Below are 115343 nucleotides of genomic sequence, written 5' to 3' on the forward strand. Positions count from 1 at the left end.
GACTTGATTAAAAAGCACCAGTTGGTGCAAAGCATGAGCCGCAAAGGTAACTGCTGGGACAATGCCTGCGCGGAAAGCTTCTTCCACTCATTGAAAGTTGAAGCAATCCAGGACGAGCCGATAATGGATAGGGAAACAATGCGACAGCACGTTTTTGAATACATTGAGGTTGATTACAACAAGACCAGAAGGCATAGTGCTCTTGGCTATCTCAGCCCAGAGAATTTTGAATTGAAGAACAGTGCTTAGTGAAGTGTCCACTGTTGCTGGTACAGATCAAAGTGCATCTCCAGCATACCTGCAGCCTGGTGAATATGAAGTGCGGCAAAGAACATAAAACTGACACCAAAACTAATCCGGGCCAGCAGGTGATCGCCAAGCATACGATAAAATAACAACGGCAGTATTGCTGTGGGTAAACCTATTAACAACGCCGGTAGCCAGCTGCTATGCCAACCAGCCAGGGCCAGGGCCAAAACAAACAAGGCGAGGTTTATGCCACTCATCAGTTTGAACGCCTGCACACGAAAACGCGGGGTAGTGGTTGACATATAAACTCCTGACAGTAAAAGATTAATTATTAGCCTAGCATCAACTTTAATACAGGACTTGATATGTGTCATTAAAGGTACGGTCAATTAGTGATTTTTTTTATATATCAACCATACTTAATTAACAATGCTAAAGGGAGAGAGCTGATGTGGCAGGCGATTGCAGATAGTATTAATAGTGAACTGGATACCGACTTTAAAATTGCAGATAAAACTCAGCTTACTGGCGGAGATATTAATCTGGCATTTAAAATCAGCGGTGATGGCCGGCAGTTTTTCGTAAAGCTTAATCAGCGTGAGCAGCTGGAGCAATTTGAAACTGAAGCTCTGGGTCTGAGAACGCTGCGCCAGCACCACTGTATCAGGGTCCCCGACGTTATTTGCTGTGGCCAGACCATAGATAAAGCCTTTTTAGTGCTGGAATACCTGCCGCTGGTCAAAGAAAGCCTGAACGGATGGCAGCAACTGGGCCAGCAATTGGCATTGTTACATAAACAGCATGAGCAGGCGATGTTTGGTTTTGATTGGGATAATGCCATTGGCCGCTCTCCGCAGCCGAATAAGTGGCAAAGCAACTGGAGCAGTTTTTTTTCCGAACAACGCCTGGGCTGGCAGCTGCAGTTATTGTTAGAGCAAGGTTTTGGCTTTGGCAATATAGACTATCTGGTCGAGCAGTGCCGGCAGCGCCTGGCACATCATCAGCCGACGCCGAGCCTGCTGCACGGCGATTTATGGCGTGGCAATGTCGGTTTTCTGGCCGGCTCACCCGTGATTTTCGATCCAGCCTGCTATTACGGTGATCAGGAAACTGATGTTGCTTTCAGTAGCTTATTTGGCCGTTTCCCGGATGTTTTTTATCAAAGCTACCAGCAGTTTAATAAACTTCCCGAAGGTTATGAGCAGCGCAAAGATCTGTATAATTTATATCATGTGCTTAACCATGCTTATTTGTTTCGTGGCAGTTTTCTGGTACAAGCTCAGGAAATGATTAAACAGCAATTTTACTAGGACTCCTATATGCAAAGCTTCGACACCCCGGTGGCTCTGGTTACCGGCAGTGCCAAACGCTTAGGCCGGCAAATAATCAGCCAGCTACATCAGGCCGGCTACCGGGTTATTATTCATTATAATCAGTCAGCAACTGATGCCAATAACCTGGCTTCAAGCCTGAACCAACAGCGGCCTGACAGCGCCCTAACCATCCAGGCAAACCTGTTAGATGATCGGGCAGTACAACTCCTGGCCAACAAGGCGCTGGCCTGCTTTAACCGCCTGGATGTACTGATTAACAATGCCTCCAGCTTTTATGCCACGCCGCTGAGCAGTGCCACTTTAACCAACTGGGATGATTTATTTGGCAGTAATGTTAAAGCACCATACTTTCTGTGCAAGGCGCTGGCCCCGGCCCTCGCTGCCAACAAAGGCTGTATTATCAACATGGTGGATATTCATGCGCAGCAGCCGTTACAAGACCACAGTATTTACTGCATGGCTAAAGCGGCATTATTGATGATGACAAAATCGCTGGCACGGGAATTAGCGCCTACAATAAGAGTTAACGGTATAGCCCCGGGCGCCATTTTATGGCCCAGCCAGCAGTTGGCTGAGGCGGACAAAACGGCTATTTTGCAGCAAATACCGCTGCAACGCACCGGTACCCCGGAAGATATCGCCAATACGGTGTTGTTTTTGCTGCAATCACCCTATATCAGTGGCCAGATTATTGCTGTTGATGGTGGTCGCAGTCTGGGAGCAGCGCAAAAAGCCTGAGTGACAGGAGGCAGTATGAGTATGTTAAGTAAAACCATCAGTTGTCCGTTTTGCGGCCATCCGGTGCATATGGATATTGAAGTAACCGATGATGATCAAGATTACATCGAAGATTGCAGCAATTGCTGCAATCCTATTCATTTAAAAGTACATAAAGATATTCAGCACCACAGTGTGCAAATTTTTGTCGACGCTGACGACGAGCAGTACTACTAAGGCGTGATTGATTTTCAGGGCGTACCGGTTTACTGCTCAGTACCAAAGCGCTGGGCCATTACCCGCTCGACCGTTTTTATAATGGTCAGAGTTTGCTGATCAAGCTCGATATTCAGGATATCGCCCTCGCGCTTGTCACCCAGAGTAGTAATGGCCAGAGTTTCCGGAATTAAATACAGGTTAAAGCCGCTATCTGTTACTTCTCCGACTGTCAGGCTACAACCTTCTACCGCAATAAAACCCTTGGCCAGAATGTAAGGTAAAAAGCTTTTATCCAGACTCAGTTGCATGCTGACCTTATGCTGCTCGCGCAGCAGTTTGCTTAAGATAGCAGTAGTTTGAATATGGCCCGACACAATATGACCGCCCAGTTCGCTGCCAAAGGTCAGCGAACGCTCCAGATTAACTTTACTGCCAACATCCAGTTTACCCAGGTTCGTTTTGTCCAGCGTTTCTGCAATTACATCAAAACTTACCCAGCCAGCGGCGCTGTCAAAGGCCGTTACCGTTAAGCACACGCCGTTAATCGCAATGCTGGCGCCACGCTCCAGCGCTTGTAAATTTGCGGGTGGTACGCTTAAGGTCAGGCGGCGCAGCTGCCCTTCGTCGCGAATTTCGCGCACTTGCGCGGTTGTCTGAACTATTCCGGTAAACATAAAACCTCAATTGTGTTAAATTGCGCGCCATTACTGGCCAACCCGAACGATGGCGCATGGTACCCTTTTCCCGCTTTGAAGCCAAAACTCTGTTAAAACTAACCGGCCCCATAATGCTGGCCCAGTTAACCCAGACCATGATGTATTTTGTCGATACTGTGATGGCCGGCCGCTTCAGCGCTACCGATATGGCAGCACTGGCGGTAGCCTCCGGCCTGTGGTTACCCGTGGTACTGACATTGCAGGGCCTGCTATTGGCGCTGACACCCATTATTGCCCAGTACTATGGCAGCAAACAGACCGAACCCGTCAGCCATTTTACCCTGCAAAGCCTGTATCTGGGAATGCTGCTGGCAGGCTTATTATTTATCCTGATGCTGTTTGCCGATATCCCAATCGGCATGTTGAATATGCAGGATGAATTGCGCGATAAAACCCTGCAATATCTTTACTATGTCAGTTGGGGCTTATTTCCGGCCGCCGGCTATATTGTGATCCGCAATTTATTTGAAGGTATTGGTAATACCAAAGCCAGTATGTGGATCAGTTTTGTCGGTATTCTGGTAAATATTCCGGCTAACTATATTTTTATTTACGGCAAACTCGGCATGCCGGCACTGGGCGGTGCTGGCTGTGGTATCGCCACCAGCCTGGTATTTCTGGCCATGTTTGTTGCCATGCTAATCTACGGCTGGTTCAGCCGCACTACAAGGCCCTACCGGCACTGGCCGAAACAGCTTAGCCCTAACTTAAAAGACATTTGGTATGTGGTTTGCCTGGGTACCCCTATCGCTTTTTCTATCTTTTTCGAGGTGACCTTATTTGCCTGTATTCCACTGGCCATAGTGCACCTGGGGCCTATTGTGGTCGCCGGCCATCAGGTAGCCAATAACTACAGCGCGCTGGTGTTTATGCTACCGCTTAGTTTTGGTTTAGCCACCACCATTCGGGTGGGGCATTTGGTTGGCCAGCAAAATAATAAAGAGCTGAAAACCGCTATCAGTACCGCGTTGTGTATGGCGATATTTATGTCGTTTTTTATCGCCTGTTTTACCTTTTTTATGCGTGGTCATGTTGCCTCGTTGTACTCTACCGATCCGGCAGTAATCGCCTTAGCCAGCTCGCTGTTAATTCTGGCGTGTTTTTACCAGCTATCCGACGCCATTCAGGTGGTGTCGGCCTGTGCCCTGCGCGGCATGAAGATCACCAAACCGGTATTTTATATTACCCTGTTTGCCTACTGGCCAATCGGCTTTGGCTTAGGCGCCGTATTAGGCTTAACTGACTGGCTGGTAACACCGATGGGAGCTCATGGTTTCTGGATTGGGATTATTATTGGCCTGAGTACTGCCGCCATTATGCTGGCGTTTATTTTACGCAAACATATTAAGAGAATTGATCATGAAATTCAGCATGCCCGGGCTGATGCTGCTGGTGGGGCTACTTAATCTAAGCGGCTGCAGCAAGCCTGATAGCAAGGCAACCTTAACCGATTATCAGCAGCGCCTGAGCCGGGTTCTGCAGCTGGACAGTGTAAAAGTGCAGATGGAACCGTTACCGGCCTTACCCCGGCCCAGCGAGCTGAGGCAACCACTGCCCGACATCCGGCTGGATTTAGCCGACGCCTGGGCCAGCCGCGAATGTGGCCTGGATCAGTTAATCGGCGAGCGTAACAGTAGCCTTGGCCGGGTGTTTCAACCGAGCATGCAATTAAATTATGAACTGCGCTTACTGGCCCGCTTACAACGTTGCCTGCAGCAAGACATTAGCCCTGAATTACAACCACAAATAACTAACTGGTTAAGTGAAAAGCAGCAAAGCATAACCATAGCGCTGCACAATATGCTATTGGCCGATGATACCCTGCGCCGACAATGGCAAGGCAGTAAGCAGCAATTATTAGCCGATGAAAACAGCGGATTTATAGAAAGCAGTAGTGCCCTGAATGACCTTGCGGGCTTGGCGGAGCAAATCAGCCAGCAACAGTGGCAACGAGCCGCCGCGGTTGATATTGAACAAAGTCTGGCTGCGCTGTATCAGCATGATTTTCCCGGCAAGTTGCAACAAAGTCTGCGCTACAGTGCCGCCTGGTTTAGCCAGGTTAACCCGCAGCTACTGACCATAGTACCGGCAAGCTTGTGCCCAAACGGACGCAGCACTGAACAACTTAAAATACTGACGACGGTATTCAGTAAATTTTTTATCGCTGAGGTGCAGGCGCACCTGGCGCAGCTGCGCCGGTTTTACACTGAAAGCTGGCCGTTAATAGCCGGGCTGTATCGGGACACCGCACTTTTTCCGGCGCTGCAACAACGTTATCAGCAACCGGCTGAGCAACTGCAGCAACAATTAATGCTGCATGTGCAGTGGTGGCAGCAATTAAACAAAGCGTGCCCGGTTGGTCTTACACCTGGCTAGTGCTCTACCTGTCATCTTACTTTTCATATTGCTGATACGGCATACCCTCTGTCCACCACTCTGGCGCCGGAGCACCTTTTAAATAATGGTCAAAAAATTCGCGCATCTTAATGCTGTAATCCAGTTTATTGGCATAACGCTGCAAATGATGCGGCTCGCCTTCATAATGCAGCATCACCACCTCTTTGCCTAAGCGGCGCAGTGCCAGATAGTATTCAATACCTTGCTCCCAAGGCACGGCCCCATCATCATCACCAAACTGGATCAGCATCGGCGTATTAATTTTATCGGCAAAAAACACTGGTGAATTATCGATATAGGGCTGCAAATTTTCATACATCGATTGGCCAATCCGGCTCTGGCCGGTTTCATATTGAAATTGCCGTGCCAGGCCAGTTTGCCAGCGAATACCGCTGTAGGCACTGGTCATATTGGCTACCGGTGCACCCGATACTGCAGCGGCAAACATATCAGTTTCGGTTACCACAAAAGCAGTTTGATAGCCCGACCAGCTATGGCCATGCAAGCCTATGGCTTTCGGATCCGCTACCCCCATATCAATCAGCTTTTGCAAACCAGGTACCAACGATTCAGTAGCACTGGGCCCAGGGGCAGCCGGCCTGAAATGAATATCCGGCAGGAAGACTAAATAGTCCTGGCCCAGGTAATAAGGAAAGTTAGGCCGGTGGTTTACTTTCATCTGGTTGAAGTGATGCAGGCGCTGCGAGAACTTTTCATAGTAATACACCACTACCGGATAGGGCTTGCTGGCGTCGTAACCATCTGGCGTTAACAACACGCCTTGCAACGGCTCACCGGTCGCACCTGTCCATTCAATTAAATGGCTGTCGCCCCAGATAAACTCTTTCTGCTGCGGGTTAAGTTCGGTCAGCTGCTGCCGCTCGCTAAAATCAGCGCTGGCCAGCCACAGATCCGGAAATTGCCGAAAACTTTGCTCAGTAAATAAATAGTGTGGCTGGTCCGGGCTGAATTCGTCCAGCGCTTCCACAAAGTCATAGCGTTTTTCACCCTGCAGCAACACTGTGACATTACTGGTTAAATCGTCGTTTAAATTCAGCCGGGCAAAACCATATTGCTTGTTCGCTTCGTTATACATCCGCAACAGTTGCGGACTAGCCGGGTTTAACGCCAGCGCTTCATCGATTTTTTGTAAGCGATACTGTTCTTGAGCTGAACGGCCGGCGGTCAGTTTTTGCACACTACCAGTAAGGCCCAGGGCCCAGATATCAAACCTGTCATACACCAGCACAGCAGATTCATCAGCCAGCCAGCCTGCCACACCATAACTGGCGGCGGCCATTGGCCGGTCGTTTTGCTCATCGACCCAGGATACCGGCGCATCTGGCGCTAACGGTTGAGTGCTGCCCGATACACTGTCAAACAACTGATACTGATCTTGCTGCAGATAAATGACATAACGGCCACTTGGCGACAAATGGGCCCGCTCATGGCTGCGATTTGCACTAAATACCTGCTGGCGCTGACCTGTGCGCAAGTTAACATGCCAGATATCATGCAAGCGGCCGTTCCAGCTCATTTGCGCTAAATGCGGTTTGCCGCTGCTGATAAGCTGCGCCTCACTGTGTTCAGTCACCAGCAGCTGTTCTTCAACATCATTGCTCAACAGCACCATATCCAGGGTTTCCAGCCAAATTACGGCGGCAGCAGTACGCTTTAATGCCTGCTTATATTCGGCTTTTTGCTGGCTGTTTATCCGCTCATCATTACCGTGCCACACCTGCAGCCGCCGATCAGCCAGTAAGCGCTCAATGCTATAAAGCTCCGCTTCGGTTTGCGGCGGTTCAACTTTAGCTGGCTTGCTGCCCAGATCCGGCCGATGGCCGATAAACAACCGCTTACCATCTTTGCTCCAGCGCGGCGTAGCATGCTCGCTTAGCAGCCAGCCGGGCCGGCTGGTATCCAGCTGCTTAGCTTGTTTATTCTCGAGCGACCATAACCAGAGTTGCTGTGCCGCTTCAGCCTGGTTCGTCTCGGCCAGTGTTGCTTTGGCAGGGCCTGCCATCACCACCAACTGATCGCCATCAGGGTTAAATTGCAGCTGCTGCAGTTTATGTTCCGCATATTCCACTGCGGTATAGCTGGTAGCCGTGGCACTATCCCACACCTGCAGTTGTTGCTGCGCCGGCTTATCGTTGCCCTTGTCATCATCAGCGGTTTGTTGCTGACTGATATAGGCCACTAAACCACTCTTTTCAGCCACGCTAAAATCAGTTACCTCTGCCAGCGTTTGTAAATCGCCGCTGGCTAAATGCAGCGCCTGCAAAAGCTGACTGGTGGCTTTAGCATCACTTTTACGCTCAAGCAATAACGCATACTGGCCATCACCAGTAAACGCAAAGCGATCAATGTTAGCGATAAGCTGGCTAGCGCCCGTTGCGGTATTCACTAATACCGCATTTTGCGGCAGTGCATCGCGCGCTTTTTTATCAGCTGCCTGCTCGCGCGCTAGCAGCGGTGCTTGTTGCCGAAACAGGGCAAAACTGCCATCGACATTCAGCTGGCCCTTATCGCCCCGCTCTACACTAATTTGCTGGCCACTTTGCAAATTAACCACATAGCCGCTGCTGTCGCCAAAATCAGGCTCAGCGGTATAAACCAGCCATAGCTGGTTGTCGCTAAGCTTACGCTGACTAATCTCCCGAAACTTCATAATGTCAGTCAGCTCCAGCGGCCGCAGCCCCTCGGTCGCGACAGTACTGGCAGCAATAGCGGTTGAAGTAACAACAGGCTCAGGTGCAGTGCTCGTTAGCTGGCTGCAACCGACACTGGCTGCGACCAGCAACATAACTGAAGTAAGGCGAAAACGACGGGCAAGCCCGTTGGCGATAGCTGGCATAAATTCCTCGAAAGCCTGTTTATGTTAAGTATTTTTCTGACAGGCAACATATCTTACGGTATGCCAAAGTTAACATATGCCAACCACAATGTGTGCAGCTTAGCGCGTTGCGCCGGTCCGGATACGACCAAAACCGCCGTAATTGCGGTTAATTACCAGCTGACAGGCTAAAATTCAGCCAAACGTAGGCTGAAACACGAAAAACACTTGCCAACCAGCCAGCAGCGCAATAACATAGCCGCCGTTGTCAGCACCAGGCTAACAACACAATGTGTGCGTCCTTAGCTCAGCTGGTTAGAGCACTACCTTGACATGGTAGGGGTCGGTGGTTCGAGTCCACTAGGACGCACCAAAAATTCTAATGAAAACGCCACCTTACGGGTGGCGTTTTTGTTTTATATTATCCTGTTTAACCCCCCACATACCCACAAAGGAGTAACTAAGCCCCCTCTTCATGGCAATAACGAATCGCAGTGTCAGCACGTATCATTAACCTACAACACCGAGCTACCGGCTCTAAGTCTGTACTGGATTTCACAGCACAGAGATGAACGGTATGCCGTGGCAATACTGCCACCGGGTACGGCGGGAAACGGCCATACCTCCCCATTTGGAAAGGTGAATTATGTTAACTGACGCTTATGCGCGCCGTTTTAGCTATTTGCGGCTGTCTGTTACTGAAAGCTGCAATTTTCGCTGCAGCTATTGCCTGCCTGATGGCAATGACTGCGACTCCCGTGCCGGTGAATTAACCCTAAATGAAATAAAACGCCTGGTCACAGCCTTTGCCAGGCTGGGTACCCGCAAAGTACGGATTACCGGTGGCGAGCCTTCTTTACGTAAAGATTTAACCGAAATTATCGCTATCTGCAAAGCGGTACCCGGTATTGAAAAAGTGGCACTGACCACCAACGGCTACCGTTTAAAACGTGATGCGCTGGCCTGGCAGGAAGCAGGTCTGGATGCGGTGAACGTTAGCGTCGATAGCCTGGATGCCGACACCTTTCACCTGGTCACAGGCCAGGACAAATTAGCCGACATCTTAGAGGGCATAGCCCATGCTAAAGCCATTGGCATTAAGCAGGTAAAAATTAATACCGTACTGCTAAAACAGCATAATGCCCTGGCCCTGCCGGATTTTCTTAAGTTTTTGAAACAACAGGATATTGCGCTGCGTTTTATCGAGCTGATGCGTACTGGCGATAATGCTGATTTTTATCAGCGCCAACATTTAAGTGGTGCCAGCATTCAACAACAGCTACTGGATCAGGGCTGGCAGTTGAACGTCAAAGCGAAAACTGACGGTCCGGCTCTGGAATACTCGCATGCCGATTATCAGGGGCGGATTGGTCTGATTATGCCCTACAGCAAAGACTTCTGTGCCGACTGTAACCGGCTTAGGGTTTCAAGCCTGGGTCAGCTGTATTTGTGTCTGTTTACCGACAACTACCAGGAGTTGCGTAGCCTGCTGCAAACAGATAATAGCGCGCCCTTAATGCGTTTTTTGCAACAAGCAGTGCAAGGCAAAGCTTTCAGCCATCAGTTGGCTGAAGATTACAGTGGCAGCACCCGGCATTTAGCCCAGATCGGTGGATAAGAGAGGTGGCTAATATGAGCAGTTGTATGCAATTTAGCGCACTGATTTTAGCCGGAGGCAAATCCAGCCGCATGGGCCAGGATAAAGCGCTGCTAAACCTCAATGGCTTGAATTTACTTGAGCATATGCAGCAATTGGCGCAAGAAAGCGGTGCAGCAGAGGTACTGATTAGTCGTAACCAACCGGGTTTTATTGCCGATCAAACTCAGCAACAGGGGCCCTTAGCCGGTATTTTAGCGGCGCTTGAACACTGCCAAAGTGCACAGCTACTGGTACTGCCAATAGATACGCCATTACTCAGTGTGCTTAGTCTGCAGCGTCTGCTGCAACACGCTACTGCTAACAACAATGCTGATGCTGCGTGCTTTGCCGACAGCCCACTACCCTGCGTGCTAGCGGTGAGCCCGACACTCAGCACCCTAATTAGAGCACAACTGCAAAGCGGCCAGCGCTCGGTAAAAGCACTGCTGGCAAAGCTTAACGCCGTATCCCTGCCAGTTCCGACCACTGAGCTATTAAATACCAATACACCACAAGACTGGCAGCTTTGCCTGAATTTATTTAATAACGGAGTGCATTATGCCGAGGCCTGACTTAAGTCGGTTTTATCCGCTTTCTATAGCAGTACTTACCGTCTCGGACAGTCGAAGCAGTGCTAATGACAGCAGCGGCGACTTGCTCTGTCAGCTGCTGCAAACCGCAGGTCACCAATTAGCAGAGCGGATAGTATTGCCGAACAACAAATATCACGTACGTGCCGTGTTAAGTCAGTGGATCGCAAGCGAGACCATTCAGGTAGTGTTGCTGAATGGTGGCACCGGCTATGCCAGGGGCAACTGTACGGTCGAGGCATTAACACCGCTTATGGATACACAGGTACCGGGCTTTGGCGAGTTATTTCGACAGTTATCGTTTAACGAATTAGGCTCAGCCGCGATGCAATCCGGCGCCCTTGCTGGACTGGCCAATGGCACTTTGCTATTTGCGATGCCTGGCTCTGGCGGCGCTTGCACTGTGGCGATGCAACAGTTGATTTTGCCACAGCTGGATAGCAAAACCGGTCCCTGTAATTTTGTTGCCCATGTGAAAAACAACCCAATCAATAATTGTGGAGCCTGAAATGAGTGAATTCCCACATTTAACGCATCTGGATCAAAGTGGCGCCGCTGCCATGGTCGATGTTAGTAACAAGCTGGACACTAAGCGGCTGGCCCGCGCCGGCGCAGTAGTATTTACCACGCCAGAAGTGATCAGTTTAATTGAGCAGGCCTTACTGAAAAAAGGCGATGTACTGGCCACCGCCCGCATTGCCGGCATTATGGCAGCGAAAAAAACCAGTGAGCTTATTCCGCTGTGCCATCCGCTCATGCTAAGCCAGGTATCAGTCGACTTTCAGCTACTGCCAGCGCAAGCTCAGATAAAAATTGAAAGCTGCTGTGTGCTAAGCGGCCAAACCGGCGTCGAGATGGAAGCATTAACTGCCGCCAGTGTGGCAGCGCTAACCATTTACGATATGTGTAAAGCGGTAGATAAGGCGATGACCATTAGCGAGATCCGGCTGCTGGAAAAAACCGGCGGTAAGTCGGGGCATTATATTTCGGAGGCAATATGATTAAAATTCTGTTTTTTGCAGCGCTGCGTGAACGGTTGGATTGTGAACAATACCTGCTTAGTTGTGAAGGCAACACCTTGGATGTGGCGTCAGTGCTCAGCCAATTGCAAAGCCGCTGCCAAAACTGGCAGCAAGAACTCAGTCACACCGATTTACTATGCGCAGTAAACCAGCAGCTGGTGCCGCTAACCGCCAGCGTGCAGGATGGCGATGAACTGGCGTTTTTCCCCCCGGTAACCGGAGGCTGATATGAGCATATTTGTCGCCGTACAAAGTGATGATTTTTGTCTGGCCAGTGAATACAGTGAGCTACGCCGTAATGCAGCCTGTGGAGCAATTGTCACATTTAGCGGCCTGGTGCGAGAGCTGCATGATACCGTTCTGCATGGCATGACGCTGGAGCACTACCCTGGCATGACCGAACAGGCACTTACTCAAATAGCGACAGATGCGCTTAACCATTGGCAACTGGCTGCTGTACACGTTATTCACCGGGTTGGCAGGCTTAAGCCGAATGAGCAAATTGTGTTTGTCGGCGTTGCCAGTGCTCATCGGCCCGCCGCCTTTGCTGCTTGCGAGTTTATTATGGATTACCTGAAAAACCGCGCGCCGTTCTGGAAAAAAGAACATACCGCAGAGGGTGATTATTGGGTAGAAGCTAAAGCCAGTGATCAACACGCGCTGGCACGCTGGGAGTAACCGATGATCCGCATATTGTTAATGCTTTGCCTGATTAGCATACTTCCAACATATGCTAGCGAAAAGAATGCCAACGAAAAACTCACTATCGCTGCAGCATCAGACCTACGCTATGCATTAGATGAGGTTATTTCTCTGTTCCATCGGCACCAACCGGACACGGATATCAGTGTAGTGTATGGTTCCAGCGGCAAGATCAGCACCCAAATCCGCCATGGTGCACCCTATGATGTATTTTTCTCAGCTGATATTACATTCCCTACACAGCTTTACAACGACGGCTTGACGGCAACAGCGCCACAACCTTATGCGCTGGGGCATCTGGTACTGTGGAGCCCGAAACAGAATATGACAGGCATCGCACTTGGCCAGTTAGCGAATATGAATTTCAACCGCCTCGCCATCGCCCAGCCCGCCCATGCACCTTATGGCCAGCGCGCCAAAGAAGCTTTGCAAGCGGTTGGTGTCTGGTCTGCAGTGGAGGCCAAATTAGTTTATGGCGAGAATATCGCCCAAACCGCGCAAATGGCACAAAGCGGCGGTGCCGATCTCGCCATTATTGCGCTGTCGCTGGCCAAATTTCCTGAATTAGCAAAACACGGTTATCAGCTTATTCCAGCAGAGCTACACCAGCCACTGAGCCAGGCCTATGTCATAACCCGCCACGGTGCTAGTAACCGCAGCGCACAGCAGTTTACTGCCTTTATGACTAACAAAGATGTGCTAGCCATTATGCAAACTTATGGTTTCGAACTTCCTGTTAGTGCACGGCAAGGCGAGCAGGAGTAACACCATGCCTGAGCTTTTCGCCACCCTTAGCCCGCAAGACTGGCAAGCCATCCAGCTCACGTTAAAGCTGTGTTTATATACCACAGTCATTTTATTGCTGCTGGGTACCCCGCTGGCCTGGTGGTTATCGCTTAGCCATAGCAAACTGCGCACCGCTATTCAGGCGATAGTGGCGCTACCGCTGGTGCTGCCACCCACCGTGCTGGGCTTTTATTTATTACTGTTGCTGGGGCCGCATGGCGCTGTCGGCAGTAGCTTAGAGCAACTGGGGTTTACTCACCTGGCGTTTAGTTTTACCGGCATCTTAATTGGCTCGGTGATTTACTCACTGCCCTTTACCGTGCAACCATTGCTGGAAAGCTTTAGGCGCATGGGCCCAAGGCCGCTGGAAGTGGCTGCAACCTTAGGGGCCGGTAAGCTGGATCAGCTGTTTAGCGTAGTGCTGCCGCTGTGTCGCGGTGGCTTTATTGTCGCAGCCACCCTGACCTTTGCCCATACCCTGGGCGAATTTGGGGTGATCTTAATGCTGGGCGGCAGTATCCCCGGCGAAACCCAGGTATTGTCGGTGCTGATCTATGATCATACCGAAGCAATGAATTACGCCCAGGCGCATCAGTTATCGCTGGGGTTATTAATTACCGCCTTTGTGGTGCTGTTTATTGTCTATGGCCTGAACCGGCGCTTTGAGCGCGAGGCGGTACTGTGATGAACAATGTAATGAGTTTATTTCATACTGCCGCACGACAAGGCAAGCACCGGCAGGCTGCCACAGACGAGGCTAACCAAGCTACCCCGGCCACAGCCGGTTTAACCATAGCGTTAAATATTCAGCGCGGCGCTTTTACGCTGCAGCTCAATAACCGCCTGCCACTGCAAGGTATTACTGCGTTATTTGGCCGCTCCGGTTGTGGCAAAACCAGCTTGCTACGCGCTATTGCCGGACTGGATCGCCACCCTGGCGCCACTATCCATTTTGGTAATACGGTCTGGCAGAACAGCGGCTGGCAGCAAGGCAAAACCTTTGTGCCGGTGCATCAGCGCCGCATCGGCATGGTATTTCAGGAAAGCAGCCTGCTGCCGCATTTATCGGTTAAACAAAACCTGTTGTATGGCTTTAACCGGCTGGCAAAACATATTGAAGTACAACTTAGGCCAGAGCAGGTGATCCAGCTACTGGAGCTAGCCCCCTTACTTGAACAAGCCCCCGAACAATTATCTGGCGGCCAGCGCCAGCGGGTCGCGCTTGGCCGGGCCTTACTGAGCCAGCCGCAGCTACTGCTACTGGATGAACCTTTGGCATCCCTGGATCAGCAAAGCCGCGGTGAAATTCTGCCGTTTTTACAGCGTATTGCTAATACAACCGGCATACCCATGCTGCTGGTCAGCCATCAGCTGGATGACGTAGTGAAACTGGCTGACCATCTGGTACTGATGCAACACGGCCGCATCCACAGCCACGGCCCACTACAGCAGCAATTGCTGCAACCCGAGCTGGCGGCCATTGGCGCCATGTCACTATTGCATGCCAAAAGCAGCGGCAGCAAACAGCACCTGCTGCAACTCAGTATCGGCCAGCAGCCATTACAACTGCCCGCGCCACTGCATGCCGCAGCCGACGATCAAAGCCAAGCCCAAACAGCTTATCGTTTACGTATTCAGGCGCGCGATGTGGCCCTTAGCCTAAGTAAACTCAGCGACAGCTCAGTCAGTAATCAGTTACAGGTCAGCATTACTGGCTTTAGCCCGGCACCGCACCCGGCCGAAACCCTGGTACAGCTGAGTCTGGCAGGCCAGCCGCTGCAGGCGCTACTGACAACACAGTCGGTAGCGCGCTTGGGTTTGCAGATTGGTCAGCAGGTTTATGCGCAGATAAAAGCGGTGGCGTTGGATTAACGGCGCAAACTTTACCCCAGAGCAAAGAATCTGTATCTGGGACTCGTTACACTGGATGAAATCAATTTAAGTTTGGAGACCACTATGCCATCACATCAACCAAATCGGGTGTATTTACCAACTAATGCCCATTCAAATCAGTATTTACTGGCTGAGTTTAAACCAGATGAGCAATTTTACCAGGCAGGTAAAAGTGTTGAAAGCTGTTATCAAAAACTGGCTGATACCTTGTATAGCTTAGCTGAACAACATCAATTATTTAATGTGCAAATTATTGCCAATGACAAGCTGCCGGTCGTACGCTATCACAGTGAAGCACATAACCTGGAAACGGAAAAACAAATCAGGATTTTTTATAACCCGGTCTACCATGAAGGTCAAAATCTGTTTTGCACCCCTGAATATCAGGCAAAAAAAATCCGCATTGTTTTTTTAGCCACAGGCAATGAACTGCGAAGTCAGGCTGCGCATTTTCATCAATCTGTTGTCGCGTTGCTCACTCAGTTAAAAAACGAAACAGGGTTAACAACGCCAATTAAAATTCGCGATCACCAGCATTTAAGTTACGACCTGTTTGCTGCAGTTAAAGGCCACAAAGAAAGCTATGGTTATAAATTACGCGGTCTATACCCTCGCTACCTGGCCAGAAATGTAAGCCTGCCAACACAGCACAGTGAAATAACTTACGTGACGCTGACTCTACCCCTTAGCCGCCAGCTTAAAAAACAAACTCAGGTTGAAAGCAGCACAGATCATAGTGCTCTGTACCAAAGGCTGGCTGAGCAGTTTCAGACCGCATGTTCTGGCAAAGGCTTGCAACGTCTAGCCATGGTTGCCAATGGCCGCACACCGCTGGTTCGTAATAGCCAGGTCGACCAGTCAGAACAAAACAGTGAACTGCAAAAAATCAGCTTTGATCCAGACAAATCTGAAGCACAATTTATTCAACACTGGCAAGCGGACAATTTAGTTGAAAGCGCTCACTTTATTTTGGTGGCCAGCAAGCAGGATAATACAGAGATGGGCTATGGCCGCTTTATGAATCATGTTGAGGAAGCGCTGCGCAGCTTCTGTAAACAGTTGCAGCTGGATACAGCCAAACAACAGTTGACGGTGCGTTTTTATCAGCATATTAGCTATTTACAGTAAAACTGTAAATAGTTAAGACTGGTTTGTAGCACTGCAATAGGATTATTGCAGTGCTATACAATCTATCGGGCATACTGCTATACAGGTTGGCTTATCGTAGTAGCCAATACACTCGGTACACAGCTGCGGGTCAACCTGATAATGTTTGACGCCCATGCTGATGGCTTCGTTCGGGCACTCTGGCACACACATATCACAGTTGATGCAGCTGGCTTCAATTACGGCGGGCACGCTTAACCTGCCGCATTAATGGCTAGATCACTGCCTGCTGTTGCCACTGCAGGCAGCTGCTTTAACAGCATGGCAAAGCTAAGATTGTGCTGCGCAGGTAACTTTACCTTAAGCTGATAGCAAGCGCCGGGCGCCAGTACAATGGCGTTATCCTGCTTGTCGCGCAGTGCTTGCAGGGTAAAGCTTTGATTGCCCTCTGGCGTCATCAGCAGCAGGCTATCGCCCACCGCAAACTGGTTTTTTACTTCAACCAGCGCAAAGCCGTCGCTGTCCTGCCCGCCAATAAACTCACCTACCAATAACTGCTCGCCGGCACTGTGGCTGGTATCGTAATTTTGGGTGTCCTGCGGTTTATGCCGCCTTAAAAAACCTTCGGTAAAACCGCGGTTGGCCATGCCATCAAGTTCATGTAATAAAGCAGAATCAAAGGTTTTACCGGCCACCGCATCATCAATAGCCTGCCGGTATACCTGAGCGGTGCGTGCCACATAATAGGGTGATTTAGTACGGCCTTCTATTTTAAGGGAATGCACCCCCATCGAGGTCAGAGCCGGCACATGTTCAATAGCCCGTAAGTCTTTCGAGTTCAGAATATAAGTGCCGTGTAAGTCTTCATCAATAGCCATCAGCTCGCCGGGGCGGCCCTGCTCTTCCAATAGCGCAGGCGTGCTGATCGGTTTAAACTGACCCACTTCATCCTCTGTGGCGGCATGCACCTGATATGGCCAGCGGCAACTGTTGGTGCAAGCGCCCTGATTCGGGTCACGTTTATTAATATAGCCCGATAACAGGCAGCGGCCGGAATACGCCATACACAGAGCCCCATGCACAAATACTTCCAGTTCCATCCCGGGTACCTGGCGGCGAATTTCCGCTATTTCTTCCACTGCCAGCTCGCGCGATAAAATAACCCGCTCTACGCCCTGTGCCTGCCAGAATTTAACAGCCGCCCAGTTTACCGTATTGGCCTGCACTGATAAGTGCAGTGGCTGCTGTGGAAAATGCTGGCGCAGTAAATACACCACGCCGGGGTCGGATACGATCAGCGCATCAGGCTTTAACGCGACTACTGGCGCCATATCGTCAATAAAGCTTTTTAACTTACTGTTATGCGGCGCAATATTTACCACCACATAAAACTTTTTACCCAGCGCATGCGCCTCACTGATGCCGGTGGCAAGCGCAGCTAAATCAAACTCGTTATTACGCACCCGCAGGCTGTAACGGGGTTGACCGGCATACACCGCATCGGCGCCGTAGGCAAAAGCCAGCCGCATCGCTTTCAGACTGCCGGCGGGTGACAGTAGTTCAGGTTTTAACATACGGCCTGCTTATCGTGCTGCAAAATGGCGGCAATTCTAACGCCTGCTTTTTTACCCGCTTTGATCTGCCGCAAAGCAGCCCCCTTTAGCATTGCGTCAGCCCTACCCTGGCTGCCGCTTTAAAACCAGCAGCAAAGTTATTCAACCGCTCGGTGCGGCTACCTTCGGGCAACATCACTTCAATCAGGCTAAAGCGCCTGCTGCTGTTAAGCGCCAAACTAAATGCTTCGCTAAAATCGTCCAGGGTGCTGACCTGCATGCCATTGCCGCCCATGCTGCGCGCCAGCTCAGCATAATGCCAGTTATGCAGATCGGTGCAGTTAAGACCGGGAGCGAAGGCGTCAATCATGTCCCAGCGCTGGTTATTAAATAAAATAATAATAGGGGCAAAGCCATAACGGGCGCAGTGCCCAAGCTCCAGCCCGGTCATTAAAAAGGCACCATCGCCTACCATCACCACTGGCCGCAGGCCGGTAACCGCCTGCACCCCAAAGGCAGCGGGCACCGCATAGCCCATTGAGGCGTAAAAGGCCGGGGCCAGCATTAAACTGGGCGTGGCATGTAACGAGGCAAACAAACAATCACCAATATCAGAAATAAGCGGCACTGTGCATTGCTGTTCAGCCAATAGCCTGTCTAACTGCTGCACCAGGCTGCTGGCACTGAGTTGCGGCTGCTGGCTCTCGTTTACCAAAGCAGGTGCTGGTACCGGTGCTGCTATAGCGCTAAAGGGTGCTAGCGGCTGCTGTAACATAGCGGCTAACAACGGCTTTAATGGCAGCGGATGTTGCTCAAGGCAAAGTACTTTATCAGCAGTAAATAGCCCGGCATGAGCGGCAAAGTTGCTATCGGTTTTAATTACGCCAATTTGCAAAATAAGATCAGCATCTTGCAACAACTGGGTCGGTCGGATATCAGTTTTATCCAGAAAAATACCGCCATATAACGGATGTTGCTGATTAAAACTGGCGCGGCCCATCAGGGTGCTGATAAAAGGAATATTCAGCTGGCTGGCCAACGCTTCCAGTTCGGCAACGGCATCAAAGCGTCGCACATCCACCCCGGCCAGAATAACCGGTCGCTTTGCCAGGGCTAAACGCTCAGCTAATTGCGCCACGGCCAAAGACAGCTGTTCTTGTGGTACGACGGGTGGCTGGTAAGCAGCCGCCAGTCGGGTGTCAAATTGCACCGCATCGCGCGGGATTTCCAGCAGCACAGGCCGGCTTTGCTCTTTCGCCGTTTTCAGCGCCAGCCGGATATCTGCCCCGGCACGCTCAGGGTTATCTAAGCGCAACTGGATGGCGGTAATTTCTTTATAGATATCACGCTGAGAGTCGACCGTTTTTGCCTGATGATGAATTTGCAGGCCACGCTCAATTTCGTTTTGGCTGGGAAAACCGGCAATCACCACTAGCGGCACATGCTCAACATAAGCCTGCGCCACGGCATTTACCGCATTCAGCGCGCCAGCGCCATAGGTCAGAATCACCACGGCCGGTGTATTGCTGATCCGCGCCGCCGCATCGGCGGCAAACACGGCGGACGGTTCATGACTTAAATAGTACAGCGGCAAGTTGCTGCGCTGTTGCAGTTGCTCAAATAACGGCAGCACAAAATCGCCCGGAATGCCAAATAACTGCTTAACTTCAAAAATCTCAAGCTCATGCAATAGCGCATCAACCAATAACATAACCTACTCCAGTTTTGCGTTGTATAGCGCGCAGTGTGGTTATTATCGACGTTGCGGATGTTGATGCAGATCAAGCCAGCGCCAGCTTAGGCCGGCGCAAAGGTGGTAGGTGACGAATTATTGTTCCCTGCAATGTACAGTTTGGCGAAACTCATGTGGGGTGTAACCCACCATCGTTTTAAAAGACCGGGTGAAAGGTCCGACCGAGGCAAAACCGCTTTCCAGGCCAACCACTAGTACCGGCCAATGTCCTTTATCGGGATCTGACAGGAGTGTTTTTGCATGCTCAATGCGTAAAGTATTAATAAACTGATTAAAATTGCTGGCATGGAACTGTGACCTGAGCAATCTGCTTATGCGGTATTCTGGCACCTCCAACAACCTTGCCAGATCGCTTAACCGCAAATTAGCCTGTAAAAACACCTGTTTCTGAAATAGCAGTTGCCGGATCTTGTCACAAAGCTGGCTATCCGCCGGAGTTAAGCCCGTTGCTAAAGAGTCATGCTGCGCAGGCTCAACCTGGATATTTATTACTGCGTCTGCAGTACTTTGTGACTGAACACAAAGGGGCTTATTAAAGCGGCAATAAATTAGCCATTGTGTCACCACTAGTATGGTTAAAGCCGCAACAGCGCTAAGTAAATCATGCTGCAACGCAGCCCCCTCGGCTGGCAGCCATATTTTTGCGATAACACCAAAAATTGCAATAGCGCCACCATAGGTAGCCAGAAACAGCTGCCGATGCCAGCGTTCAGCACCGCAGGCCTGGCTATAACCCCGACAACCTTCCCAGAGCGTTAGCATTAAAATGGCGGAAGACAGCAAGATTAGCAGCTCTTTACAAACAACACGGGCCGAAGCCAGAAGTGTTTGACTTGCCGGCCAGAATTGTTGCAGTAACTGCATGGCCTGCAAGCTTATTATTAATAAGCCAATCGCAGCGGCAACCAGAATATGCCGCAATAAAATAGCCCTGCCTTGCCGGAACAACGCCCGGGCCACCAGCCAATAGCCGTTGCAAGTCATGCAAATGCCCATCGCCAGCAAATACTGGTAAAAACCAAAGCCGTCACCACCAAGGCGTTTAACCGCCATAATAGCCATAGAACCACTAAACGCAGCAAATAACAGATGCACCAGCTGTTTTTGCCGCACAAAGAGTTGGCTGCACACCAACGCAAAACTGACAACCAACAACACTAGATGAATAGTCTGATACACCGTGCATCCCCCACAAGCCTCAACGCTTAATGCTAACAGTTGCTTTAAGTTGGCGTCAAAGTGCAATTATCTTTTTTGCTGATTGCTATGTTACAAAAAGTAACAGCTTTAAAAACCTTATTCAGAACATAAAACCATGCGCCGAATTCCAAATTCAGCGCGATAAGGGGCGTATTGGCTGGCAGGATGCCAGCGTTTCAAAGGAACAAGACGTCAGATCATGTTAAACGAAAATAAAGTGGCTATGCCGATGATATATAGCAACCAGTGCCGGATATATACCCGCAAAATTCAAGGAAACACAATGACCGATATTACAATTGACGCCAACACGCCTGTGCGCCAGAAGCGTAGACCAGACTGGCTTACCCTCTCCGCAAAAACCTGGTTTATCGTCACAGCCATCGGCCAGTGGCTGTTCGTGACTTATATCGCGGGCTATTACGGCCTGCGGTTTGTCGGAGATGGCGTAGGCGGCTTTGCAGGAACCCATCTGGCAAATGGCTTTATCGCAGGAGACAGCATTGGCAATATAGCGCTGGCAATCCATATTCTGGTGGCGGGCCTGATTATTGCCGCTGGCCAAATCCAGCTGGTGCCGGCCATCCGTAATAAGCTACCCCTACTGCACCGTAGCAGCGGCTGGTTCTTTATGATCGCTTCGGTGATTGTCAGCATCGCTGGAGTTTACCTCACCTGGTCACGGGAGCGGGTCATCGGTTCACTGATCCAAGATATTGGCGTCACCGGCAGCGGGGTGCTGGTAATGCTTTTTGTGCCCATCGCCCTTTACTATGCAATCAAACGCAATTTTGCCGCACACCGTCGCTGGGCACTGCGGCTGTTTCTGGTGGTAAGCGCTGTATGGTTTCTGCGATTGATGGTATTTGGCTGGTTTATCGCTACAGGCGGCATCGGCATCGACGGCAAAACCTTCACCGGCCCATTCCTCGAAGTGGTGTCCTTTGCCCAATATTTGCTGCCGTTAGCGGTGCTGGAACTGTATTTCTGGGCCAGCAAGCCTAAAAACAAACGATACCAGAGTGCCGTGGCCAGTCTCATCTTTGTAGTTTGCGCCGCGATGGCTATAGGTGTATTTGCGATCAGCAGTGCTTCATGGATCCCCAAGATCGGCGCATAGCACAACTATTAACTGCGGCGCGGGCATTAAAAGGCACAGCTATGTCTTTTGCAGTTTAAACAAATAACGGAGGTTGTATTGTGCTTACTTACTTGCATATTTTGACAGGCACGGTTGCACTTGTTAGCGGTGCTTTAAGTTTTGCTGTAACGAAAGGCAGCAATTTACATAGAAAATTCGGGCTTACTTTTGTTCTGTCAATGATCGTTATGGCTAGCTCTGGGGCTCTGCTGGCGTTTATCGGCAAAGAAACTCTCAATATGATTGCCGGACTTGTCACATTTTATCTTGTTACTACCGCTTTTTAGCCGTTCATCCGCCAAAAAAACAAGCAAAAATAGTACATTCAGTATTTATGATTTTGGGCTTTGTCATTGGCATTTACGCAATTTATATCGGTTTAAGCTCATTGCACAATGGTAAAGATTCAATCGACGGCAAACCTATTGCAGTAATTATTGTGTTTGGTTCGATATCGCTTTTGGCAGCAATTTCAGATATCCGCCAGATAACAAGAGGAAGACTTAGTCGCAAATCGCAGTTAGTTCGCCACGTTTGGCGGATAGGTTTTACCATGCTTATCGCGACAGTCTCTTTTTTTCTTGGGCAGTCTCAGATTATTCCCGAACCAATCAGAAATGTCATTACACTTGTGGGACCCGTTTTGCTGGTGCTATGTTTTACGACGTATTGGGTTATAAGGGTAAGTATTTGGGGCTTAACAAGGCGGCCATAGCTAGGGCCGACAGTTTACAGGGCGCCCACTTTTATAAACCTTAGGCGCCCTTACGTTCGTGGATTAACGCAATAAATCTGAAAACGGCAGTATGGAGACCCTTTCCCCGGCAGGTAGACTGCCACTTTCACGCTCCAGCACAATATAACAGTTGGCATTGGCGATAGAGCTCAGCATGCCCGAGCTTTGGCTGCCGAGGGTTTTGACATTCAGGCCATCTTCACCCTGCCAGCACCAGCCGCGCTGATAATCTGCCCTACCCGGCTGCTTTTTCAATGGCTCATTGCACACTGCTTGCAGCAAAGCCGGCGTATTGTCGGCTAATTCACCACTGAGTTTACGCAGCACCGGCTGCACTAACTGCTCCAGGGTTACCACGGCCGCTACCGGATTACCTGGCAAGCCAAAGAACCAGCAGTTATTCAGTTTACCAAAGGCGAACGGCTTACCCGGTTTTATTGCCACCTGCCAGAAATTGATTTGGCCAAGCTTATTGAGAATTTTCCGGGTATAATCGGCTTCGCCTACCGACACGCCGGCACTGGTAATAAGCACATCGGCCTGGGTCATCGCCTTGCCAAAAGCTTGCTCTATCGCGGCTAAATCGTCTGGTAGCAAGCCTAAATCTACTACTTCTACGCCAAGGCGCTGCAACATGGCGGCCATTACGAAGCGGTTACTGTCGTAGATATGGCCTGGCACCAACTGCTGCCCCGGTGGCAGTAACTCATCGCCAGTAGAAAATATGGCGACTTTAAGCCGACGCTTAACTTTGATGCTGGCAAAGCCTAATGACGCCAGCAAGCCCAGATCGGCTGGCCGTACTTTGTGCCCGGCAGCAAATACTTGCTGGCCTTCGGCGATATCTTCACCGGCGCGGCGCACATGCTCAGCAACTGAAGGCTGGAACTGACACAATATCGTTTGCTTATGCTCAATTTCTGTAAGCTCAACCTGCTCTTGCATCACCACAGTATCCAGCCCGGATGGCAGCACAGCACCGGTGGTGATACGCACGCAACAGCCTGCAGGCACGCTATCGGTAAAGGCATGGCCAGCCAAAGCGACGCCCACCACCAACAATGGCTGGCCAGGTTTCACCTCAGCCGCGCGCAGCGCATAGCCGTCCATTGCCGCATTGTCATAGCCCGGCACATTAATCGTTGAACAAACCGGCTCAGCCAACACCCGATCTAAAGCCTTGCTTAACGTTACGGCTTCCTGCTGCTGCACTGGCAGCACCTGTGCTAACATTTGCTGGATCGCCTGTTCAGCGCTTAACATTTTTGGCGTTTGGATTTTTTCATGCTGGGGCATTGGCATCAGGCTTTCGCTCCTTGCTGGTTTACCATCCAGACAGCCGCCTCTACCCGCGAGCGCAGGCCAAGCTTTTTCAGCAGATGTTTAACATGCACTTTTACCGTACCATCGGAAATATCCAGCTCACGGGCAATCAATTTATTGCTTAAGCCCTTGGCGATAAAACTGAGAATTTCATGCTCACGGTTGGTCAGGCTATTTAATTCAGCCGACGTTTTTACTGCCGGGCGGCGCAGCGCTGTGGCCAGCACCTGGGTAATGGCTTCACTTAGCACCATTTTGCCGGTGAGCGCCCGCTTAATTTGCTCCAGCAGTATTTCCGGATCGCTGTCTTTTAGCAGGTAACCGTCAGCACCGTTGCTGATGGCATTAACCACATCTTCATCAGCGTCTGATACGGTCAGCATCACAATGCGCGAGCTGACGCCTTCGTCCCGCATCTTTTTTAAGGTGGCAATACCATCCATGCCCTGCATATTTAAATCCAGAATAATTAAATCCGGGTCAAGCTCTACCGCCATTGGAATGGCCTCTGCCCCGCTACTGGCCTCAGCAATCACTTCCAGCTCATCTTCCAGCGCCAGTAACTGCTTTAACCCCTTGCGCAATAACGGGTGATCATCGACCAACATAATGCTGGATTTTTGCTCTGACATGTCGCTCTCCAAGACTTAACAATGTAGCTTTGTGCTATTAGCTTATAACAAGCCAGAGCGAACTTTGATATAAATCAGTAAAATGACAGATCAGCATATTTTCTCCTGCTGCCAGCTGCCGTCTGACAACCACCAAAAGAAAACACTATGTAATTGATAAAATTCAACATTAAAAACTCAGCATTCAACACTTACCACTTTGTAGGTACCTCTAACTAACCCTCTGGCTTTGCTGACTAACTCCGAAGATCCATTGTGACATTGGCTGCAGCGCTGCATAGTTCCCAAAGCTAAATTTGCTGTTCTCAACAGGAGTTAACTATGTCAGATCTGAAACAGTGGCAACCAGAAGATGAACACTTCTGGCAAACAACGGGCAAACGTATTGCCAACCGTAATCTGTGGATCTCTATCCCCAGCTTACTCTGCGGCTTTGCCGTGTGGATGATGTGGAGCATCATCAGCGTGCAAATGCTTAATCTGGGGTTTCCTTACTCGGCATCTGAATTATTTACCCTGGCGGCTATTGCCGGTTTAAGTGGTGCGACGCTGCGTATTCCGGCCAGCTTTTTTGTCCGGCTCTGTGGTGGACGCTATACCATTTTCCTGACCACCAGCTTGCTGATGATCCCTGCGCTCGGCACTGGCCTGGCCTTGCAGGATCAAAACACCCCATTCTGGGTGTTTCAGTTGCTGGCGCTGTTATCCGGTATTGGTGGTGGTAACTTTGCTGCATCTATGTCGAATATCAGTTTCTTTTTCCCGAAAAAACAACAAGGGCTGGCCCTGGGCTTAAATGCCGGACTGGGCAATTTTGGCGTAACCAGCATGCAAATTCTGGTACCGCTATTTATGACCTTTGGCGCCTTTAGCCTGCTAGGTGGCGGTGAGCCGATGGTGTTGCAAAAAGCCAGTGGCACCCTGATTGGCAGCATTGCAGCCGGTAGCGACACCTGGATCCAGAACGCCGGTTTTGTCTGGTTATTATTTCTGGTGCCGCTGGCCTTTGCTATCTGGTTTGGGATGAATAATATTCATACTGAAGAGGTAACGCCAAAACTGCCCAGCGCCGTGGGCTCGTTCTCGATTATTCTGCTAATGTATGCCATTGGCTTTATTACCTCAATAGCCGGTTTGTGGCTAATTTTGCCAGAAGCCGCCAATGGCTCTGGCTTTAGCATTCCCAAAGAGCTGGTGCTGGTAATGATCCTGTTTGCTACTGTTATGGCATTGAAAATTCTGCCTGGGGCGATTCGCACCAGCCTGGATCGTCAATACAAAATATTCAATAACAAGCACACCTGGGTGATGAGCGTGCTGTACATTATGACCTTTGGCTCCTTTATCGGCTTTGCTGCTGCTTTTCCATTATCTATACAAGTTATTTTTGGCTATAGCCACATCATGGTTGATGGCGTTATGACCCACAATACGCCAAATCCAAATGGACCCAGCGCTCTGACTTATGCTTGGTTAGCACCCTTTATTGGGGCGCTAATACGCCCAGCCGGTGGCTGGTTATCTGATAAATGGGGTGGCGCTTTTGTTACACAAATTTGCTCTGTAATTATGGTTGGCTGTGCCTTGGGCGCCGCATACTATATGCACATGGCTTATCAGTCAGCAACGCCAGAGCAATACTTTATGCCATTTTTCCTGATCTTCTTAGGCTTATTTGCTGCCAGTGGTGTCGGTAATGGTTCTACCTTTAAAACCATTGCTGTGGTATTCCCGAAAGAACAAGCAGGGCCGGTACTGGGCTGGACCTCGGCAGTAGCCGCTTACGGTGCCTTCTATATTCCACAGGTATTTGGCGAGCAAATCAAAGCCGCTACCCCGGAATATGCGATGGTTGGGTTTGCGGTGTTTTATGCGTTATGTTTGCTGGTCAACTGGTTCTTTTACTTGCGTAAAAACGGTGAGTTTTATAATCCGTAATTGTCGACAAACCATTAGACGCGTCCGTTTTCATAAAAGCAGGCGCCCGTTTTCATAAAAACAGGCGCCCCTATTTTTTACCATCACGCCGTCTGCTGCTGTACCAGATATTCCGGCGTAAAATTAAAATAGACCCCGGTGCCGCCCTCGGCTCGACGTTTTATCGCTATCTCCCCGCCCAGATGTTTACTACGCTCCTGCATAATGGCCAGGCCGTAGTGGTTTAGTTTTTCCGCTGACTGCGGAATACCCACGCCGTTATCCTCAATGACCAGGGCAATAGACTCGTCTGGCTTTTGCCGCAAACTGATCAGGATCTCGCTACCGGCACTATGATGAACCGCATTCTGGCTGGCCTCACGAATAATTTGCAACAAATGAATTTCTTCATGCGGGGCCAGCGGAATATTGGTCAGCTGATAATCCAGTTTTATCTGCATACCCGATTGAGCGCTCAATTGTTTTACCGACATGTCCAGCGCATTTAGCAAACCACTGCCATCCACTTTAAGCCGAAAGGTAGTGAGTAATTCACGTAACTGGCGGTAGGCCGCATCCAGCCCTTGTTTTAACTCTGTCGATACATCGGCAATAGTCGCTTTATCATCCTTTGCCGTGGCCTTATTTAAGCGAGTTACCTGAATTTTCAGGTAAGAAAGCGCCTGAGCTAATGAATCGTGCAGCTCACGCGCGATAACAGTCCGCTCCTGCATTAGGGCTAACCGTCGTACCTGCTGCTCTTCCGATTTTAAGTTAAGCGCCAGCGCCAGCTGGTCGGCCACCGCCGCCAGTAATTGTTGCTGCCACAGCGCTAAGGTTTGCCCGTCAGCGAGCCGGGCCACCAGCACGCCATATTTTTTACGATCGCGGTGCAACAAATAATTGTAATTACTGCGATCACAACCCTCGGCTGCGGGTTGGCTCAAACAATCACCACAGTTTTGCTGGGCGCAAGGGTCAATGCTGCCATCATCCGGCAATACCTGCATATAGGGTTTATCGCCCTCTTCCGTAAACAGGCATAACTCCAGATTATCGACCTTCACTACGGTTTTCAGCTCTGCGATGATCTTATTAAAGTCGACAAACTCGGGGGCGTGCTCGCTAATGCGCTGGGCGGTATTATATAAAAAGCGTAAGGTGGTATTGGTATGTTGCAGTGCTTCGGTTTGCTCATCGACCCGTTTTTCCAGATTGCCGTACATATAGGAAACCGAATCATTCATCTTATTAAAACTGTGCGCCAGGGTACCGAGCTCATCGTTATTTTCAATGCTTAGCCGGTGGGTAAAATCGCCCATTGCTACCCGCTTGGCGCCCAGCGTCAGCGCCTCCAGTGGCTGTTGCACCATCACCTTTAACCAGTAAATGACAATAGCAGATAACAGCACCGTGGCTAACAAGGCCACCAACTGCAGGGTGCGAAAACTACGCACTTTTTGCTCGGCGTCTTGCTGGATATAAAACACCAGTTGTTCCAGCAAGTTGATTTGTTGCTGCAGCGCCTGCTCGATTTGTGGCGGATTAACAGGCTGTTGTAAAAACGCCGGCTCAATCTCCTGCCAGTGCTGCCGGGCTGTTTCAAACTGCTGCAAAATATGTTCATCATGTAAAAAACGCTGAAATACCGGATGTTGCCAACTGATAGCAAACTTCTGCCGGGCCAGCTGTAATTGCGCCTGGTCTTGCTGTTGGCTTAACCAGGCCATCCGGTAGCTTTGCATCCGTAGCGACCCTGCGATATTCACTGCATGGGCATCGTTACCGGCTTTATCCGACAACCAGTACGACGCCAACATGGTGCCAATGGCCAGGGTAACAATACAAGCCAGGGCAATATTAATCCGGGTAACAATAGAAAACTGTCGCATAACCACTCCGCTTGTTTTACTGCCTAAAGCATACCTGTTAATCCGCTAGCGTGCTGCGCCTATCTGAAAAATAGCAGCACAAATGAGCTACCCCCTTTTCCCCGCCGGGGTAATTGCACCGGCCGCCAACACAGCACAAGAGGTAGCCACTGGCGTATTGTCGGCGATATCAGCGCCACCCACACTACCACCTTGTGGGTATTTTCGTTTTTTATCAGCTATTTAACGCACTGGCTGCCTTGATCCAAATCAAGCATTATTCCTGTTGTTGTTTCTATAGTGTGCATACCAGAAAAGCAAAATGTCTGTTCATGCAGGACAAGACCAGGAGTAAACCATGAGTCATCTACTCGACAAACTGCGGTTTTTTAAAACCCGCAAAGAACCCTTCGCCGACGGCCACGGGGTTACCACCAACGAAGACAGAAGCTGGGAGCAAGGCTACCGCCAGCGCTGGCAGCACGACAAAATTGTCCGTTCTACCCATGGTGTAAACTGTACCGGTTCATGTAGCTGGAAAATTTATGTGAAAGACGGCCTGGTCACCTGGGAAACCCAGCAAACCGATTATCCGCGCACCCGGCCAGATTTACCGAACCACGAACCACGCGGCTGCCCGCGCGGCGCCAGCTACTCCTGGTATATCTACAGCGCCAACCGCTTAAAATACCCCAAGGTACGCCAGCAATTAATGAAACTGTGGCGCGAAGCAAAAGCGGTACATAAAGACCCGGTAAAAGCCTGGGAATCGATTGTTAAAGATCCGGTAAAAGCGAAAAGTTATAAAGAACGTCGCGGATTGGGCGGTTTTATCCGCGCCGACTGGGATGAAGTGAACGAACTGATTGCCGCATCTAATGTGTACACCACTAAAACCTATGGCCCGGACCGGGTCACCGGCTTCTCACCCATACCAGCGATGTCGATGGTGTCTTACGCCGCTGGTGCGCGTTACTTATCGTTAATTGGCGGTAACTGTTTAAGCTTTTACGACTGGTACTGCGATTTGCCACCGGCTTCACCGCAGATATGGGGCGAGCAAACCGACGTGCCGGAATCAGCCGACTGGTATAACTCAAATTACATTATTGTTTGGGGCTCTAACGTGCCACAAACCCGCACGCCGGATGCGCACTTTTTAACTGAAGTTCGCTATAAAGGCACTAAAACCTGCGTAATTACCTCAGATTATTCCGAAGCGTCCAAGTTTGGTGACACCTGGCTGGCACCGCGCCAGGGTACTGATGCGGCACTGGCGATGGCCTTTGGCCATGTTATTTTGCAGGAGTTTTACGTTAATAACCCAAGCGCCTACTTTACTGACTATGTAAAACGCACCACCGACATGCCGATGTTGGTGATGCTGGAGCAAGGTGACAAGCATCTGACGCAAGGCCGTTTTTTACGTGCAGCCGATTTAGTCAATAACCTGGGTGAAGACAACAACCCGGACTGGAAAACCATTGCTCTTAATAGCGATGGCCGCTTAACCAGCCCGAACGGTGCCATTGGTTATCGCTGGGGTCAGGCCGGCAAATGGAACCTGGAGCAAAAAGATAAAGATGGCGAACTGGATTTACAGCTATCGCTAAAAGATAACCGTGATGAGCTGGTCGATGTAGCATTTCCGTATTTCGGTGGCGCGCCGCACGAGTACCAATACTTCCAGCACACCGCGCATGCTGATGTGCAAATTCGCAAAATCCCCGCCAAGCGGGTTGAGCTGGCCGATGGCAGCACTGCATTGGTCGCGACGGTATTCGATTTAATGCTGGCGCAATACGGCGTCGATAACGGCGTAGGCGATGACAGTCGTGCTAAGTCTTACACCGACAATATTCCCTACACGCCAGGCTGGCAAGAAGCTATTACCGGCGTAAAACCTGATGATGTGATTCGGGTTGCTACCGAATTTGCCCGCAATGCCGATAAAACACGTGGTCGTTCGATGGTCATCGTCGGTGCAGCTTTGAACCATTGGTACCACATGGACATGAACTACCGTGGCCTGATCAACATGCTAATGATGTGCGGCTGTGTTGGCCAAAGTGGCGGTGGCTGGGCGCACTATGTCGGCCAGGAAAAACTGCGGCCACAAACCGGCTGGACACCACTGGCATTCGCCCTGGACTGGCAACGGCCACCACGTCATATGAACGGCACCTCGTTCTTTTATAACCATTCCAGCCAATGGCGTTATGAAAAGCTCGACATGACCGAGGTAATATCACCGCTGGCCAATAAAGAAAAATGGAGCGGCAGCATTATCGACTTTAACGCCCGCGCCGAGCGAATGGGTTGGTTACCATCAGCACCGCAACTTGGGGTTAACCCATTGGGGCTAGCCGCAGAAGCTAAGAGCGCCGGCGTTGAGCTAAAAGACTATGTGCTTGAGCAGTTAAAAAGCCGCAAGATTAAATTTGCCTGTGAGCAACCGGAAAGCCCGCAAAACTTCCCACGCAATATGTTTATCTGGCGCTCTAACTTACTTGGTTCCAGCGGCAAAGGCCATGAGTATATGCTACGCCACTTACTGGGCACCAAACACGGTTTGCTGGGTAAAGATCTAGGCGAGTTTGGTGGCAAAAAGCCACAGGATATTGAATGGACTGACGATGGAGCTGAGGGCAAAGTTGATCTTTGGGTTACCTTAGACTTCCGCATGTCTACCACCTGTTTGTATTCAGATATCGTGTTACCTACCGCTACCTGGTATGAAAAAGACGACATGAATACCTCGGATATGCATCCGTTTATTCACCCGTTAACCGCTGCTATTGACCCGGTATGGGAAGCGCGTAGCGACTGGGAAATCTTTAAAGGTATTGCCAAGGCGTTCTCTAAAGCCGCGGTTGGCCACTTAGGCGTAGAAACGGATGTGGTTACCACACCAATGCACCACGATACCCCAGCCGAACTGGCGCAGCCTTATGGCGTAAAAGCCTGGTGGAAAGGTGAATGTGAGGCGATTCCCGGCATGACTATGCCGCATATTAATATTGTTGAGCGTGATTACCCTAATACCTATGCCCGCTTTACCTCTATCGGCCCCTTGCTTGAAAAAATTGGCAATGGCGGTAAAGGCATCGGTTGGGATACCAAAGATGAAGTGGGTTTCCTGAAAAAACTGAACCGCGTGCACACCGAGGAAGGCATTAACAAAGGCATGGCGAAGATTGACAGCGCCATCGACGCCTGCGAGATGATTTTATCGTTGGCACCGGAAACCAATGGCCAGGTTGCCGTTAAAGCCTGGGAAGCCTTGGGTAAAATTACCGGCCGCGACCACACCCATTTAGCGCTGCCCAAAGCCGACGAGAAAATTCGTTTTAACGATATCGTCGCCCAGCCGCGGAAGATTATCTCCTCGCCTACCTGGTCTGGCCTGGAAGATGAGCATGTGTCGTACAACGCTGGCTATACCAACGTGCACGAGCTGATCCCATGGCGCACCATTACCGGCCGCCAGCAGTTTTATCAGGATCACGAGTGGATGCGCGATTTTGGCGAGCAGCTGTGCAGCTATAAGCCGCCGATTAACTTAAAAACCGTGCAACCGGTGCTGAACAAAAAGCCAAACGGCAATAAAGAGATCGTGCTGAACTGGATCACACCACACCAGAAATGGGGTATTCACAGCACTTACTCCGACAATTTGTTAATGCTAACGCTGTCGCGTGGCGGCCCTATTGTCTGGCTCAGTGAAATAGACGCCGCCGCCGCTGGCATTGAAGATAATGACTGGATTGACATCTTCAACGTTAACGGCGCCATCGCCGCCCGCGCTGTGGTATCGCAACGGGTACCCGAGGGTATGAGCATGATGTACCACGCTCAGGAGCGGATTGTAAACGTGCCTGGCAGCGAATTAACCGGTACCAGGGGGGGTATTCATAACTCGGTTACCCGGGCAGTAATGAAGCCAACCCATATGATCGGTGGCTATGCCCAGCAGGCCTATGGCTTTAACTACTACGGCACCGTTGGCTGTAACCGGGACGAGTTTGTCATCATCCGTAAGATGGGCAAAGTCGACTGGTTAGACACTAAATAAGGTTGGAGTGAGCAATATGAAAGTTAGAGCCCAAATCGGCATGGTGCTGAATTTAGACAAGTGCATAGGTTGCCACACTTGCTCCATCACCTGCAAAAACGTCTGGACCTCGCGTGAAGGGGTCGAGTACGCCTGGTTTAACAACGTTGAAACCAAGCCTGGCATTGGTTTTCCAAAAGAATGGGAAAACCAGCAGAAATGGAACGGCGGCTGGGTGCGCAATAAAAGCGGCAAGCTGGAATTAAAAATCGGCGGTAAGCGCCGTATTCTGGCGAATATTTTCGCCAACCCGGACTTACCGGAAATTGACGATTACTACGAGCCGTTCGATTTTGACTACCAGCATTTACACACCGTTGGTGATACCAAGCACCAGCCGGTAGCACGGCCACGCTCGCTGATCAGTGGCCAACGGATGGAAAAAATTGAATGGGGGCCGAACTGGGAAGAAATTCTCGGCACCGAGTTTGCCAAAAGGAAAAAAGATCAGAACTTCAATGACGTGGTGCAAAAGGACATTTACGGTCAGTTTGAAAAGACCTTTATGATGTACCTGCCGCGTTTGTGCGAGCACTGCCTGAACCCGGCTTGTGTTGCAGCCTGTCCTTCCGGCGCCATTTATAAGCGCGAGGAAGACGGCATAGTGCTGATTGATCAGGACAAATGCCGCGGCTGGCGGATGTGTGTCTCGGCCTGCCCCTACAAAAAAATCTATTACAACTGGAAAACCGGTAAATCCGAAAAATGTACTTTCTGCTTCCCGCGGATTGAAGCCGGCCAGCCAACGGTATGCTCGGAAACCTGTGTTGGCCGAATCCGCTATTTAGGTGTGTTGTTGTATGACGCCGACAAAATTGAAGCGGCAGCCAATACCCCGAACGAGAAAGACTTGTACCAGGCACAATTAGATATCTTTCTGGATCCAAACGATCCGGCAGTTATTGCCGCGGCTAAAGCAGAAGGCGTTGCTGACAACTGGATTAAAGCTGCCCAGCGATCGCCGGTATATATGATGGCGATGGAATGGAAGGTAGCACTGCCACTCCACCCTGAGTACCGCACGCTGCCGATGGTGTGGTATGTGCCACCACTGTCACCCATTCAAAGCGCAGTACAGGCTGGCCATGTAGGTATGAATGGTGAAATTCCGGATCTGAAATCGCTGCGTATTCCGCTGCGTTACCTGGCCAATATGCTGACCGCTGGTGATGAAGCACCGGTAGTGCGTGCGCTGGAACGGATGATAGCGATGCGCGCCTTTAAACGCTCGCAGCAGGTAGATAGTGTGGAAGATGCCGAAGTACTGCAGCAGGTGGGCTTAACCCCGGTGCAAGTTGAAGAAATGTACCGCTATATGGCGCTGGCCAACTATGAAGACAGGTTTGTCATTCCTACCAGCCACCGCGCCTATGCCGAAAATGCCTATGACCTGAAATCCAGTTGTGGTTTTAGTTTCGGCAATGGCTGTGGCGATGGCAATAACGGCGTAAACCTGTTTGGCACTAAAGCCAAAGGTGTGCGTCAGGTTATCCCAGTAGAGCTTAAGGATTAAACGCAATGACCTCACAACATATGCCAATACTACAATTGTTGTCGCTGCTGCTGGATTACCCAAAGCAGCCATTAGTCGATGCTAAAGCCGAATTGCTGGCGATAGTGGCAGACGCCACTATTACGCCGGCACTACAGCAAGGCTTAAGTACTTTTATCGAGACCCGCACCGGCGGCGAGCTGATGGACTGGCAGTCTGAATACGACAGCCTGTTTGAACGCGGCCGCTCGTTATCCTTGCTGATTTTTGAGCATATCCACGGCGAGTCGCGCGATCGCGGCCAGGCGATGGTGAACCTGCTGGCACAATACCGCGAGGCAGGGCTGGATATCGGCGTCAAAGAGCTGCCGGATTACCTGCCGCTGTATCTGGAGTTTTTATCGACTCAGGGTGAACAAAACGCCCAAATCGGTCTGGAAGAAATTGCGCCAGTATTAGCCGTGCTGCTGTGTCGCCTGGAGCAGCGCAAGTCTGACTATGCCAGCATTTTTTCTACCCTGGTGGCGCTATCTGCAGCTGAGGTGGATCTGGATGATATTAAAGCGCAAATTGCCAGTGAAAAGCGCGACGATACGCCGAAGGAGCTGGATAAGGTATGGGAAGAGGAAATGGTCAGCTTTATGGGCAACGACCAGACCGACTCAGCCTGTGGTAGCGGAAATAAACCTACTGCCGGGCAAAGACGTGATCAGTTTATTCCACTAAGCACTGATTTACTCGGAAATGGGTTACCAGCAACTGATCCGCTGAGCGCGGCACTTTACAAAGAGGCCGCTGCAAAGCGCGCTTAAAGGAGCATGATTATGGCACACTTAAATCTGTTTGCCTTTGGCATTTATCCCTACATAGCCATCGCCATTATGGTGCTTGGCAGTTGGATCCGTTATGACAGAGAGCAATACACCTGGAAAACCAGCTCCAGCCAGATCCTGGAAAGCAAGCAGCTGCGTAAAGGCAGTATCGCCTTTCATATCGGCATATTGGGCATTTTCTTAGGCCATTTTGCTGGTTTGTTGATGCCGAAAGAGCTGTGGTATCTGATTGGTATCACAACTGAAATGAAGCAAATGATCGCTATCGTTGCCGGTGGCATCTTTGGCTTGATTTGCTTCTACGGCCTGACGATCCTGATCAAACGTCGCTTGTTTAATCCGCGCATCCGCGCCACCAGCAACCCTATGGATATCGCTATTTTGTTTTTATTGTACGCCCAGTTGATTCTGGGGCTGTTGTCAATTTTTGTGTCTATGGGCCATTTAGACGGCGCCGAGATGCTAAAACTGATGGCCTGGGCCCAGAACACCGTTACCTTTAACAGCGTGGCCGCAGCAGAAGCGATCAGCGATGTGCACTGGATTTTCAAAGCCCATGTGTTTTTAGGTATGACGTTGTTTGTGGTGTTCCCGTTCAGCCGCTTAGTGCACATACTTAGTGTGCCGGTGCAGTATGTGCGCCGCCAGCACCAGATAGTACGCCAGCGTTTTGTGCGGTAAAGGATACGAATAGCGATTTGGTTTCGGGCCCTGACGGTTGCAACACTCGCTGTGCTCGCCACAGCAACTCGCTGCGCTCAGACACTCTGTGGCTGCGCTATCGAGGTTCCAACCTGGGCCTGGCAAGATCGGATGACCAGCCAGGCAGCGAGCCGATATTGCTAAGCAAAGCGTCTCCGGCATGGATGCCGGAGAGGAGCCTCCAGGGACGGATTTACGGCGTCTTTGCGTGCAATACCGGCTTAAAGCAGCCTGGCGGGACGTTACTCAGAACAGAGGTTTAATATGATACAAGTAAACAATGCCAGTATCAGCGAAGCGGCCGTTATGGCTGAAATGCAATACCACCCGGCAGCCGACAAACGGGCCGCCATGCTAAAAGCTGCCGAATCGCTGATTATCGGCGAGCTGCTGCGCCAGCGCGCCAAAGCGCTGGGTCTTAGTGTAAAAAGCGAGCTAAATAGCGCCAGCGATGATGATTTTCTCGATGCTCTGATCAACCGCGAACTGCCGATCCCAACCGCATCAGCAGAAGAATGCCTGCAATATTACAAGCTAAACCCGCAACGCTTTGCCAGCTCTCCCTTGCTGGAAGTCAGCCATATTCTGCTGGCGGCAGCACCAGAGGATGACAAAGCACGGGTAGAAGCCAAAATATTAGCAGAGCAATTAATTTTAAAGCTGCAACAAGGTGACAGTCTGGCTGAGCTGGCCAAGCATTATTCGGCCTGCCCATCAAAAGAAACCGGCGGCAGTTTAGGCCAGATCAGCCGTGGCCAGACAGTACCTGAGTTTGAGCGGCAAATATTCAGCGCCGAACCGGGCTTAATGCCGCAAGGTATCGAAAGCCGCTACGGTTTTCATATTGTGTTTATCGCCCGCAAAGTACCCGGCAAGCTGTTGCCGTTTAGCGCCGTACAGCAAAAAATAGCCGAATACCTGAATGAAAAAGTAAGGCGCAAAGCGGTGGCGCAGTATATTCATACCCTGATTGTAAAGGCAGAAATCGACGGCTACGATTTTAAACTGTCGGGCTCGCCGCTAATGCAATAACTGTTTGTTGGGGCGCCCGTACTTTCATGGTAGGGCGCCCTACCCTCAAGTAGGTAACCCATTAAACTTATTACAAAAAAGTCAGGTTTAGGCTAAGATCTCCGCATCATTTGTTCTGTCAGGAACCTCACTATGAAAACCTCCGCTGTTACTTTACCCCTTGCTATTTCTGCTGCGCTTGCCACTTTAGCGCTACCGGCATATAGCCAAAGCAATGACTTATCTGAACAACTGCAACAAGCGCTGAAACAAAGCACAGTCTCTGCGCATTTTCGCTACCGCTTAGAATATGTCGAGCAGGACAACGTATTAGATGACGCCGTTGCCTCTTCCCTACGTAGCCGCTTAACAGTCAATACCGGCAAAGTTTCCGGCTTTAGTGCTTTATTGCAGCTGGATAACGTCAGTTTGCTGGGTAACGATAATTACAACAGCACGGTAAATGGCAAAACAGCCTATAGCGTGGTGGCCGATCCGAAGGGCACCGATATTAATCAGGCACTGCTGCGCTATCAAAACAACAACGGCACAACGCTTAGCGCAGGTCGCCAGTTGGTAAATCAGCTAAATCAACGTTTTCTGGGAGGAGTGGGTTGGCGCCAGAATGAGCAAACTCTGGATGGCTATCGGATCCAACAACAGATTGGTAAAAATGTCAGTGCCGAGCTTGGCCATTATTACAACGTTAACCGGATTTTTGGCCCTAAAGGTGCTGCGGCTGATCAGAACGGCAGCTTTAATACTGCCCTGCTGCAATGGCAATTAAGCCCGGCGCATCAGCTGGCCGCTTTTGGTTACGATTTTGACTTTGCTAACTGGGCCGCTCGTAGCAGCCGTACCATTGGCGTAGATTATCAGGGCAAGTTAACAACCGGACCGAAATTAAGCTGGCACTTAGCGCTGGCAAAACAAGACGATGCCCATAATGCGCCGCTGAGTTTTAGCCACCATTACCACCGGCTAAGCTTAAGCTGGGCGCTGGACGGTATCACCCTGCAGGCAGGGCAAGAACGCTTAGCCGGCAATGGCCAAAGCGCCTTTCAAACCCCGCTGGCAACCCTGCATGCCTTTTCCGGCTTTGCCGATATGTTTTTAAATACCCCTAATAGTGGCTTGCGTGATCACTGGCTGCAAGCCAGCGGTAAATTTAATAATGTTGCGCTTGCCCTGGCCTATCACCGCTTTGATAGCGATGTTGGTAGCAGCAGATATGGCGATGAATGGAATGCCAGTGCCAGTTATGCGGTTAATAAGAAATTATCGGGCTTGATAAAAGTGGCTTATTACAATGCCGATACTTTGGCCGTTGATACCAGCAAAGTCTGGTTAATGCTTAGCTACCAACTGTAACAGCCACGCTTCCCAGCTCCACCAACCAACCCGGCTCTGCCACAGAAAAGCGTTGGTTCCTCTGCCGCCCTTCCACCTTGGAATGGGCGGTTTTTTTATGCCCGCCCGTCTATTTCACAGCTTATTCGCGGCAATACTCCCAATGGGGTAACAAAACCAATAATTCTGCGCCCTGGCGCGATGCTGCCTGCGGCAGCATTATTAAAACTTGATCTGGATCAAGTTTTAAACCGCAGCGAAGACTAAGCTAAAACACAACATATAGTGCGAAATACAAATAGCAACACTACATAAAGGGTTTTATGCTGAAGTTCACCGATGAGCAAATTGTCTTTCAGGAAGTACCGGGTGAAGTGTCATTGGCTTTTACCATTGCCGGCTGCCCACTCGGTTGTAAAGGCTGCCACAGCAGCTACAGCTGGCGCCCTGATATCGGCTGCCTGTTAACGTCCGAATACTTTAGCCACCGCCTGCAAAGCTATCAGGGCTTAATTAGCTGTGTGCTGTTCTTAGGCGGCGAATGGCAGGGGCAACATTTACTGGCCTTGTTAACTCTGGCACGCAGTGCTGGCTTAAATACCTGCCTTTACACCGGGCTGGATGATGTCGCCCCTTCGCTTAAGCAACAGCTAACCTACCTGAAAACCGGCCGCTGGCAGGCAGAGCGCGGCGGCCTGAACAGCCCGCACACAAACCAGATTTTTACCGATTTACGTACAGGCCAATGCCTGAACCATTTATTTATTAAACAATAACCTGCTGAGGGATATGCTATGCAAGCGCTAAACTTTACCCAACTCCAACAAAAATTAAGCTTTATCGATGATTACCTGCATGCCAACAATGCCGCTGATGGCTCTAAACTGGATGCCAATGCCAACGTCACCCAGAAAAATATTGCGACGCTGGAAGCAGAACTGATGAAAGATCAGTTTATCCAGGTTAACCGGGCACTGATCAGCAATAAAATCAGTGAATTGTTTGGTGCTGAACTGGCGGCGGAATACTTGCGTCAAATAATCGACCACGAAATATACGTGCATGATGAAACCAGCTTAAAACCCTATTGCGTATCGGTAACCATGTATCCGTTTTTACGGGATGGTTTAACCAAACTGGGTGGCGAATCGCAGGCGCCGAAACATCTGGAATCATTCTGCGGCTGTTTCGTTAACTTTGTCTTTGCCGTATCCAGCCAGTTTGCCGGTGCGGTGGCAACGGTAGAGTTTTTAACCTACTTTGATTACTTTGCCCGCAAAGACTACGGCGACAATTACTTGCAAACCCACCCTAAGCAAATTGCCAATCATCTGCAGCATGTGGTGTATGCACTAAACCAGCCAGCGGCCGCGCGTGGCTATCAAAGTGTGTTCTGGAATATCTCAATTTATGATCAGCACTACTTCGACAGTATGTTTGGCAACTTTGTCTTTCCGGATTTTGTTAAGCCAACGTGGAAATCAGTATCAGCTTTGCAGCAATACTTTTTAAAGTGGTTTAATAAAGAAAGAGAAAAAACGGTACTGACTTTTCCGGTAGTGACCGTTGCCATGCTAACCGATAATGGCCAGTGCAAAGACAAAGCCTTTGCCAATGACATTGCCCGGGAAATGGCCGCAGGCAACGCTTTCTTTATTTATCAGTCGGAAAACGCTGACTCCCTGGCCAGCTGCTGCCGGTTACGCAGCGAAATCAGCGACAACACCTTCTCCTACTCTTTGGGCGCCGGCGGCGTGGCCACCGGCTCTATTAATGTTATTACCGTTAATATGAACCGCTTGGTACAGGATGGCCGCGATTTAGCCACTGAGATCAGTAAAATTCACAAGTATCAGGTAGCCTACCGCCAGTTGATGGAGCAATACAAAGATGCCGGCCTGCTAACAGTCTATGACGCTGGCTTTATAAGCCTGGATAAGCAGTTTTTAACCATTGGCATTAATGGCATGGTTGAAGCGGCAGAATCACAAGGGCTGGTAGCCGGCAATAACCCTGCCTACATCAATTTTGTTCAGCAGCAGTTAAAAGTCATCTTTGATGCCAACAAAGCTGCTAAAGCCGAGTATGGATATATGTTTAATACCGAGTTTGTGCCGGCAGAAAACCTGGGCGTTAAGAATGCTAAATGGGACCGGGAAGATGGCTATCTGGTGCCGCGCGATTGCTATAACTCGTATTTTTATGTGGTAGAAGATGAGCAGAGTAATACCCTGGATAAATTCCAGCTGCACGGCCGTGAGTTACTCGATTATCTGGATGGTGGCTCGGCCCTGCATTTAAACCTGGACGAAAAGCTCGACCAAACCGGCTACCTGCAACTATTAAATATCGCCGCCCATACCGGCTGCAATTATTTTTGCGTTAACGTTAAAATTACCATCTGCAACCAGTGCGAAGCCATCGACAAGCGCACCCTTTGCGCCTGCGCCAGCTGTGGCAGTAAAGATATTGACTACGGCACCCGGGTTATCGGTTACTTAAAGCGAATATCGGCTTTTAGCAGTGGCCGCCGGCAAGAGCACAGCCTGCGGTATTATCAGCGGGAGCAAACTGGCAACAGAGCACAGCGTAGCGCTTAAAACGGATTAGATCTGGAGCGCAAAAAACCGGGGCACAATAATGTGCCTCTACCAACCTGCCGCAATCAAGCAAACTGAGCGGTTATCAGCGACCTGGGCCAGGCCAGCGTAATTGTGTATGTAGTACTCTGAGTATGCGCACATCGGCTGAGCTGGTATCGTAAACCAACACATAATGTTGATGTACGACCCATTCACGGGTAGCGGCCACGCGGCCTGGACGACCAAGGGCACGATGAGCCAGCAAATGCTCAGCTTGCTCAGTAAATAATTCGTCCAGCGCTAATGCCGCCAGCGGATTATCGGCTTCAATATAGTCGTAAATTGTTTCGCGATCGGCTATTGCCTCATTGGTCCAATACAGCGGCATTATTTGCCCGCATTAATACGGCTGCGCGTTGCTGAGCGCCGCGCTGCAAAGCGGCCTTCTACTTCAGTGGCCGGCATCAGCTCTCCGGCATTAGCCGCAGCAATACCTGCCTGAACTTGCAGACGAAACCATGAGTCATACTCAGCCGCTTGCTGCTGGCTTAAAACATAGTCGCGCATAAACTCGCGTAGCAGCTGAGCGCCAGAGCGATCATGGCCTTTAGCGACCTGAGCAAACTGTTGTTTTAGTGCTTCATCAACCCGAAATGTAAATGTCGTTTCACTCATTAATCACCCAAAATGTGTTACAAAGCACCTAAAATGTAGCACGAAAGTCAGTTTAAACAAACAACAACGGTTTAAACCGCGCCAGGTAAAAAATTCCGCCAAGCTGAGCCAGGGCCAACACCGCACATATTGTGCGGGTTGGCACGGCCAGGCTTTGCTTTAAAGCGCCAATGCCAAAGCCGATATAAGCCAGCAGCAATAAAATTTTAAAACCCAGCCACTGGTGTGTAAAAGGCTGCCAGGGGCCGATGGCCAGCAGGGTAAGTGCCAGCGTCAGTAACAAGGTGTCGTTAATATGTGGCAGATACCGCAGCGGGCTTTGGCGCCAGTCAGGTTTAGCGGCCATATCCAGCAGCAACCTGCCGCTAAATAAGGCTGCACTTAAGTAAGCAGACAGCATATGTAAGTGTTTTAGCGGTAAATAGTATTCCATTTGTAGGGCCTTAAAACTGCGTATCAGCACTGCGTTTAGGCGCTACCTTAAAACAAGCAGACTATTATGCCTATATCGCTAAAGTGGTAGAAAGCACCATACCAGCCAGGCTTCCGGGTTATTTTCACCCAATGTGTTAATTCCACCTATTGCTGCCCAGGTTAAAACTACCCTGCGGCCTATCTACAAATGCATAAATCCCATAAAAACAATAACTTAATATCTAGCTTAATTCTTGTAATGGCAACACAGTCGGATGACACTCCGCCGATAAAAAAACAGGAGTAAAGTATGAGATTTGGGCGCAATAATAATGTTTTAAGGGTGCTATTTTGACGCTGAGGTATATTGAACACCCTCAATAAACCACTATCTCACAACCACCTGAACAACTAAAGTTAGTGGACAATAGGTACAAATAATTCATCCTTAAAAAATACCGGATATTGCTGCAATGCTTGTAACACTTCAATAGCACCCTGTCGCTGAACCTTAAGCTCAGGGTCTTTCATCTTTGATGAAGCATTAATCAGCCGGGCCAGAATGAGATGAAACTGAGCATCCGCTTCCGGTGCTAACGCGCAGTTCTTAATAATGAAATTAACCTGCTGCTCAACCACCCCAGCGAAGTGCAAATATTCCTCTGCTGCCAGCTTATTATTGTGGATACTGTCCAGCTGTACTGGCAGATGAGTGCGTAACACTAACATCGCATCTCGCAGAGGTTGATCTGTCGGCCATTTTTTACCGTCGTTCAACTGCAGTTCGGCTATATGGCCATGATGCTGATGTGAAGCATCCCCAGCTAATAGCAACGGAGCTGTGGTTAAAGTAGTTAATGTAAATGCCAGCGTTATAAATACTTGCATGGTTACCCCACGTTAGACCGTTTAAATATTACCTGCACTATCTGCTAATAGCGACAAAGCGCTAAGCATTCTTGTTGTGTCATTGGTGGTAATCGTTACGCTTCCGTATTTTCTTTCTTTTTATATAAAAAGTTTTTTAAATCTGCTCAAATAGCTCACAAAACTTAAAATATACTGACTAAGTATATACCCCTCTTGGAGTATGTTGTATCTCTTGAAGATAAGTGTCTTAAAATATTCCTTTTGATACTGTTGTTGAACATCATTCATGTTTGGTACTTCCAATGCGATGTCCTTCTACAACACAAAGAAATGTTTCTGTTAGTGAAAATGCAAATATTCTCTCAACTACTGATTTAAAAGGCCGCATAACGTCTGTTAATCAAGATTTTATCGCCATCAGTGGTTATACCGAAAAAGAGCTTATTAATCACGGCCATAATATTCTCAGACACCCGGATATGCCTGCAGCTGCGTTCAAACATATGTGGCAGACCATTCAAAATGGTCAGTCTTGGCGTGGCATTGTTAAAAATCGCTGTAAAAATGGGGACCATTATTGGGTAGATGCGTATGTTTCACCTATTTACAAAGACGGTAAAATTGTCGAATTTCAATCTGTCAGACGTAAAGCAGACGCAAATTGCATAGCACGGGCAGAAAAACTCTATAAACGTATCAATGATAAGCAAAACATCCAAATAAATAGCTTTAATCCAACACTACTCGCACTTGTTGCTATGGCTCCGGTGCTGCTAAGCGTGATTATTTTGTCTATGTTTGGCGCACTGAGCAGTACAAACGCAATACTACTAGCGCTGTCAATCATACCCACAGCGTTACTCGCACAGAAATTACTCGCAATGAACACATGCCAAACAACATCCGCTAAAACCGAAGTTGTTAGCCAAGCCTTACAATACATTTATACGGGTAGCCGGATGCCGGTTGCAAAAATTGACCACCTGATTCAGGGCAAACAAAGTGACACCGCAGCGCTGGCAGGCAGAATGCAACATGTTTCTGAGCAGTTGAAGAGCAGCAGCGAATCGATAAATGACAATATGACACAGCTTAACCAAAATATTGCCCGCCAATTTGCCGAGACTGAATCTCTGGCAACAGCAATGCATCAGATGGTGACCAGTATTCAGGATGTAGCGAGCAACGCCAGAGATAATGCCGCTAATGGTGAGCAGCTGCAGGTAACTATTAAACACTGCAATACGCATTCTGTGACCACTACAGCGCAGTTAAATAAACTAGACAAAACCTTGCAGCAAGCAGCGTTGGAATTTACCAAGTTAAACCAAAACAGCCAACAAATTCGCAGTGTTCTGGACGTTATTACCGCCCTGGCTGACCAAACCAATTTACTGGCCTTAAATGCAGCTATCGAAGCAGCACGCGCCGGAGAAGCAGGCCGAGGTTTTGCTGTGGTTGCCGACGAAGTAAGGCAACTGGCGAACCGCACACAACGCTCAGTCAGTGAGATAGCCCAAATAAGCAAACTTATTGACGGTAATACGCAGCAGAGCAGCATGGTGCTTAAACAAGGGGCGGTTCAGACAGCTGATTGTGTATCGGCAATTGCCGAGCTTAATCGCTTAATCGATATTTTAAGTAACAGCACGTTAGATACTCTTGGTGCCAATGAACAAATTGCTGCCGCCGTTACACAACAAGGGGCTGTGGCAGAGAGCATTAACCAGAGTGTTTATATTATTCGGGATTTAGCAGAAGATACGCGACAGCAAAGCCAGAGCAGCCAGCAGCTTGCCAACAATTTGCGCTCACTTGGTGAAAAATTCAATTTACTCAGCCGCTTTTTCTGGCAAAAGACCCTACAAAAATCGCATAGCAATAACGAAATACCAGCACTACACTCTGCTTTAAGTGATGAGAAAAAGCAGACTTTTATATGAAGTTAACCGGCTGGCTTTTGCTGCTGCAACGATACAGAATATCTTTTAGCCACTGGTTGTGGCTGGGTGCAGTAATATGGGCACTACTTCTATTCTTGATTAACTGGTTATTTCACGTTTACCCAGCATTTAGTGCTGCAGATAAATTCTATGTTATTACCGCTGCTATCTTAGTGATGTTGTTATATCAGCTGGCAACGGTGCGTTATTTTAATAACGTGCTACTGCGACTTCGACACTTTCTTTCTTCAACCCTTACCAATAAAGCAGAATATGACAGCACCAGCTTAATTGAGCGTGGCGAAGTGGGCGCTTTGTTTAATGAGGTTTCCCGCACGGCGCAAACGTTACAACGCCATTTCGATAATGCCAATAACATAGCGCAGCAACAGCAACTGCTAAGTGAAGCTGTGAAACAAAGCAGCAATTCAGTTGTAATTACCGATCTTCAAGCCAATATTCTGTTTGTTAACCAAGCTTTTTGTAACATTAGCGGCTACAGTGCTGATGAAGTAATAGGCAAAACACCTAAACTACTGCAATCGGGCTTAACATCGGCAAAAACCTATGTAGACATTCGCAAAGCACTTGATCAAGGCCACAGCTGGTGTGGTGAGTTAATCAACAAATGCAAAAACGGCGACCTTATTAGTGAGAAAATCAGCATAGTGCCAATAAAAAATGCCAGTGGCGAAGTTTGGCGTTTAATGGCCGTCAAGGAGAACGTAACTGCATTAAAACAGGCTGAGCAACATATCCAGCAACTGGCTTTTTCAGATAACGTAACTAAGCTTGCTAATCGTCACAGTTTGCTGTTGCAGTTTCAAAAATGGCAGCTTCGCGAATTTGCTTTATTAATGATTAACATTAATGACTTTAAGCAAATAAATAGCCAATACGGTCTAATTGCCGGTGACAAGTTACTGGCAAATTTTGCTTATAAGTTGCTAGAACTTCTACCAAAAAGCAGTTTTGTAGCAAGGTTAAATAGTGACGAGTTTATCGCTATGTTACCTGATACAAACATTCATTGTTTAACACAGCTGATTCAAAAAAAATTGCAACAACTAAATGGCGCAATAAATACCGGCTTATTTAACACGGTTATTAGATGCCGATTTGCTGCTTGTTTCTACCCCGTTCATGGTTCAAACATGTCAGACTTATTAAGCAATGCTGATATGGCCATGCGAAATGTTAAACACCATAAAGAAGATTTTTGTATATTTCAGCCGGTAATGAAACTGGAACATGAGAAACAACTAAAACAGCTAACTATTTTGCGCCAGGAGCTGCTGCAGCCGGTTCATCTAAAAATTGTTGTACAACCTCAGTTTGACATGAGCACTCACGACTGTATTGGTGCAGAGGTGTTATTAAGATTACCGCATCCCGACTCGCCAAACGTAAATATTTATAGTTACATTTTACTGGCTGAACGTTATGGCTTAGCAAAGCAGCTTGACCAATGGGTTATAAAACAAAGTTTAATGTTGTTACAAACATTACAACAGCATCGTTATGCTGGCAAATTGTCGGTAAACATTTCAGCCGCAAGCTTTCAGGATCCCTATTTCGTTGATTCAATTAAAGCACAACTGGCAAATCACCCACTCACTGAATTAAACGTAACGTTGGAAATAACGGAAACAGCATTAATCTCACAGCCTCATGTCGCTATACAAAACGCAGAAAAATTACAACAATTAGGCATTTGTTTGGCAATAGATGATTTTGGCACTGGTCATTCTTCACTAGCTTATCTTCAGCAATTTAGTGTGTGCTTGCTTAAAATTGACAAAAGTTTTATCGATAACGTAACAACTAATGCAAAAGACAGAGCCATTGTAGAAACGACACTTGCGCTGGCAAAAGGACTTGGCTTAAAGACAGTTGCAGAAGGTATTGAAAACCAACAGCAGTGCAAGCTGCTTCAACAACTGGGCTGCGATTCTGCTCAAGGCTTTTTCTTCAGTAAACCCATTAGCATTGAGCAGTTTACCGAAATGGCAACCGATGGTCGTTCTGCGCAGGGCAATCACAGAAATAGCACTACATTTTAACAAAGCCAAGTCAACAAGACTGATTAAAGGTTAGAAGCCCCCTCGAATACTCACTCTGTGTAATAGTTCAATACTAAGGTAATTGGTACCATAGGTTTATTAGCAGCAACACAATGTCAGTATTATGTCGATTAAACCAGATCTGACGACCGCCATGCAGCAATTATTAGTTGAGGTTAAAGCCACCCTACCCTTATATGAGCCTGCAACCTTTGTTTGTGGCATTACTAACACTGACTGCCAGGGTTGTCCGAAAAAACTGCTGGAGATGGTGGACGCCGAAGTGTCTTTCTGGGAGCACGCCATAAAAAATGGCCGCACGCCCAAGTTTGATGAACTAAGACGTTTTGGCAAATTATGCCTAAGTGTTAAACGTAGCCTTATCCGCAATAAAATTCTGCCAGCAGACAAGGCATATTTACCTAGCTAACCCTATAACGTTTCGCGGCTTAAAGCGCCTGCACCGAAAAAACTGAAAAAACCGTCCAACAGAACGCGCTGTCGACACTTACCCTAACCATAAAGCTTGAATTTACGTTAAAGTAAAACGCCCTACCATTTGTTGTAATTGCTCGGCCAGGCGCGCCAACTCACGGCTGGTGCTGGCGGTTTGCTCGGCGCCGGCACTGGTTTGTACTGCTACATCACTAATATTAAGAATTTTTTGGTTTATCTCATCAGCTACCGCAGCTTGCTGCTCGGCCGCTGAGGCGATCTGCGTATTTTTATCATTAATGCCATTAATTCCTTGTAGCACCTGCGCCAGAATATCACCGGTTTCAGCTACTTTATCGCGGCCTTCCTGCGCCTGGCTTAAACTTACCCGCATCGCATCAGTGGCCTGAGTTGCGCCTTGCTGCAGGCCTTCTATCATGCGCTGAATGTCGGTTGTTGACTGCGCCGTTCGCTGCGCCAGCGTGCGCACCTCGTCGGCCACTACGGCAAAACCGCGGCCCTGCTCGCCGGCCCGGGCCGCTTCTATCGCCGCATTTAACGCCAGCAAATTCGTTTGCTCGGCAATGCCGCGAATCACATCCAGTACCGAGGTGATGGCATCACTGTCCTGTTTTACCTGGTCAATCACTGTGGCGGTGTTGTCAACCTGACCAGATAAACGCTGAATAAGCGCTATGGTTTGTTCTAACCGGTGCTGCCCCTGAGCAGCACCGGCCTGCACGGTTTCCGATAGCTCTGCCGCCTCTGCCGTGCTGGCGGCAACATCGCGCACGGTTGCACTCATTTCATGCATCGCAGTGGCCACCATTTCGGTGTCTTGCTGTTGCTGCTGTACGCCTTTACTGGTTTGCAGCGTTACTGCCGAAGATTGCTCGGCAGCGGCAGCGACCTGCGCAGTAGCGCCGCCAATTTCATGAATAACCTGCTGCAGCTCTTGCGCCATGCTGTTGGTACTGTCGGCTATGCGGCCAAACTCGTCTTTACTTTTATAGTGGCTACGCACGGTAAGGTCGCGCTTTGCCAGTGCGGTAATGGTGCTTTCAATACTGCGTACTGCAGCTGAAATACTGCGCATGGTGATACCTGCGACAACCGCCAGCACAGCACTTATCAACACAATAGCCGCCGCTAACACCCCTAATTGGCGCACAGACCGCTGCTGCAGTTGCTCAGCAGAGTCGGCAATACCGGCTTTAAGTGCGGTTTCAAATTCTGTCATTTGCGCCAGACGGCTAGTAGCCAGGTCAAACCACTGGCCATCATCTACGTTAAGCGGCTCCCCCAGTGCGTTGTTAAACGGCAGTTGCTGCAGGCGGGCCACTTCAGCAAAGCTGTTATGCTGGCTAAGGGTACGCCAAGCGCTTTGCTGCTGTGGGCTGACCATACGTAAAAAGTTTTCGGCAAAGGCGTTATAAGCACCTAAATTATTGCTAAAGCGGGCCAGTAATTCACTATTAAAACTGCCACGGCTAAATACCAAGCCTAAAATAGCGCGCTCGCGCCCGGCGCGCTCTTTCATTTCTATAAACTGGTTGAGTATCGCCAGTTGCCGCGCCATATCCCGATGCGTCAATGCCGCTTCCAACTTATGGTTTTGCGCAATCATGGCAGTAATGAGTGCAGTATAACGCTCAGCCGATGCAGCATTGTTAATGCTTTGCTGGTCAACTTGCCGGCGCAACGCATTAAGCTCGCCAAGCTGTTGTTGCAGCGCGCTAAGCTCTGGCAATTGCAAAGCTAAAAACGCCTGTAAGCGCTGATCACTATGCTGGCGCAGTTGCGCCATGCGCTGGGCAAAGCGATTACCATTGCTGGCCAGATAAACACCACTGGCACCGCGCTCAGCTTGTAGGGTTGCCACTAACGCATTGGTTGTGGCTGACACCTCAATAGCCTGGCTAACATGCTCAGCTACTCTTACTTGCTGCCAGCTGTCGTTAAAACGGCCCAGCACCAGCCATAGCGCGGCCAGTGCGGGCAGCAACAGTAATAACATCAGTTTACGACTAATCGACAAGTTGCTGATAAAATATGTCATAAAACGGCCCCGGGGTGAGAATTACCACTATTTTAGGTAAAATCCACCCAACTACTAAGCAGGCAAAGGTGACTACCTCTTCAGGGTTAGCCCCTACCCCACCAGAGCCGGTATTTTCACCACACAGGCTTTGTTACACTGGCGAAAACTGTTAGCAGGCGTGAATCATGAATATAGAATCTTACTCTGACTTAATAAAAGCGGCGGCCATGCAGGACGAGCCGCAGCGTTTGCTGTTTGTGTTTGCCAAAGCCGAGTTACCCAATGGCTTTACCGACACCCAAAAAAGTAACTTTGAACAAGGTCAGGGCGGCGCCTTAGCACCGGTGCTATGTGTCGATAAACTGCCGGATGAAGTCACCGAATTTAGTACTCTGGTAGCAGAGTCAGCCATAACCGGAGTAGACTGGGATATCGCCTTTGTCTCAGCCATTGGCGGGCGCGGCGGTTTTGCCCCTAATAACGATGAAGCAGCGCAGCCACTGAAAATGATGACCGAAAAAATTCAGGGTGGCATGATTGCCGATTTTCTGACTTTCAATAAAGCCGGTGAACTGGTGGCGTTGTATTGATATTGTAGGGAATATGTAGCCCACCACGACGGACAGTATTTGCGCCCGAATTAAAAACGTTGGTGGCAGAGCGTAATAATAGACAGGCCGCAAGAAAGAACAGAGGCAAGAACGAACAGGGCGCAAACTTGCGCCCCTACTGCGTTAAACCACCTTTGAGTACCGCTGCTGGCCCTGGGTTAAATACGCATCAAAACAAGCACAGATACTGCGCACCCACAGCCGACCACCCTCAGCCACTTTAATCCGCCCGTCATACACTTCTACCAGGCCGTCTTCCATAAACGGCTGTAAGCGCGCTAGCGCCTCGGCGAAGTACTGCCAGAAACTGTTAAGCTGCCATTGCTGGCAAAACGCCTCTATATCCAATTCAAAATGGCAGATTAACTGGCTGATCAGCGCTGCGCGGATTTTATCATCGGCGCTTAAACTGAAACCGCGCTCGGTTGGCAGTTGGCCATTATTGATAGCCGCATAATAAGCGGGCAGCTCTTTGCTGTTTTGCCACAGCACACCACTTACCTGGCTGATACTGGATACGCCAAGGCCAATAAGCGCATCCTGGCCGGCGGTGGTATAGCCTTGAAAATTACGCTGCAATTTACCCGCTTGCTGCGCTTTGGCTAAGGCATCGTCTGGCCTGGCAAAGTGGTCCATACCAATAAACTGATAGCCTGCTGCGACAAAACGCTCAATCGCCAGCTGCATTAGCTCCAGCTTTAATGGCGCATCCGGCAGGCTGCTGTTGGCAATTTTACGCTGTGCGGCAAAACGCTCTGGGATATGGGCATAGCTGAATAGTGAAATACGGTCAGGGTTCAGCCGGATAATTTCATCAACCGTTTCACTAAAGCTGGCCGGTTGTTGAAATGGCAGGCCGTAAATTAAATCCAGATTAATCGAGCTGAAACCGAGCTCGCGGCTAAGCTGCACCTGGTGGCGGATTAAATCAGTATCCTGCAGCCGGTTAATCGCAATTTGTACTTTTTCATCTAAATCCTGCCCCCCGAAACTCACCCGGTTAAAACCCAGAGTACGCAAATGGCGTAATTTATCATCACTGCAGCTGCGTGGGTCTATTTCAATACTGATTTCAGCATCGCTATTAATAGCAAAGTTGTCATGCAGCAAAGCCATCAAGCGCCTTAGCTGAACTTCAGTTAAAAAGGTGGGGGTACCGCCGCCTAAATGCAGCTGATTAATCTGTTTGTTTTGTAACAAGGGGGCATACAGCGCCACTTCCTGCGCCAGGGCATCCAGGTAGGTATCGGCTTTATGCTGATGGCGGGTGATCACTTTATTGCAGCCGCAGTAATAACAAAGCTTGTGGCAAAACGGGATATGCAAATACAGGCTAAGATCGCTTGGGCTTTGCTTAATCGCAGCCTGAATTTGCGCCGGATCAAAGTTACTACTAAGTGCCAGCGCCGTCGGATAAGAGGTGTAACGCGGGCCGTTAATATTGTACTTGCTGATTAACTTAGGGTCCCATTTTATGCTTTGCATTGTTGCCTCTGATATTGCTCTGCTATGACAGCCCGCTTACTGGTGGCCAGTATAAAAGCAATTGAAAAATCTAAGCTTGATCTATCGCAGGCTTAGCAGGTTTTAGCACGGATTGCTGTTGCGCTAACCAGTGCAGTAAGCCGGGCACCAGTGGAGGTAAACGCTCTGGCCCTATGCTGTCGAGCAGGTTTTTGCAGTACAAACCCAGCTCGGTATCGCCTAACATCTGTAATCTACGGCGAAAAAACAGCGTATCCGGATCAGTGGTATTGCTGATCATGGCAATAAAGTCAGCCAGTTCTGCTTTTAACAGCAGGTCTTGTTGAGCGGGCATTAGCTGTACCTGCAGCTTATTGCCATCAAGGCTAATACCAAACTCCAGGCCAATATCAGCAACGCTAATCACCACCGTCTTATGCTGCATAAAATGTAGTTCGCCGGCGCTTAGCTCAGGCTGGAAAAACCGGTTTAATGCCAACTGTAACATGCTGCTTTGTAGCACTTTGGGCGCACAGCGGGTAGCAGCGCGCAGCATTGGGGGTAGTGTCGCTACCAACTTAGAGTTAACTCTTTTAATATCAAACATATGTAAGCAATCCATTCAAATCGGGCTCTATAATAACACCACAATACCGCGGTGCCGGCTATTCCCTGTCGGAGGTAGCTGGCGCTGTTAAAGTTAATAAAGAGGCTAGAAATGGAGCTGCTCTGCCCGGCTGGCAGTATGCCGGCGTTAAAGGCGGCCATCGAACATGGCGCCGATGCCGTGTATATCGGCTTAAAAGATGACACCAACGCCCGTCATTTTGCCGGGCTGAATTTTGACGAAGCCAGGCTAAAAGAAGCGGCCCGCTTTGTCCATCAGCATGGTAAAAAATTACATGTAGCAATAAATACCTTTGCCCACCCGGATAATTACCAGCGCTGGCAACAAGCGGTAGATATTGCCGCCAATGCCGGGGCCGATGTACTGATCCTGGCCGATATTGCCGTGCTGGCCTATGCCGCCGAGCGCTATCCTAAGCTGGAGCGGCATCTGTCGGTGCAAGCCTCGGCCACCAATGCCGCGGCCATTAATTTCTACCGCCAGTTTGGCATTAGCAGGGTGGTGTTACCAAGGGTGTTGTCGATGCAGCAGGTGCGGGCGTTGGCTAAAAGCTGTGAAATTGATCTGGAAGTATTCGCCTTTGGCAGCCTGTGCATTATGGCCGAAGGCCGCTGTTATTTAAGCTCGTACATGACTGGCCAGTCACCCAACACCGCAGGCGCCTGCTCACCGGCGGCGTTTGTAGAATGGCAAGACAACAACGGCACCCTGGAGTCGCGCTTAAACGGTATTTTAATTGACCGCTTTGCCCCTAATGAAACCGCTGGCTACCCCACCCTGTGCAAAGGCCGCTTTAATGTCGGCAACGATACTTACCATGCGCTGGAAGAGCCGACCAGCCTGAACACTCTGGATTTACTGCCACAATTGTATGCCGAGGGCATTAAGTCACTTAAAATTGAAGGTCGCCAGCGCAGCCCGGCTTATGTGGCGCAAATAACCAAAGTCTGGCGCGCTGCCATTGATGCCGTAATGAGCGCCCCAGATGATTTTAAGGTGCAACCACAGTGGCAACAGGTGCTCGCCGGCTTGTCTGAAGGCAGTCAGACCACCCTGGGTGCCTATCATCGAAAGTGGAAATAATGTCATGCAATTCTCATTAGGCCCGGTACAGTATTTCTGGCCCAAAGCACAAATGCTGCAGTTTTATCGTGAGGTCGCTGATAGCGATTTTGATATTGTTTACTTAGGCGAAACCGTCTGCAGCAAACGGCGTGAGCTAAAATATGAAGATTACCTGGCGTTAGCACTAATGCTGCGCGAAGCCGGAAAACAAGTGTGTTTATCTTCGATGACCTTATATGAAGCACCGGGGGAGCTGCGCGAACTGCGCAAATACGTCGATAACGTCGAGTTTTTAGTAGAAGCCAATGACGTTGGCGCTATCAGCATGCTGCAGCAACAAGGCTTGCCCTTTGTCGCCGGCGCGGCAATTAACTGTTATAACCAGCATACATTACGCCGGCTGATTGGTATGGGGCTGACTCGTTGGGTATTGCCGGTGGAGCTTTCCGGCCAGTGGTTAAGCGATGTGCTGGCCCAAGGCGTTATCGCCGACGTCCGCGATTGTTTTACTACCGAAGTATTCAGCTTCGGTCACCTGCCACTGGCCTGGAGTGGTCGCTGCTTTACCGCACGCTCAGAGAATCGCAGCAAAGATCAATGTGAGCTGTGTTGTATTAACTACCCGCAAGGGCGCGAAGTCAGCAGTCAGGATGGCACCCAGGTATTTGTGCTAAACGGTATTCAGACCCAGTCAGGCTATCGCTATAACCTGGTAAACCAGCTAAACACTATGCACAACACCGTGGATATAGTACGGTTAAGCCCACAGCTAACCGGCACCTTTGACTGGCTGGCCAAATTTAAAGCTAACCTTGATGGCAGCGCGCCGCAACAACTCAGCGCCAGCGACAGTAATGGCTACTGGCTAAACCTGGCCGGGATGGCAACCGGGTAAAAATTCATTTATAACCCAACGGTTGCTACACACCTTGTGCTCGCCGCAGCAACTCGCCGCCATCCGTGGCGGCTCAGACACTCTGCGGCTGTGCGCAACGTGGTAGCAACCTCAGTTAAATACAGGATTTGCAATGACCAACCAAACCGCCAAAATTGGCATCGTCACCGTTAGCGACCGGGCCAGTGCCGGGGTTTACGAGGATTTATCCGGTAAGGCTATTATCGATACCTTAACAGATTATTTAAGCAGCGACTGGCAAGCCGAATACCGGCTGATCCCGGATGAGCAGCCATTAATAGAGCAAACGCTACGTGAGCTGGCTGACCAGCAGGGCTGCTGCTTAATCGTTACCACGGGCGGCACCGGCCCGGCCAAACGCGATGTGACGCCCGAGGCAACCGAAGCGGTGTGTGAGCGGATGATGCCCGGTTTTGGTGAGCTGATGCGCACCGAATCTTTAAAATATGTACCAACCGCCATATTATCGCGCCAAACTGCCGGCCTGCGTAGCAGCTGCCTGATTATTAATCTGCCAGGCAAACCGAAAGCCATTCGCCAATGCTTAGATGCGGTATTTCCCGCCGTGCCTTATTGCATAGATTTAATGGATGGGCCTTATTTGCAATGCAATGAAGAAGTGATCAAGCCGTTTCGGCCAAAAAGCTAACGCCTAAGCAAAAACAACCATACCACCAGCAACAGGGTAATAAACCAGAAGCCGGAGAGCAGCTGCCAGAATAGCAGCGGGTTGGTTTTGTGCTGCTGCTTTACTTCCTCGTGCAAAAACTCAGGGTTAGGTTGCTGTAAATCAGTCAGCAGCTGGTTAATGCTTTGATAGCGCTGCGATAAGTCCAAACTCACCCCTTTTTGTAAGGCGCGGTCAAACCAGCTGGGGATCACCGGGTTAAATTGATGGCTATGGCGATAGCGCAGCTTGTCATAATCCGCTGCGTTCTGGCAATTTTCAATGGCCGCACCATAAGGCAACTCACCGCCCGTAAAGAGTTCATAAGCTATGGTAGCCAACGCGTATATATCACCCTGCACTCCCGAATTATGGCCCAATATATAATGAGGATCTGAGTAGCTGGCAGTACCTAAAGCAATATCTTGTTGCAGCGGACTGAACATCTCCGCCAGACCGCTGACATACACTGACCCAAAATCCACTAATTTAAGGCTACCATCATCCAACAACATTATATTACCTGGTTTTAAATCCTGATGAATGGCCCCCATGCGATGAAAGGCTTGCAGACCTTGGGCAATTTGTTTTATCAGACGAATAGCCAGCGCCGGCTTAAGCGGTTTTGGCTGGCTTAATAACCACTCTTCAAGGCTTTGCCCAGCTATATGTTCCATTAAATAATATAAAAAACTACGCGGCCGGCTTTGCCGTACCACCTTTACTACCTGTTCAGACTGAATGCGTAACCCAATCCACTCTTCACGAATAAAACGGTCAATATACTGCACATCATCTTCGTAATTTTTAGACGGGCTCTTCATGATCAGTTGTTGCCCGCTTTGCTCATCAATAACCAGATACAGGTGGCTGCGACTACTGGCAAATAAAGACGCTACAACCTGATAACCATCCAGCTTCATACCGGGGCTTAATGCAGGGGGAAAAGGTAAACGGGTTAACAGCTGACTTAAATCATCCAGGCTCTGCTCTGGCAGTTGTTGCACCTCAATGACTACAGCACTGATGTTATCATCACTACCGTTACGGTAAGCTGCATCTAAAAGGTTACGGCATATATCAGCGGCGGCTAAGTCGCTACTCAGTAACTTTAGCATTTCAGGCTGGGCAATAAATTCGTGTACACCATCGCAACTAATCAAAAACCTATCGCCTGTTTTTATGGCGATGCTACCCTGCTGAGGTTCTACTTTTGCATCCATGCCTAAGGCCCGCCCCAGAAATTGGCGTTGCGCGGACAACACCGTAGTGTGATCTTGCGTTAGCTGCGTAAGCTCGTCACTACGGCATAAATAAATACGGCTATCACCAACATGAAAAAAATGCGCTGTGCGAGATTTCAGTACCAAAGCACTAAAGGTACAAAGGTAACCTTTTTGTTCCTGAGCAAATTTATGACTCAGTTGATAGAGCTGATTGTTAATTGTAGCAAGCAATTGCTCGGCACTATGAGCTACCGACCAAGTATCCGGCGTTTGCGGGTATTCATGACAAAAGCGGCGGGTTGCCAGCTCACTGGCGGCCGCACCCGCTTCAGCGGTACTGACGCCATCAGCCAGAGCAAAACACGCGCCTTTATAATTTAAAATATATTCATCGGTTGGCAACTGGGCGGCCACTGTATCTTCATTACCGGCTTTGCGGCCTGCCTCACTGAGGCAGGCATAAACCAATTGTAGTTGCTGCTGTGGGCTCGCCCCATTGCTCATGCTGTTTTATCCTACGTTAATTTTATGCACAGTACCGTCTTCACCTACTTCTACAATGTGGCCTTTCGGATCTTCTAAAAACCATACTGCAACCAAGCCCACTAGTGCGGAGGCAGCAATAACATAGAAAAAGGTACTAAAATCAACATAACTTAGCACCGTTAAATATACCACAGCGCCAACGTTACCATATGCACCGGCCATGCCGGCAATTTGTCCGGTCATACTGCGTTTAATTAATGGCACTATAGCAAAGACGGCGCCCTCACCCGCTTGAACGAAAAATGAGCAGGCCATAACAGCCAGGACGGCTACCGGTATCCACCAATGGCTATCCATTAACCCCATCACAAAATAACCCAATGCCAAACCTGAAATCAAAATCACCATACTTTTACGGCGGCCAAATTTATCTGAAAACCAACCACCCATAGGTCTGGATACTAGATTCATAAAGGCAAACGCCGATGCTAATAAACCGGCTTTTACCGCGGTCATACCATCAAAGGTTTCCAGAAAATACAGCGGGAGCATAGATACCACTGCCAACTCAGAACCAAAGGTGGCAAAGTAAGCAACATTTAAAATGGCAACCTGTTTAAAGCTGTATTTATCATGCTCAGGCACGCCTTCACGTAAATGCTCTGCATTCACTTTCCAAATTTGTTGCGTTTGAAACAAGAACAACAATACCAGGGCGACCCAAATACCATACATGGCATTAGCCGAGAACAAATTGACGCCTGCCGGCGATAAACGCCAGGATAAAATAGCCAGCGCTAGGTACATAGGAATGTTCATCAAGATCAACGCCCACAAGGCGCGCCAGCTGGTTACCACCATACCGCCAGTTTTTTTCGGCTTAAAATACATTGACCCTTTGGGTGTATTACGGGCAAACTTGTAATAAATCAGCGAATACACTGCACTCACCACACCAATGGAGGCAATAGCATACCGCCAGCCATTGTCGCCACCGTACATTAAGGCGATAGTGGGTAAGGTCATGGCTGCAGCGGCTGAGCCAAAATTACCCCAACCGCCATAGATCCCTTCTGCCGTGCCTACCTGATGGTGCGGAAACCACTCACCTACCATGCGAATACCCACAACAAAACCGGCACCGACAAAACCCAGTAAAAACCGAAATGCCGCAAGGGATTCATAATTCGTCGCAAAGGCAAAACCAATACAAAGAAAAGATGAAATAAATAACAACAATGAATACATGATGCGTGGACCATACCTATCTACCAGCATGCCGACAACAATCCGAGCAGGTATAGTCATAGCCACGTTTAAAATTAACAAAGCGCGAATTTGAGCATCGGTTAGTGCCAATGCCTCTTTTATATGCATCAGTAAGGGCGCATGCGCAAACCAGATGACAAAGGTTAAAAAGAATGCGAACCAGGTTAGGTGCAGCATTTTAATTTTTTGTTCTGCAAAATTCAGCAGGTTTAATTTACCGCTGTCACTTGCCGGAAACGACGTTCCAGACATATATACCTCCGGGATAAACACTTTTGTGATGTTAACTTTGGCAAGTGTAGAGAGTTAGTTGGCTGAAATCATTGATTTAAAACAAGCAAAAAATACAAAAATAACAACCTAATCAATTAGATACCTAAATATGGGTAACATCATAACCAGCGGCAGACCTTGGGTTAGCTGTAGTTATTACCTACTACGTGGTAGCGCTAATGACCGTTGGCGGCGGCAGATGATTTCAGAGGTACTGCCAAAGTGTTGCCGCAACAAGATTAATGTCAGTTAAGCTAACAAGAGTATGGTCTTGGAGAACAACCTATGCAGGCAACACATCCATTAGCCTGGCGAGCACTGGCGTTGGCAACACTGGCTTTTGCCGGTTGCTTTTCTGTTTGGACCTTGTACGCGGTGATGGGACTAAATATCAAGGAGCAGCTTGCGCTAAGTGCCACCGAATATGGTTTTTTGCTGGCGGCCCCGATTTTAAGCGGCGCCATACTTCGACTGCCTCTTGGCCAACTAGCCGACAGATACGACGCCCGCACACTGTGGTTATGGCTAATGTTGTTGCTTAGCCCCTCTTTATTACTGCTGCCGTATGTCAGCAGCTATCTGGGATATCTGACGCTGGGTTTGTGGTTTGGCATTAGTGGGGTGTCTTTTACTCTGGGGATCCGCTATGTAAGCGACTGGTTTGCCAGTGGGCAACAAGGGCTGGCCATGGGTTTATTTGGCGTAGGCAATGCAGGAGTAGCTATTACTTTTGTACTGGTTCCATTGATCCTGGCTTGGTTTGACTGGTTTTGGGTAGGCCCTATTTATGCAGCAGGTACCTTATTACTTTGTTTGCTATTTTGGTTAACTGCACCAAAACTCACTAAAATCAACCAACAACGCAGTGAAGCCATTCCGTTAACATTACTCATTCGGGACGCCAGGATCTGGCGTTTCTCGCTGTATTACTATTTTGTGTTCGGCAGCTTTTTAGCGCTGCTGCTGTGGCTGCCCCAGTACTATATGCAAGCCTATGCCATGGACCAACAGCAAGCCATGGCGTTTACCCTGTTTTTTGTCGCAACCTCTTCTATGGTCAGAGCCCTGGGCGGCTGGTTTGCCGATCGCTATGGTGGACGGGCGGTAAACTGGAGTGTGTTCTGGGTTTGTATCGTCTGTCTGTTTTTTTTAAGTTATCCGCCAACCACCTTAATTGTGCACGGTCTGGAAAAAGACGTGCAACTGGAAATCGCGATGAATGTCTGGTGGTTTACGTTATTGATTTTTATTATCGGCGTAGCCCAGGGTTTTGGCCGGGCCAGCGTGTACAAGGTTATTCACGATTACTACCCGCATCATATGGGTAGCGCCGGTGGCTTCGTTGCGGCTATCGGCGCCCTGGGCGGCTGTACCCTGCCAATAGTATTTGGGTTGGCACAGGATGCACTTGGCATAGTCACCGGCTGTTTTATGATTTTATACGGCGTGTTGGCGCTTTGTATGATCACCATGTTCTTTGCTAATCAGGCGGCGCAGTATCAGCAAAAACTGGCTGCGGCCCGCTCTGACAATTTTCTTTTAGATGAAGACCCACCTGTTTAAGGTAAGGAAAAACCATGCAAATTACCGACTTGGCAACTGAGCAAAAGCTGTTACCGTTGCTGCGCCAGGCATTTCGGCCGATGTTTTTATTTGGCGCAGCCTTCAGTGCCCTTGCCATGCTGTTATGGGGGCTGGCGCTCTCTGGCCATATTAAGCTAAACCCTTTTGCCAACATCCTGTTCTGGCATAGCCATGAAATGCTGTTTGGTTTTGTTTGTGCCATTATCATCGGTTTTTTGCTGACTGCAGTCCAAAACTGGACCGGCCTGCGGGCGCCACATGGTAAAAGTTTGCTGGTTATCAGTCTGTTGTGGCTGGCAGGCCGCTTGCTACTGCTGTTCGGCCAGGGCTTACCCCTTTCTCTGGTGGCGGCGGTAGATTTAAGTTTTTTACCCATTTGTGCCTGGTTGCTGGCAAGGCCGTTAATCCAGGCTGGGCAGCACCGCAACCTGTTTTTTGTGCCGGTGTTGTTATTACTTACCGCCTGTAATGCCCTGATGTATCTTGGCGTTGCCACTAACCGCTTTGAGCTGATTCAACTGGGTAGCCAGAATGCGGTCTGGTTAGTAACGTTACTGATGGCCATCGTTGGCGGCCGGGTATTACCGATGTTTACCGCCAACGGCACTCAAACCAAAAAAGCGGAGCCGCTGTTGTGGCTGGATCGCGCCGCGCTGGGTTCACTATGGCTTATTTTTGTGCTGCACTTTTTTGCACTGACTAAGTACCTGCCGCCTATAGCAATGAGTGGTTTATTTGCACTTAGCGCCATCTTCACTGCCCTGCGCTGCCTGCGCTGGAAAATCTGGATCACTTTAAAAGTGCCGCTGCTGTGGTCACTGCATCTGGCGTACTGGTGTATTCCAATTGGCATGGCACTTTACAGCGCCCGCTACGCCGGGGTTAATATCAGCAATAGCATCGCGCTGCACGCCTTAACAGCCGGCGCTATGGGCAGTATGATTTTAAGCATGATGGCCCGGGTGTCGTTGGGCCACAGCGGCCGGATGCTCAAACCACACACTATTATGTCACTGGCATTTTTGCTGGTACTGGCCGCTGCTGTCAGCCGCACCTTGCTAATCTGGCTCTGGCCAGCGCAAACGATGCAGTGGCTGTGGCTGGGCGTCGGCGGCTGGGTGCTGGCATACTTGCTGTATGTTGTGGTGTATTTCCCGGTACTCACTTCGCCCAGGCCAGATGGCCGGCCGGGCTAGAACCCCCTGTACCTCTGAAGAGGTAAGCGTGCCGCGGCTTTGATTTGTATCAAGTCGCGGATTGCTATGGCCTCTACACTGGATAAATAGTCTGACCACGCTATTTAACAGGGGGGAGCCCGCTATGATAACCGAAACTAACGACAAGCCTTTAGTCTATTCCTGCTCTGGCTGCTCGAATGTTGCCCAACTGGCCAATGATTTAGCGGTAGTGCTCGACCGCGAAGGCTCAGCGCAAATGTCCTGTATTGCCGGAGTTGGCGGTAAGGTTAAGCAATTGGTAAAGGTTGCCCAGTCTGGCCGGCCTATTTTAGCCGTAGATGGCTGTGCATTAAATTGCGTTAAGCAAACCCTGGCCACGATAGACGTAGTGCCCACCTGGCATATCGAGTTGACGTCTCTGGGCTATAAAAAACGCGACCATGAAAACTGCGATTTAGGCGATGCCTATAAACTGCTGCAGATGGTGCATAGCGATATATTGCCACAAGCGGCGAAGCCGGCACTGCGGTAATCGCAGCAAGCGTTAACCACAAACAGTGCAGCCAGGATCTTTGTTTAAACCAAACTGGCGCCACTGCCCGGTTAGCGCATCAAATAACTGCAACTTGCCATACAGTGGTGTGCCTACTCCGCCAAGGATTTTTACTGCCTCTAATGCCTGCACAGTGCCAATAATACCGACTACCGGGCTTAAAATACCCGCTTCCATACAGGTGAGTTGTTGCTCGCCAAATAGCTGACTGAAACAGTGGTAGCAGGCACCGTCGCCTTGCATACTAAAACTGGCGACTTGGCCTTCTAACCTAATAGCGGCGCCCGATACCAGCGGCACTTTGGCCTTAACACAGGCTGCATTAATGGCATTGCGGGTGGTAAGGTTGTCAGTGCAGTCCAGCACCAGTGAATACTGCGGTACCAGCGTTGCCAAATTGTCAGCACTTAACCGCTGCTGCAAAGCCTGTATTTCAATTTCGGAATTTAACTGGCGCAAACTGGCTGCAGCTTGCTGTACTTTACTCTGCCCGATATCGGCTTCGCGATACAATATCTGGCGCTGTAAATTGCTGTGGTCAATAGTGTCATCGTCGACCAGGGTAATACTGCCGATACCACTTGCTACCAGATAAGGTGTGGCAGCACAGCCTAACCCACCCATGCCAATCAGCAGTACTTTACTGGCGAGTAGTGCTTCCTGGCCCCTAAAATCCAATGCCGGCAGCATTAACTGACGGCTGTAACGCATCGCCTGCTCGGGGCTAAGCTCTGACGGATTAGTCGGTTTTGTCATAATCATTATCCTGAGTAACGTGTTCCGGGCGGCGCCATAGCCAAAGTGCCACCAACAATAGAAAACAGGGCAGCAGCAGTTTTAGTAATAACGGCGCTGTCGATAACTGCAACAACAGCACGCTTAGCAGCATCATGCCACAGGCCAGATATTTAGCACGGCGCGGTACCACCCCGTTTTGGCGCCAGGCCAGGATCGGTGGGCCTAAATGCGGATGAGTTAACAAGCGTTGCTCCAGCGCCGGCCAGCCTTTTCCTGCCGACCAGGCACTAAGTAAAATAAAAGGGACCGTTGGCAGGCCCGGCAAGGGTATGCCTAACAGGCCCAGTGCTAAGCTTATTATTGCCAGCGCCCGCCAGAACAGCGCCCGACTATAGTGCCACATTCTGTCTTTCACCATTTACTTAAGCCCTAACCTTTGTGCCAGTTTATGCAGGTTACTAGGGTCAAGTTCAAGCTGCCGGGCAGCTAACGACCAACTACCATTGTGCTGGCTAATTGCCTGTTGAATCATTTGTCGTTGCAGCTGATTAACTGCCTGCTTTAACGGTATAGCGCTTAATTGCAACACACCATTTGTTTCATTGTGCGCAATGGCTGCCGGCACGGTGTCCAGATCAAGCAATGCCGCCTCAAGGGTAACAATGTCGGTGCGCAATGCGCCATGACTTAATGCTTTAATCGCCGCCCTGCTGATTACATGCTCCAGTTCACGTACATTGCCCGGCCAGTCGTAACTTAACAACGCCAGCTCGGCGTCGCTGGATAATCTGAGCGCCCGCAGCCCCAACCGGCTGCGGTTCAGTTCAAGAAAATGGCCGGCCAACAGCGGAATATCGTCCGGTCGCTCGCGCAGCGGTGGAATTGGTAAAGGATAAACCGATAAGCGGTGATATAAATCGGCCCGAAACTCGCCACTTTTAACTTGCTGCTTTAAATCACGATTCGTTGCCGCAACCAGCCGCACATTTACCTGACGGGTTTTGTCTGAGCCCAGGCGCTGAATTTCACCGTCTTGCAGTACCCGCAGCAATTTGGCTTGCACCGAAAGTGGCAGCTCGCCTACTTCATCCAAAAACAGCGTACCGCCATCGGCTGCCTCAAAACGGCCGGCCCGCTCGCTGTGGGCACCTGAGAACGCACCTTTGTTATGCCCAAACAGCTCACTTTCTGCCAGGCTTTCCGGCAGTGCCGCGCAATTAATGTAAATCATCGGCTTAGTGGCGCGGGCGGAACTGCGGTGCAAATGACGGGCAAACAGCTCCTTACCCACACCCGTTTCACCAAGCAACAAAACAGGCAAATCAGAGCTTGCCACCACCGTGAGCTCCTGCAAAATTTGTTGCAAAGCTTTACTCTGGCCAATCAGCTCGTAGCGTTGTTTGGCGGCCGGTTCATATTGCTGCTCGTCGGCCTGATGACTGAGCCGTAAAGCCCGGTTAGCTTGCTCCAGTTCCGTCATCCGCACTGCGGCTTCTACCAGCAAACTGTAACGCTGCAGCTCGTATATCGCAGCCTGAGAAAAACTACCTGCCTGCAATGCGTCCAGCGTTAACACGCCCCAACAGCGCCCCTCGATATAAAGTGCAATACCCATACAATCATGCACAAGCAGCGCCTGGCCGGGTTGCTCGGCTAACAGGCCATCGTAAGGGTCGGGTAATTCAGACTCAGGCTCAAACCTGACGGGGTTGCGGCTGGCAAGAATGGCTGCCAGCCGGGGGTGTTGGGCTACCACGAAGCGCCGGCCCTGGGCTTCACGCACCAGGCCATGCAATGCCACAGGTTTAAGCACATCATGTTCCAGCCTGAGCAAGCCTACTGCCCCGCAACTAAAGTGACTACGCAGGGTACTCACCAAACGCTGCAAACGAACGGCCGCAGGCAATTCTGTTACCAAATCAGCAATTAAACTTTCTTCCAGCATGGTATTTTTTACCCTTGGGTAGATATTACCCTTATTTAACTGGGTGCAATTTACCACAGTGCATAATAAAGCTATATAAATCAAAGGAGGTAGTTTTGGCCTGACTCTTGCCATCTTAGTCTTGTTAATAGCGGTTAACCGCCCGGTTTAAAGCGGCCCCTTTAATCAATTAAGCAACTAAGTAAGCAGGAGCAAGTATGTCATTCAACCATGTATCATTTTTAGACCAGTCTTTAGGCCAGATAGCTACTACCATTGCCGGTGCTACCGCGGTATTTCATCAGTACAAACTGGATTTTTGTTGTGGCGGCCAACACAGCCTGCGTGACGCACTGGCTGCAAAAGAACTGGATGCAACGCCTATTCTCAGTGCGCTCAGGCAATTACAACAACAAGAAGGCGAGATAACCGACTGGCGCAGTAAACCGGTAAAGGAGCTTATCGAACATATCCTGCAGCGTTTTCACCAGCGCCACCGTCTGCAACTGCCCGAGGTTATCCGACTGGCCCGGCGGGTTGAGCATGTGCATGCTGAGGATCCGAATTGCCCGACAGGCCTAACACAGCACTTGGAAGACATGTATCAGGAGCTGGAAAGCCATATGGTAAAAGAGGAGCAGATTTTATTTCCGATGCTGGCAGGTGGCATTTATCCGGCCGGGCCGATTAGCGTAATGGAAGAAGAACACCTACAGCATGGGGATGCCCTGGAAACTCTGGATAAGTTAACCAATAACATTACTTTGCCGGCCGATGCCTGCAATACCTGGACAGCACTGTATCTGGCATTGCAGGAGCTGAAAGAAGACTTAATGCAGCATATTTTACTGGAAAACCAAATCTTATTTGTCCAGCCAAAAGCCAGTGCTAACGATGATGATCGCCAAATGTGCTGCGGAAGTTGTCAGTAACTCATTTTTTCATCGGAACCATGCGCTAATGCCTGGTTCCGATATCGTTTTTCAGCCATTTTTGAGCATTAGTTAATCGTCGATAAAGCACTAAAATGTGAGTTTATGCTTGGAAACTTTTAACTTGTCACAGTATTCTTTCTTATAAGCCTTTATCAAGCATTCCCCACAGGCTAAAATTGGGATCACATAACCTCTAAGACGTTAAACATGTTTAAAATCAACACAATAAAACCATCCTTTCCTATGTTATAGATTCGTTCCCTTCTCAAGTACCCACCTAACCTAGTAGCGACCAGATTGTCTTCTAATAAGATCGCATTGATATATCAAAAACCATCAAACACACAATACACAGTGAGCACTGCAAGGCAAAAAGTGCGCAATATACTGATATTTATGCATTTATAGCGCACACTACCTTGCAAAAATTTGAATAATGGTCAATATGGAAACTTTTAACTTGTGGCCTTTTAGTGACCAAATAGTATTCCAAAGGCTTTCAAAGCGACCAAAATCTAACTTGAAAAAATATTTTATAGTGCTATAGTCTTTATATTATAAGGCTTTCAGGCTACTTAGCCTTATTTCCAGTGTTATTCAAAGCATAAATATACCCCCTTGACATGGTAGGGGTCGGTGGTTCGAGTCCACTAGGACGCACCAACAAATTCAAACAACAACGCCGCTCACTGAGCGGCGTTGTTGTTTCTGCTTAAACCAATTCAATACAATCCAACGGGCATACCACAATGCAGGTTGGCTTATCGTAGTAACCGATACACTCGGTACACAGCTGCGGGTCAACCTGATAATGCTTGACGCCCATACTGATGGCATCGTTCGGGCACTCGGGCACACACATATCACAATTAATGCAGCTAACTTCAATTACGGCAGGCATGCTATTACACCACCCCAGCTGCCGCATTAATGGCGAGATCACTGCCTGCTGATGCCTCTGCAGGCAGCTGCTTTAACAGCATGGCAAAGCTGAGATTGTGCTGTGCAGGCAACTTAACCTTAAGCTGATAACAAGCGCCAGGCGCCAATACAATGGCGTTATCCTGCTTATCGCGCAGTGCTTGCAGGGTAAAGTTTTGATTGCCCTCTGGCGTCATCAGCAGCAGGCTATCGCCCACCGCAAACTGGTTTTTCACCTCCAGCAGGGCAAAGCCGTTACTGTCCTGGCCGCTAATAAACTCGCCAACCAAGAGTTGCTCGCCGGCACTGTGGCTGGTGGCGTAGTTTTGGGTATCCTGCGGTTTATGCCGGCGCAAAAAACCTTCAGTAAAACCGCGGTTGGCCATGCCATCAAGTTCATGTAATAAAGCAGAGTCAAAGGTTTTACCGGCAACCGCATCATCAATAGCCTGCCGGTACACCTGAGCAGTGCGTGCCACATAATAAGGCGATTTAGTACGGCCTTCTATTTTAAGGGAATGCACCCCCATCGCGGTCAGGGCCGGTACATGCTCAACAGCCCGTAAATCTTTGGAATTTAATATATAAGTGCCATGCAAGTCTTCATCAATGGCCATCAGCTCGCCGGGGCGGCCTTGCTCTTCCAATAGCGCAGGGGTGCTTATTGGTTTGAACTGCCCTACTTCATCTTCCACAGCGGCATGTACCTGATAAGGCCAGCGGCAACTATTAGTACAGGCACCCTGGTTTGGATCGCGCTTGTTAATGTAGCCTGATAACAAACAGCGGCCGGAATAGGCCATACAGAGCGCACCGTGCACAAAGACTTCCAGTTCCATCTGGGGTACTTCGCGGCGAATTTCCGCTATTTCTTCCACCGCCAGCTCGCGTGATAAAATTACCCGCTCAACGCCCTGTGCCTGCCAGAATTTGACCGCCGCCCAGTTAACAGTATTAGCCTGTACCGACAGGTGCAGCGGCATTTGTGGAAAATGTTGTTTTAGCAAATAAACCACACCAGGGTCGGATACAATAAGTGCATCAGGCTTTAACGCCACTACTGGCGCCATATCGTCAATAAAGCTTTTTAACTTACTGTTATGCGGCGCAATATTAACCACTACATACAGCTTTTTACCCAGCGCATGGGCTTCGTTAATACCGGTTTCAAGCGCGGCTAAATCAAACTCGTTATTGCGCACCCGCAAACTATAGCGTGGTTGACCGGCATACACCGCATCGGCACCGTAGGCAAACGCCAGGCGCAGGGCTTTTAAGCTGCCTGCAGGGCAAAGGAGTTCAGGAATAGTCATGTATTTCTCTGTCGCGAGTAAAAAGCAGGTATTTTAGCGGCCGCAGCCAAGCCTGCTTTGATCTGCCGCAATACAGCGCAACACTACACTACTTTTGAATAGCGCTGCTGGCCCTGAGTTAAATAGGCATCAAAACAGGCGCAGATACTACGTACCCAAAGCCTGCCATTGTCAGTCACTTTTATTCGTCCGGCGTACACCTCAACCAGGCCGTCTTCCATAAAGGGTTGCAAGCGCTCTAACGCCCCGGCGAAATATTGCCAGAAGCCGCTTACCTGCCACTGCTGACTAAAAGCGTCGACATCCAGCTCAAAGTGACAAATAAGCTGGCTGATCAATGCGGCACGAAGTTTATCATCGTTATTTAAGCTAAAACCGCGCTCGGTTGGCAGTTGGCCGTTACTGATAGCCGCATAATAAGCAGGTAATTCTTTGCTGTTTTGCCACAGCACACCACTTACCTGGCTGATGCTGGATACGCCAAGGCCAATTAACGCATCCTGGCCGGCGGTAGTATAACCCTGAAAGTTGCGCTGTAGCTTACCGGCTTGCTGCGCTTTGGCCAGGGCGTCATCAGCTTTAGCAAAGTGGTCCATACCGATAAACTGATAGCCGGCGGCAACAAAACGGTTGATGGCAAGTTGCATTAATTCAAGCTTTAACGGCGCATCCGGCAGGCTGGCATCACTTATTTTGCGCTGAGCAGCAAAACGCTCAGGTAAATGTGCGTAACTAAATAACGATATACGGTCGGGGTTAAGACGGATAATTTCATCAACCGTTTGGGCGAAGCTGTCCGGTTGTTGAAATGGCAGGCCGTATATTAAATCCAGATTGATCGAGCTAAAGCCGAGCTCGCGGCTTAACTGCACCTGATGGCGGATAAGATCGGTATCCTGCAGGCGGTTAATGGCAATCTGCACTTTTTCATCTAAATCCTGCACCCCAAAGCTGACCCGGTTAAAGCCCAGTGTGCGCAAATGCCGCAGTTTATCGTCACTGCAGCTGCGCGGGTCTATTTCAATGCTAATTTCAGCATCAGCTTCAATAGTAAAGTGTTGCTGCAGCAGCGCCATAAGCCGGCTTAGCTGCACTTCTGTTAAAAAGGTTGGGGTACCGCCGCCTAAATGCAGCTGATTAATACTTTTGCCCTGCAGCAGCGGCTGATACAGCGCCATTTCCTGCGCTAAGGCATCCAGGTATGTATCGGCTTTATGCTGATGACGGGTAACCACTTTATTGCAGCCGCAGTAGTAACAAAGTTTATGACAAAACGGGATATGCAAATACAAGCTAAGTTGATTTGGGCTTTGGGTAATCGCGGTGTGAATGTGCGTACGGTCAAATTGGGGGCTTAACGCCAATGCCGTTGGATACGAGGTATAACGCGGGCCATTAATGTTGTATTTACTGATTAACCTGGCATCCCATTTAAACCCTTGCATCTTGACCTCGTTTTATACTCTGACAATGCAGTGCAGTATAGGGGGTTAAGCCGCTTCAAATCTTGATATGCATCAAGCCCTGGTCACAGTATACGTAGTGCACACCTGGCACATGGAGCTAACCACTCTGGGCTATAAAAAAACACGACTATCAAAACTGTGGCGTGTAAGCTGATACCATACCCAGCATAATTTCGAGTGTGAAACACCTTGAAAACTAACTACAGCTTAATTCCTGAAAAAGCACTACTGGCATCGTTACCTGAGCATCTGCAAAGACGTTTTGAGCAGGCGCTGCAGTCAATGCAGCAGAATTTAGAGCAGCAGCTAACATGGCAGCAAATTGCCCGGCAAAGTGCTATTTCGCCAGCGCATTTTCATCGTCAGTTTAAAGCGCTGTTTCACGAAACACCCGGGCATTATTTAAGCAGGATAAGGTTGCAATTTGCGACAGAGCAGTTACTTAGGTTTCCAGAGCGACCCATTACTGAAATTGCACATCAGGCTGGTTTCTCTGAGTCGCAGGCCTTTGCCAAAGCCGTAAAACGAACACTTGGCTTAACCGCTAAATCGATAAAACACATGGCAAATAACGCCACACCTCAGCAAACTGCAGCGTTAGTCGCTAAACTATCCCAACCTTTTGCCCAGGGGAAACTGGAGCAAAACCTGGCCGAGAACATACCCGCAGAGTTAGTTTGGATAACGCAACGCACCGCTAAAACGGTTGCGGTGGACAATGCCGATTGGGAGCTTTTGTTGGAAAAATTTGGTGCCGGCTGCGAGGACCTGATCGTGCTTACCCCGATACAACAACTAGACCGTGGCTGGCAACATATCGACATAACAGTGTGCGATTGGCATGCCAGTAAAGACAGCCATGACGTGTTACTAAAAGAAGGTTACTTTTTATCTGCGGAGATAACCTTAAAAAGTGCCGCCTCCTACTTCGCTGCATTTGACGGCCTGTTTAAAATTGCCAGGCAGCGTGGCCTGACAATTGATACAAACGGCTTTTTAACAGAGCAACTATTAGATTATTGCGACGAAGCAGGTGCGACATTTTTATTTCAGCTGCCGATAGCCTGCTAACGCGCACTTTCAGGCGTATCTGACTTAAACACCGCTGATCTTTCGCAGCACAACCTCCATCGGGCCCCGGCCAAAAAACTGTGCATACAGACCGACCAGCAACATCGCGGCAAGTGCAATGATGATTGCAATACCCAGTAAAGCAAACTGGCCAAATTGTCCGAACCAACCCAGGCCATATCCGGCAAACACAAAGCCCGCTAACACCCCCTGCAGCATATAGCTGGACAAGGAGTTTCGCCCTGCCAGCAATAAAATGTTGGGGATATGTGTTAGCCGCCGCGCTAAACGAACCAACAGATACAGATAAACCGCAGACAGCATAGGGGCACCTAAGCCAATACCAATAAACCCCAGAAATTGCAGCCAGTCTGTTTGCAAGTACCCCCTGACCACCAGCGCAAAGAGTATATTCAACGGTAAACCCAACACAAGCAACCAGGGCATGGCGTGTTCAAGCTGGGTAAACGCCTTATGGCCAGGTTGAAAAAAGTGGCTTTTACCTGCAGCGTAGCCGCTACTAAAAGCAGCGAAAACCAGCGGACCTTGCACAAAAATAAGCGCAACAAAGGTGACAGGCCAATCGTCAAGGCGTGACAGTACCGTTTCAGCATAGTTACCGCCCAGGCTATATGCCGGTGCCGGTATCTCCCCCTCGAGAGCTACAGCTAAAATAATTACCATAGCGCTTAGACAAACCACACTAAGCGGGAGCATCCACATAGCTATCTTAAGTAATTTTTTGCTGTCGGCCTCTTTTAAGCACCACAGTAAACTGCCAAAAAGGGCGTATAACACCAGAATGTCACCGCTAAACACCAAGGTGGCATGCAACAGCCCTAATAACAACAGCCCAACCATTCTGCGGCGGTAGCGTTGGGTAAAACTAAAACCTTTCGTAGCTGCCTGCTGCATTTGTATCGCCATACCCCAACCAAAAATAAAGGAGAACAGTAAAAAAAACTTCAACAGAAAAAAGGCCTCAACAAACAAAGTTGCCAGTTGATCCCAGCTGCTTTGCGGTGTGCTAAACATCTCGGTTACTGGAATAGCCATAAAGGGCACATTGACGATACCTATGCCTATCAGTGCCACCATACGAATAACATCGACTTCAAAACTGCGTTGATTGGACATGCGTTTCCTCCGGGTTATTGGAGGGCACATTATGACAAAAGCTGAATGCCCAAACGTGTCCCAAACTGCTGTAAAAAAATTTTGTCGGGTTCAGTGTCAGTGAAGGCGGCTCTTACTCGCCAATATCTTCAAACCACAGCTGCGGCTTGGCGGCGATAAAATCCTGCATCAGCGCAATGCACTCGGCATTATGCTGGTTCTCCAGCGCAACGCCGCGGCTTTGCACATAAGCCTCTGGCCCCTGAAAGGTTTGGTTTTCACCAATCACCACCTTTGGGATGCCATATAGCAATACGGTGCCGCTGCACATATCACAGGGCGACAAGGTAGAGTACAGCGCAGCGCGGCGGTAATCGGCAGCGGTTAAGCGGCCGGCATTTTCCAGGCAATCCATTTCCGCATGCAGTACACAACTGCCCTTCTGTACCCGCTGGTTATGGCCGGCGCCAACAATTTTGCCGTCAATAACCAACACCGAGCCAATCGGAATACCGCCCTCAGCTAAACTTTTTTTCGCCTGGGCGATAGCCGCCTGCATATAGATATCTGTCATATTTGCTCCTGTTGTTAGCCGTTACATCCATACAATACTGCACAAACTATGCTGGCGGGCTAACTTGATCAGCCTTAACAATAGTGATTCCCAAAACCTGATACAAATTAGCATGCTGATAATGTTTTGCCGGGTTAAATTCAAAATCCCATAATGCTTTACCCAGATCGAAGTGCCCGGCCACCGGCAGGGGCTCCATACCATCAATGTAGCGTTTAAAAAACAGCTGATAGTCCAGGCCGCTTGTGGCTTTTAGTACGGTGACGATATCTTCACTACGGTACAGCTTTTTATTGCGGGGATAATGCTGATATAGCATCCGCATTGCATCATTCAGGCTATATCGGTTAGCCGTTCTCGTGCGAATATCATGATCCAACACCATGGCAGCAACCCAGCCACCGTGATAAACCAGAAAGTAATTATCAAACTTTAACTTATTAGTGCTGCCCGCTTCGCGCATCGGCAAACTCATAGTGTAAGGTGATATCGCCCAGCGTGATGGTTTGCTTAACGACACTAGTGGCATTATCGCTGGCATGGTTGCTGCAAAAAACTAGCAGCATCAAGACGACCAGAATCCGAAACTTGTTGAACATAGTAAAACCTTTTTGCGTTAGGGTTATTGAGGCACTAACAAAAGCGCTGTTTGTACTGGCCTGGAGTGCAGCCAAAAGCGGTATTAAACAACCGGATCAAGCTGCGTGGGTCCTTGATACCCACTTCACTACAAATACGCTGCAGACTGTAACCGTCACACAGCAACAAGCTACGGGCTTTGTCCAGCCGCAGTTGCTGCAGATACTGTACCGGCGCCATGGCAAACCGCTCGCCAAATACCCGGCGAAACTGGCGCTCGCTCAGCGCCACTTGTTCAGCCATATCAGCTACCGTTAAGGGTTGAGTTAAATTAGCCAGCAGCCATTGTTGTAATTGGATAAAACGCTGCTCGCCACTGTGCTGAATTTTTAACGGACTGGCATATTGTGACTGATCGCCACTGCGACGCAGATACATCACCAGCTCCCGCGCGACCGCCTGAGCAATGGCTACGCCAAGATCTTGTTCAATCACCGCCAGACATAAATCGATACCCGCGGTCATGCCGCCGGACGAGTAAAACTTGCCCGATTTAACATAGAGCCCGGTGGCGTTTACCTGCACTTTGGGATATCGCGTCTGTAAATCGGCGGCAAAGCGCCAATGTGTTGCCAGCGGCAAACCGTCAACCAAACCACTGTGCGCCAGCAGATAGGCGCCGGTACAAATAGATAACACCTTTTCTGTGTCCATACTGCGCTGACGCAGCCAGTGCATAAAATCCTCGTCGTCAGCTAATTTTGGCTACTGTAGCAAACAAAACTCCGACCGAAATGACATTAAATTCACTTTTTCGGCTATTTTGAGGTTTACCCCTAACGGAAGGCCCATAGCCGAGGCCGCAGCAGCTTGCGGCTATTCAAGTCGCGACGTCAGACATTTTAGTTATCAGACCTTATTTAATTCACAATATGTTTACTTGCTGACCAAACGCCTTTAGCATGACGGTGTTTATACCCGGTTGGAATAATAATGAAATCTAAGTCGTATATTATCGATAGAGCGCTGCATTGGATATCAGCTTTATTGTTGCTTTTTATGCTGCTGAATTTATCGTCTCAGCTGCATAATGTGGACTGGGATATCAAAGGGCAACTCGAGCACAGGCAGGACGCCGTTGAACTTCATGCTGTTTTAGGCATTACTCTGCTGCTGTTCACCATTGCGCGTATCATTTTTCCGTACCTTAGCAAAACCAGTATTGAGCGCGTCACTCCTACCTCGAAAAAGCACTCGATATTTATCAAACTAACTCACCTTAGCCTTTACACCTGTATTTTTCTCTTGGCGGCGACAGGATTAGCGCTAATTAACAATTATCAAATCCCCCTTACCGTGTTTGGCATTGAGCTAAAACCAGACAAAGACGCTTTTTATCAGGTTTTTCCCGGAATTCATGATATCCATATGGTCCTTAAACAGTTAATTTGGTGGCTGATAGCTATTCATTTTTTTGGCATTATGTACGCCAAAAGATAAAACCATCATTTCGACTTCGTGTTAAAGAGCGCCAATTGAGATGAAGTTTAATTTTGTTCTGACCCTAATAATCCGAATAATCTGTGAGTGACGAAGAGCCAAGCTTGTGCAACAGCATGCAAAGCTGACCGCGGTAATGAGTTGTTTGTTTTCACATCTGTTTCACGCCATGGCCGTTACGCTTCGATGACTAAACCATTGAAGAGGTAACAGCATGTCGCTATCCGCTTTAAGTACCATAGCACTGACGAATGTCAGTCAAAGCTTTAGCCATCACGGCCATCAGGTGCAGTTGTTTCAGCAGCTGAGCCTGCGCATTGAACAAGGCCGGTCTTATGCCATTACCGGGCCGTCGGGCTCGGGTAAATCCAGTTTATTAATGCTGATGGCAGGGCTGGAGCCGCCAAGTGCCGGCCAGGTGGCTTACCTGCAGCAAGGGCGTAGCATGGCGCTGACGCAGCTGCGACAAGACATTGGCTTTGTGTTTCAGCAGTTTCATTTATTGCCGGAGCTGACCGCGCTGCACAATGTGGCCTTGCCGCTTAAATTACGCGGCGAAAAAAATGCCGAAGCCACGGCCAGCGACTGGCTGGAAAAAGTCGGCCTGGGCCATCGGCTTAACCATAAACCACAGCAACTCAGCGGCGGCGAGCAGCAGCGGGCCGCTATTGCCAGAGCCTTAGTATTTCAACCGAAGTTTATTTTTGCCGATGAGCCCACCGGCAATCTCGATAGCAAAAGTGCCGCCGACGTGGCCGATTTGCTATTTAGTTGCTGCCGGCAAAACGGTGCGGCGCTGGTAATAGTAACCCATAGCCCGCCACTGGCCGCCCGGGCACAGCAGGTGCTGGCCTTTGACAATGGCAACTGTGCCGTGCTGGCAAAGCCGCAGAGTGAGGTGCAAGATGCGTGCTACTGAGCAATTACGGCATAACCTGCAGCTGGCCTGGCATTTTTATCAGCAGCAAAAGCGGCACAGCAAAGAGCGCGTGCTGAGCTGGGTACAGGGCATTCTGCTACTGTTTATTGTTACGCTAAGCCAGACCAGCGCCAGCATTCAGGCTTACCTGGGCCAGAACTTAGCCAACCTGCTGGGCGCCGATTTAGTGCTAAGCCAACCGCTTGCGCTAACGGCCAGCCAATACACCGAACTCGCTTCGATGGCAGAGCAAATCGTGCTAAGCCAAAGTTTAACCACTACCCTGACCCAAAACGACCAATGGCAACGGGCAACGCTAAAAGCTGTAGCCGAAGATTACCCGCTACAAGGTGAACTGCGCAGTGCGGCATTCCCCGGCGGGCCTGACAGCGCCAGCAGCCAGGGCCCGGCGGTTGGTGAAATATGGCTTGATTCGCGCTTACTGGCCGCTTTGGGGCTGCGCATTGGCGAACAACTGCGTATTGGCGGCCAGCAGCTGAGTGTAACGCGCATTTTACTGCATGAGCCAGACCGGCTGATGGAGGGCCACACCGTGGAAATGCGCGCGCTGCTGCACCGCCAGGATCTGCAGCAGTTTCGTGCTGCCGACGATATTATTCAGCACCGCTATCTGGTTGGCGCCAATGCGCAGCAAATCGCTACTATCCGGCAGTGGCAAAAAACGCATTTGCCAGCGGCGCAGCTGCACCATAAGCACGGCGCCCACCCGCTTGCCTTGTTTTGGCAGCGTACCGAAAACTTTATTGGTTTAGCCTCGATATTATTATTTTTTATGGCCGCCATCGCCATGCAGCAGCTTAGCCGGGCGCAACTGCCGCAACAGCAGTTTTTCAGTGCGGTGTGTTTAAGCTTGGGTGCATCGAAACAAAGGGTGCTGCAAATTTCTGTGTTGAAGTGGCTGTTCGGCCTGCTGTTGCTATTACCGCCGGTACTGCTGCTGTCTGCGCTGTGTCACTACTTGGCGCTGCAATGGTTAAAGGCGCATGCCTTTGCCGGGCAAGAGCTGGCCGGCAGCTTCGCCACGTTAATCTGGCAGCCCGACATAGTGCTGGCGGCAAAAGCTGTGTTTGCCAGCGCGACGATTTTTTTTGTCTTCAACTTACCGTTGTGGCTGGCGCTGTGGCAATGCTCGGTGCGGCAGTTAATTCAGCAACAGCAGCGCAGCATCAGTACCGCCGTGCTGTTTGGCTGCGCCTTGCTGGTATTGGGAGGCGTGGCGGCACATTACTCAGATAATGGCCTGCTGACCAGCATGCTGCTCGGCTCGATGTTGGTAAGCATTGCGCTGCTGTTAGCGCTGAGCTGGCTGGCATTGTCGCTGGGCGAAAAGCTGAGCCAGCCGTTTTCCGGTTTGCTGCCGTTTGCGCTGTATATGATGAAGCAGCGCCTGCTGAGCAAAACTACACAGATTTTAGGCATAGGGCTGGCCGCTTTCTTATTGCTGTTTACCCTGATGCTGCTAAAAGATTTGGGCGACAATATGGCGGCCCATCAGCGGGCGCATGATGGCAACCTATTGGTAACGCAGGCAAGTGCAGCGCAAATGGCAGACATTGAGGTGTGGGCGGCGCAGCACAACATGACCATTCGCCAGCATAAGCCGTTTATCTACGCTCAACTTAGCCATATCAACGGCGGCCTGCTCTCTGACGTGATACAAAAACCCAGCGACAGTCTGGCAGCCTTTAACCGCCCGGTGCGGCTGCACTGGAGCGCAGATATGCTCGGCAATAACCGGCTGGTTAACGGCCAATGGTGGCACAGCGCAGCTGACAACTGGCAGCAGTTGTCGGTGGAGCAGGAAGTGATGACCGACCTTGGTCTGCAGCTGGGCGATAAGTTAGGGCTGGTGATTGCCGGGCACTATATTGAGTTTAGCATTGTGGCCTCGCATGCCTACCAAAACGGCGCCGGCGCTATTACCTTCTGGCTGCAAATGCCGCCTGCAGCGCTGGCACATATCAGCGCGCCGCATTACAGCATGGCCAGCCTGGAGCTGCAGCCACAGCAGTTCTCGTTACTTGGCCAGCTGTGGCAGCAACACCCGTCGCTACGCATGGTATCGCTGCAAGAGCTAACCCAGCGCTTTGACAGCAGCCTTGCCATGGTAACCCGGCTTATCAGCGGCTTTGCCGGCTTAATTATGCTGCTGGCAGCCATTGTGATGCTGTCTTCGGTGCATGCCGTTGAAGCCAAAGAGCAGAAAAAGAACAGCATTATTCTTAGTTTTGGCCTGTCAAAACGCACCTGCCTGCAGCTGAACTGCATCGAGTGGCTGGTAACCGGCGCTATTGCTGCCTGTGGCGCCATTGTTGCCACCTGGCTGGCCGGATTACTGATTTATCAGTCGCAGTTCTCCCTGAGTTACCAGCCTGATATGGGCTGGTTGCTGGGCACTCTGGCCGTTATTGTCACGCTGGTGACGGCATTGGGTATGTTGCTGAGTAAACACAATTTGTCCGGCTCGGTGCGCCAGCTGTTGGCGGAGTAAAACCCATGGCCAAAAAACAGCGCCGCCATTTTTCTCATTCATTTTTTCACATTCGTTTCACAACGGCTTTGCCATGCTGGCAGCGCAACCCTATTGTTAAGGAGCACTAAAATGAAACAACTTAAAATTTATATACTGATTGTCGCTACCCTGCTTTGCGCGCTGGCCACTCAAACAGCAATGGCAGCAGCGCCCGACAGCAAGCGTATTATTATGGTACTGAGTGGCTATGGCCAGCCAGAGCAACAAGCGCCGGGCTATGAGTTTGATGAATTTGCCAAAGCGTATTTAGTCTTTCAGGCGCATGGCATTAGCGTTGATATTGCCAGCCCGCAAGGCGGCACTGTAGAGGCCGATAAATACGATGCGGCCAAACCTTATAATCAACAGGTGCTGAACGACGCGGCGATTATGGCGAAGTTACACAATACCCATAGTACAGCGCAGCTAAAAGCCAGCGACTATAACGGCATTTTTATTGTTGGTGGCAAAGGCGCCATGTTTGATTTACCAAAAGATGCAGCCCTGCAGCAACTGATCGCCGCTATTTATCAGCAGCAGGGTTCAGTGGCCGCGGTATGTCATGGCCCTGCGGCACTGGTTAACGTTACATTGGCAGACGGCAGCTATCTGGTGGCCAATAAAGCGGTAAACGGCTTTACCAACGAAGAGGAGCGCTTATTTGGTAAAAAGTGGTTGGCCAAATTTGATTTTATGCTGCAAGACAAGCTGACTGAGCGCGGCGGCCGCTTTGAGCACAGCCCAATGATGCTAAGCCATGTGGCCGTGGATAACCGGCTGATCACCGGACAAAACCCGGCCTCGACGGTAGCGACTGCCAACGCGCTGCTGCAATCGCTGGGCATTACCCCACAGCCGATGGCGCCGCACAAAGATGATGCCACCCTGGCGCTGGTGGCTGAGCTTTTAAACGGCAACATTACGGCAGCGCAGCTGTTAGCGGCCGATGCCGCGCAGTATCAACTTGAATTGCTCGGCATGTACGGGTATTACTACGTTAATACTGCCAAAGCCACACAAGCATGGCAGCATGCGCTAACGCTGATGCAAGCGGGCCAAAGCGCCATTAACAACCCGTCGCTGGACATGACTATTGCACAAACTCAGCTTAAACTGGGCGACATAGCCGCAGCACGGGCCACCCTGCAGCAGATCTTGGCCGCTAAGCCCGATTTTGCCGCAGCAACAGCGCTGTTAGCGACTTTGTAGCTTTAAACTTTATTGATTTAGACCCGAATGGATTGAGTGATGAACAAGCCCGCTGCCCTGCAGGTACTGCTGATTGAAGATGAGCTGAGTATTGCGAAAAACATTGCCGGCTATATGGAGCAAAAAGGCCATATCTTTGATTTTGCCAGCAATGGCAAACAGGGGCTGGCGTTGGCACTGCAACAGCATTACGACCTGATCATTTTAGATCTGAACCTGCCGGGTATGGACGGCCTGCAGTTATGCACAGCGCTGCGGCAACAGGCCGACCGCCATATTCCGCTACTGATGCTCACCGCCCGCGACAGCATCGATGACAAGCTGGCTGGTTTTCATGTTGGCACCGACGATTATCTGACCAAACCGTTTGCGTTACAGGAGCTGGAAGTGCGTTGCCTGGCGTTGTCGCGCCGTCATCTGTTGCAACAGCAGCACACGATAACTCTGGGGCCGTTAGTGCTGGATAAACAGCGCAGAATAGCCAAACGCGATGGCCAGCAGCTGGCACTCAATGCCATGGGTTATAACATTCTGTTGCGCCTGGCCGAGGCTTATCCGCAAGTGGTCAGCCGCAGCGAACTAAGCCAGCATTTGTGGCGTGATGAGCCGACAGAGTCTGACGCGCTGCGCTCGCATATTTATCAGTTACGCACAGTGCTGGATAAGCCTTTTGCTTATCCGCTGTTAAAAACCGTATTTGGCGTCGGTTTTACGCTGGAGATAGCCGCAGCATGAGCGCAAAAACCGCCAACAACAGCACCAAATTTCACAGTTTAAGCCGGCGTATCGTCGTGCAGTTCTGTGTTTTCACTCTGGTTATTTCTGCCGTTTACAGCCTTATTTCTTTTATCCTGATGTATACGCTGGAAGACAGTTTTATTGAACAGCAGTTGCAGCAGGAAGCGGCCTACCTTAGTACGCAATATCAGCAAACTAGTAGCTGGCCCGCGCCAAGAAGCCACTCAATGCAACTGCACTTTAACCGCGACACCCTGCCCGATGAAATACGCTACAAAGCACTGGCAGAGCCAGAGCGCAAAGAGTTTTTCGGCCAGCAGGGCTTGCATTATCATTTGTACACGGTGATTGCTCAGCCAGAGGTGTTGCTGCTGGCCGAAGTGAGCCAGCAGTTACTGGTGCGGCCTATTAGTGGTGGTGTGTTGCAATTTTTGTTTAGCAGCGCGCTACTTGTCAGCAGCATTGCCTGCCTTATCGCCTGGTTTGTCAGCCGCCGCACCACCCGGCCGCTGAAACAACTGGCAGCACTGGTCGATAGCGTTGCTCCACAGCAGTTGCCGCAGCAATTTTCCCACCAATTTGCCAACCAATTCGCTAATGACGAAGTGGGCATTTTAGCCCGCACACTGAAGCAGAGCCTGAGCGGTATCGCCCGCGCGCTTGAGCGCGAAAAAAGCTTTACCGCCGATGTAAGCCACGAGCTGCGCACCCCGCTGGCCGTAATTAAAAACGCGGTGGAGCTATGGCAAAGCCAACAAACCGGCTATCAACAAACTACTCAGCAACACACTGCTCACACACGAACAGAACCTGACGCCGATCAGCTGCTAATAACGCGCATATACGATGCTGCGGTACAAATGGAAAAAACCGTACAAACCTTGCTTATTCAGGCCAGACAAGAGCATGCCGCCGACAAAAATAGCCGCACTGATTTGATGCCGCTGCTCGAACGGGCAATTTTAGATAACAGCATGCTACTGCAAGGTAAGCCAGTGACAGTGCAGCTGTGTGACAGTTGCCAGGTTAACATTAATGCCAATGCCGATATGCTAAAAGTGCTGCTGGATAATTTGCTGAGTAATGCCTTTAAATACACTGAAGCCGGTGAGGTAAGCATTGCCTTTAGTGATAACTGCCTGCAGATCCGCGACACCGGCCCGGGCATAGCGGCCGATATTTACCCGCATATTACCGAGGCTGGGGTAAAAGGCCGGCACAGTACCGGCTTTGGTTTTGGCTTAGCCATCGTCAAACGATTGTGCGAGCATCAGGGCTGGCAGATGAGCGTCAGCAGCGGTGGTCGTTTCGATCAGGGCAGCAGCGACCACGGTAACTGCAGCCCCGTTAGAATAAGTACGGGTACCATGGTCAGTGTCGGGTTTGGTCCGTAAGGCCGACATAGCGATAATCAGAGAAGGTGTCGGTCGAAACTTCATCAATTTGCGTAAAAAAGGCAAAGGTGCCCTTCATCCTCATCTGCTGCTGTAGTGGCAGTATTGCGCTGTCGATTTTAGTAAAGCGTAACGTCAGGTTAAACTCGCGGATATTGGCACTAAACAGCGGCGAAAAGCGTGCCGTATTGCTAATCTCAATGCTGTCAATATAGTGCTGTGCTTTATCAAAACGCAGCGAGCCTTGCAGTTTTTTACTTACATCATCACCCAGCTGGCTAAGATACACCCCAAAACTGGCCTGCAGATACTGCGGGCTGTCAAACGTCAGTTGCAAGCTATCCAGTTGAATAAGCTCACTTAACTTCACAGAAAAACTCTGTTGCCCGGCGTCTTTGGCCTGCTGTTGTTTTGCCGAGGCAAACTTTCGCTGCTGTTTTTTATCCGGTGCGCGGCCATTAATGCTCAGCAACTGCCATTGTTCGGCAGGCACTTTTGTCGGCTCAAACTGCTCGATACTGCTGCTGATATCGCCCTCTTCGTTTTCATAACGGCTGATGCGATATGCCCAATCCCGCCGCGATCGTTGCTCAAACTTTCTGATAGCTTCGGCAATAGCGTTTTGCCAATCTGCCGCTGCTGTGGGTAACACATCAATCGCTGCATGCCCTGTGCCACTGATATCTGCTGCCTGTAGCTGCACCGCGAAGCCAATGCAAAGCAAACCATAATATTTTCCAGCCATAAGGTACCTTTTTCGTTAACCAAATTGGCACTCAGCATAATGGCAAGCTTGTGAAACCGGCGTGAAATCAACACAGCGGCTTTTAGCGTTACCTGGGCGTTAAATAATCCAGCGTATTGACCATGTCGAATTTGGGGCTGCGGCGCATAAACTCTCTTAGCATAGCGGTATGGGCAGAGCCCATCAAAATCAGCACCCGATCATGTTTGTTCATCGGAATGCGGTTTAAATTGGTATAAATTTTCATATTGCGCAGATAAAACTGCGCCGCTTGCTCTGCCCCTTCAAAGCCATCGCCAATGCCGACGTAAAACAGTTTATCGGCATTGGTATTAAGTGAGTGATCCAGCATTAACGGATGATTGGTTAATTGTAACTGCTGCAGCAACGAGAGCTGCTCAAAGTGCTGATTAAGCTCAGCTAACCCGGGGTAATGTAAAAAAGGCTGATGGGTTAATTGCAGGTAAGTTTGTCGGTCAACGGCGTTTTCCAGCTCAGGGCTACGCTCGATAAAATCACCCAGGCTGTAGTTGTAGCCCAGATGGTGGTCGATGCCGTAAACTTTTTCCAAGCCACTTAACCTGGCAACATCAAAACCCAGCATACTCAGCTCACCATAGCGGGTATCTAAACGCGAAGGGGCGTCTAAAAATGCCTGATAGGCCTGATTGATGCGCGCTATATCCTCCGGTAAAAACTCCAGGCAAACGATAGTAGGTTTAAATCGGGCAATTGACTTTGCAATGTCTCTGACCGCTTGCTGGTTAGCCAGGCTGTGTTCGTCAAAATCAACGCTGTTGGCGTCACTGGTCGCACCAAAGTGAAAACTGCCTAGATTCAATACCTTAATTTTTTCGGCATTAACAGGCTCCGACTCAGCCAGTAAAACTGTGTCCGTTGCCGTGCTACAGCCAACAAGCCACAGCATCAGTATAAATAGGATAGTTTTCATTGATATAGGCCAGATGCTGAAATTAGCATCAGCATAGCCAACATCAGCCGGTGCAGCAATCTTTAAGCGGTTGTCCAGGCTTGTGCGTTAAACTCAACCCCTTTGCCCTGCAAGTCTTAATAATCGCGCCAAAAATCGTTGGTGTGCAAAAACAAAAATACCCGGCCACCGGTTTATAAAGCTGGCGATGACAACCGCCAAATATGCTGTGGCAGCTGCCAATAACTGATTTCCTCAGCTGCGCTCAGGCATTAATGCCTGGCGCTGCTTAGCATTCAATAATACGCTAACTAAAAAGCTCAGTGAGCGGCCATTTAGTCTAAAAGGCCGAGCAGTTAGCATGGCTTTGCCAGTGATCTAATATTTACGTCGATTTGTTGCCTTAAAAACTATAGCGCACTGTCATTACTTGCTGACTTTTATCCGTCAGGGTAACCACTACTTTAGCGCCATCCGGAATTTGCACATCTGACGCTACAAGTTTGCCTGTCCCGGCAGCAGTCAATCTGACTTCAGATTTTTTGCCGCCAGCCAATACCATGATCTGGCCAGTTATATCCGTTGTCGCAACTGGCTCACCGTGATCATCAAGGTACAAGCTGACGCTGTCTGATTCACGCACCAGCTCAAAGTTAAGATCGTATTTGCTATGCACCACACCACCATGCTGCGGCTTAGCGGCGCTATGGCTAAGTGCCTGAGGAGACAACAACGCCATGGCGCCAACCATTAGCAATACCATTACTAACTGTTTTTTCATAACTTATCTCTCTGTTTATCAATGACAAACTTGCTACAGGCGTTGTCAACATACCTCAATATAAACCTTACATTACTTCGTCAGAGTCCTGTTGCAGCCACTCATTGGTCGGCTTTTCACCAAACAACCAATACAACAATGGTGTCAACAAGGTATCCAGTAGCGTTGAGCTAAGCAGCCCGGCAAAAATCACTACCGCTACCGGGTGTAAAATCTCTTTTCCCGGCTGATCAGCAGCCCACAGTAACGGCACCAGCGCAAAAGCCGTCACCATCGAAGTCATTAACACCGGCGCTAAACGCTCCTGGGCGCCGCGAACCACTAATGCCGGACTAAATACTTCAGCTTCATGCCGGCACAAATTCAGATAATGACTGATTTTTAAAATACCATTGCGCGCTGCAATACCGGTAAGAGTAATAAAGCCAACCACCGAGGCTACCGACAGCGGGGTATCAGTCAGCCACATGGCCACTAAAGCACCGGTCAGGGCCATCGGTAAACTACACATGATAATGCCGGCGAAAATCAGCGACTGATAACGGACATACAGCACCAGAAAAATCAGGCTGAACGACAACACAGACAACAACACTAATAACTGCATAGCTTGCTCTTGCGCCAGAAACTGACCTTCAATGCTGACAAAACTGTCTTGTGGCAGCCCGGTATTGTTTACTATGCCTCGCACTGCGGCCAGTAACTCACTGACATCCGCATTCTCGCTGTTAGCATAGATAACGATCCGCCGCTGGCCGTTTTCCCGGTTAACCTGATTTGGGCCATCCAGCATCTCTATATGCGCTATGGCCGACACCGGTATAGTGCCGGCTGGCGTATTTAATAACACCTTTGCCAGCTCATCAGGCGTGCGCCGCAGCTCTGGTAAACGTAAGATCAGCTCATATCTTTTAACGCCATCAATAATGTCGGTGATATGCGCGCCGTCTGTCAACATTGCCAGTTGTCGCAGTGCTTCGCCGGGTGTCAGGCCATATTGCGCCAATTTAGCCTGATCCAGCCGCACGGTCAGTTGCGGGATTAACACCTGCTTTTCCACCGTCACGTCTACCAGCCCCGGCACCTGAACCAATTGCTGTCGCAACTGCTCAGCACTTATTCGCAGGCTATCCAAATCATCGCCAAACACTTTAACCGCCAATTGCGCCCGTACCCCGGACAATAAATGGTCCAGCCGGTGCGAAATAGGCTGGCCAATAGCTACCTGGGCCGGCAGAACTGACAGTTTTTGCCGGATTTCGGCCAGTACCTCCTCGCGGGAGCGAGCTGATGCTATTAAATCAACGTCAATTTCAGAAGAATGTACCCCTTCCGCATGTTCATCCAGTTCCGCCCGCCCAGTGCGCCGCCCCACCTGATGTACTTCTGGTACTGTTAATAATAACGACTCAGCCAGCTGTCCCATCTGGTTGGCTTGCCCCAATGAGGTACCGGGTTGAAACAGCACGCCCAGTACTAAAGAGCCCTCATTAAATGCCGGTAAAAAGGCCCTTGGCAACGCCACTACAGTAACAGCTATGATCAACATTAGCGCCGTTGCTGCAGCAATCAGCCACTTTGCTTTTGGTAAGGCCCAGCTAAGCCAACGCTGCTGCGCCTGTTTCAGAATTTTAAGTAAGGCACTGTCACCCTGCTGTAATTGCTTCATTTTCGGCAGTAAGTAGTAGCACAGCACTGGTGTCAGGGTCATTGATACCAGTAAAGACGCCAGAATAGCGACAATGTAGGCGATACCCAGCGGTGAAAACAACCGACCTTCAATGCCCGGCAAGGCAAACAGCGGCAGAAACACCAGAATAACAATAGCGGTGGCGTACACTATACCTGAGCGTACCTCGACACTGGCGCGCCAGATCACCTGCAATACCGGCTGAGGTGAGCTACTTTGTACATTTTGCTTTAAGCGGCGCAGAATGTTTTCTACATCCACCACCGAGTCATCCACCAGTTCACCAATAGCAATGGCTAAGCCGCCCAGGGTCATCACGTTAATGGATAACCCCAACCACTGAAATACCAGCATCGTTACCGCTAACGAGAGAGGTATCGCCAGTAACGAAATCAGGGTAGTACGCACCGATAACAGAAAAATAAACAAAATAAGCACCACCATGATGGTGCCGTCGCGCAGCGCTTCAGTAACATTAGCAACAGATGCAGTAATAAAGTCTGCCTGACGGAACAACACCTGTGGTGCGGCTAAGCCCGCTGGCAGCGCCGCACTCATTTCATCCAGAGCCTGCTCGACCGCTGCGGTCAGCTGCACTGTATCGGCACCGGGTTGCTTTTGGACATTAACAATCACCGCCGGCATCGCATTAAAACCACCATCGCCGCGCTTAACCGCAGCGCCGTAGTTAACATCCGCCAGCTGCGCCAGTTTTACCGGCACCCCATCATGCCAGCTGATTGCAAGCTGACGCAGATCTTCCAGGCTTTGGGTTCGGCCAAGATGGCGGATCAAATATTCCCGGTTACCCAGGTCGACAAAACCACCGCCTTTATTGGCAGCAAAATCAGTCAATGCCTGTTGCAATTGCTCCAGGCTTACCCCCAGCTGGCGCAATTTCAGGGTATCCGGCTCGACCCGCAGCTGGCGTACTTCACCACCAATGGCAATAACCTGGGAAACGCCGGCCAGGGCCAGCAAACGAGGCCTTAACACAAAATCGGCATACTCTCTGGCCTGCATCGGGGTAGCCCCACCTTCGGCAGACAAGGGCAGCGCCAACAACATAATCTCCCCCATAATAGAGGAAACAGGCCCCATCGTTGGCACCACAGCCGGCGGCAGTTGCGCACTGGCCAGATTAAGCCGTTCAGCCACCAGCTGGCGATTGCGATAAATGTCGGTACCCCAGTCAAATTCAACATATAAAATGGATAAACCAATACCAGAAGTCGACCGAATGCGGGTTACGCCGGTAACACCGTTTAACATGTTTTCCAGCGGGAAGGTGATCAGTTGCTCCACCTCTTCCGGCGCCATGCCGCCGGTTTCGGTAAGAACGGTAATAACCGGTTTGTTTAAATCCGGAAACACATCAACCGGCAGCCGGGGCGCTTGCCAGAGGCCATAGCACAGCATCATCAGCGCAGTGGCAATAACAAAAATACGATGCCGTAAACTGGCACGAACCAACGCAGTAAACATAACGATGGCTCCCTAACGCACTTGATTAAGTAAGGACGCGCCATGCACAACCACGCGATTATCTGCCCCTAAGCCCTGCACTATCAGCACATGTTCCGGGTCCAGCACTTTATATTGCACCTGCTGTGGTAAAAAACGCTCTGCCGACAGTTTTATCCACACCACCGCCAGATTAGCGCTATTTCGCACCACTGCCTGCGCGGGTAATACAATGCCCTGCTGTTGTTGCTTTAGCCTGGCTCGCAACCGCACAGGTTGTTCGAGAATAAGCGGCGTGCTGGCCGCCGTGCTTAGCAATGCCGGCTCAAAATACAGCGGGATCTGGCCTTGTTTTAACCGCGCACCATGGCCGGTATAAAGCAGGCTGATTTCAGGTGCATGCTCAACAACAGCAGTATCAATATCTGCCAATAAACGGGGATTAGCTGTTGCTGCTTCAATCATCAGTTGTGCCGGGTCAATTATTTCAAACAAGGTGGTGCCGGCCTGCAGCCACTGGCCGCGACTGATATTTTCGCTGTGGATAATACCTGACATCGGTGCCAGCAATACCTCGGGCTTTTCCAACCCCTGCTGCAGCAATTGCTCTTGCTGCTGTATGCGTTGCAATTGGGTTTGCAACTGTTCCAGTTGCTGTGTAGGCGCCAGATCGCCCAGTGCTTCAAGCCGGCGGATATCCCTTAGCACTTGCTCAGCTTCACTGCGCAGGGCAATTAGTTCACTCTGTTGGCTGGCAAGTTCATACGCCGTGTCCTGATAACGGATATACCCCAGCACGTCACCTGCCTGCACCCGCTGGCCTGAAACCGGTAAACCGTTAGGCCCGCTATCCAGCCTGCCGTCACTGCTTGGTTGTACCACAGCTCTACCAGACGGATGATGCCGCACTACAGCGTCCAGTTGCATATACTCGGCTGTGATGCTGCTTTGCGCCAATTGGGTTAAAATGCCAAGCTGACGCTGGGTTGCCATTGGCATTTGCACTGAGCCATCGGCCTGGCGGCCCACACTATCGCCCTGGGCTGGGGCTGCCTCGGTTAAATGCTCACCATCCGGCCCATGGGCGCCGGGAGCGGCAACTGCCAGTAAGCTGCTACCCAGCGTTAAGCCGCCAAATATTAATGCGCTTGTTAACGTGACTGTTATTTTGTTCATTTGCCAGCTCCGCGACGACCAACCAACATACCGGCGCCAAATAGCAGCAGGCCTGGCAGAAGCAGGCTCCACCAGGGAAAGTGGCCATGATGATGATCTTCTGAACCGTGGTCATCATTGGTTACAGCAGAGAAATCCAGGCTGGCGGTCAGCAAATCAGCATTATCGCTGCTTATGATGGTCAGAATAATTTCATGAAGGCCGGGTTGCTGCAAACCAGCCAGCAGCGCGGGGTCATCAATCACATAGTGATTTTTATCAGCAATGAAGTTCGCTGTGCTGCTCAGATTGGCAGTTTCAAGTTCTATTTGCGCATTAGCCAGTGGGCGATTGCTCTGATAATCATGCAGATGCAACACCAACGCATCCGGCTGCAATTCACCCACCAGTTCAAATACGTCGCTAAAGGCTTCAAAGCGTGGCAGCAGCGATAACGGTTGGCTGGTCTCGGTGGTCAGATGCTCACCATCCGGGCCATGTGCACCGGGCGCGGCATGCAACAGTGGCACATTTAAGGTAAAACCAATAATCAGGTACGGTATCAGCGCACGAATAAATAGCGCCATGCTAAATGGCTTACGGCAAAGCATTGTCATATAAATTCCAGAGTGTGAAGCACAACCAACAAGTCCCGATACAAAAATAGCGGGCTTAACATGTTATGGATGGTATTCTCAGGCTCTGGGCGGAGGTGTAACGCGCTGTAAATAGGGCTCGGGTAAACACTGCAAACAGCTATTATCGGGCATCGTTTGCACCAGGCTGTTTTTTAGTATGCTATGTTGTAATAAAGCAGCTATAGCGCCATTAATATCACACGCCACGTGGTGTCGGGCTTCAGCTGAAAACCCCAACTCGATTTGTTCAGGATCTTCAGCATCATGGGTATGCGCCTCTCCCAAAAAGTGCAAAGCAGCATGAGAGTATGATTCAGTAGCGTGTGTTTTATCTGGATGCAACAATGCGCTCAGCGATTGAAAGCTGAGAGTAAAAACAATCAGAAGCAATAAAACGTTACGGTACATACTGACCTTCTAACCAGATTAGATAAATACCTTACCACGAAATAATAGCCGCTATCAGTCATTTTCTGCTGAAAACTTAAAATGTCATGAAAAAAACTACTGATCACAAACCCTGGCTGGCCGCGGCTAATTTGATACGTCTTAACCTCAGCGCGTTAACAATGACGCTGACTGACGATAACGACATCGCTGCCGGTTCCCATCGCCACGCATAATAAAGCTGCCTTGCTGGTTAATACTGCCGCCTATTACCTGGGCACCCGGTTCTTTTTTAACTGCCAGTGGCTCGCCGGTCACCATAGATTCATCAACATTTGAGCGGCCCTCAAGCAACTCGCCGTCTAACGGTATTTTGTCGCCAGGGCGAACTCTCAGCCTATCCCCAACCTTTATCTGCTCAAGGGCGACATCCGACTCAGCCCCTTGCCCATCTATTCTGCGCGCGCTGGCCGGAGAGCCCCCCAGCAAGGCTTTAATCGCGCCAGAGGTTTTCTCTCTGGCACGTAATTCTAACACCTGCCCCAGCAACACCAGCACTACGATGACAGCAGCTGCTTCAAAATAGACCGCCACTGAACCGTCGGGTCATATCCTGCAGCTCAGCAGAGGGACCGTCTTCTAGGCTGACATCTTCTGGCTCCAGCGCCATACCACAGATTGGGCAATCACCAGCTTGCTGCTGGCGAATTTCCGGATGCATCGGACAGGTATAGGGTTCCGGGTAGCGCATTTTGCACCTCAAAAGATAAATAATTAGCTTACTACTGACAGAGCGAGAACCGTGCCAGTTCGCTGACTATCAATATTTTGGGGTGGTCAATGATAATTAGCGTATTGATATCAGACGTTTAAAAAGTTTGGATAGTTAAGCATTTGCCCACTGTAGTCGTCTAAAAATGGCTGACTGCGGTAATAAATTCATTAAGTTGTACTTTCTTCCCGGAAGAAACCAACAATGCTACGCCTCGCCCACAAACAGCACTCTGAAAGATTCATTATTTTTTCTAATGCTTAAGCAGCAATTTATCTCGTCTATCTTACACAGAACTGTCACCTTCAGCTTGTATGATCATCGCAGTTAAAACAAACCTGGTGAGACTTAAAATGAAATTAGCAATGGTAACTGCAGTAGTAACTCTGGCTCTGGCATCAATGAATAGTGAAGCAAGCATCAATACCTATACTTATTCGAATACTGAATATTGCCAACTGGCTGCGGGCGATGCAACTGAAATGACATTAGCTGCCTACAGCCGTAAACTGGGTTTCACGCCTACTCAAACCGAATGTCGCGCTTTACTCCAGCCGCTTAATACCGCTGCAACAATGACTGAGGAACAAACGGCCAGACAACAGCTGGATCGCTTTCAACGTGGCTCGGTTATTCGTTTAAACCGGACGCTGGAGCAAAAACTGGCAGCACTGCCGGCGGCTGAACGGATAACGGTATTAAAGAATTTATTTAACTGATTTCAACAGTTAATTCTGCTGATATTAGTTAAGAACAGCGCCATGGTGGCGCTGTTCTTGTTAGGTTTACGCTTTACTTTCCGCCAGCCGTGCCTGAGCAATCTCTGCCAGCATAGCGTCAAGGGTTTCACGGCTTAACCACTGACCACGCACCATAACGCCGGCAGGTTGGTACAGCACGTTCAAATCGTCCAGTGGATTAGCGTCAACCAGCAATAAATCAGCACGTTGGCCTGCTTTAACCTGGCCAAACTGGTCTTTATCAGCAAAATACTGGCCTACCAGCACGGTGCCACTGCGCAAAATGTCATAATTACTGATGCCCGCTGCGGTCATTTTGGGTATTTCGCGTCGCAACGAGAAGCCTGGCACGCTGTATAACTGTGGCGCATCGGTGCCAAGCAAAATGGTTACGCCGGCGCGATATAACTCCGCCAAAAGCAATTTCCGATTTTCAGCATGTACCGCAGCCGTAGCACCGGTATAGTAGCTGCCACTGGCTGCCCGTAAATAACGCTGCCAACCCGCTATTACCCGGGCTGGCATATATTGCAGCTCCGGATAAACCTGTAACTTTTCGCTATCAGCTGCGCCGATAATGGTTTGCCATAGCGCTTCGGTAGGTACTACTGCGACATTATGTTCTTTAGTTAACGCTATCAGAGCTGCCATGTCCTTAGCCGTTAACACTTTATCAAAGCCGCCCAGCGCGGCCATATAACCATCCAGATGATCGATAGTGCGGCTGCCAAGCAAAATTGCCTGCTCAATGCCAACAGCCTCGGGCACATGGCCGGCGAAATCAATATTTTGCTTATTGGCTTCGTCAGCTATCGCCTGATAATGCTCCAGGCTTAAACCCGGGTGAATTTTCAGCAGGTCCCAGCCCTCGCGTTTGTGCTGTTGCACCCGCTCACGTGCCTGCTCTGTCGAAGTAACAGTGCGCTGATTAAAACTGGGGCCAGCCAGATATAAGGTGGGGCCCAAGCGTTTGCCACTGGCAATGTCGTCTTTTAAACGCAATTGCTGATCATGGCCCAGCATGCCGCGCACTGTGGTAACACCACCTGCCAGATAAAGGGTAAGAACATCGTTGAGATAGCGCTCTGGCATACCACTGAAATCAACCAGCGGCGGCACATGACCATGCATCTCGGCCAGACCGGGCAGTAAAAAGCGGCCTTGGCCATCAATCCGCATTGCCCCATCCGGAATTGCAACCTCTGTTGCTGAACCGACGGCAATAATCCGGTCCCCCTTTACCACTACCCTTTGATTACGCAGTACCCGTTGCTCCGGCGAAACCTGAACCGAATTCATTGGCAACACATGCACCTGATCAAATACGATAATTTCGGCCCCGGCAGCCGGGGTTGACAGCGAAAATAACCAGCCAAGTAAGCTCGATATGGCAATAGCCCTGCTTAATGACATAACGATCTCTCCTATTATCCGATCTTTACTTTAATGATTCGGTATTTACCAGTCAGCATTCAAACCCGTTAGGGGTCAGATCCAAATGTTACAAATATTAAGTTAATCAACGAACATTTTACTGTGTTAGTAGTTATTTTAATTGTTGTTTTAGCAAGTTAACCACTGGCTGAAATTCAGCTTTATTTTTGTCATTCAGCTCAATCAACGCTTGATGTGCCCGCAAAATCATACTGCCCTGCTGCTGCTCGCTGTATGACTGAGCGGCGATACTTGTTATATCTGCCGGCAAATTGCTTAGAGGTAAATTGGTCGGCTGCTGAATAATCTGAAAAGCCTGATCCAGACACAAACCAAACAGCAGTTCGTTTATTTCACTTTGGGTAGAAAAAAGGGTGGGCTTTGGTAGCTGTTGCTGATGACAGTAGCGCGCCAAGCTGGCCAGTAAACCAACATAGGTACTGTCGATAAAGGTGGCCTGATTTAAATCGATCACAACCTGACCACATTGTATTGAGGTGCTGAACAGCCGTTCAATTAAATCATCCATGCCGGTGGCATTGGTATAGCGAAGCTCACCGCATAATTTGAAATAACAGCAGTTATTAATGCTGGCAAACAGGATCTGTTCTTGCTCGCTCATCTGTTACTCGCTTGATGGTTGCTTTACTGGTTGTTATTGCACCGGCTCACTTTAAGTATAGTCAGGTCATCAGGTAATGTCTGATCAGGTTTTACCTGCAGTGCCTGTAACAAGCCGGCAATATCAGCTGCAACCGTGCTGTGCTCTTTCAGAAACTGCAGCTTCAGCTCAGTTGTCTGTTGTGGCAGCACATCTAACAGGCCGTCCGAGCACAGCAACAAACCACCGTCTTTTGGCATGAAAAGCGAGTGGTTCTGATACTCAGTAAAGTCGAACATCCCAACCGGGGTACTTTTCAGCTCAAGGTAATCTGCCTGGCGCTGTTGTTGCTGATCATTATGAAGTAAAGGCCATGGATAAGCGCCGGCATTAGCATAGGTCAGCTGATGGCTTTGGGTATCAAGTACGGCATAAAACAACGCTATATATTTGGTTATATTTTCCCGCAATAATTCGCTGTTTAGCCCAGTTAGCATGGCTGCAGGGTCAAGTAAGGTATCAATACTGCCTCGTTGGTAACGTTCATAATAAGAGCTGATAAAACGTTTTAAATATACCGTGACAAAAGCAGACGCCACCCCGTGCCCCGAAACATCAGCAATGTAAAACACTACCTGATGCTGATCTGCATTAAAATAATCAACAAAATCACCGCTCATGTAGGCCGAGGGATACAACGCATGGCTGAAATGATAATCGCCACATTGGAAACTGGCAGCTGGCAGCATGTTAAATTGGACCTGCTTACCCGCCCGTTGGCCAGCCTCCAGCTCTGCCAGCGACTGCTGTAACTGCTGATTGCTAACAGCCAGTTCGGCTGTTCTGGCCTGAACCTTGGCTTCAAGGGTGTCATTTAATTTAGCCAGATCCGCAATAACAGTGTACGCACGAAGCGCCGACAACACGGTTGTGGTTAAGCGTTGGACAGTCAGTTCAGTTTTCGCCCGGTAATCGTTAATGTCATAGTCCTGCACAATTTTTTGCTCCGGCGCCTGACCTGGCTGACCGGTCCGAAGGACAATGCGTACCAGATGGTTTTGCAGGGTATCCCGGATATAGTGCACCAGGGTCAGGCCTGCATCATCGGTTTCCATCACCACATCCAGCAATACCAGCGCGATGTCGCTATTGTTAGCCAGGATCGGTTTTGCTTCAGCGGCACTGTAGGCACTGATAAATTTAAGCTTATGATTTTGAAAATTAAAATCGCGCAATGCCAGCAATGTTACCTGATGAATTTCAGGATCATCGTCCACAATAAGCACCGTCCAATATTGATAGTCAACCTCTGGCGTGCTCCTGTCATCGGCAAAGACCATTACCCCATCAGCTGGATCTGCCTTGTCCTGAACTTTGATGTTGTCCGCAGCAGCAACGTGGTGTGCCATCCGGCCATTCCTAAGATTAATGAAGATGCCTACTGACGGTAGCATAGTTAACATTGGCCGGAAACACCCAACTTTCGAACGCAGCTAGTAGTAAAAACCTGTTGGTAAAACTTACCGGTTTGTTAACGAAAACATGAAAAATATGCGTTGCTACGCCAAAGCTGGCAACAGTTAAGTTTAACTGACCAGCATTAGCTGTAAAGGCCGCTTTGTGCCGTATTAGGGTAACTCTGAGATTTCTGCATCGTCCTGTTCAGGGGGCGGCAACATATCTTCCCGGCTAATGCCTAATACCTCAGCAATAGCACTGGCCACATACACTGAAGAGTAAGTACCGATGGCAATACCGAACAACAGCGCCGTGGCAAAACCATGAATTAACGCGCCCCCCATAAAAAACAGCACCAGCAACACCAGCACTGTGGTAAGCGAGGTTATCACGGTGCGGTTTAACGTAGAGGTAATGGCGTGGTTAATAGTTTCATCGACTGTCGCATCGCGCAGCTTACGAAAACTCTCCCGCAGCCGGTCAAACACCACTATGGTATCGTTAATTGAATAGCCAATCAGCGCCAGAATAGCGGCCAGAACGGTTAAATCAAACTCCAGCTGCAACACTGAAAACAGCCCCAGCGTCAGGATCACATCGTGCCCCAGTGCCAGCACTGCGCCAACAGATAGGCGCCATTCAAAGCGCACAGCCACATACAGTAGAATACCAAGCAGTGCCACCAGCATTGCCATGCCGCCGTCTTGTTTTAACTCCTCGCCGACACTCGGCCCGACAAACTCTACCCGACGCAGACTAACCGGTTCAGCCAGCTCACCGGTTAGCGCCTGCAGGACTGCTTGCCCTACTTTAGCCTGCTCCAGATCGGGCCGCAGCGGAATACGGATCAGCACATCTTTACTTGAACCAAACAATTGGATAACTGCATCAGGGTAGCCTGCGCCGGCCAGCATCTGGCGCATCGCTGTCAGGTCTGCTGTTTCACTCAGCCCCACTTCGATCACGGTGCCGCCGGTAAAATCGAGGCCCCAGTTAATACCCTGGCTGAACATTGACGCAGCAGAGCCAATAAGCAATAACACGGATAACAGCAACGCCGGCCATTTAAGCCGCATAAAATTAACCGGCTGGCTAAAATTAAATATTTGCATACCTTACTCCCTACAACGGCAGCGACTGCAAACGACGGCCGCCCCAAATTAAATTAACCAGTAGACGGCTGCCGACCACAGCAGTAAAAATTGAGGTGATAATGCCAATTGCCAGGGTAATGGCGAAGCCTTTAACCGGCCCCGTTCCCACCCCAAACAGAATAAGAGCGACCAGCAAGGTGGTAATATTAGAGTCAGCAATAGTGGCAAAAGCCCGGTCATAGCCCTGATGAATCGCCTGCTGAACCGAGCGGCCTTCAGCAAGCTCTTCGCGTATTCGCTCAAAAATAAGCACATTGGCATCTACCGCCATACCAACGGTAAGTACAATGCCGGCCATGCCAGGCAACGTAAGGGTTGCCCCCGGGATCATCGACATAATGCCAATCATCAGGATCAGGTTGGCGCCAAGCGCAATATTGGCCACCAAGCCAAATGCTTTGTAATACACCACCATAAACAGCAGCACTGCTACCAGGCCCCACTGAATAGCGCTGATCCCAAGTTCAATATTCTCTTTACCCAGGCTGGGGCCTATGGTGCGCTCTTCAATAATCTGAATTGGCGCTATCAGGGCGCCAGCCCGCAATAAGCTGGCAAGATGCTGGGCTTCTGCAGGTGAGCTTAAGCCGGTAATGTCAAAATCCCGGCCTAAGCGCATCTGAATAGTTGCGTCGTTAATCACTTCCTGCTGTTTTACCAATACAGATGTGCCATCAGCATTTAGCTCACTGCCGGGTTTGTATTCGATAAACACTGAGGCCAGCCTGCGGCCTACAACATCTTTTGACGCGTCGGACATTAAGCTGCCGCCAGCGGTGTCCAGCTTAATACTCACCTTGGGCTGACTGTATTCGTCATAACCTGACGTAGCATCAGTAATATGATCACCGGTTAACAGTACTCGTTTATCCAGCAGTAAAGGCGTGCCATCATTGTGGTAATATAATTCAGCATTTACCGGCAACTGCCCCGCTAACGCCGCGGCCAGATCGCTATCGGTGTCTACCAGGCGAAACTCCAGCGTAGCGGTCGCGCTCAGGATCTCTTTAGCCAGCACGGTGTCCTGGACGCCAGGTAACTGCACCACGATACGATCGGCGCCGTGACGCTGCACGACCGGCTCGGCGACACCAATTTCATTGACCCGGTTACGCAGGATGGTGATGTTTTGCTCCAGTGCGTAATTACGGATTTCGCGCTGGCGTTGCTCACTTAAGCTAACTTGCAAGCTCAGCTTGTCCTGGCTTTCAGTAAGCAGCAATTCGCGATCCTGCCCACTCAGCAGCAACACTGCAGCATGCATATCGTCAGCTTGCCGGAATTTAATTACCACCTGTGCTAAAGCCGGCCCGGCGTTAACACTAAGATAGCGAATTTGTGCCTGACGTAAATCGGTGCGAAAACGACTAACCAGATCAGTCAGGTGTTTATCAAGCGCAGCCTGCATATCGACAGCCAGCAGAAAATGGACACCACCGCGCAAGTCCAGCCCAAGCTTCATTGGTGTTGCGCCAATTGCGGCCAGCCAGTCAGGGGTGGCCGGTGCCAGGCTAAGCGCGGTAATGTAATTGCTACCCAGTACATTTTTTGCCAGATCGCGCGCTTGCAGTTGTTGCTCGGCACTGGCGAACCGGGCCAGCACTTTACCATCCAGCAGTTGCACCGATTTAACCGCAATATCTGCTTTGGCAAAAGCTTGCTCCAGCTCTACAACACTGTGCTCTGCAACCACAGCACCGCGGGCGGCACTGATGTTCAGCGCCGGATCTTCCGGATATAAATTAGGCAACGCGTATAACATACAAATCAATAGCATGGCGATCACGACCAGATAGCGCCAGGCCGGGTTTTTATTTAACATTATTTTGTCCTTCACATACTCAGCACCACTACAGCAAGGCCATAGCGGGGCAGAAACAATGGCAACAGACCAGCTGTTGCGGTTTAAGTATCAGGGTGAAGGTACGCCGGGAGGCGCTCTTGCCGGATGGCCGTTACGGGTAAAGGTTACCAGGTCACAAGTAACGACAGGTGCAGCAGGAAACAGGACATCAGCACAACTGCTGTTAGCAGCTGGCAGCGCCGCTTTCGGTTCGTCGTCCGCGGCATTGTCTGCCAGCAGAGCGTGCTGGTTAAGGGTTGAATTAATGGCAGGGTTAAGCCCCTGCAACTGGGTGTCTGCCAGAGGTGATAAACGACTATCATGCACAGCCAATGCTTGTGGCGAGCATAATAAGCTTAAGTAAACCAGTATGGCGAAACTACTGAACCAACGCATAACACCTCGTTAAAGTCTGTCTGCTATGTGTTAGTGCAGCGACTAATCAATATGATGAGGTGTATACCAGATCAATACAAGCCATCAGCCGATAAATAGTTGGCTGATGGCATAGGTTATAAACCCAGTGATACGAACTGGAAAAGTGCTATTTTTTCTTTTTGGGTGGGTTGAGTAACGACAATTGATAAACATCATGCCGGCGGTCTTTCATGGTGTGGACACTGCCATGTGTATGCAGTTCTTTTAGTAAATCCAGATTAACATCAACAATCAGCAACATTTCTGAATTTGGGGTAGCTTCCGCTTTAATACCAGTGGTGGGAAATGAGAAGTCTGATGGGGTAAACAACGCTGACTGCGCATACTGAATGTCCATGTTGTTAACCCGGGCCAGGTTGCCCACCGCACCGGCAATCGCCACATAACATTCGTTTTCAATTGCCCGGGCCATTGCACAATGCCGCACCCGGGTATAACCATTCTGGGTGTCAGTTAAAAACGGCACAAACAAAATATTCATTCCCTGATCAGACAACAAGCGGGCGTATTCCGGAAACTCGACATCGTAGCAAATCATTATGCCAATTTTGCCACAGTCGGTGTCAAACACTTCAACCTTACTGCCACCTGTCATCGCCCAGTTCCGTTTCTCTGCCGGAGTAACATGTACTTTGTCATACTGCTCCCAGCTACCATCACGCCGGCATAAAAAGCCACTGTTATATAGCTTACCGTCGATTAAATACGGCATGCTGCCGGTAATAATATTGATGTTATAAGCGATGGCAAAGTCGACAAATTTGTCGCGGATGGTTTCAGTATATTTGGCCAGCTGGCGAATACTTTCGGTGACGCTTAAATGATTGTAGTGTGCCATTAACGGCGCGGCGAACAGCTCCGGAAACAGAATAAAATCACTTTTGTAATCCGACACGGCATCAACAAAAAACTCCATCTGCTCAAACAGCTTGTCAATGTTCTCCATGCTGCGCATTTGCCATTGCACCAGGCCTAACCGCACGTCGGCTTTTGGCGCATTAATCAGCTTTACCGACTTGGTGTAATAAATATTTAACCATTCCAGTAAGGTGGCATATTCCTGCGATTCCACATCGCCCGGAATATAACCTTTAAGCAACTTACGAACGTGGAAACCATTGGCCAACTGAAAGCTCAGTACCGGATCGTACAGCTCTTTGCGTTTTACTTTTTCGATATATTGTTTAGCTGTCAGTGTAGCGGCATGCTGCTCATAATTCGGCATTCTGCCGCCAGCCATAATGGCCCGTAAGTTCAGGTTTTCACATAATTCTTTGCGCACATCATATAAACGACGGGCCAGGCGCAGACCGCGATAATCCGGATGAATAAACACTTCGATGCCGTACAACACATCACCGTTAGGATCGTGATTATCAAAAGAAAAACCGGAAATTATCTGCTCGTAAGTGTGATCGTCGCTGAATTTACTGTAATCAATAATGAGTGAAAAAGCACAGCCAACAACCTTGCCATCGACACAAACACAAATCTGGCCGTCAGGAAACTTGGTTAACAGGGTATCAACTATATCAGCAGTCCAGGTGAGTAACGGGCCGGTTTGATACACTTGCTCCGACGCTGCGCGAAGTTCAGCCATATCCTGATTGGTAAGATGGCGAATTTCGACGTGATTGGCTTCCATAGTATATTCCTATAATTAGTTAAAATTCTGCTGGGTAACTTAAATCTATCTGCTCAGCTGTTAGCGGATGCTTAAAGCTGATGCTACAAGCGTGCAACAGCAGGCGTTCTGCTTTGGCAATAACAGCCTGATTGCCGTATAAAGTGTCGCCCAGAATTGGATGGCCAATTGCTTGCAGATGCAACCTCAGCTGATGTGAGCGCCCTGTCACCGGCGTTAATAACACACGACTTTGCTGGTGGGCGTCATCTCGTTTTAGTACCTGATAATAAGTCAGGGACGGTTTACCACTGTCGCAAATTTTATAAAGTGGCCGGTTTGCCGGATCCGCCGTAATCGGCAGATTAATGTCACCCTGCTCATTTGCAAGCAGGCCTGCCACCACGGCCTGATACTGTTTATTGATAGTGCGGGCCTGAAACTGCTTACTCAGCTCAGAGAGGGCTCTTTTGGTCAGCGGCAACAATACAATGCCCGAGGTGTCATAATCCAGGCGGTGGACTACCGTTGCCCCCGGCCACTCCCTCTGCACCCGGCTGATCAGGCAGTCTTTATTTGCCGGATGCCGGCCGGGGACTGTCAGTAGTTTGGCTGGCTTACTGACCACCAGCAGTTGTTCGTCCTGGTACAGGATGTCAAAAGGCTGGTCGGTTGCCGGCAGTACTGCCAGTTCAGTTATATCTGCCATTAAAATTACACCCACTATTTGAAATTTCAGAATTCGGTATCCGGATAGCGGCCATTATGCCTGATAAGCAGTTTGTCTGCAGGGCAAAATCCGTTATGCTGCAGGCCTGATTTTTGCTAATACTGCGCTATGGTCAATACATTCTGCTACATGCCCCCCACAGAGCCGTGGCTTGATATTTTATATCAGGACAAAGACATTATTGTCCTGAACAAACCCAGTGGCTTATTGACCAACCCCGGACGCGATCCAGAACTGGCAGACAGTTTATTCAGCCGGGTTAAAGCGGATTTTGAGCTGGCGCAACTGGTGCACCGGCTGGATTTAAGCACATCAGGCGTAGTTGTTATCGCGCTGAGGCGCAAAGCAGAACGTGAATTGAAACGTCAGTTTGCTGAGCGACTGGTGAAAAAGCGTTATCTGGCGGTAGTCGCCGGCAAGCCGGCCCCGGCAAGCGGCAGCATCGACTGGCCACTGACGGTCGATGCAGAACAGGCTCCGCGCCAAAAGGTCTGCCTGCAGACAGGTAAAGCCGCTGTCACTCATTATCGCGTATTACAGCAACTGGCTGCTGCCGCTCTGGTAGAGCTATTGCCGGTTACCGGCCGCTCACATCAATTACGGGTACATATGCTGACATTAGGCCACCCCATTCTAGGTGATGCATTCTACGCCCCATCCCCGGTACTAGTTGCGGCTCCCCGCTTGCTTCTTCACGCCGCCAGCTTACAGATACAACACCCCTACTCTGGTAAAACGCTTGAATTTACAGCAGATACTGACTTTGTAACAGCCAGTGGCAAGCTTAACTGGCCAGAGCCACAATTTAATTTTTAAGCACACTGGTAAATTAGCAACAGCTGTCTATAGTGATTTTAGCTGCCTGGCACCACAACGCGTCCCGGCAGCTAATAACGATAATAAAACAGGAGTTAAAAATGAGTGTGCTAAGTGAATTTAAAAGTTTTGCAATGCGTGGCAATGTTGTGGATATGGCAGTAGGGATTATTATTGGCGCCGCTTTTGGCAAAATTGTTTCGTCTTTTGTTAATGACGTTATTATGCCGCCAATTGGTGTACTGCTGGGTGGGGTTAACTTTCGCGATTTAGCATTGGTAATTCAACAAGCCACCGAAAGCCAGGCTGAAGTCGTTATTAAGTACGGCATGTTTGTGCAAACCGTTATTGATTTTATCATTATTGCTTTTGCGGTATTTGTCGGTGTTAAAGCAATGAATTCGATGAAAGCCAAAGAAGAAGCCAAGCCGGCAGCGGTGGCCGAAGTACCGGAAGATACTAAGTTACTGGCAGAAATCCGGGATTTGTTGAAAAAGTCGTAGCAGTGTTTAATTAAGTTATCGAAGTAAAAACGTCTCAACAGAGACGTTTTTTATTTACCTCAGCACAAAGATTTCGCCAGCAATACCCGATTGTGCTCGTCGCAGCAACTATGCCGGTCTGTCCTGCCCGGCACCTGAGGCCAGCTAAAGCTGTTCAAAATCGTTCCTGACAATTTTGTCGCCCTGCTGCCTGCGGCAGGGCTCAGACACTCTGCGCCGACAAAATCGGGTTTCCTGCCTCATCTCCGTTTTGTCTGTGTCTTACAAGTTCTCCTCAAACAACTTATAGATCCGCCGGTATTCGTCCAGCCAACTGCTTGGCTGGCGGAAACCATGTGGCTCTACCGGATAAATCGCCGTCTCAAAATCCTGCTTTTCCTGTTCAATTAAGCGCTGTACCAGGCGCACCACATCCTGAAAAAACACGTTATCATCCACCATAGGCGCGTTAATCAGCAGTGGCTTGTTTAAGCCCTGGCTGAAGTAAATGGGCGAACTGCGCTGATAAGCAATCGGGTCGATATCCGGGGTGTTCAGAATATTAGAGGTATAAGGGTGATTATAATACGCCCAGTCACTTACCGGCCGCAGTGCAGCGCCCGCCTGAAACAACTCAGGCTGTTTAAACAGTGCCATAAAGGTCATAAAACCGCCGTAAGAGCCACCGTAGGTGCCAACACGCTTGCGATCAACATTAGCATTTTCGACCAGCCAGTTTACACCATCAGCTAAATCTTCAATTTCCGGCGTCCCCATCTGCCGGTAAATAGCTGTGCGCCAGTCGCGGCCGTAGCCTTTTGAAGCCCGAAAATCCATATCCATCACCACATAACCCTGCTGCACTAACAAGTTGTGGAACAGAAACTCGCGGAAATAACCAGACCATCCCAAATCACTGTTCTGCAGATAACCGGCGCCATGGTTAAAAATAACAGCCCGGCGTGACTCACCCTGCTGATAATCAGCAGGATAATACACTTTACTGTATACAGGTTGCTTGGTATGGCTGGACGGCACTGCCACAACCTGCGGCGCCACTAACGGCAGTTGTTTAAACTCAGCGGATACGGTATCGGTAAGCCTGAGCACATCAGCACCTGGCTTAGCGGCCATCAGATATAAATCTTCCGGCATCAGATTGGTTGAATGGGTAAGTAGTAACTGTTGCTCATCTGGTGACAGGGTGAAGTCTGTCATACCGCCTAAGCGAGTTAGTTGCTCAGTTTTAGTATTAGCAAGATTTAATCGGTAAACCTCGTATATCCCTGGGTGCGAGACATTCGCTTTAAAATATATATGGTTATCATCGGCGGTTAATGTAGGATTGCTGACTTCAAAGGTACCAGAGGTTAACTTTTTAGCTTTACGGCTGGTTAATGCTTTAGTGTACAAATGCGAGTAACCGCTTTCTTCAGACAGAAAATACAAAGTCTGGTTGTTGTTTAACCAGCCAAAATCATTAAAAGCATAGTTTACCCAGGCTTTGTCATGCAGACGATGCTGCGGCACCAGGGCTTTTTTGGCAAAATCAACGGTGGCTATCCAGCGATCTTTATTATCAAAGGCTTTCAGCATTATGGCCACCTGTTCGCCACTATTGTGCCAACGCATCGCGCTCTGACTCCAGTACCAGTCAGTCATCAGGCCGATATCCCGGATCACATTAGCACTTTTGTACTTTTCGCCTTTTGCTTTAGCGTTTTCAGCCTTTACCTCAGCCAGCACATCTTCGTTGTAGCCTGGCAAGCTGGTATAGCTTAATGGATGCTGGCTACCGTCGGTTAAGGACACCAGCAACAGACGTTGTGGTTCAGGTTTAAAATCGTTAACCCGCCATCTTACCGGTTGCGCCGCAATATCACCGTTTGCGGTAATATAATTGGGCATAATATCTTTTTCATTACGCGGCTTGGCTTTACGCACTGCCACCAGCAAATAATCGGCTTTAGGCGATAAACTGGCGTCGACAATTTGTTGATCTTTGCCAAAATAAGCAGCAACAGCTGCCATTGACGGGTTTGCCGCACGCAACGCATTTTTCGCTTGATACTGCTCATTTTTATCACGTTGGCTTTTCGCCACATATTCAATCAGCTTATGTTGTTCCTGTGCCAGGTAACCGCTTGGTATGGCTGGTGCAGTTGGCTTATCTGCTGTTTTCAGGCTAATTAACTCACTGCTCAGCCCGCTACTTAGATCAACACTGAAAAATGTCCAACCCTGACGATAAACCAGGCGGTTATCCAGCAGAAACTGAGGGTGACTAAAACCTGCATTACTGCGGGTTACCTGAATGAGCTGGCCATCGGCTTTGCGGGCAAAAATATTGCCCTCAAATACCCATGCCTGCAATTGCCGGTCAGCGCTATATTGCACATTTGTGCTGCCAATCTGGTGCAATTGCGATAAAGCCACCGCTACCCCATTGTCACTGCCATCTAACGGTCGCTGATATAGATCCCGCAATTCACTACCAGCACGTTTTTGCTGATAGAACACCTTGCTGCTGTCAAACGCCCAAAATGCATCCTGTGGCGAGCGCCCCAGCCAGTCAGGATCAGCCATGATCTGTTCAAGTGTCAGCTTAATAGCTGGATTAGTCTGATAAACCGATTGCGCGGTAACAGGTGCACTGTTCCAGGTTTGCGGTTCTGTTTTGGCTATTGCCAGACCACTGGTAAGCAGTAAACCGGCGGTCACTGCACCAAGCAGCGGGTGATGGAATATGTTCATATTAATAGTCTTGTACTTAATTAACGACGCCCTGTTATACAAAGCCTTGCAGCCGAACGCAACTGGATGCGGCTGATTAGCAAAGATATGAGCCAGATTTACCTGTAGCTACTGTTATTTAGGCTGTCAGTAAGCCAGATTAGTGAGCGGATTTTATGAAAAAAAAATGCGCGGAATAAAGCCGCGCATTTTTTTCAGGAGCTTTTGATATTCAATACAACAGCAGATTATGCCGCCACTTTATTGCTTAAGCGGTCTAATTGTTGGCGGGCTGCTGTTAATGCTTTGTCTGCAGCCTCTTCACCCATATTTAAACCCTCTGCATAGACAAAGTGCAATTGGGTTAAGCCAATAAAGTTAAAAAAGCTGGTTAAGAAAGGCGTCTGACTATCTGCTGTCGTGCCTTGGTATACCCCACCGCGGGTTGCCAGAATGATCACTGGTTTATCAGCAAGCAGGCCAACCGGGCCATTTTCAGTATATTTGAAGGTAATTCCGGCCCGGGCCAGCCGGTCCAGCATTGATTTAAGTTGAGACGGAATACCAAAGTTATACATCGGCACGCCAAAAACAATAACATCAGCTGCTTTTATCTGTTCAATAACTTGTTCAGATAAACCAGCCAACTGCACTTGTTCAGCAGTACGCTCTGTGGCAGGTGTCATCCAGGCCGCTATTTCTTTCATATCCAGATGAGGAAGCGGCGCAGCACTGAGGTCAACTTCCGTCAGGTTTATGTCATTGCCAAGCTTTGCCAGAAACGCTTTGCTTAACTTATTTGAGTGACCGTTGTCACCACTTATTGAACTGTTTACCACCAGAACATTTTTCATATTTTTTCCTTAATGCTTTCGCCCAAATGTCCGCCGATGATACATCAAATTTATAGGATGTTAATTGCAATAAAAAGCAAAATCCTTTCGATTTTATGAATAAATAAATTACAAACCGACATCAGCACTGCTGCGTATAAACAGCCAATCGCTAATACAGTAAGTAACTTCACAAAGCCGGGATATACAAATATGTTGGAAACTACCGTGCTATCAGGGCATCATGATGCTTTATCCAAGCAGAAGCGAAATAGCCAGCTTATGACTATCAGTACTGATAACGAGCTACGAACCGGTCAATGGGAAGACGCCCTGACGCTGGTTGCGATAAACCAGGACAAAGCAGCATATGCTGAATTGTTCAAGTATTTTGCACCAAGACTGCGGGCCTTCGGCATTAAAATGTTCGGCAATGAACAGCAAGCGATGGAGATGGTACAGGACGCAATGCTGAACGTCTGGCGTAAAGCCAGGCTGTTTGATGCCAGCCGTGGTTGCGCTTCAACCTGGATTTTCACCATAGCCCGAAACGTTCGCTTTGATATGTTACGCAAAAAACAAAGCCGCAAAGACGATATCAGTGCTGACGATTTATGGTTTGATGGCGATTATCCGGAGCAGGAAAGCAACAGCTCTGATAATTGGGATACCATGTTGATGAGTGAAAAACTGGCTCCTCATTTTGACGCCCTGCCACCGGCGCAACGTATGGTTATGCAAAAAGTTTACCTTGAAGAAAAATCCCATCAGGAAGTTTCTGACGAATTAGCAATACCCTTAGGCACAGTGAAATCCCGGATAAGACTGGCTCTGGACAGATTGAGAGGCGCATTAGATGACACACGCAGTTAAATTTCACCCAGGTTTAATGTTACTGGAACAATATGTTGAAGGGTCACTATCTGCTGACGTTGCACTAGCGGTTTCAGCTCACATTGATTTATGCCCGCATTGCCAGCATTTGAGTAAAGATATTACTAATGATCAGGCAGCAGAGCTAACAGAGCAGCAAGTTAGTAGTCGGGACGCTGAGCAAGAGTGGCAGAGTATGTTGGATTTTATTACCAGCCAGCCAGCATTGTCGCCGTCGCGTGCAGGGCTTGCCAGCACTTCGCCTCAGGTATCCAGTGTTACTGTCAATGGCAGAACCTTCGAGATCCCCAGAGCGCTGGCAAGGTTGGCAGAAAAGCAAAACAAGTGGCTGCAGCTGGGCGGTATTGCAACAGCTAAGCTACCAACAGCTGATAAGCAGCATGTTTCGTTGCTTTATATCGATAAAGGAACCGAGGTACCAAATCATACCCACCTTGGTTTGGAAATGACATTAGTACTGGCAGGCAAAATAGTCGATGAGAATGGCGAGTATGGTGTAGGTGATTTGCTGATTAATTCACCGGACGACACCCACACACCCAGAACACTGGCAGACGAAGATTGTTTGTGTTTATCAGTGCTAAGCGCACCGTTAAAGTTTAATAAAGGTTTGACGCGCTTATTAAATCCGTTACAGCAATTTTTCTACTGATCAGGAAGTAAAAGCTTGGTGGAGCAAACTTGGCGCCGTGCAAACGGCGCTTTTTTTTGCCTTTTACTGCAGCCCTGGCGGGTTTAAACCAGCATCGCCATGCCACCATTTAAGTTATACACTGTTGCAAAGCCAAACCGGCGCAGCACCTTGCATGCCAGCAAACTACGATTGCCACTGCGACATACCAGCAGTAACGGCCTCCCGGGTGTCAACTGCCCGCTAATTAACGCATCGCATAGCTTCGATAAAGGCACAGCCAGCACTTCTGTTACGGCAGGCAGATGCTGTTGCAAAGGCCCGGCTGTTTGTTCATGTGGCTCCCGCACATCAACCACCTGCAGCGCTGGTTGTTGCTGCAATACGCCGGCAAGCTCAGTTTTATCCAGCAAACGACTGGCATCCGTTACGGCAACCTCGACCAGGCCGCAATAATAATGGCTGGCTTGTTGCAATAAGGCAGTCTGGGCGTTTAATTGCTGCTGCCAGTTTGCTGCAGCTTGCCCCGCCAGTACTTTATCGAATAATTCACTCTCCTGCCGCGCCAGCTGCAATGTAGTGGCAAAACGCTGGGCGTAATCGTGACTGGATAACAGTAAAGTATCTGGCTCGACTTGTTCTGCCAGCTTGCGAATACTGTGTTGTAACACCGTAGCATTGCCATCGGCTAAATCAGTGCGGCCAATGCCTCCTGGTAAAATAACATCTCCGACAAAAGCCGCTATCGCTTTTTGCTGCCGGCGCAGAATAATGCTGATGGCATGGGCACAATGACCGGGCGTAGCCAGCCGGCTCAACTGTAAATTTGCCAGGTTAAGCTGCTCTGTGCCAGTTGGCCAGCCAAATTCATCACAATCATCCTGGTTAAAGTTTAACGCCTGACGCAGCAATAGCGCTGCGCTTTGTTGCTCTGGCTGTTGCTCTGGATGCTGATGCGTTTCCAGAATGGCCAACAACTGTAACTGCCGCCCCTGAACGATATTAATAATCCGGTTTACCAGCGCCGCAACCGGATCTATAACCAATGCCTGGCTACTGGCCGCATCAATTAAAAGGTAACTGCAGCTATCTTCATGCTTCAGTTGCACCAAACCATTGGCGTGGATCTCCAGAGTTGGCGTTGCATCTGTTACCACCAGACAATGTTTATTTACCACTGATTTTAATGCCCGGATAGCGTTACAGGCATCTGCACATTCCATCGCCGTCATCGCCGGACCAAATGACAAACGAATAGCACCCTGGCTGCGCCAGGCAGCTAAGCCCATCGCATCCAGTACAAAACTGCTGGGTACTTTTGAGCTACAGGCGGAGCCGGAACTTATCCGGATCCCCGCGGCGTCAAACAAATCCATAATGTCTTTACTGTAAAAACCCGGCACTGAAAAATTCACCGTGGTTGGCACGATATAAGGCTGCTCACTGTTCAGCAGCAGCTGCGGAAATACGTAGCGTAGTGCCGCAACTAAATCGGCCCGGTAATCCCACAGCGTTTGCTCTGGCTGAAATATTTTACTATCAGTACGTTGCAGCTCGGCCAGTACAGCCCCCAGCGCGGCAATACCCGGTAAATTCTCGGTGCCGGAGCGCAAGCCGCCCTCCTGACCGCCACCTGTAATAAACGGCTGATAAGGCGCACTGGCTCTGACATACAAAAAGCCTATACCTTTGGGTGCATAAAGTTTATGGCCACTAAAAGGCGCATAATCGATAGTGGTATCGGCCAGTTTAAGCGACATTTTACCCAGTGCCTGCACGCAATCCACTAACCAATATACAGCTGGATTTGCAGCACGAATGCAGTTCTCAAGTTCAGTTAATTGCTGTTTAATGCCGGTTTCATTGTTAGCGGCCATGGTACAAATAAGCCCGGCAGCCGGAGCATGTTGGCGAATAAATGCAAAATCCAACTGACCATTCTGATCAACCGGAATAGCTTTTATTGTTGCGTTAAGCTGCAACACACTGTTCCAGTGTTTCAAGCTCTCTGGCACTGCTTTGTGCTCAGTAGCACCGAACAGCAGCAGGGTTGCCGGCCCGCCTTTTCCCTGCTCCCGCAACGCCAGCAAAGCAGATACCACCGAGCTTTGAATACCCTCAGTGGCACCCGAGGTAAACAAAATACGGCCATCGCCGGCACCGGTAACCCGCCGGGCGAGGCTGCGGGCATGCTCGAGGGTTGCTTTGGCTTTAATGCCGGTGGTATGGCTGCTACTGGGGTTGCCAAACTGCTGCTGCATACATTGCATTGCCGCCGCCGCCGCGACTGGCAGCACCGGTGTGGTGGCATTATTATCTAAATAAATATCCAGATAACTAGCTGCAGGTTTGGTTTGGGGGCTTACTGGTGCTTGTTTCATCCTCGGACCTATTGCGCACGGCTCTGCCGCTTATAGCTAAAAGAGATATCTTATAACCTGATATCATAAATGGCAGCGCCTAAAACAACAAGCTTAGCAAGACGCTATCTGGCCGAATAACGCTCACAAAAAAGGCTGCAATGAGCAGCCTTTTGTCTTACGTAAGCAGATCTGACGTTATTCAATCAGGTCTTTAGGTATATCCGGCCTTAACTCCTGCCAAATCTTACCGCTCTCAATCCCGTATTTACGCACTGCCATTACCACTTCATCGTGTTTACCAGCTTCAGCATATTGTTTTAGCTGTGCATAGTATTTGCGGGCCAGCTCACGTGCTGCCGGATGCGAAAAGTAAAAGCGGGCAATTTTGTTATACAAGCCACGAAAACCATTTAAGATCAGGACATATATCCGATTTGATGAATGCAACGCCATTTCATGATTCAGATTGTAATCAAACTCAGCAAAAGCAGCCGCCGAATCATCCAGCACTTCAGCACCAGTAAATGCGGCTATCACCTCTTGCTGATGCGTTTTAATAGCACCACGAATATAAATAGCGCTGATATTAGTCCGTGCTGACAGCAAATCATCGACCAGTTTTGGCATTTGGTCTTCGTCCAGCCGGGCCAGCGTTTCCAGAATATTCAGGCCTGAGGTTTCCCAGTAATTATTCACTTTGGTAGGTTTACCATGCTGAATAGTAAGCCAGCCATCGCGGGCCAGACGCTGCAGTACTTCGCGCAAGGTGGTCCGGGTTACACCAATCAATTCAGACAGTTCGCGCTCTGCCGGTAAAATTGATCCAGGCGCAAATTTGCCGTTCCAGATCGAATCAACTATATACTCTTCTGCAAAACCGGCAGGGCTTTGCGCTTTAATCAGATTGGTCATGCCAAAAAATCCGTCAGGGTCATCATACAAGTTGACTGATTGTACCAGAGCGCTGCCAGTTAACAAGTCGGCACTTAAAAATAGCCAGACTGAACTAACACAACAATTGTGTAATGTTGATAAATCCCTTAAATTAGCCAATTAGCTGATTGTTATACCAATAGGAACATCTATGCTGGCTACAATAAAAAAAATATCACGCCATCGCCTGTCCTGGTTTTTACTGATTGTAAGTGCCCTGGCTTTGCTGGCCTGCGGCTTATATTTTCAATATGTGCTTAATCTGCAACCCTGCATAAAATGTATTTATATCCGGGCCGCCTTTGCCGGTGTTCTGCTTGCGGGGCTTATTGGTGTAATGGCTCCGCAACAAAGCAGTATTCGGGTGCTGGCTATCGCCCTGTGGCTGAGCTGTGCGGCCATCGGGCTGTATCATGCGGTTGAACTGGTTAATATTGAACAGACTCTGGCTGCGGGTGGTTTTAGCAGCTGTGCTTTATTTGCTGATTTTCCTGCCTGGCTGGCTCTGGATAAATGGTTGCCGGGGGTATTTGAAGTAACGGGTAGTTGTGGCGCAGTAGACTGGCAGTTTTTAGGCCTGAGTATGGCATATTGGAGTATGCTGATTCTGGCAGCCTATTTGCTGACAGCCGTTGTGGTGTTAATTGGCCAGCTCGGCCGGATTTCAAATAACCCCTACCGCTAAGGCTCTTGCTAAAAGGCCCTTGCTAAAAGCCTCATACAAAAAGCCCTGCTATGGCAGGGCTCAGTTTACTTTCAACTGCAGTTATCGTTACAGAATAGCCAGCAGTTCTACATCAAATACCAGAGTGCTGTATGGGGCGATTGCATTACCTGCGCCGCGCTCACCATAGGCCAGGTTCTGCGGCACAAATAAGCGCAGCTTTGAACCAACAGCCATTAATTGTAACGCTTCAGTCCAGCCGGCAATAACGCCTGAAACCGGAAATTCTGCCGGCTCGCCACGCTGATAAGAACTGTCAAACACCGTGCCGTCAATCAGGGTGCCATGGTAATGCGTTCGTACGGTTGAGGCAGTTGTTGGCTTCTCGCCTTCAGCAGCTACCAGTACTTCATATTGCAGACCAGAAGCGGTAACAGTCACTTCGGCACGCTTGGCGTTTTCTGCCAGGAACATTTCCCCTGCTTCGGCCAGCGCTTTGGCTTTTTCCTGCTCAGCTGCCTGCATCCGCTCGCTGATCACCCCAAATGCCGCCCGGATCTGATCTTCACTTACCTCAGGCTCCTGCTCGTTATAAGCAGCTGCTAAGCCAGCGGCCACCGCAGTAATATCTAAGCCGTCGAAAGGGTTGTCAGCCAGTTGCTGGCCCATCTGTAAACCAATACCATAGCTGGCGTGTTGTTCTAGCGTTGCATATTTATCAGACATAAATTCCACTTTTGCTGGGCTGCCGGCAGAAATAGTGTGCCAGGCAGTAATTAAATTCGGCGAACATACTAACCTATCGCGGCGCGAATGTCTTGCCAGTGAAGCTTATAGCAGCTGCAACCGCTGCCACAGCTGCTGCACATGTCGCTGATCATCTGTGGTCAGTTCACCTGCTGCTATCGCCTTTGCCAGACTTTGCTCCACCCAGTGACACAACAGGGGTTTATCAAAGGGCTCAGCCATGACCTCGAGGCTGCCCACAGCCAAATCGAAATGACCGCGTAAATAACCGGCAGCAAATAACTGATCGTCAGTGGCTTGTGGGATCAGACTATCAAAATAATCTGCTGCGGCATCAATATACTGCTCTGGTTTCGCCAGTTGACTCATGCTATTCCTCATCCTCATAACCTAAGCGGTAAATAACATAATCGTTATAACCGGTCAGCACATTTAGCAGACCATGCAGAGCTTTATCCAGTGCCTGATCACCGGTATCTGCCAGCAATGGCCTGCCATTCAATTGTTGTAACTTGGTTTTGGTGGCCAGCAGCATAATATTCTCACGACCAACCGCTTTAATCACTGCGGGTGACAACTGCTGGTTACCCCGCCCAAAAACATGGCCCTGGCCACCGATCAGGGTAATTACCAGTTTGCTCGGATAATCTGCAACCAGTTCCAGCAACCGGGTTGCCGTCACATCACTGGCTATCAGCTCACCATTCTCTACCACGTCAACACCCAGCAGAGTATTGGCCAGGCCGAGCTCTGCCATGACTGCCGCGACAGTGCTGCCAGAGCCCATCACATAACGGACATTATCTTCCATTAAACCAGCGACATAAGCGGCCAAATCGTCCAGCACTAATTCTTCAGATTCCGTACCCGCGGCTTTAACACTCTGCACATAGCGCAGCTCTGCCGGAATCCGCATTTCGCCGTAGCGACGGGCTTTTACCACACCATCCCGAAATGCTGTTTCATCAATATCCATTACCGGCGCCTCAGCCAGGGTAACTAACTGGCCACTAATCAGCCGTTGTACCAGCTTGCCTGCGGCCTGCGGTGAAATAGCATAAACTCCGGAATGAATTTTACAGCCGGCCGGAATACCCAGCACTGTGGTATTACTGCCAATAACACTACATAAATTCCGCGCTGTACCATCGCCACCAGCAAACAGCAGCAAATCAACACCCTGCTCTGCGATTGCCAGCGCCGCCTGCTCAGTATCTGCAGCCGTGGTGGCAACTGCTGGCGGGGTATAACATACCTGATAATTCAGCCCTAATTGCTGACACAAATCAGCGCCCATTTCGCCAGCAACGGTAACTACCTGAAACTGCTCTTTTAAAGCCAGCAGTTGCTGCAGTGCCACGGCTGCCCGTTCACCGGCCATCGGTATGGCGCCCAACGCCAGGGCTTCTGTCGCCATACCGTCACTACCTTTTAGGGCAACACTACCGCCCAGGCCCGCCAACGGATTAATAATAAGACCTAAGCGAAATAGATTAATCATGGAGTCAGTTGCGTCCGGATGACTGTTAACGAATGGCGCGCATTGTAACGATTTCCGTTGTACTTGCCCAGTATTGCCAGCCGATGTCTATTGTCATCCGACTTATTCGTCACCCGGGCGACACGTGCTTGCCGCACTGGTCTGACTGGTTTAGAGTACAGCCAGATAGCTAACACGACTGAAAGGGACACCAATGTCAGCACTCGAGCTGCAATTTAAGCAACTACAACAGGCTTACAGCCTCCGCCCTTATCCGGAACTGGCGCAGCGCCAGCAACAACTAAAAGCGCTGCGCCAGGCTATCCGGCAATACAGTGAAGCGTTATGTGACGCAGTAAGCAGTGACTTTGGTTATCGCAGCAGTGACGAAACCCGTTTGCTGGAAATTATGCCATCCTTAAGCGGCATTGATTACCATATAAAGCAGTTAAAAAACTGGCTAAAGCCGGAAAAACGCCATGTCCATTACAGCTTTTTGCCTGCCAGCAACAAAGTTATGCTGCAGCCGTTAGGCGTTGTAGGCATTATCGTGCCATGGAACTACCCCATTTACCTGGCGCTTGGCCCGCTAATGGCCGCCATTGCCGCTGGTAATAAAGCTATGCTGAAACTATCGGAATATACCCCGGCGACCAATAAGGTGCTAAGCCAAATATGCCGGCAGGCATTAGCGGCTGAGGTTATTGTCATTGAAGGAGAAGCAGAGATTGCCGCTGAATTTTCCCGCTTGCCGTTTGATCATCTGCTGTTTACCGGCTCGACCGCGGTCGGCCGTAAAGTCATGCAGGCCGCTGCTGCAAACCTGACGCCGGTAACCCTGGAGCTGGGCGGCAAAAGCCCGGTGCTGATTGCACCTGATGCCGACATACCACAGATAGCGAAACGTATTTTATTCGGCAAAACCGCCAACGCCGGTCAAACCTGCGTTGCGCCCGACTATATTCTGGTTCCCGCTGCCAAGCTGGAACTGTTGATAACCGAACTTTGCCAGGCTTTTAGCGGGTTTTACCCGGATTTTGCCACTAACCCGGATTACAGTGCAGTGATTAACCCGGCCCAGTATCAGCGGCTGATGACAATGCTTGAACATGCCCAAAGCAGCGGCGCCCGGGTAGTTAACTGTGCTGATAGCAGTGGTAATAATGAACCCGTGCGGGCCAACAGTGAGCGGCGGTTGGCGCTGCAGTTAATTATCGGCGCTGATGATAATAGCAACTTAATGGAGCAGGAAATATTTGGCCCTTTGCTGCCGTTAGTTCCCTACAAAACACTTAATGATGCCCTTAACTACATTCAGCAGCGGCCAAGGCCACTGGCGCTATATTTAATGAGCAATGATAAAGCGGTTCAGCAACAGGTACTACAGCAAACCCATGTCGGGGGCGTGTGTATTAACGATACCCTGGTGCACGTGGCACAAGACGACCTGCCCTTTGGCGGCATTGGTCCGTCGGGGTTGGGTAACTACCATGGTAAAGAAGGCTTTTTACGGTTCTCGCACCAGAAAGCCGTCCATCAGAAAGGCCGGTTCAACAGTGGCCAGTTTATTTATCCGCCGTTTAACCGCAAAGTGTTTAAAGCAATACTTAGCTGGTTGACTCGCTAAAGCTTACCTTAGGATGGTAAGTCAGGACTCAAAAGCGAGAATCGGAATGCCCTAAGCCGACCGTTGAAGCCCTGGACGGGCGGAAACGAGCCTACATGGATGTATTTACGGCGTGTCGGCGTGGGCAATCCGGTTCGACGCCCTCAGCAAATAACTGTTTTTATTCTATATTCGCTATATTTTTTGGCAGTGTTAACACCAACAGACACGCCAGCAGCGCGAAGCCGGCGGCGAAGATAAAAGTTTCTGTCGCACCCGCGCCATTTTGCCAGCTAAAACCAGCCAGATAAGCACCGATAGCCCCACCACCGCCAAAAATCAGCCCGGCATAAATGGCCTGACCCCGGCCACGCTGCGCTTTGGGAAATACCTGCTGAATAAACTGCATGGCGCAGCTATGGGCAATAGCAAAACTGCCGGCATGCAGCAACATACTCAGCGCCAGCCACCAGGCTGAATGGGCCAATAAGGCGACCATTAACCAGCGAATGGCGGTTAAGCCATAGCAAATGCCGAGTAACAGGCGATAGCTGCGATTGCGCATAAGGCGCCCCGCGTAGTAAAAGGCCACAATTTCAGCGGCTACCGCCAGGCTGATCAACAAACCGGTCTGGCTGCCGGAATAGCCTAAATCGCGGCTGTACAGAGTGAAAAAACCGTAAAAAGGCGCAAAGCTGATTTGCATCAGTAGTGCTGCGCCCATAAAAACCCACAATACCTTGTGTTTAGCCAGCTGCCGGTAAGACAATACTGTGGTTGTGGCGTCGTGTGTTGGGGTCAGGGCTGGCAGGTTGAACAGACAAAACACTAACAGTAACAAAAATGCCAGCGCAGTGGCCGGCATAAACTCACTGCCATACAGCTGATAAAACCAGCCGCCCAGCATCACCAGCACAATATAGCCAACACTTCCCGCAGAACGGATCCGGCTGTATTGCTCAGTGTTATTATTCAGAAATAAAAAAGTGGAGACTTCCAGTTGCGGTAATATGGCGGTCCAGAAAAAACTGAACAACGCCAGTGCGGCCAGTAACAGCCCAAAACCAGCATCGATAAAACTGCCTAACCAGCCAATGCAGGCCAGTACGGCACCTAGTTGCATCACCCTGAGTGGCTTACTGCTGCGCTCTGCTAAGCCGGCCCAGATAGCTGGTCCGACAATCCGGGTCGCCGTTACAATGGCCAGCATCAGGCCTATCTGGCGGGAGTCAAAACCGCGACCATCCAGAAACAGCCCCAGGTAAGGTACAAAAATACCCAGCACACCAAAATAGGTAAAGTAGGCCAGCGCTAACGCTGGCCTGGCGGCGATTAATGTCATAAGGTCATAGGGTCATAAGATCCTGACGAGTGCCGTTTAATTATCGGTTAGCGCTGGCAATATCAGGCGTGCTTACACTGACCCCGGCATTTTGCGCCCGGTGACGCAATAAGTGATCCATTAACACTATAGCCAGCATGGCTTCAGCAATGGGTACCGCCCGGATCCCAACGCAGGGGTCATGCCGGCCTTTGGTTACGATATCAACCACTTCGCCGTTAACATTAATACTTTTACCCGGGATACTGATACTGGAAGTCGGCTTTAAGGCAATACTGACTTTAATATCCTGCCCCGACGATATACCACCCAGCGTGCCGCCAGAATGGTTGGAGCTGAAACCCTGCGGCGTTAACTCATCACGATCAGTTGAACCGTGTTGTTCCACAACGGCAAAGCCGTCACCTATTTCCACCGCCTTTACCGCATTGATGCTCATCATGGCATGGGCAATATCAGCGTCCAGCCGGTCAAACACCGGCTCTCCCAATCCGACAGGCATGCCGGTTGCAACAACATTAACCCGGGCCCCTACTGAATCACCCGCTTTTTTAAGCTGGCGCATATACTCATCCAGCTCGGCAATTTTATCCGGATCCGGGCAAAAAAACGGATTGTTTTCAACTTCATCCCAGTTTAGCTTTTCCGCCTTTACCGGACCTAATTGCGCCAGATAACCGCGAATGTCGATACCGCAGTGCTCTTTTAAATATTTTTTAGCAATAGAGCCTGCCGCTACCCGAATTGCAGTTTCCCGCGCAGAAGAACGACCGCCCCCCCGATAGTCACGAATACCAAACTTATGCCAGTAGGTATAATCGGCATGGCCAGGCCGGAATAAATCTTTAATATTGGAATAATCCTGCGAGCGCTGATCAGTATTTTCAATCAGTAAACCGATGCTGGCACCTGTAGTAGTATCTTCAAACACACCAGACAATATCTTTACCAGATCGTCCTCGCGCCGGGCTGTGGTGTAACGTGAGGTGCCGGGCTTGCGACGATCTAAATCAGTTTGTAAATCTTCAGCCGTTAACTGCATTCCCGGCGGGCAACCATCAACAATACCGCCAATCGCAGGGCCATGGCTTTCACCAAAAGTGGTAACTTTAAATAACTGACCAATGCTGTTGCCGGCCATTTAGTTCTCCTCAAACAAGTGTTGGTGGGCAATAAGCTGAGCTTTACTCAGCGCAAACACGCCAAGGCCACCGGCAGTAAACTCAAGCCAGTTAAATTGGACGTCTGGATATCTATCCTGCAATTCAACCATACTATTGCCCACTTCACAAATTAAATAACCGTGCTCGGTCAGATGCGCTGCCGCCTGGGCCAGAATTCGCCGGGTTAACTCCAGGCCATCATGGCCGGATGCCAGCCCCAGCTCCGGTTCATGCCGGTATTCCTCTGGCAAATCAGCCATATCATCAGCATCCACATAGGGTGGATTGGTAACAATAAGATCGTATTGCTGGCCAGCAAGCGCATCGTACCCATCAGATAAAATCGGATATACCCTGTCCAGC

The 115343-nt window shown here is 49.6% G+C and carries 105 protein-coding genes, 1 tRNA gene, 4 pseudogenes and 1 riboswitch (1 of these 111 running past the window's edge); of the genes and pseudogenes, 54 read left to right on the forward strand and 56 right to left on the reverse strand.

All coding sequences use genetic code 11. The features are described from left to right. A partial coding sequence (locus tag H141_RS0101505; RefSeq protein ID WP_019674473.1) for an IS3 family transposase occupies positions 1 to 249 on the forward strand: 249 nt, incomplete at its 5' end. On the opposite strand, the gene H141_RS0101510 is transcribed toward H141_RS0101505, so the two are convergent. Beyond that, on the reverse strand, positions 246 to 551 hold the full coding sequence (locus H141_RS0101510) for a hypothetical protein (protein ID WP_019674474.1): 306 nt from the start codon (positions 549 to 551) through the stop codon (positions 246 to 248). The genes H141_RS0101505 and H141_RS0101510 overlap by 4 nt on opposite strands. A 147-nt stretch (positions 552 to 698) precedes the next feature. Between H141_RS0101510 and H141_RS0101515 the strand changes: the two genes are divergently transcribed. From H141_RS0101515 to H141_RS0101525, 3 genes are read left to right on the forward strand one after another with little or no spacing between them, the layout of a single operon-like run. Continuing rightward, the gene (locus H141_RS0101515; RefSeq protein WP_019674475.1) at positions 699 to 1559 is read left to right on the forward strand and encodes a fructosamine kinase family protein; all 861 of its coding nucleotides are present in this window, start codon (positions 699 to 701) and stop codon (positions 1557 to 1559) included. Between the two features lie 9 nt (positions 1560 to 1568). Beyond that, positions 1569 to 2321, forward strand: a complete 753-nt coding sequence (locus H141_RS0101520) for a pteridine reductase (protein WP_019674476.1) — start codon at positions 1569 to 1571, stop codon at positions 2319 to 2321. 15 nt (positions 2322 to 2336) lie between these two features. After that, positions 2337 to 2537 carry a CPXCG motif-containing cysteine-rich protein gene (locus tag H141_RS0101525; RefSeq protein ID WP_019674477.1) on the forward strand — a complete coding sequence of 67 codons (201 nt, stop codon included), beginning with the start codon at positions 2337 to 2339 and terminating at the stop codon, positions 2535 to 2537. 29 nt (positions 2538 to 2566) lie between these two features. Here the strand turns inward: H141_RS0101525 and H141_RS0101530 are convergent, their stop codons facing one another. Further along, on the reverse strand, positions 2567 to 3193 hold the full coding sequence (locus H141_RS0101530; protein ID WP_019674478.1) for a riboflavin synthase: 627 nt from the start codon (positions 3191 to 3193) through the stop codon (positions 2567 to 2569). A gap of 56 nt (positions 3194 to 3249) precedes the next feature. Between H141_RS0101530 and H141_RS0101535 the strand changes: the two genes are divergently transcribed. Then, positions 3250 to 4641 carry an MATE family efflux transporter gene (locus H141_RS0101535; protein ID WP_019674479.1) on the forward strand — a complete coding sequence of 464 codons (1392 nt, stop codon included), beginning with the start codon at positions 3250 to 3252 and terminating at the stop codon, positions 4639 to 4641. Next, on the forward strand, positions 4595 to 5611 hold the full coding sequence (locus H141_RS0101540; protein WP_157610672.1) for a DUF3080 family protein: 1017 nt from the start codon (positions 4595 to 4597) through the stop codon (positions 5609 to 5611). Before H141_RS0101535 ends, H141_RS0101540 begins: the two co-directional genes overlap by 47 nt. 16 nt (positions 5612 to 5627) lie before the next feature. Here H141_RS0101540 and H141_RS0101545 read toward each other — a convergent pair whose 3' ends face one another. Further along, positions 5628 to 8489, reverse strand: coding sequence for an alpha/beta hydrolase family protein (locus tag H141_RS0101545; protein ID WP_019674481.1), 2862 nt, complete (start codon positions 8487 to 8489; stop codon positions 5628 to 5630). A 275-nt stretch (positions 8490 to 8764) separates the two neighbouring features. On the opposite strand from H141_RS0101545, the gene H141_RS0101555 reads away from it, so the two are divergent. The 11 genes from H141_RS0101555 (at position 8765) to H141_RS0101605 (ending at position 16228) form a co-directional block, all read left to right on the forward strand. Continuing rightward, positions 8765 to 8841: transfer RNA gene (locus H141_RS0101555), tRNA-Val, on the forward strand. Positions 8842 to 8977: 136 nt separating this feature from the next. After that, positions 8978 to 9126, forward strand: a riboswitch (molybdenum cofactor riboswitch). Beyond that, complete coding sequence (moaA, locus tag H141_RS0101560; RefSeq protein ID WP_019674483.1) at positions 9115 to 10086, forward strand: GTP 3',8-cyclase MoaA; 972 nt, start codon at positions 9115 to 9117, stop codon at positions 10084 to 10086. Its footprint overlaps the riboswitch before it by 12 nt. Positions 10087 to 10100: 14 nt before the next feature. After that, positions 10101 to 10679 (forward strand): molybdenum cofactor guanylyltransferase, encoded by a 579-nt coding sequence (gene mobA / locus H141_RS0101565; protein ID WP_019674484.1) that lies wholly within the window; start codon positions 10101 to 10103, stop codon positions 10677 to 10679. Then, a complete protein-coding gene (locus H141_RS0101570) occupies positions 10666 to 11205 on the forward strand; it encodes a molybdenum cofactor synthesis domain-containing protein (protein WP_019674485.1) in 540 nt (179 codons plus the stop codon). The genes mobA and H141_RS0101570 overlap by 14 nt, the downstream gene beginning before the upstream one ends. A gap of 1 nt (position 11206) precedes the next feature. Then, positions 11207 to 11698, forward strand: a complete 492-nt coding sequence (moaC, locus tag H141_RS0101575; protein WP_019674486.1) for a cyclic pyranopterin monophosphate synthase MoaC — start codon at positions 11207 to 11209, stop codon at positions 11696 to 11698. Then, on the forward strand, positions 11695 to 11946 hold the full coding sequence (locus H141_RS0101580; RefSeq protein ID WP_019674487.1) for a MoaD/ThiS family protein: 252 nt from the start codon (positions 11695 to 11697) through the stop codon (positions 11944 to 11946). Before moaC ends, H141_RS0101580 begins: the two co-directional genes overlap by 4 nt. A 1-nt stretch (position 11947) precedes the next feature. Further along, positions 11948 to 12397, forward strand: coding sequence for a molybdopterin synthase catalytic subunit MoaE (gene moaE / locus H141_RS0101585; protein ID WP_019674488.1), 450 nt, complete (start codon positions 11948 to 11950; stop codon positions 12395 to 12397). 3 nt (positions 12398 to 12400) lie between these two features. Beyond that, positions 12401 to 13186, forward strand: coding sequence for a molybdate ABC transporter substrate-binding protein (gene modA, locus H141_RS0101590; protein WP_019674489.1), 786 nt, complete (start codon positions 12401 to 12403; stop codon positions 13184 to 13186). Between the two features lie 4 nt (positions 13187 to 13190). Further along, positions 13191 to 13892, forward strand: coding sequence for a molybdate ABC transporter permease subunit (gene modB / locus H141_RS0101595; RefSeq protein WP_019674490.1), 702 nt, complete (start codon positions 13191 to 13193; stop codon positions 13890 to 13892). Continuing rightward, the gene (gene modC / locus H141_RS0101600) at positions 13892 to 15079 is read left to right on the forward strand and encodes a molybdenum ABC transporter ATP-binding protein (protein WP_019674491.1); all 1188 of its coding nucleotides are present in this window, start codon (positions 13892 to 13894) and stop codon (positions 15077 to 15079) included. Before modB ends, modC begins: the two co-directional genes overlap by 1 nt. Before the next feature lie 84 nt (positions 15080 to 15163). Further along, on the forward strand, positions 15164 to 16228 hold the full coding sequence (locus H141_RS0101605; RefSeq protein ID WP_019674492.1) for a DUF3083 family protein: 1065 nt from the start codon (positions 15164 to 15166) through the stop codon (positions 16226 to 16228). A 48-nt stretch (positions 16229 to 16276) separates the two neighbouring features. On the opposite strand, the pseudogene H141_RS0101610 reads toward H141_RS0101605, so the two are convergent. The 4 genes and pseudogenes from H141_RS0101610 to H141_RS19680 all read right to left on the reverse strand — a co-directional run. Then, positions 16277 to 16459, reverse strand: a pseudogene (locus H141_RS0101610) (YfhL family 4Fe-4S dicluster ferredoxin); the annotation flags it as partial. A gap of 2 nt (positions 16460 to 16461) precedes the next feature. Next, entirely contained in the window at positions 16462 to 17781 is a 1320-nt protein-coding gene (gene trhP, locus H141_RS0101615; RefSeq protein ID WP_019674494.1) for a prephenate-dependent tRNA uridine(34) hydroxylase TrhP, read from the reverse strand. Between the two features lie 85 nt (positions 17782 to 17866). Next, positions 17867 to 19471: a thiamine pyrophosphate-binding protein gene (locus H141_RS0101625; protein WP_019674496.1), complete on the reverse strand. Its 1605-nt coding sequence runs from the start codon at positions 19469 to 19471 to the stop codon at positions 17867 to 17869. A 117-nt stretch (positions 19472 to 19588) separates the two neighbouring features. Continuing rightward, positions 19589 to 20692, reverse strand: a complete 1104-nt coding sequence (locus tag H141_RS19680; RefSeq protein WP_157610674.1) for a helix-turn-helix transcriptional regulator — start codon at positions 20690 to 20692, stop codon at positions 19589 to 19591. A 304-nt stretch (positions 20693 to 20996) separates the two neighbouring features. Between H141_RS19680 and H141_RS0101635 the strand changes: the two genes are divergently transcribed. Together H141_RS0101635 and H141_RS0101640 are read left to right on the forward strand one after the other, a co-directional pair. Further along, the gene (locus H141_RS0101635; RefSeq protein ID WP_169337158.1) at positions 20997 to 21833 is read left to right on the forward strand and encodes a DUF2306 domain-containing protein; all 837 of its coding nucleotides are present in this window, start codon (positions 20997 to 20999) and stop codon (positions 21831 to 21833) included. Positions 21834 to 21913: 80 nt separating this feature from the next. Continuing rightward, complete coding sequence (locus H141_RS0101640) at positions 21914 to 22141, forward strand: DUF2306 domain-containing protein (protein WP_019674500.1); 228 nt, start codon at positions 21914 to 21916, stop codon at positions 22139 to 22141. 491 nt (positions 22142 to 22632) lie between these two features. On the opposite strand, the gene moeA is transcribed toward H141_RS0101640, so the two are convergent. Both moeA and narL read right to left on the reverse strand, forming a co-directional pair. Next, a complete protein-coding gene (gene moeA, locus H141_RS0101650) occupies positions 22633 to 23892 on the reverse strand; it encodes a molybdopterin molybdotransferase MoeA (RefSeq protein WP_019674502.1) in 1260 nt (419 codons plus the stop codon). Beyond that, the gene (narL, locus tag H141_RS0101655) at positions 23892 to 24545 is read right to left on the reverse strand and encodes a two-component system response regulator NarL (RefSeq protein ID WP_019674503.1); all 654 of its coding nucleotides are present in this window, start codon (positions 24543 to 24545) and stop codon (positions 23892 to 23894) included. The genes moeA and narL overlap by 1 nt, the downstream gene beginning before the upstream one ends. Before the next feature lie 321 nt (positions 24546 to 24866). On the opposite strand from narL, the gene H141_RS0101660 reads away from it, so the two are divergent. After that, the gene (locus H141_RS0101660; RefSeq protein WP_019674504.1) at positions 24867 to 26483 is read left to right on the forward strand and encodes an MFS transporter; all 1617 of its coding nucleotides are present in this window, start codon (positions 24867 to 24869) and stop codon (positions 26481 to 26483) included. 83 nt (positions 26484 to 26566) lie between these two features. On the opposite strand, the gene H141_RS0101665 is transcribed toward H141_RS0101660, so the two are convergent. Further along, the gene (locus tag H141_RS0101665) at positions 26567 to 28354 is read right to left on the reverse strand and encodes an ATP-binding protein (protein ID WP_019674505.1); all 1788 of its coding nucleotides are present in this window, start codon (positions 28352 to 28354) and stop codon (positions 26567 to 26569) included. A gap of 337 nt (positions 28355 to 28691) precedes the next feature. Between H141_RS0101665 and H141_RS0101670 the strand changes: the two genes are divergently transcribed. The 8 genes from H141_RS0101670 (at position 28692) to nrdD (ending at position 40435) form a co-directional block, all read left to right on the forward strand. After that, positions 28692 to 32408 carry a nitrate reductase subunit alpha gene (locus H141_RS0101670; RefSeq protein ID WP_019674506.1) on the forward strand — a complete coding sequence of 1239 codons (3717 nt, stop codon included), beginning with the start codon at positions 28692 to 28694 and terminating at the stop codon, positions 32406 to 32408. Between the two features lie 16 nt (positions 32409 to 32424). After that, a complete protein-coding gene (gene narH / locus H141_RS0101675) occupies positions 32425 to 33960 on the forward strand; it encodes a nitrate reductase subunit beta (RefSeq protein WP_019674507.1) in 1536 nt (511 codons plus the stop codon). Between the two features lie 5 nt (positions 33961 to 33965). Continuing rightward, the gene (narJ, locus tag H141_RS0101680) at positions 33966 to 34751 is read left to right on the forward strand and encodes a nitrate reductase molybdenum cofactor assembly chaperone (protein ID WP_019674508.1); all 786 of its coding nucleotides are present in this window, start codon (positions 33966 to 33968) and stop codon (positions 34749 to 34751) included. A 12-nt stretch (positions 34752 to 34763) separates the two neighbouring features. Next, complete coding sequence (gene narI, locus H141_RS0101685) at positions 34764 to 35453, forward strand: respiratory nitrate reductase subunit gamma (RefSeq protein ID WP_019674509.1); 690 nt, start codon at positions 34764 to 34766, stop codon at positions 35451 to 35453. A 285-nt stretch (positions 35454 to 35738) separates the two neighbouring features. Next, entirely contained in the window at positions 35739 to 36506 is a 768-nt protein-coding gene (locus H141_RS0101690) for a peptidylprolyl isomerase (RefSeq protein ID WP_019674510.1), read from the forward strand. A 132-nt stretch (positions 36507 to 36638) separates the two neighbouring features. Beyond that, on the forward strand, positions 36639 to 37856 hold the full coding sequence (locus tag H141_RS0101695) for a hypothetical protein (protein WP_019674511.1): 1218 nt from the start codon (positions 36639 to 36641) through the stop codon (positions 37854 to 37856). 302 nt (positions 37857 to 38158) lie between these two features. Beyond that, entirely contained in the window at positions 38159 to 38611 is a 453-nt protein-coding gene (gene nrdG, locus H141_RS0101700; RefSeq protein WP_019674512.1) for an anaerobic ribonucleoside-triphosphate reductase activating protein, read from the forward strand. Positions 38612 to 38629: 18 nt separating this feature from the next. Further along, on the forward strand, positions 38630 to 40435 hold the full coding sequence (nrdD, locus tag H141_RS0101705; protein ID WP_019674513.1) for an anaerobic ribonucleoside-triphosphate reductase: 1806 nt from the start codon (positions 38630 to 38632) through the stop codon (positions 40433 to 40435). Between the two features lie 85 nt (positions 40436 to 40520). Here the strand turns inward: nrdD and H141_RS0101710 are convergent, their stop codons facing one another. The 4 genes from H141_RS0101710 to H141_RS0101725 all read right to left on the reverse strand — a co-directional run bounded on the left by H141_RS0101710 (position 40521) and on the right by H141_RS0101725 (position 42394). Beyond that, positions 40521 to 40805 carry a type II toxin-antitoxin system RelE/ParE family toxin gene (locus tag H141_RS0101710; protein WP_019674514.1) on the reverse strand — a complete coding sequence of 95 codons (285 nt, stop codon included), beginning with the start codon at positions 40803 to 40805 and terminating at the stop codon, positions 40521 to 40523. Further along, positions 40805 to 41092, reverse strand: a complete 288-nt coding sequence (locus tag H141_RS0101715; RefSeq protein ID WP_019674515.1) for a CopG family ribbon-helix-helix protein — start codon at positions 41090 to 41092, stop codon at positions 40805 to 40807. Before H141_RS0101715 ends, H141_RS0101710 begins: the two co-directional genes overlap by 1 nt. Positions 41093 to 41144: 52 nt before the next feature. After that, a complete protein-coding gene (locus H141_RS0101720) occupies positions 41145 to 41525 on the reverse strand; it encodes a SirB2 family protein (protein ID WP_019674516.1) in 381 nt (126 codons plus the stop codon). Between the two features lie 398 nt (positions 41526 to 41923). Then, positions 41924 to 42394 (reverse strand): hypothetical protein, encoded by a 471-nt coding sequence (locus tag H141_RS0101725; RefSeq protein ID WP_019674517.1) that lies wholly within the window; start codon positions 42392 to 42394, stop codon positions 41924 to 41926. Between the two features lie 284 nt (positions 42395 to 42678). Here H141_RS0101725 and H141_RS22065 point away from each other — a divergent pair. From H141_RS22065 to H141_RS0101745, 4 genes and pseudogenes are all read left to right on the forward strand, one after another. Next, positions 42679 to 42957, forward strand: a pseudogene (locus H141_RS22065) (PAS domain-containing protein); the annotation flags it as partial. 378 nt (positions 42958 to 43335) lie between these two features. Beyond that, positions 43336 to 44319 (forward strand): methyl-accepting chemotaxis protein, encoded by a 984-nt coding sequence (locus H141_RS21835; RefSeq protein ID WP_240473078.1) that lies wholly within the window; start codon positions 43336 to 43338, stop codon positions 44317 to 44319. A 176-nt stretch (positions 44320 to 44495) separates the two neighbouring features. Beyond that, complete coding sequence (locus tag H141_RS0101740) at positions 44496 to 46382, forward strand: putative bifunctional diguanylate cyclase/phosphodiesterase (RefSeq protein ID WP_240473081.1); 1887 nt, start codon at positions 44496 to 44498, stop codon at positions 46380 to 46382. 124 nt (positions 46383 to 46506) lie between these two features. Continuing rightward, on the forward strand, positions 46507 to 46812 hold the full coding sequence (locus H141_RS0101745; RefSeq protein ID WP_019674522.1) for a hypothetical protein: 306 nt from the start codon (positions 46507 to 46509) through the stop codon (positions 46810 to 46812). Positions 46813 to 46914: 102 nt separating this feature from the next. On the opposite strand, the gene H141_RS0101750 is transcribed toward H141_RS0101745, so the two are convergent. Beyond that, positions 46915 to 48876, reverse strand: coding sequence for a methyl-accepting chemotaxis protein (locus H141_RS0101750; RefSeq protein ID WP_019674523.1), 1962 nt, complete (start codon positions 48874 to 48876; stop codon positions 46915 to 46917). Between the two features lie 167 nt (positions 48877 to 49043). On the opposite strand from H141_RS0101750, the gene H141_RS0101755 reads away from it, so the two are divergent. After that, positions 49044 to 49448: a hypothetical protein gene (locus H141_RS0101755; RefSeq protein ID WP_019674524.1), complete on the forward strand. Its 405-nt coding sequence runs from the start codon at positions 49044 to 49046 to the stop codon at positions 49446 to 49448. A gap of 144 nt (positions 49449 to 49592) precedes the next feature. On the opposite strand, the gene hemN (H141_RS0101760) is transcribed toward H141_RS0101755, so the two are convergent. Further along, the gene (gene hemN / locus H141_RS0101760) at positions 49593 to 50954 is read right to left on the reverse strand and encodes an oxygen-independent coproporphyrinogen III oxidase (protein WP_019674525.1); all 1362 of its coding nucleotides are present in this window, start codon (positions 50952 to 50954) and stop codon (positions 49593 to 49595) included. Positions 50955 to 51024: 70 nt separating this feature from the next. Beyond that, positions 51025 to 51540 (reverse strand): ubiquinone anaerobic biosynthesis accessory factor UbiT, encoded by a 516-nt coding sequence (gene ubiT, locus H141_RS0101765; RefSeq protein WP_019674526.1) that lies wholly within the window; start codon positions 51538 to 51540, stop codon positions 51025 to 51027. Between the two features lie 111 nt (positions 51541 to 51651). Here ubiT and ubiU point away from each other — a divergent pair, with 111 nt between their 5' ends. The 3 genes from ubiU (at position 51652) to mog (ending at position 54191) form a co-directional block, all read left to right on the forward strand. Beyond that, complete coding sequence (gene ubiU, locus H141_RS0101770) at positions 51652 to 52644, forward strand: ubiquinone anaerobic biosynthesis protein UbiU (protein WP_019674527.1); 993 nt, start codon at positions 51652 to 51654, stop codon at positions 52642 to 52644. 4 nt (positions 52645 to 52648) lie between these two features. Beyond that, positions 52649 to 53521 carry a U32 family peptidase gene (locus tag H141_RS0101775; RefSeq protein WP_019674528.1) on the forward strand — a complete coding sequence of 291 codons (873 nt, stop codon included), beginning with the start codon at positions 52649 to 52651 and terminating at the stop codon, positions 53519 to 53521. Positions 53522 to 53654: 133 nt separating this feature from the next. Continuing rightward, positions 53655 to 54191, forward strand: coding sequence for a molybdopterin adenylyltransferase (gene mog, locus H141_RS0101780; protein ID WP_019674529.1), 537 nt, complete (start codon positions 53655 to 53657; stop codon positions 54189 to 54191). On the opposite strand, the gene H141_RS0101785 is transcribed toward mog, so the two are convergent. Next, positions 54188 to 55939: a bifunctional protein-serine/threonine kinase/phosphatase gene (locus H141_RS0101785; protein WP_019674530.1), complete on the reverse strand. Its 1752-nt coding sequence runs from the start codon at positions 55937 to 55939 to the stop codon at positions 54188 to 54190. The two genes, mog and H141_RS0101785, sit on opposite strands and share 4 nt — an antisense overlap. 6 nt (positions 55940 to 55945) lie before the next feature. After that, complete coding sequence (locus tag H141_RS0101790; protein WP_019674531.1) at positions 55946 to 57442, reverse strand: NarK family nitrate/nitrite MFS transporter; 1497 nt, start codon at positions 57440 to 57442, stop codon at positions 55946 to 55948. Between the two features lie 306 nt (positions 57443 to 57748). Between H141_RS0101790 and H141_RS0101795 the strand changes: the two genes are divergently transcribed. The 3 genes from H141_RS0101795 (at position 57749) to H141_RS0101805 (ending at position 60757) form a co-directional block, all read left to right on the forward strand. Next, the gene (locus H141_RS0101795; protein WP_019674532.1) at positions 57749 to 59026 is read left to right on the forward strand and encodes an MFS transporter; all 1278 of its coding nucleotides are present in this window, start codon (positions 57749 to 57751) and stop codon (positions 59024 to 59026) included. Positions 59027 to 59040: 14 nt separating this feature from the next. After that, on the forward strand, positions 59041 to 60243 hold the full coding sequence (locus tag H141_RS0101800) for an NnrS family protein (RefSeq protein ID WP_019674533.1): 1203 nt from the start codon (positions 59041 to 59043) through the stop codon (positions 60241 to 60243). A 124-nt stretch (positions 60244 to 60367) separates the two neighbouring features. Then, positions 60368 to 60757, forward strand: coding sequence for a putative zinc-binding protein (locus H141_RS0101805; protein WP_019674534.1), 390 nt, complete (start codon positions 60368 to 60370; stop codon positions 60755 to 60757). Between the two features lie 12 nt (positions 60758 to 60769). Here H141_RS0101805 and H141_RS0101810 read toward each other — a convergent pair whose 3' ends face one another. The 3 genes from H141_RS0101810 to norR are packed head-to-tail and all read right to left on the reverse strand — an operon-like array spanning position 60770 to position 63461. Continuing rightward, a complete protein-coding gene (locus tag H141_RS0101810; RefSeq protein ID WP_019674535.1) occupies positions 60770 to 61534 on the reverse strand; it encodes a molybdopterin-synthase adenylyltransferase MoeB in 765 nt (254 codons plus the stop codon). Further along, a complete protein-coding gene (locus tag H141_RS0101815) occupies positions 61518 to 61919 on the reverse strand; it encodes a YbaN family protein (RefSeq protein ID WP_026349161.1) in 402 nt (133 codons plus the stop codon). Before H141_RS0101815 ends, H141_RS0101810 begins: the two co-directional genes overlap by 17 nt. A 15-nt stretch (positions 61920 to 61934) precedes the next feature. Beyond that, positions 61935 to 63461 (reverse strand): nitric oxide reductase transcriptional regulator NorR, encoded by a 1527-nt coding sequence (norR, locus tag H141_RS0101820; RefSeq protein WP_019674537.1) that lies wholly within the window; start codon positions 63459 to 63461, stop codon positions 61935 to 61937. A gap of 197 nt (positions 63462 to 63658) precedes the next feature. Between norR and ytfE the strand changes: the two genes are divergently transcribed. Then, positions 63659 to 64372, forward strand: a complete 714-nt coding sequence (gene ytfE, locus H141_RS0101825; RefSeq protein WP_019674538.1) for an iron-sulfur cluster repair protein YtfE — start codon at positions 63659 to 63661, stop codon at positions 64370 to 64372. A 721-nt stretch (positions 64373 to 65093) separates the two neighbouring features. On the opposite strand, the pseudogene H141_RS0101830 reads toward ytfE, so the two are convergent. The 3 genes and pseudogenes from H141_RS0101830 to hemN (H141_RS0101840) all read right to left on the reverse strand — a co-directional run. After that, positions 65094 to 65276, reverse strand: a pseudogene (locus H141_RS0101830) (YfhL family 4Fe-4S dicluster ferredoxin); the annotation flags it as partial. Positions 65277 to 65280: 4 nt separating this feature from the next. Further along, positions 65281 to 66609: a prephenate-dependent tRNA uridine(34) hydroxylase TrhP gene (trhP, locus tag H141_RS0101835; protein ID WP_019674540.1), complete on the reverse strand. Its 1329-nt coding sequence runs from the start codon at positions 66607 to 66609 to the stop codon at positions 65281 to 65283. 83 nt (positions 66610 to 66692) lie between these two features. After that, entirely contained in the window at positions 66693 to 68054 is a 1362-nt protein-coding gene (hemN, locus tag H141_RS0101840; protein WP_019674541.1) for an oxygen-independent coproporphyrinogen III oxidase, read from the reverse strand. A gap of 210 nt (positions 68055 to 68264) precedes the next feature. Here hemN (H141_RS0101840) and H141_RS0101845 point away from each other — a divergent pair, with 210 nt between their 5' ends. After that, positions 68265 to 69146, forward strand: coding sequence for a helix-turn-helix transcriptional regulator (locus tag H141_RS0101845; protein WP_019674542.1), 882 nt, complete (start codon positions 68265 to 68267; stop codon positions 69144 to 69146). 24 nt (positions 69147 to 69170) lie between these two features. Here the strand turns inward: H141_RS0101845 and H141_RS0101850 are convergent, their stop codons facing one another. The 5 genes and pseudogenes from H141_RS0101850 to H141_RS21985 form a co-directional block, all read right to left on the reverse strand. Further along, positions 69171 to 70283, reverse strand: coding sequence for a DUF418 domain-containing protein (locus H141_RS0101850; protein ID WP_019674543.1), 1113 nt, complete (start codon positions 70281 to 70283; stop codon positions 69171 to 69173). A gap of 112 nt (positions 70284 to 70395) precedes the next feature. Further along, positions 70396 to 70836, reverse strand: coding sequence for a nucleoside deaminase (locus H141_RS0101855; protein ID WP_019674544.1), 441 nt, complete (start codon positions 70834 to 70836; stop codon positions 70396 to 70398). Positions 70837 to 70882: 46 nt separating this feature from the next. Further along, the gene (locus H141_RS0101860; RefSeq protein WP_157610676.1) at positions 70883 to 71377 is read right to left on the reverse strand and encodes a hypothetical protein; all 495 of its coding nucleotides are present in this window, start codon (positions 71375 to 71377) and stop codon (positions 70883 to 70885) included. A 92-nt stretch (positions 71378 to 71469) separates the two neighbouring features. Beyond that, on the reverse strand, positions 71470 to 71853 hold the full coding sequence (locus H141_RS21980) for a helix-turn-helix domain-containing protein (RefSeq protein WP_276202883.1): 384 nt from the start codon (positions 71851 to 71853) through the stop codon (positions 71470 to 71472). A 57-nt stretch (positions 71854 to 71910) separates the two neighbouring features. After that, positions 71911 to 72165 (reverse strand): annotated as a pseudogene (locus H141_RS21985) (DJ-1/PfpI family protein); the annotation flags it as partial. Between the two features lie 243 nt (positions 72166 to 72408). Between H141_RS21985 and H141_RS0101870 the strand changes: the two are divergent. From H141_RS0101870 to H141_RS0101895, 6 genes are all read left to right on the forward strand, one after another. Further along, positions 72409 to 72915 carry a cytochrome b/b6 domain-containing protein gene (locus H141_RS0101870; protein WP_019674547.1) on the forward strand — a complete coding sequence of 169 codons (507 nt, stop codon included), beginning with the start codon at positions 72409 to 72411 and terminating at the stop codon, positions 72913 to 72915. Between the two features lie 214 nt (positions 72916 to 73129). Next, on the forward strand, positions 73130 to 73834 hold the full coding sequence (locus H141_RS19700; RefSeq protein ID WP_019674548.1) for an ABC transporter ATP-binding protein: 705 nt from the start codon (positions 73130 to 73132) through the stop codon (positions 73832 to 73834). Continuing rightward, positions 73821 to 76346 carry an ABC transporter permease gene (locus H141_RS0101880; RefSeq protein WP_019674549.1) on the forward strand — a complete coding sequence of 842 codons (2526 nt, stop codon included), beginning with the start codon at positions 73821 to 73823 and terminating at the stop codon, positions 76344 to 76346. Before H141_RS19700 ends, H141_RS0101880 begins: the two co-directional genes overlap by 14 nt. 111 nt (positions 76347 to 76457) lie before the next feature. Continuing rightward, on the forward strand, positions 76458 to 77576 hold the full coding sequence (locus H141_RS0101885; RefSeq protein WP_019674550.1) for a type 1 glutamine amidotransferase domain-containing protein: 1119 nt from the start codon (positions 76458 to 76460) through the stop codon (positions 77574 to 77576). 39 nt (positions 77577 to 77615) lie between these two features. Further along, positions 77616 to 78311: a response regulator transcription factor gene (locus H141_RS0101890; protein ID WP_019674551.1), complete on the forward strand. Its 696-nt coding sequence runs from the start codon at positions 77616 to 77618 to the stop codon at positions 78309 to 78311. Beyond that, complete coding sequence (locus tag H141_RS0101895; protein ID WP_019674552.1) at positions 78308 to 79708, forward strand: sensor histidine kinase; 1401 nt, start codon at positions 78308 to 78310, stop codon at positions 79706 to 79708. The genes H141_RS0101890 and H141_RS0101895 overlap by 4 nt, the downstream gene beginning before the upstream one ends. Here the strand turns inward: H141_RS0101895 and H141_RS0101900 are convergent. From H141_RS0101900 to H141_RS22070, 8 genes are all read right to left on the reverse strand, one after another. Next, complete coding sequence (locus H141_RS0101900; RefSeq protein ID WP_019674553.1) at positions 79686 to 80453, reverse strand: hypothetical protein; 768 nt, start codon at positions 80451 to 80453, stop codon at positions 79686 to 79688. The genes H141_RS0101895 and H141_RS0101900 overlap by 23 nt on opposite strands. Before the next feature lie 88 nt (positions 80454 to 80541). Then, entirely contained in the window at positions 80542 to 81405 is an 864-nt protein-coding gene (locus H141_RS0101905) for a DUF5694 domain-containing protein (RefSeq protein ID WP_019674554.1), read from the reverse strand. A gap of 382 nt (positions 81406 to 81787) precedes the next feature. Then, positions 81788 to 82165, reverse strand: coding sequence for a hypothetical protein (locus H141_RS0101915; RefSeq protein ID WP_019674556.1), 378 nt, complete (start codon positions 82163 to 82165; stop codon positions 81788 to 81790). A gap of 67 nt (positions 82166 to 82232) precedes the next feature. Next, positions 82233 to 85340, reverse strand: coding sequence for an efflux RND transporter permease subunit (locus H141_RS0101920; RefSeq protein WP_019674557.1), 3108 nt, complete (start codon positions 85338 to 85340; stop codon positions 82233 to 82235). Positions 85341 to 85352: 12 nt separating this feature from the next. Next, a complete protein-coding gene (locus H141_RS0101925; protein ID WP_019674558.1) occupies positions 85353 to 86495 on the reverse strand; it encodes an efflux RND transporter periplasmic adaptor subunit in 1143 nt (380 codons plus the stop codon). After that, the gene (locus H141_RS0101930; RefSeq protein WP_026349165.1) at positions 86492 to 87091 is read right to left on the reverse strand and encodes a hypothetical protein; all 600 of its coding nucleotides are present in this window, start codon (positions 87089 to 87091) and stop codon (positions 86492 to 86494) included. The genes H141_RS0101925 and H141_RS0101930 overlap by 4 nt, the downstream gene beginning before the upstream one ends. Positions 87092 to 87667: 576 nt before the next feature. After that, a complete protein-coding gene (locus H141_RS0101940) occupies positions 87668 to 88093 on the reverse strand; it encodes a P-type ATPase actuator domain-containing protein (protein WP_026349166.1) in 426 nt (141 codons plus the stop codon). Continuing rightward, a complete protein-coding gene (locus tag H141_RS22070; protein ID WP_276202882.1) occupies positions 88077 to 88250 on the reverse strand; it encodes a heavy metal-binding domain-containing protein in 174 nt (57 codons plus the stop codon). Before H141_RS22070 ends, H141_RS0101940 begins: the two co-directional genes overlap by 17 nt. Before the next feature lie 374 nt (positions 88251 to 88624). Here H141_RS22070 and H141_RS0101950 point away from each other — a divergent pair, with 374 nt between their 5' ends. Beyond that, complete coding sequence (locus tag H141_RS0101950; RefSeq protein ID WP_026349167.1) at positions 88625 to 88990, forward strand: hypothetical protein; 366 nt, start codon at positions 88625 to 88627, stop codon at positions 88988 to 88990. Between the two features lie 66 nt (positions 88991 to 89056). On the opposite strand, the gene H141_RS0101955 is transcribed toward H141_RS0101950, so the two are convergent. From H141_RS0101955 to H141_RS0101990, 8 genes are all read right to left on the reverse strand, one after another. Next, positions 89057 to 90424 carry an amidohydrolase family protein gene (locus H141_RS0101955; RefSeq protein ID WP_019674562.1) on the reverse strand — a complete coding sequence of 456 codons (1368 nt, stop codon included), beginning with the start codon at positions 90422 to 90424 and terminating at the stop codon, positions 89057 to 89059. A gap of 133 nt (positions 90425 to 90557) precedes the next feature. Further along, positions 90558 to 91067 (reverse strand): STAS domain-containing protein, encoded by a 510-nt coding sequence (locus H141_RS0101960; RefSeq protein WP_019674563.1) that lies wholly within the window; start codon positions 91065 to 91067, stop codon positions 90558 to 90560. Positions 91068 to 91090: 23 nt separating this feature from the next. Continuing rightward, positions 91091 to 92455, reverse strand: coding sequence for a SpoIIE family protein phosphatase (locus H141_RS0101965; protein ID WP_019674564.1), 1365 nt, complete (start codon positions 92453 to 92455; stop codon positions 91091 to 91093). A gap of 219 nt (positions 92456 to 92674) precedes the next feature. Next, positions 92675 to 93616, reverse strand: coding sequence for a protein translocase subunit SecF (secF, locus tag H141_RS0101970; protein WP_019674565.1), 942 nt, complete (start codon positions 93614 to 93616; stop codon positions 92675 to 92677). 10 nt (positions 93617 to 93626) lie between these two features. Next, entirely contained in the window at positions 93627 to 95480 is a 1854-nt protein-coding gene (secD, locus tag H141_RS0101975; RefSeq protein ID WP_019674566.1) for a protein translocase subunit SecD, read from the reverse strand. A 90-nt stretch (positions 95481 to 95570) separates the two neighbouring features. After that, entirely contained in the window at positions 95571 to 95897 is a 327-nt protein-coding gene (locus tag H141_RS20840; protein WP_019674567.1) for a hypothetical protein, read from the reverse strand. Between the two features lie 148 nt (positions 95898 to 96045). Further along, entirely contained in the window at positions 96046 to 97584 is a 1539-nt protein-coding gene (locus H141_RS0101985) for a bifunctional GNAT family N-acetyltransferase/carbon-nitrogen hydrolase family protein (protein WP_019674568.1), read from the reverse strand. Between the two features lie 19 nt (positions 97585 to 97603). Next, positions 97604 to 98272 (reverse strand): RluA family pseudouridine synthase, encoded by a 669-nt coding sequence (locus H141_RS0101990; RefSeq protein ID WP_033425330.1) that lies wholly within the window; start codon positions 98270 to 98272, stop codon positions 97604 to 97606. Between the two features lie 150 nt (positions 98273 to 98422). Between H141_RS0101990 and H141_RS0101995 the strand changes: the two genes are divergently transcribed. Next, positions 98423 to 99109, forward strand: a complete 687-nt coding sequence (locus H141_RS0101995) for an RluA family pseudouridine synthase (protein ID WP_019674570.1) — start codon at positions 98423 to 98425, stop codon at positions 99107 to 99109. 101 nt (positions 99110 to 99210) lie between these two features. Then, the gene (mscL, locus tag H141_RS0102000; protein ID WP_019674571.1) at positions 99211 to 99612 is read left to right on the forward strand and encodes a large-conductance mechanosensitive channel protein MscL; all 402 of its coding nucleotides are present in this window, start codon (positions 99211 to 99213) and stop codon (positions 99610 to 99612) included. Positions 99613 to 99873: 261 nt separating this feature from the next. Here the strand turns inward: mscL and H141_RS0102005 are convergent, their stop codons facing one another. Then, positions 99874 to 102345 carry a S9 family peptidase gene (locus H141_RS0102005; RefSeq protein WP_019674572.1) on the reverse strand — a complete coding sequence of 824 codons (2472 nt, stop codon included), beginning with the start codon at positions 102343 to 102345 and terminating at the stop codon, positions 99874 to 99876. Between the two features lie 227 nt (positions 102346 to 102572). Then, a complete protein-coding gene (locus H141_RS0102010; RefSeq protein ID WP_019674573.1) occupies positions 102573 to 103178 on the reverse strand; it encodes an FMN-dependent NADH-azoreductase in 606 nt (201 codons plus the stop codon). 192 nt (positions 103179 to 103370) lie between these two features. Between H141_RS0102010 and H141_RS0102015 the strand changes: the two genes are divergently transcribed. Together H141_RS0102015 and H141_RS0102020 are read left to right on the forward strand one after the other, a co-directional pair. Next, entirely contained in the window at positions 103371 to 104030 is a 660-nt protein-coding gene (locus H141_RS0102015; RefSeq protein ID WP_019674574.1) for a sigma-70 family RNA polymerase sigma factor, read from the forward strand. Further along, positions 104014 to 104703: a ChrR family anti-sigma-E factor gene (locus tag H141_RS0102020; RefSeq protein ID WP_019674575.1), complete on the forward strand. Its 690-nt coding sequence runs from the start codon at positions 104014 to 104016 to the stop codon at positions 104701 to 104703. Before H141_RS0102015 ends, H141_RS0102020 begins: the two co-directional genes overlap by 17 nt. Before the next feature lie 83 nt (positions 104704 to 104786). Here H141_RS0102020 and H141_RS0102025 read toward each other — a convergent pair whose 3' ends face one another. Together H141_RS0102025 and fadR are read right to left on the reverse strand one after the other, a co-directional pair. After that, positions 104787 to 107063: an aminotransferase class V-fold PLP-dependent enzyme gene (locus H141_RS0102025; RefSeq protein WP_019674576.1), complete on the reverse strand. Its 2277-nt coding sequence runs from the start codon at positions 107061 to 107063 to the stop codon at positions 104787 to 104789. 177 nt (positions 107064 to 107240) lie between these two features. Next, positions 107241 to 107957 carry a fatty acid metabolism transcriptional regulator FadR gene (fadR, locus tag H141_RS0102030; RefSeq protein WP_026349171.1) on the reverse strand — a complete coding sequence of 239 codons (717 nt, stop codon included), beginning with the start codon at positions 107955 to 107957 and terminating at the stop codon, positions 107241 to 107243. Between the two features lie 172 nt (positions 107958 to 108129). Here fadR and dsbB point away from each other — a divergent pair, with 172 nt between their 5' ends. Beyond that, complete coding sequence (gene dsbB / locus H141_RS0102035; RefSeq protein ID WP_019674578.1) at positions 108130 to 108663, forward strand: disulfide bond formation protein DsbB; 534 nt, start codon at positions 108130 to 108132, stop codon at positions 108661 to 108663. Between the two features lie 87 nt (positions 108664 to 108750). Here dsbB and H141_RS0102040 read toward each other — a convergent pair whose 3' ends face one another. The 3 genes from H141_RS0102040 to H141_RS0102050 form a co-directional block, all read right to left on the reverse strand. Further along, complete coding sequence (locus H141_RS0102040; RefSeq protein WP_019674579.1) at positions 108751 to 109368, reverse strand: BamJ family beta-barrel-assembly machinery protein; 618 nt, start codon at positions 109366 to 109368, stop codon at positions 108751 to 108753. Positions 109369 to 109473: 105 nt separating this feature from the next. Next, positions 109474 to 109758: a YfcL family protein gene (locus tag H141_RS0102045; RefSeq protein WP_019674580.1), complete on the reverse strand. Its 285-nt coding sequence runs from the start codon at positions 109756 to 109758 to the stop codon at positions 109474 to 109476. Position 109759: 1 nt separating this feature from the next. Next, complete coding sequence (locus tag H141_RS0102050) at positions 109760 to 110890, reverse strand: ATP-NAD kinase family protein (protein WP_019674581.1); 1131 nt, start codon at positions 110888 to 110890, stop codon at positions 109760 to 109762. Positions 110891 to 111083: 193 nt separating this feature from the next. On the opposite strand from H141_RS0102050, the gene H141_RS0102055 reads away from it, so the two are divergent. Further along, positions 111084 to 112496 (forward strand): coniferyl aldehyde dehydrogenase, encoded by a 1413-nt coding sequence (locus H141_RS0102055; RefSeq protein WP_019674582.1) that lies wholly within the window; start codon positions 111084 to 111086, stop codon positions 112494 to 112496. A 160-nt stretch (positions 112497 to 112656) separates the two neighbouring features. Here H141_RS0102055 and H141_RS0102060 read toward each other — a convergent pair whose 3' ends face one another. The 3 genes in view from H141_RS0102060 to prmB are tightly spaced (at most 40 nt apart) and all read right to left on the reverse strand, a layout consistent with a single transcriptional unit that may run on beyond the window. After that, a complete protein-coding gene (locus H141_RS0102060; RefSeq protein ID WP_019674583.1) occupies positions 112657 to 113817 on the reverse strand; it encodes an MFS transporter in 1161 nt (386 codons plus the stop codon). A gap of 40 nt (positions 113818 to 113857) precedes the next feature. Continuing rightward, positions 113858 to 114958 carry a chorismate synthase gene (aroC, locus tag H141_RS0102065; protein ID WP_019674584.1) on the reverse strand — a complete coding sequence of 367 codons (1101 nt, stop codon included), beginning with the start codon at positions 114956 to 114958 and terminating at the stop codon, positions 113858 to 113860. Continuing rightward, a protein-coding gene (gene prmB / locus H141_RS0102070) for a 50S ribosomal protein L3 N(5)-glutamine methyltransferase (protein WP_019674585.1) crosses the window boundary here: on the reverse strand, positions 114959 to 115343 show its 3' portion. The gene runs 566 nt beyond the window's last position; the window shows 385 of its 951 coding nt (coding positions 567–951); the start codon falls outside the window, past its right edge; its stop codon occupies positions 114959 to 114961.

The organism is Arsukibacterium perlucidum DSM 18276, assembly GCF_000382165.1.
GTDB lineage: Bacteria > Pseudomonadota > Gammaproteobacteria > Enterobacterales > Alteromonadaceae > Alishewanella > Alishewanella perlucidum.

Coding starts and splice junctions, on each gene's coding strand:
- H141_RS0101510 (WP_019674474.1), bottom strand. CDS start 551: ATGTCAACCACTACCCCGCGTTTTCGTGTGCAGGCGTTCAAACTGATG.
- H141_RS0101515 (WP_019674475.1), top strand. CDS start 699: ATGTGGCAGGCGATTGCAGATAGTATTAATAGTGAACTGGATACCGAC.
- H141_RS0101520 (WP_019674476.1), top strand. CDS start 1,569: ATGCAAAGCTTCGACACCCCGGTGGCTCTGGTTACCGGCAGTGCCAAA.
- H141_RS0101525 (WP_019674477.1), top strand. CDS start 2,337: ATGAGTATGTTAAGTAAAACCATCAGTTGTCCGTTTTGCGGCCATCCG.
- H141_RS0101530 (WP_019674478.1), bottom strand. CDS start 3,193: ATGTTTACCGGAATAGTTCAGACAACCGCGCAAGTGCGCGAAATTCGC.
- H141_RS0101535 (WP_019674479.1), top strand. CDS start 3,250: ATGGTACCCTTTTCCCGCTTTGAAGCCAAAACTCTGTTAAAACTAACC.
- H141_RS0101540 (WP_157610672.1), top strand. CDS start 4,595: ATGAAATTCAGCATGCCCGGGCTGATGCTGCTGGTGGGGCTACTTAAT.
- H141_RS0101545 (WP_019674481.1), bottom strand. CDS start 8,489: ATGCCAGCTATCGCCAACGGGCTTGCCCGTCGTTTTCGCCTTACTTCA.
- moaA (WP_019674483.1), top strand. CDS start 9,115: ATGTTAACTGACGCTTATGCGCGCCGTTTTAGCTATTTGCGGCTGTCT.
- mobA (WP_019674484.1), top strand. CDS start 10,101: ATGAGCAGTTGTATGCAATTTAGCGCACTGATTTTAGCCGGAGGCAAA.
- H141_RS0101570 (WP_019674485.1), top strand. CDS start 10,666: ATGCCGAGGCCTGACTTAAGTCGGTTTTATCCGCTTTCTATAGCAGTA.
- moaC (WP_019674486.1), top strand. CDS start 11,207: ATGAGTGAATTCCCACATTTAACGCATCTGGATCAAAGTGGCGCCGCT.
- H141_RS0101580 (WP_019674487.1), top strand. CDS start 11,695: ATGATTAAAATTCTGTTTTTTGCAGCGCTGCGTGAACGGTTGGATTGT.
- moaE (WP_019674488.1), top strand. CDS start 11,948: ATGAGCATATTTGTCGCCGTACAAAGTGATGATTTTTGTCTGGCCAGT.
- modA (WP_019674489.1), top strand. CDS start 12,401: ATGATCCGCATATTGTTAATGCTTTGCCTGATTAGCATACTTCCAACA.
- modB (WP_019674490.1), top strand. CDS start 13,191: ATGCCTGAGCTTTTCGCCACCCTTAGCCCGCAAGACTGGCAAGCCATC.
- modC (WP_019674491.1), top strand. CDS start 13,892: ATGAACAATGTAATGAGTTTATTTCATACTGCCGCACGACAAGGCAAG.
- H141_RS0101605 (WP_019674492.1), top strand. CDS start 15,164: ATGCCATCACATCAACCAAATCGGGTGTATTTACCAACTAATGCCCAT.
- trhP (WP_019674494.1), bottom strand. CDS start 17,781: ATGTTAAAACCTGAACTACTGTCACCCGCCGGCAGTCTGAAAGCGATG.
- H141_RS0101625 (WP_019674496.1), bottom strand. CDS start 19,471: ATGTTATTGGTTGATGCGCTATTGCATGAGCTTGAGATTTTTGAAGTT.
- H141_RS0101635 (WP_169337158.1), top strand. CDS start 20,997: ATGACCGATATTACAATTGACGCCAACACGCCTGTGCGCCAGAAGCGT.
- moeA (WP_019674502.1), bottom strand. CDS start 23,892: ATGCCAATGCCCCAGCATGAAAAAATCCAAACGCCAAAAATGTTAAGC.
- narL (WP_019674503.1), bottom strand. CDS start 24,545: ATGTCAGAGCAAAAATCCAGCATTATGTTGGTCGATGATCACCCGTTA.
- H141_RS0101660 (WP_019674504.1), top strand. CDS start 24,867: ATGTCAGATCTGAAACAGTGGCAACCAGAAGATGAACACTTCTGGCAA.
- H141_RS0101665 (WP_019674505.1), bottom strand. CDS start 28,354: ATGCGACAGTTTTCTATTGTTACCCGGATTAATATTGCCCTGGCTTGT.
- H141_RS0101670 (WP_019674506.1), top strand. CDS start 28,692: ATGAGTCATCTACTCGACAAACTGCGGTTTTTTAAAACCCGCAAAGAA.
- narH (WP_019674507.1), top strand. CDS start 32,425: ATGAAAGTTAGAGCCCAAATCGGCATGGTGCTGAATTTAGACAAGTGC.
- narJ (WP_019674508.1), top strand. CDS start 33,966: ATGACCTCACAACATATGCCAATACTACAATTGTTGTCGCTGCTGCTG.
- narI (WP_019674509.1), top strand. CDS start 34,764: ATGGCACACTTAAATCTGTTTGCCTTTGGCATTTATCCCTACATAGCC.
- H141_RS0101690 (WP_019674510.1), top strand. CDS start 35,739: ATGATACAAGTAAACAATGCCAGTATCAGCGAAGCGGCCGTTATGGCT.
- H141_RS0101695 (WP_019674511.1), top strand. CDS start 36,639: ATGAAAACCTCCGCTGTTACTTTACCCCTTGCTATTTCTGCTGCGCTT.
- nrdG (WP_019674512.1), top strand. CDS start 38,159: ATGCTGAAGTTCACCGATGAGCAAATTGTCTTTCAGGAAGTACCGGGT.
- nrdD (WP_019674513.1), top strand. CDS start 38,630: ATGCAAGCGCTAAACTTTACCCAACTCCAACAAAAATTAAGCTTTATC.
- H141_RS0101710 (WP_019674514.1), bottom strand. CDS start 40,805: ATGCCGCTGTATTGGACCAATGAGGCAATAGCCGATCGCGAAACAATT.
- H141_RS0101715 (WP_019674515.1), bottom strand. CDS start 41,092: ATGAGTGAAACGACATTTACATTTCGGGTTGATGAAGCACTAAAACAA.
- H141_RS0101720 (WP_019674516.1), bottom strand. CDS start 41,525: ATGGAATACTATTTACCGCTAAAACACTTACATATGCTGTCTGCTTAC.
- H141_RS0101725 (WP_019674517.1), bottom strand. CDS start 42,394: ATGCAAGTATTTATAACGCTGGCATTTACATTAACTACTTTAACCACA.
- H141_RS21835 (WP_240473078.1), top strand. CDS start 43,336: ATGCCGGTTGCAAAAATTGACCACCTGATTCAGGGCAAACAAAGTGAC.
- H141_RS0101740 (WP_240473081.1), top strand. CDS start 44,496: ATGTTGTTATATCAGCTGGCAACGGTGCGTTATTTTAATAACGTGCTA.
- H141_RS0101745 (WP_019674522.1), top strand. CDS start 46,507: ATGTCGATTAAACCAGATCTGACGACCGCCATGCAGCAATTATTAGTT.
- H141_RS0101750 (WP_019674523.1), bottom strand. CDS start 48,876: ATGACATATTTTATCAGCAACTTGTCGATTAGTCGTAAACTGATGTTA.
- H141_RS0101755 (WP_019674524.1), top strand. CDS start 49,044: ATGAATATAGAATCTTACTCTGACTTAATAAAAGCGGCGGCCATGCAG.
- hemN (WP_019674525.1), bottom strand. CDS start 50,954: ATGCAAAGCATAAAATGGGACCCTAAGTTAATCAGCAAGTACAATATT.
- ubiT (WP_019674526.1), bottom strand. CDS start 51,540: ATGTTTGATATTAAAAGAGTTAACTCTAAGTTGGTAGCGACACTACCC.
- ubiU (WP_019674527.1), top strand. CDS start 51,652: ATGGAGCTGCTCTGCCCGGCTGGCAGTATGCCGGCGTTAAAGGCGGCC.
- H141_RS0101775 (WP_019674528.1), top strand. CDS start 52,649: ATGCAATTCTCATTAGGCCCGGTACAGTATTTCTGGCCCAAAGCACAA.
- mog (WP_019674529.1), top strand. CDS start 53,655: ATGACCAACCAAACCGCCAAAATTGGCATCGTCACCGTTAGCGACCGG.
- H141_RS0101785 (WP_019674530.1), bottom strand. CDS start 55,939: ATGAGCAATGGGGCGAGCCCACAGCAGCAACTACAATTGGTTTATGCC.
- H141_RS0101790 (WP_019674531.1), bottom strand. CDS start 57,442: ATGTCTGGAACGTCGTTTCCGGCAAGTGACAGCGGTAAATTAAACCTG.
- H141_RS0101795 (WP_019674532.1), top strand. CDS start 57,749: ATGCAGGCAACACATCCATTAGCCTGGCGAGCACTGGCGTTGGCAACA.
- H141_RS0101800 (WP_019674533.1), top strand. CDS start 59,041: ATGCAAATTACCGACTTGGCAACTGAGCAAAAGCTGTTACCGTTGCTG.
- H141_RS0101805 (WP_019674534.1), top strand. CDS start 60,368: ATGATAACCGAAACTAACGACAAGCCTTTAGTCTATTCCTGCTCTGGC.
- H141_RS0101810 (WP_019674535.1), bottom strand. CDS start 61,534: ATGACAAAACCGACTAATCCGTCAGAGCTTAGCCCCGAGCAGGCGATG.
- H141_RS0101815 (WP_026349161.1), bottom strand. CDS start 61,919: ATGTGGCACTATAGTCGGGCGCTGTTCTGGCGGGCGCTGGCAATAATA.
- norR (WP_019674537.1), bottom strand. CDS start 63,461: ATGCTGGAAGAAAGTTTAATTGCTGATTTGGTAACAGAATTGCCTGCG.
- ytfE (WP_019674538.1), top strand. CDS start 63,659: ATGTCATTCAACCATGTATCATTTTTAGACCAGTCTTTAGGCCAGATA.
- trhP (WP_019674540.1), bottom strand. CDS start 66,609: ATGACTATTCCTGAACTCCTTTGCCCTGCAGGCAGCTTAAAAGCCCTG.
- hemN (WP_019674541.1), bottom strand. CDS start 68,054: ATGCAAGGGTTTAAATGGGATGCCAGGTTAATCAGTAAATACAACATT.
- H141_RS0101850 (WP_019674543.1), bottom strand. CDS start 70,283: ATGTCCAATCAACGCAGTTTTGAAGTCGATGTTATTCGTATGGTGGCA.
- H141_RS0101855 (WP_019674544.1), bottom strand. CDS start 70,836: ATGACAGATATCTATATGCAGGCGGCTATCGCCCAGGCGAAAAAAAGT.
- H141_RS0101860 (WP_157610676.1), bottom strand. CDS start 71,377: ATGCCAGCGATAATGCCACTAGTGTCGTTAAGCAAACCATCACGCTGG.
- H141_RS21980 (WP_276202883.1), bottom strand. CDS start 71,853: ATGTATCTGCGTCGCAGTGGCGATCAGTCACAATATGCCAGTCCGTTA.
- H141_RS0101870 (WP_019674547.1), top strand. CDS start 72,409: ATGAAATCTAAGTCGTATATTATCGATAGAGCGCTGCATTGGATATCA.
- H141_RS19700 (WP_019674548.1), top strand. CDS start 73,130: ATGTCGCTATCCGCTTTAAGTACCATAGCACTGACGAATGTCAGTCAA.
- H141_RS0101880 (WP_019674549.1), top strand. CDS start 73,821: ATGCGTGCTACTGAGCAATTACGGCATAACCTGCAGCTGGCCTGGCAT.
- H141_RS0101885 (WP_019674550.1), top strand. CDS start 76,458: ATGAAACAACTTAAAATTTATATACTGATTGTCGCTACCCTGCTTTGC.
- H141_RS0101890 (WP_019674551.1), top strand. CDS start 77,616: ATGAACAAGCCCGCTGCCCTGCAGGTACTGCTGATTGAAGATGAGCTG.
- H141_RS0101895 (WP_019674552.1), top strand. CDS start 78,308: ATGAGCGCAAAAACCGCCAACAACAGCACCAAATTTCACAGTTTAAGC.
- H141_RS0101900 (WP_019674553.1), bottom strand. CDS start 80,453: ATGGCTGGAAAATATTATGGTTTGCTTTGCATTGGCTTCGCGGTGCAG.
- H141_RS0101905 (WP_019674554.1), bottom strand. CDS start 81,405: ATGAAAACTATCCTATTTATACTGATGCTGTGGCTTGTTGGCTGTAGC.
- H141_RS0101915 (WP_019674556.1), bottom strand. CDS start 82,165: ATGAAAAAACAGTTAGTAATGGTATTGCTAATGGTTGGCGCCATGGCG.
- H141_RS0101920 (WP_019674557.1), bottom strand. CDS start 85,340: ATGTTTACTGCGTTGGTTCGTGCCAGTTTACGGCATCGTATTTTTGTT.
- H141_RS0101925 (WP_019674558.1), bottom strand. CDS start 86,495: ATGAACAAAATAACAGTCACGTTAACAAGCGCATTAATATTTGGCGGC.
- H141_RS0101930 (WP_026349165.1), bottom strand. CDS start 87,091: ATGACAATGCTTTGCCGTAAGCCATTTAGCATGGCGCTATTTATTCGT.
- H141_RS22070 (WP_276202882.1), bottom strand. CDS start 88,250: ATGCGCTACCCGGAACCCTATACCTGTCCGATGCATCCGGAAATTCGC.
- H141_RS0101950 (WP_026349167.1), top strand. CDS start 88,625: ATGAAATTAGCAATGGTAACTGCAGTAGTAACTCTGGCTCTGGCATCA.
- H141_RS0101955 (WP_019674562.1), bottom strand. CDS start 90,424: ATGTCATTAAGCAGGGCTATTGCCATATCGAGCTTACTTGGCTGGTTA.
- H141_RS0101960 (WP_019674563.1), bottom strand. CDS start 91,067: ATGAGCGAGCAAGAACAGATCCTGTTTGCCAGCATTAATAACTGCTGT.
- H141_RS0101965 (WP_019674564.1), bottom strand. CDS start 92,455: ATGGCACACCACGTTGCTGCTGCGGACAACATCAAAGTTCAGGACAAG.
- secF (WP_019674565.1), bottom strand. CDS start 93,616: ATGCAAATATTTAATTTTAGCCAGCCGGTTAATTTTATGCGGCTTAAA.
- secD (WP_019674566.1), bottom strand. CDS start 95,480: ATGTTAAATAAAAACCCGGCCTGGCGCTATCTGGTCGTGATCGCCATG.
- H141_RS20840 (WP_019674567.1), bottom strand. CDS start 95,897: ATGCGTTGGTTCAGTAGTTTCGCCATACTGGTTTACTTAAGCTTATTA.
- H141_RS0101985 (WP_019674568.1), bottom strand. CDS start 97,584: ATGGAAGCCAATCACGTCGAAATTCGCCATCTTACCAATCAGGATATG.
- H141_RS0101990 (WP_033425330.1), bottom strand. CDS start 98,272: ATGGCAGATATAACTGAACTGGCAGTACTGCCGGCAACCGACCAGCCT.
- H141_RS0101995 (WP_019674570.1), top strand. CDS start 98,423: ATGCCCCCCACAGAGCCGTGGCTTGATATTTTATATCAGGACAAAGAC.
- mscL (WP_019674571.1), top strand. CDS start 99,211: ATGAGTGTGCTAAGTGAATTTAAAAGTTTTGCAATGCGTGGCAATGTT.
- H141_RS0102005 (WP_019674572.1), bottom strand. CDS start 102,345: ATGAACATATTCCATCACCCGCTGCTTGGTGCAGTGACCGCCGGTTTA.
- H141_RS0102010 (WP_019674573.1), bottom strand. CDS start 103,178: ATGAAAAATGTTCTGGTGGTAAACAGTTCAATAAGTGGTGACAACGGT.
- H141_RS0102015 (WP_019674574.1), top strand. CDS start 103,371: ATGTTGGAAACTACCGTGCTATCAGGGCATCATGATGCTTTATCCAAG.
- H141_RS0102020 (WP_019674575.1), top strand. CDS start 104,014: ATGACACACGCAGTTAAATTTCACCCAGGTTTAATGTTACTGGAACAA.
- H141_RS0102025 (WP_019674576.1), bottom strand. CDS start 107,063: ATGAAACAAGCACCAGTAAGCCCCCAAACCAAACCTGCAGCTAGTTAT.
- fadR (WP_026349171.1), bottom strand. CDS start 107,957: ATGACCAATCTGATTAAAGCGCAAAGCCCTGCCGGTTTTGCAGAAGAG.
- dsbB (WP_019674578.1), top strand. CDS start 108,130: ATGCTGGCTACAATAAAAAAAATATCACGCCATCGCCTGTCCTGGTTT.
- H141_RS0102040 (WP_019674579.1), bottom strand. CDS start 109,368: ATGTCTGATAAATATGCAACGCTAGAACAACACGCCAGCTATGGTATT.
- H141_RS0102045 (WP_019674580.1), bottom strand. CDS start 109,758: ATGAGTCAACTGGCGAAACCAGAGCAGTATATTGATGCCGCAGCAGAT.
- H141_RS0102050 (WP_019674581.1), bottom strand. CDS start 110,890: ATGATTAATCTATTTCGCTTAGGTCTTATTATTAATCCGTTGGCGGGC.
- H141_RS0102055 (WP_019674582.1), top strand. CDS start 111,084: ATGTCAGCACTCGAGCTGCAATTTAAGCAACTACAACAGGCTTACAGC.
- H141_RS0102060 (WP_019674583.1), bottom strand. CDS start 113,817: ATGACATTAATCGCCGCCAGGCCAGCGTTAGCGCTGGCCTACTTTACC.
- aroC (WP_019674584.1), bottom strand. CDS start 114,958: ATGGCCGGCAACAGCATTGGTCAGTTATTTAAAGTTACCACTTTTGGT.